The 115,343-nt window shown below is 51.2% G+C and carries 105 protein-coding genes, 1 tRNA gene, 1 other RNA gene and 1 pseudogene (2 of these 108 only partly in view); 48 read left to right on the top strand and 60 right to left on the bottom strand.

Annotated elements, in window-relative coordinates:
- The 4 genes in view from dpaL to arcC are tightly spaced (at most 57 nt apart) and all read left to right on the top strand, a layout consistent with a single transcriptional unit that may run on beyond the window.
- Positions 1-981: the 3' portion of a diaminopropionate ammonia-lyase gene (dpaL, locus tag FEK50_RS09255; RefSeq protein ID WP_131161994.1), read on the top strand. The gene continues 216 nt to the left of window position 1, outside the view; 981 of the gene's 1,197 nt are visible here — the last part of the coding sequence; its start codon lies beyond the left edge, outside the window; the stop codon is at positions 979-981.
- Between the two features lie 57 nt (positions 982-1,038).
- Positions 1,039-2,250 (top strand): YgeY family selenium metabolism-linked hydrolase, encoded by a 1,212-nt coding sequence (locus FEK50_RS09250; protein WP_064529812.1) that lies wholly within the window; start codon positions 1,039-1,041, stop codon positions 2,248-2,250.
- A 53-nt stretch (positions 2,251-2,303) separates the two neighbouring features.
- The gene (gene hyuA, locus FEK50_RS09245) at positions 2,304-3,689 is read left to right on the top strand and encodes a D-phenylhydantoinase (protein ID WP_131161993.1); all 1,386 of its coding nucleotides are present in this window, start codon (positions 2,304-2,306) and stop codon (positions 3,687-3,689) included.
- A 47-nt stretch (positions 3,690-3,736) separates the two neighbouring features.
- Positions 3,737-4,669 carry a carbamate kinase gene (gene arcC, locus FEK50_RS09240; protein WP_130207792.1) on the top strand — a complete coding sequence of 311 codons (933 nt, stop codon included), beginning with the start codon at positions 3,737-3,739 and terminating at the stop codon, positions 4,667-4,669.
- 219 nt (positions 4,670-4,888) lie between these two features.
- Here the strand turns inward: arcC and yqeB are convergent, their stop codons facing one another.
- Positions 4,889-6,514 carry a selenium-dependent molybdenum cofactor biosynthesis protein YqeB gene (yqeB, locus tag FEK50_RS09235; protein ID WP_131161992.1) on the bottom strand — a complete coding sequence of 542 codons (1,626 nt, stop codon included), beginning with the start codon at positions 6,512-6,514 and terminating at the stop codon, positions 4,889-4,891.
- Positions 6,515-6,561: 47 nt separating this feature from the next.
- Positions 6,562-7,332, bottom strand: coding sequence for a selenium cofactor biosynthesis protein YqeC (gene yqeC, locus FEK50_RS09230; protein WP_131161991.1), 771 nt, complete (start codon positions 7,330-7,332; stop codon positions 6,562-6,564).
- 92 nt (positions 7,333-7,424) lie between these two features.
- Here yqeC and mocA point away from each other — a divergent pair, with 92 nt between their 5' ends.
- The 8 genes from mocA (at position 7,425) to ghxQ (ending at position 20,756) form a co-directional block, all read left to right on the top strand.
- Complete coding sequence (mocA, locus tag FEK50_RS09225) at positions 7,425-8,003, top strand: molybdenum cofactor cytidylyltransferase (protein ID WP_131161990.1); 579 nt, start codon at positions 7,425-7,427, stop codon at positions 8,001-8,003.
- Positions 8,004-8,325: 322 nt separating this feature from the next.
- The gene (gene ygfK, locus FEK50_RS09220) at positions 8,326-11,424 is read left to right on the top strand and encodes a putative selenate reductase subunit YgfK (protein WP_131161989.1); all 3,099 of its coding nucleotides are present in this window, start codon (positions 8,326-8,328) and stop codon (positions 11,422-11,424) included.
- A 2-nt stretch (positions 11,425-11,426) separates the two neighbouring features.
- Positions 11,427-12,755, top strand: a complete 1,329-nt coding sequence (gene ssnA / locus FEK50_RS09215; protein WP_131161988.1) for a putative aminohydrolase SsnA — start codon at positions 11,427-11,429, stop codon at positions 12,753-12,755.
- A gap of 50 nt (positions 12,756-12,805) precedes the next feature.
- Positions 12,806-13,585, top strand: a complete 780-nt coding sequence (ygfM, locus tag FEK50_RS09210) for a molybdopterin-dependent oxidoreductase FAD-binding subunit (RefSeq protein ID WP_131161987.1) — start codon at positions 12,806-12,808, stop codon at positions 13,583-13,585.
- Positions 13,582-16,452, top strand: coding sequence for a molybdopterin-dependent oxidoreductase Mo/Fe-S-binding subunit (locus FEK50_RS09205; protein WP_131161986.1), 2,871 nt, complete (start codon positions 13,582-13,584; stop codon positions 16,450-16,452). The genes ygfM and FEK50_RS09205 overlap by 4 nt, the downstream gene beginning before the upstream one ends.
- Positions 16,453-16,618: 166 nt before the next feature.
- The gene (gene xanQ / locus FEK50_RS09200; protein ID WP_131161985.1) at positions 16,619-18,019 is read left to right on the top strand and encodes a xanthine/proton symporter XanQ; all 1,401 of its coding nucleotides are present in this window, start codon (positions 16,619-16,621) and stop codon (positions 18,017-18,019) included.
- Between the two features lie 17 nt (positions 18,020-18,036).
- Complete coding sequence (gene guaD, locus FEK50_RS09195) at positions 18,037-19,353, top strand: guanine deaminase (RefSeq protein WP_131162014.1); 1,317 nt, start codon at positions 18,037-18,039, stop codon at positions 19,351-19,353.
- A gap of 35 nt (positions 19,354-19,388) precedes the next feature.
- On the top strand, positions 19,389-20,756 hold the full coding sequence (gene ghxQ, locus FEK50_RS09190; protein WP_130207810.1) for a guanine/hypoxanthine transporter GhxQ: 1,368 nt from the start codon (positions 19,389-19,391) through the stop codon (positions 20,754-20,756).
- A 33-nt stretch (positions 20,757-20,789) separates the two neighbouring features.
- Here ghxQ and FEK50_RS09185 read toward each other — a convergent pair whose 3' ends face one another.
- Together FEK50_RS09185 and ygfT are read right to left on the bottom strand one after the other, a co-directional pair.
- Positions 20,790-21,278, bottom strand: coding sequence for a 4Fe-4S dicluster domain-containing protein (locus FEK50_RS09185; protein WP_131161984.1), 489 nt, complete (start codon positions 21,276-21,278; stop codon positions 20,790-20,792).
- The gene (gene ygfT, locus FEK50_RS09180) at positions 21,278-23,197 is read right to left on the bottom strand and encodes a formate-dependent uric acid utilization protein YgfT (protein ID WP_131161983.1); all 1,920 of its coding nucleotides are present in this window, start codon (positions 23,195-23,197) and stop codon (positions 21,278-21,280) included. The genes FEK50_RS09185 and ygfT overlap by 1 nt, the downstream gene beginning before the upstream one ends.
- A 436-nt stretch (positions 23,198-23,633) precedes the next feature.
- Between ygfT and uacT the strand changes: the two genes are divergently transcribed.
- Positions 23,634-25,082, top strand: coding sequence for a urate/proton symporter UacT (gene uacT / locus FEK50_RS09175; protein WP_130207816.1), 1,449 nt, complete (start codon positions 23,634-23,636; stop codon positions 25,080-25,082).
- A 1-nt stretch (position 25,083) separates the two neighbouring features.
- Positions 25,084-25,209, top strand: a complete 126-nt coding sequence (locus FEK50_RS09170) for a hypothetical protein (protein ID WP_130207818.1) — start codon at positions 25,084-25,086, stop codon at positions 25,207-25,209.
- Positions 25,210-25,223: 14 nt separating this feature from the next.
- Here FEK50_RS09170 and FEK50_RS09165 read toward each other — a convergent pair whose 3' ends face one another.
- Positions 25,224-25,277: a hypothetical protein gene (locus FEK50_RS09165; RefSeq protein WP_123057966.1), complete on the bottom strand. Its 54-nt coding sequence runs from the start codon at positions 25,275-25,277 to the stop codon at positions 25,224-25,226.
- 54 nt (positions 25,278-25,331) lie between these two features.
- Here FEK50_RS09165 and idi point away from each other — a divergent pair, with 54 nt between their 5' ends.
- Entirely contained in the window at positions 25,332-25,880 is a 549-nt protein-coding gene (gene idi / locus FEK50_RS09160; RefSeq protein WP_131161982.1) for an isopentenyl-diphosphate Delta-isomerase, read from the top strand.
- 219 nt (positions 25,881-26,099) lie between these two features.
- Here idi and lysS read toward each other — a convergent pair whose 3' ends face one another.
- From lysS to xerD, 5 genes are all read right to left on the bottom strand, one after another.
- Positions 26,100-27,617 carry a lysine--tRNA ligase gene (gene lysS / locus FEK50_RS09155; RefSeq protein WP_021529652.1) on the bottom strand — a complete coding sequence of 506 codons (1,518 nt, stop codon included), beginning with the start codon at positions 27,615-27,617 and terminating at the stop codon, positions 26,100-26,102.
- Between the two features lie 9 nt (positions 27,618-27,626).
- A protein-coding gene (gene prfB, locus FEK50_RS09150) for a peptide chain release factor 2 (protein WP_096179399.1) occupies positions 27,627-28,725 on the bottom strand; the annotation gives its coding sequence in 2 pieces (ribosomal slippage) (positions 27,627-28,649 and positions 28,651-28,725; 1,098 coding nt in all).
- Between the two features lie 91 nt (positions 28,726-28,816).
- On the bottom strand, positions 28,817-30,550 hold the full coding sequence (gene recJ, locus FEK50_RS09145; protein WP_131161981.1) for a single-stranded-DNA-specific exonuclease RecJ: 1,734 nt from the start codon (positions 30,548-30,550) through the stop codon (positions 28,817-28,819).
- A 5-nt stretch (positions 30,551-30,555) separates the two neighbouring features.
- Entirely contained in the window at positions 30,556-31,266 is a 711-nt protein-coding gene (gene dsbC, locus FEK50_RS09140) for a bifunctional protein-disulfide isomerase/oxidoreductase DsbC (protein WP_130207826.1), read from the bottom strand.
- Positions 31,267-31,290: 24 nt separating this feature from the next.
- Complete coding sequence (xerD, locus tag FEK50_RS09135; RefSeq protein WP_064529792.1) at positions 31,291-32,187, bottom strand: site-specific tyrosine recombinase XerD; 897 nt, start codon at positions 32,185-32,187, stop codon at positions 31,291-31,293.
- A gap of 111 nt (positions 32,188-32,298) precedes the next feature.
- Here xerD and fldB point away from each other — a divergent pair, with 111 nt between their 5' ends.
- Entirely contained in the window at positions 32,299-32,820 is a 522-nt protein-coding gene (gene fldB, locus FEK50_RS09130; protein ID WP_130207828.1) for a flavodoxin FldB, read from the top strand.
- A gap of 39 nt (positions 32,821-32,859) precedes the next feature.
- Here the strand turns inward: fldB and FEK50_RS09125 are convergent, their stop codons facing one another.
- Both FEK50_RS09125 and sdhE read right to left on the bottom strand, forming a co-directional pair.
- Positions 32,860-33,267, bottom strand: coding sequence for a protein YgfX (locus FEK50_RS09125; protein ID WP_000244781.1), 408 nt, complete (start codon positions 33,265-33,267; stop codon positions 32,860-32,862).
- Positions 33,248-33,514 (bottom strand): FAD assembly factor SdhE, encoded by a 267-nt coding sequence (gene sdhE / locus FEK50_RS09120; protein WP_000354046.1) that lies wholly within the window; start codon positions 33,512-33,514, stop codon positions 33,248-33,250. Before sdhE ends, FEK50_RS09125 begins: the two co-directional genes overlap by 20 nt.
- 251 nt (positions 33,515-33,765) lie before the next feature.
- On the opposite strand from sdhE, the gene ygfZ reads away from it, so the two are divergent.
- Positions 33,766-34,746 (top strand): tRNA-modifying protein YgfZ, encoded by a 981-nt coding sequence (gene ygfZ, locus FEK50_RS09115; RefSeq protein WP_130207830.1) that lies wholly within the window; start codon positions 33,766-33,768, stop codon positions 34,744-34,746.
- A 319-nt stretch (positions 34,747-35,065) separates the two neighbouring features.
- Here ygfZ and FEK50_RS09110 read toward each other — a convergent pair whose 3' ends face one another.
- Positions 35,066-35,725 carry a hemolysin III family protein gene (locus FEK50_RS09110; protein WP_130217956.1) on the bottom strand — a complete coding sequence of 220 codons (660 nt, stop codon included), beginning with the start codon at positions 35,723-35,725 and terminating at the stop codon, positions 35,066-35,068.
- A gap of 163 nt (positions 35,726-35,888) precedes the next feature.
- A complete protein-coding gene (yqfB, locus tag FEK50_RS09105) occupies positions 35,889-36,200 on the bottom strand; it encodes a N(4)-acetylcytidine aminohydrolase (protein ID WP_131161980.1) in 312 nt (103 codons plus the stop codon).
- 44 nt (positions 36,201-36,244) lie between these two features.
- On the opposite strand from yqfB, the gene bglA reads away from it, so the two are divergent.
- Complete coding sequence (gene bglA / locus FEK50_RS09100; protein ID WP_138211664.1) at positions 36,245-37,678, top strand: 6-phospho-beta-glucosidase BglA; 1,434 nt, start codon at positions 36,245-36,247, stop codon at positions 37,676-37,678.
- Between the two features lie 47 nt (positions 37,679-37,725).
- On the opposite strand, the gene FEK50_RS09095 is transcribed toward bglA, so the two are convergent.
- From FEK50_RS09095 to ygfB, 8 genes are all read right to left on the bottom strand, one after another.
- A complete protein-coding gene (locus FEK50_RS09095) occupies positions 37,726-38,619 on the bottom strand; it encodes a transporter (protein ID WP_131162013.1) in 894 nt (297 codons plus the stop codon).
- 458 nt (positions 38,620-39,077) lie between these two features.
- A complete protein-coding gene (gene gcvP / locus FEK50_RS09085; RefSeq protein WP_131161978.1) occupies positions 39,078-41,951 on the bottom strand; it encodes an aminomethyl-transferring glycine dehydrogenase in 2,874 nt (957 codons plus the stop codon).
- Positions 41,952-42,069: 118 nt separating this feature from the next.
- Positions 42,070-42,459, bottom strand: a complete 390-nt coding sequence (gene gcvH, locus FEK50_RS09080; RefSeq protein ID WP_001295377.1) for a glycine cleavage system protein GcvH — start codon at positions 42,457-42,459, stop codon at positions 42,070-42,072.
- Positions 42,460-42,482: 23 nt separating this feature from the next.
- On the bottom strand, positions 42,483-43,577 hold the full coding sequence (gene gcvT / locus FEK50_RS09075) for a glycine cleavage system aminomethyltransferase GcvT (protein ID WP_130259402.1): 1,095 nt from the start codon (positions 43,575-43,577) through the stop codon (positions 42,483-42,485).
- Positions 43,578-44,021: 444 nt separating this feature from the next.
- Positions 44,022-45,224, bottom strand: coding sequence for an FAD-dependent 2-octaprenylphenol hydroxylase (ubiI, locus tag FEK50_RS09065; protein WP_131161977.1), 1,203 nt, complete (start codon positions 45,222-45,224; stop codon positions 44,022-44,024).
- Positions 45,225-45,246: 22 nt separating this feature from the next.
- Positions 45,247-46,425, bottom strand: a complete 1,179-nt coding sequence (gene ubiH, locus FEK50_RS09060; RefSeq protein ID WP_130207844.1) for a 2-octaprenyl-6-methoxyphenyl hydroxylase — start codon at positions 46,423-46,425, stop codon at positions 45,247-45,249.
- Positions 46,422-47,747, bottom strand: coding sequence for a Xaa-Pro aminopeptidase (gene pepP, locus FEK50_RS09055; protein ID WP_131161976.1), 1,326 nt, complete (start codon positions 47,745-47,747; stop codon positions 46,422-46,424). Before pepP ends, ubiH begins: the two co-directional genes overlap by 4 nt.
- Before the next feature lie 25 nt (positions 47,748-47,772).
- Positions 47,773-48,351 (bottom strand): UPF0149 family protein YgfB, encoded by a 579-nt coding sequence (gene ygfB / locus FEK50_RS09050; RefSeq protein WP_135383206.1) that lies wholly within the window; start codon positions 48,349-48,351, stop codon positions 47,773-47,775.
- 167 nt (positions 48,352-48,518) lie between these two features.
- On the opposite strand from ygfB, the gene zapA reads away from it, so the two are divergent.
- The 3 genes from zapA to FEK50_RS09035 all read left to right on the top strand — a co-directional run bounded on the left by zapA (position 48,519) and on the right by FEK50_RS09035 (position 49,696).
- Positions 48,519-48,848, top strand: coding sequence for a cell division protein ZapA (zapA, locus tag FEK50_RS09045; RefSeq protein ID WP_001276008.1), 330 nt, complete (start codon positions 48,519-48,521; stop codon positions 48,846-48,848).
- Between the two features lie 41 nt (positions 48,849-48,889).
- Positions 48,890-49,073, top strand: a non-coding RNA gene (gene ssrS, locus FEK50_RS09040) — 6S RNA.
- 20 nt (positions 49,074-49,093) lie between these two features.
- Positions 49,094-49,696 (top strand): 5-formyltetrahydrofolate cyclo-ligase, encoded by a 603-nt coding sequence (locus tag FEK50_RS09035; protein WP_130207850.1) that lies wholly within the window; start codon positions 49,094-49,096, stop codon positions 49,694-49,696.
- A 100-nt stretch (positions 49,697-49,796) separates the two neighbouring features.
- Here FEK50_RS09035 and ibsC read toward each other — a convergent pair whose 3' ends face one another.
- The 3 genes from ibsC to rpiA all read right to left on the bottom strand — a co-directional run bounded on the left by ibsC (position 49,797) and on the right by rpiA (position 52,243).
- Positions 49,797-49,856, bottom strand: a complete 60-nt coding sequence (gene ibsC / locus FEK50_RS09030; protein WP_071525914.1) for a type I toxin-antitoxin system toxin IbsC — start codon at positions 49,854-49,856, stop codon at positions 49,797-49,799.
- A 240-nt stretch (positions 49,857-50,096) separates the two neighbouring features.
- Complete coding sequence (gene serA / locus FEK50_RS09025) at positions 50,097-51,329, bottom strand: phosphoglycerate dehydrogenase (RefSeq protein WP_130217979.1); 1,233 nt, start codon at positions 51,327-51,329, stop codon at positions 50,097-50,099.
- A gap of 254 nt (positions 51,330-51,583) precedes the next feature.
- On the bottom strand, positions 51,584-52,243 hold the full coding sequence (rpiA, locus tag FEK50_RS09020; RefSeq protein ID WP_000189743.1) for a ribose-5-phosphate isomerase RpiA: 660 nt from the start codon (positions 52,241-52,243) through the stop codon (positions 51,584-51,586).
- A gap of 329 nt (positions 52,244-52,572) precedes the next feature.
- Between rpiA and argP the strand changes: the two genes are divergently transcribed.
- The 5 genes from argP to scpC all read left to right on the top strand — a co-directional run bounded on the left by argP (position 52,573) and on the right by scpC (position 59,102).
- Complete coding sequence (gene argP, locus FEK50_RS09015) at positions 52,573-53,466, top strand: DNA-binding transcriptional regulator ArgP (protein ID WP_000828349.1); 894 nt, start codon at positions 52,573-52,575, stop codon at positions 53,464-53,466.
- A gap of 203 nt (positions 53,467-53,669) precedes the next feature.
- Positions 53,670-55,814 carry a methylmalonyl-CoA mutase gene (scpA, locus tag FEK50_RS09010; protein ID WP_130207855.1) on the top strand — a complete coding sequence of 715 codons (2,145 nt, stop codon included), beginning with the start codon at positions 53,670-53,672 and terminating at the stop codon, positions 55,812-55,814.
- The gene (gene meaB, locus FEK50_RS09005; protein ID WP_131161975.1) at positions 55,807-56,802 is read left to right on the top strand and encodes a methylmalonyl Co-A mutase-associated GTPase MeaB; all 996 of its coding nucleotides are present in this window, start codon (positions 55,807-55,809) and stop codon (positions 56,800-56,802) included. The genes scpA and meaB overlap by 8 nt, the downstream gene beginning before the upstream one ends.
- 10 nt (positions 56,803-56,812) lie before the next feature.
- Positions 56,813-57,598, top strand: a complete 786-nt coding sequence (scpB, locus tag FEK50_RS09000) for a methylmalonyl-CoA decarboxylase (RefSeq protein ID WP_130258048.1) — start codon at positions 56,813-56,815, stop codon at positions 57,596-57,598.
- A 25-nt stretch (positions 57,599-57,623) separates the two neighbouring features.
- Entirely contained in the window at positions 57,624-59,102 is a 1,479-nt protein-coding gene (gene scpC, locus FEK50_RS08995) for a propionyl-CoA:succinate CoA transferase (protein WP_131161974.1), read from the top strand.
- On the opposite strand, the gene FEK50_RS08990 is transcribed toward scpC, so the two are convergent.
- The 3 genes from FEK50_RS08990 to argO all read right to left on the bottom strand — a co-directional run bounded on the left by FEK50_RS08990 (position 59,099) and on the right by argO (position 61,634).
- Positions 59,099-59,995, bottom strand: a complete 897-nt coding sequence (locus FEK50_RS08990) for a LysR family transcriptional regulator (RefSeq protein ID WP_130207863.1) — start codon at positions 59,993-59,995, stop codon at positions 59,099-59,101. The genes scpC and FEK50_RS08990 overlap by 4 nt on opposite strands.
- Positions 59,996-60,165: 170 nt before the next feature.
- Positions 60,166-60,906 carry an oxidative stress defense protein gene (locus tag FEK50_RS08985; protein WP_064529765.1) on the bottom strand — a complete coding sequence of 247 codons (741 nt, stop codon included), beginning with the start codon at positions 60,904-60,906 and terminating at the stop codon, positions 60,166-60,168.
- Between the two features lie 92 nt (positions 60,907-60,998).
- Positions 60,999-61,634 (bottom strand): arginine exporter ArgO, encoded by a 636-nt coding sequence (gene argO, locus FEK50_RS08980; RefSeq protein ID WP_130207865.1) that lies wholly within the window; start codon positions 61,632-61,634, stop codon positions 60,999-61,001.
- 214 nt (positions 61,635-61,848) lie between these two features.
- On the opposite strand from argO, the gene FEK50_RS08975 reads away from it, so the two are divergent.
- Entirely contained in the window at positions 61,849-62,778 is a 930-nt protein-coding gene (locus FEK50_RS08975; protein WP_130259409.1) for a hypothetical protein, read from the top strand.
- A 40-nt stretch (positions 62,779-62,818) separates the two neighbouring features.
- Here FEK50_RS08975 and mscS read toward each other — a convergent pair whose 3' ends face one another.
- The 10 genes from mscS to cmtB all read right to left on the bottom strand — a co-directional run bounded on the left by mscS (position 62,819) and on the right by cmtB (position 72,993).
- Positions 62,819-63,676 (bottom strand): small-conductance mechanosensitive channel MscS, encoded by an 858-nt coding sequence (gene mscS, locus FEK50_RS08970; protein ID WP_130259410.1) that lies wholly within the window; start codon positions 63,674-63,676, stop codon positions 62,819-62,821.
- A gap of 190 nt (positions 63,677-63,866) precedes the next feature.
- On the bottom strand, positions 63,867-64,946 hold the full coding sequence (gene fbaA, locus FEK50_RS08965; RefSeq protein WP_000034372.1) for a class II fructose-bisphosphate aldolase: 1,080 nt from the start codon (positions 64,944-64,946) through the stop codon (positions 63,867-63,869).
- A gap of 141 nt (positions 64,947-65,087) precedes the next feature.
- Positions 65,088-66,251, bottom strand: coding sequence for a phosphoglycerate kinase (gene pgk, locus FEK50_RS08960; protein ID WP_000111269.1), 1,164 nt, complete (start codon positions 66,249-66,251; stop codon positions 65,088-65,090).
- Positions 66,252-66,300: 49 nt separating this feature from the next.
- Positions 66,301-67,320, bottom strand: coding sequence for an erythrose-4-phosphate dehydrogenase (gene epd, locus FEK50_RS08955; RefSeq protein WP_130207871.1), 1,020 nt, complete (start codon positions 67,318-67,320; stop codon positions 66,301-66,303).
- Positions 67,321-67,623: 303 nt separating this feature from the next.
- Complete coding sequence (locus FEK50_RS08950; RefSeq protein WP_130259412.1) at positions 67,624-68,352, bottom strand: nucleoside/nucleotide kinase family protein; 729 nt, start codon at positions 68,350-68,352, stop codon at positions 67,624-67,626.
- Positions 68,349-68,858 carry a fumarase E gene (gene fumE, locus FEK50_RS08945; protein ID WP_130207875.1) on the bottom strand — a complete coding sequence of 170 codons (510 nt, stop codon included), beginning with the start codon at positions 68,856-68,858 and terminating at the stop codon, positions 68,349-68,351. Before fumE ends, FEK50_RS08950 begins: the two co-directional genes overlap by 4 nt.
- Before the next feature lie 21 nt (positions 68,859-68,879).
- A complete protein-coding gene (gene glpX / locus FEK50_RS08940; protein ID WP_131161973.1) occupies positions 68,880-69,845 on the bottom strand; it encodes a class II fructose-bisphosphatase in 966 nt (321 codons plus the stop codon).
- Positions 69,842-71,119, bottom strand: coding sequence for a zinc-binding dehydrogenase (locus FEK50_RS08935; protein ID WP_131161972.1), 1,278 nt, complete (start codon positions 71,117-71,119; stop codon positions 69,842-69,844). Before FEK50_RS08935 ends, glpX begins: the two co-directional genes overlap by 4 nt.
- A gap of 14 nt (positions 71,120-71,133) precedes the next feature.
- Positions 71,134-72,522, bottom strand: coding sequence for a PTS mannitol transporter subunit IICB (gene cmtA, locus FEK50_RS08930; protein WP_131161971.1), 1,389 nt, complete (start codon positions 72,520-72,522; stop codon positions 71,134-71,136).
- A gap of 27 nt (positions 72,523-72,549) precedes the next feature.
- Positions 72,550-72,993 carry a PTS mannitol transporter subunit IIA gene (gene cmtB / locus FEK50_RS08925; protein ID WP_131161970.1) on the bottom strand — a complete coding sequence of 148 codons (444 nt, stop codon included), beginning with the start codon at positions 72,991-72,993 and terminating at the stop codon, positions 72,550-72,552.
- A gap of 376 nt (positions 72,994-73,369) precedes the next feature.
- On the opposite strand from cmtB, the gene FEK50_RS08915 reads away from it, so the two are divergent.
- Positions 73,370-74,278 (top strand): prohibitin family protein, encoded by a 909-nt coding sequence (locus FEK50_RS08915; protein WP_131161969.1) that lies wholly within the window; start codon positions 73,370-73,372, stop codon positions 74,276-74,278.
- Positions 74,279-74,323: 45 nt separating this feature from the next.
- On the opposite strand, the gene tkt is transcribed toward FEK50_RS08915, so the two are convergent.
- On the bottom strand, positions 74,324-76,315 hold the full coding sequence (tkt, locus tag FEK50_RS08910; protein ID WP_131161968.1) for a transketolase: 1,992 nt from the start codon (positions 76,313-76,315) through the stop codon (positions 74,324-74,326).
- Between the two features lie 277 nt (positions 76,316-76,592).
- Between tkt and loiP the strand changes: the two genes are divergently transcribed.
- Complete coding sequence (gene loiP / locus FEK50_RS08900) at positions 76,593-77,351, top strand: metalloprotease LoiP (protein WP_130259417.1); 759 nt, start codon at positions 76,593-76,595, stop codon at positions 77,349-77,351.
- An 85-nt stretch (positions 77,352-77,436) separates the two neighbouring features.
- Here the strand turns inward: loiP and FEK50_RS08895 are convergent, their stop codons facing one another.
- From FEK50_RS08895 to FEK50_RS24715, 7 genes are all read right to left on the bottom strand, one after another.
- Positions 77,437-78,795, bottom strand: a complete 1,359-nt coding sequence (locus FEK50_RS08895) for a DUF1266 domain-containing protein (RefSeq protein WP_240780271.1) — start codon at positions 78,793-78,795, stop codon at positions 77,437-77,439.
- A 353-nt stretch (positions 78,796-79,148) separates the two neighbouring features.
- The gene (gene speB / locus FEK50_RS08890; RefSeq protein ID WP_000105566.1) at positions 79,149-80,069 is read right to left on the bottom strand and encodes an agmatinase; all 921 of its coding nucleotides are present in this window, start codon (positions 80,067-80,069) and stop codon (positions 79,149-79,151) included.
- Between the two features lie 135 nt (positions 80,070-80,204).
- On the bottom strand, positions 80,205-80,936 hold the full coding sequence (locus FEK50_RS08885) for a hypothetical protein (protein WP_130207889.1): 732 nt from the start codon (positions 80,934-80,936) through the stop codon (positions 80,205-80,207).
- Between the two features lie 145 nt (positions 80,937-81,081).
- Positions 81,082-83,058: a biosynthetic arginine decarboxylase gene (gene speA / locus FEK50_RS08880; protein WP_010347927.1), complete on the bottom strand. Its 1,977-nt coding sequence runs from the start codon at positions 83,056-83,058 to the stop codon at positions 81,082-81,084.
- Between the two features lie 8 nt (positions 83,059-83,066).
- Positions 83,067-83,198 carry an acid stress response protein YqgB gene (yqgB, locus tag FEK50_RS08875; protein ID WP_001338822.1) on the bottom strand — a complete coding sequence of 44 codons (132 nt, stop codon included), beginning with the start codon at positions 83,196-83,198 and terminating at the stop codon, positions 83,067-83,069.
- Between the two features lie 93 nt (positions 83,199-83,291).
- Positions 83,292-83,435 (bottom strand): protein YqgG, encoded by a 144-nt coding sequence (gene yqgG / locus FEK50_RS24720; protein WP_001297404.1) that lies wholly within the window; start codon positions 83,433-83,435, stop codon positions 83,292-83,294.
- 110 nt (positions 83,436-83,545) lie between these two features.
- Entirely contained in the window at positions 83,546-83,797 is a 252-nt protein-coding gene (locus tag FEK50_RS24715; RefSeq protein ID WP_130207893.1) for a hypothetical protein, read from the bottom strand.
- A 55-nt stretch (positions 83,798-83,852) separates the two neighbouring features.
- On the opposite strand from FEK50_RS24715, the gene metK reads away from it, so the two are divergent.
- The 8 genes from metK (at position 83,853) to ruvX (ending at position 91,074) form a co-directional block, all read left to right on the top strand.
- The gene (gene metK, locus FEK50_RS08870; protein WP_130207895.1) at positions 83,853-85,007 is read left to right on the top strand and encodes a methionine adenosyltransferase; all 1,155 of its coding nucleotides are present in this window, start codon (positions 83,853-83,855) and stop codon (positions 85,005-85,007) included.
- 435 nt (positions 85,008-85,442) lie between these two features.
- Complete coding sequence (galP, locus tag FEK50_RS08865; protein WP_130207899.1) at positions 85,443-86,837, top strand: galactose/proton symporter; 1,395 nt, start codon at positions 85,443-85,445, stop codon at positions 86,835-86,837.
- A 76-nt stretch (positions 86,838-86,913) separates the two neighbouring features.
- A complete protein-coding gene (locus tag FEK50_RS08860) occupies positions 86,914-87,411 on the top strand; it encodes a SprT family zinc-dependent metalloprotease (RefSeq protein WP_130207901.1) in 498 nt (165 codons plus the stop codon).
- A gap of 94 nt (positions 87,412-87,505) precedes the next feature.
- A complete protein-coding gene (endA, locus tag FEK50_RS08855) occupies positions 87,506-88,213 on the top strand; it encodes a deoxyribonuclease I (RefSeq protein WP_130207903.1) in 708 nt (235 codons plus the stop codon).
- A 78-nt stretch (positions 88,214-88,291) separates the two neighbouring features.
- Positions 88,292-89,023, top strand: coding sequence for a 16S rRNA (uracil(1498)-N(3))-methyltransferase (rsmE, locus tag FEK50_RS08850; RefSeq protein ID WP_130259426.1), 732 nt, complete (start codon positions 88,292-88,294; stop codon positions 89,021-89,023).
- Between the two features lie 12 nt (positions 89,024-89,035).
- Positions 89,036-89,986, top strand: coding sequence for a glutathione synthase (gshB, locus tag FEK50_RS08845; protein WP_130207907.1), 951 nt, complete (start codon positions 89,036-89,038; stop codon positions 89,984-89,986).
- Between the two features lie 108 nt (positions 89,987-90,094).
- Entirely contained in the window at positions 90,095-90,658 is a 564-nt protein-coding gene (locus FEK50_RS08840) for a YqgE/AlgH family protein (RefSeq protein WP_130207909.1), read from the top strand.
- Positions 90,658-91,074: a Holliday junction resolvase RuvX gene (gene ruvX, locus FEK50_RS08835; protein ID WP_000017111.1), complete on the top strand. Its 417-nt coding sequence runs from the start codon at positions 90,658-90,660 to the stop codon at positions 91,072-91,074. Before FEK50_RS08840 ends, ruvX begins: the two co-directional genes overlap by 1 nt.
- A 227-nt stretch (positions 91,075-91,301) precedes the next feature.
- Here ruvX and FEK50_RS08830 read toward each other — a convergent pair whose 3' ends face one another.
- Positions 91,302-92,282 carry a type IV pilus twitching motility protein PilT gene (locus FEK50_RS08830; RefSeq protein ID WP_131161967.1) on the bottom strand — a complete coding sequence of 327 codons (981 nt, stop codon included), beginning with the start codon at positions 92,280-92,282 and terminating at the stop codon, positions 91,302-91,304.
- Positions 92,283-92,299: 17 nt separating this feature from the next.
- Between FEK50_RS08830 and yggS the strand changes: the two genes are divergently transcribed.
- The 5 genes from yggS to hemW are packed head-to-tail and all read left to right on the top strand — an operon-like array spanning position 92,300 to position 95,605.
- A complete protein-coding gene (gene yggS / locus FEK50_RS08825) occupies positions 92,300-93,004 on the top strand; it encodes a pyridoxal phosphate homeostasis protein (RefSeq protein ID WP_000997795.1) in 705 nt (234 codons plus the stop codon).
- 17 nt (positions 93,005-93,021) lie between these two features.
- On the top strand, positions 93,022-93,588 hold the full coding sequence (gene yggT / locus FEK50_RS08820) for an osmotic shock tolerance protein YggT (protein ID WP_001094831.1): 567 nt from the start codon (positions 93,022-93,024) through the stop codon (positions 93,586-93,588).
- Positions 93,585-93,875: a DUF167 family protein YggU gene (gene yggU, locus FEK50_RS08815; protein ID WP_001277222.1), complete on the top strand. Its 291-nt coding sequence runs from the start codon at positions 93,585-93,587 to the stop codon at positions 93,873-93,875. The genes yggT and yggU overlap by 4 nt, the downstream gene beginning before the upstream one ends.
- A 7-nt stretch (positions 93,876-93,882) precedes the next feature.
- Complete coding sequence (locus FEK50_RS08810) at positions 93,883-94,476, top strand: XTP/dITP diphosphatase (protein ID WP_130207915.1); 594 nt, start codon at positions 93,883-93,885, stop codon at positions 94,474-94,476.
- A complete protein-coding gene (gene hemW, locus FEK50_RS08805) occupies positions 94,469-95,605 on the top strand; it encodes a radical SAM family heme chaperone HemW (protein ID WP_131161966.1) in 1,137 nt (378 codons plus the stop codon). The genes FEK50_RS08810 and hemW overlap by 8 nt, the downstream gene beginning before the upstream one ends.
- Before the next feature lie 68 nt (positions 95,606-95,673).
- Here hemW and FEK50_RS08800 read toward each other — a convergent pair whose 3' ends face one another.
- The 5 genes from FEK50_RS08800 to trmB form a co-directional block, all read right to left on the bottom strand.
- Positions 95,674-96,681: a DUF1202 family protein gene (locus tag FEK50_RS08800; RefSeq protein ID WP_131161965.1), complete on the bottom strand. Its 1,008-nt coding sequence runs from the start codon at positions 96,679-96,681 to the stop codon at positions 95,674-95,676.
- Between the two features lie 116 nt (positions 96,682-96,797).
- Complete coding sequence (ansB, locus tag FEK50_RS08795; protein WP_000394125.1) at positions 96,798-97,844, bottom strand: L-asparaginase 2; 1,047 nt, start codon at positions 97,842-97,844, stop codon at positions 96,798-96,800.
- Between the two features lie 175 nt (positions 97,845-98,019).
- Complete coding sequence (locus FEK50_RS08790; protein ID WP_000984799.1) at positions 98,020-98,739, bottom strand: DUF2884 family protein; 720 nt, start codon at positions 98,737-98,739, stop codon at positions 98,020-98,022.
- Between the two features lie 183 nt (positions 98,740-98,922).
- Complete coding sequence (locus tag FEK50_RS08785) at positions 98,923-99,249, bottom strand: YggL family protein (protein ID WP_001107564.1); 327 nt, start codon at positions 99,247-99,249, stop codon at positions 98,923-98,925.
- The gene (trmB, locus tag FEK50_RS08780; protein ID WP_021542238.1) at positions 99,249-99,968 is read right to left on the bottom strand and encodes a tRNA (guanosine(46)-N7)-methyltransferase TrmB; all 720 of its coding nucleotides are present in this window, start codon (positions 99,966-99,968) and stop codon (positions 99,249-99,251) included. Before trmB ends, FEK50_RS08785 begins: the two co-directional genes overlap by 1 nt.
- 160 nt (positions 99,969-100,128) lie before the next feature.
- Here trmB and mutY point away from each other — a divergent pair, with 160 nt between their 5' ends.
- The 4 genes from mutY (at position 100,129) to nupG (ending at position 104,084) form a co-directional block, all read left to right on the top strand.
- On the top strand, positions 100,129-101,181 hold the full coding sequence (mutY, locus tag FEK50_RS08775) for an A/G-specific adenine glycosylase (protein ID WP_131161964.1): 1,053 nt from the start codon (positions 100,129-100,131) through the stop codon (positions 101,179-101,181).
- A 27-nt stretch (positions 101,182-101,208) separates the two neighbouring features.
- Positions 101,209-101,484, top strand: a complete 276-nt coding sequence (locus FEK50_RS08770; RefSeq protein ID WP_000091700.1) for an oxidative damage protection protein — start codon at positions 101,209-101,211, stop codon at positions 101,482-101,484.
- Between the two features lie 64 nt (positions 101,485-101,548).
- Positions 101,549-102,628: a membrane-bound lytic murein transglycosylase MltC gene (gene mltC / locus FEK50_RS08765; RefSeq protein WP_130208053.1), complete on the top strand. Its 1,080-nt coding sequence runs from the start codon at positions 101,549-101,551 to the stop codon at positions 102,626-102,628.
- 199 nt (positions 102,629-102,827) lie between these two features.
- Positions 102,828-104,084: a nucleoside permease NupG gene (gene nupG, locus FEK50_RS08760; protein WP_130207923.1), complete on the top strand. Its 1,257-nt coding sequence runs from the start codon at positions 102,828-102,830 to the stop codon at positions 104,082-104,084.
- A gap of 47 nt (positions 104,085-104,131) precedes the next feature.
- Here the strand turns inward: nupG and speC are convergent, their stop codons facing one another.
- Positions 104,132-106,267, bottom strand: coding sequence for an ornithine decarboxylase (gene speC / locus FEK50_RS08755; protein WP_131161963.1), 2,136 nt, complete (start codon positions 106,265-106,267; stop codon positions 104,132-104,134).
- A gap of 401 nt (positions 106,268-106,668) precedes the next feature.
- On the opposite strand from speC, the gene FEK50_RS08750 reads away from it, so the two are divergent.
- A complete protein-coding gene (locus tag FEK50_RS08750) occupies positions 106,669-107,376 on the top strand; it encodes a DUF554 domain-containing protein (protein ID WP_130207927.1) in 708 nt (235 codons plus the stop codon).
- Positions 107,377-107,481: 105 nt separating this feature from the next.
- Positions 107,482-107,557 (top strand) — tRNA-Phe (locus FEK50_RS08745).
- 76 nt (positions 107,558-107,633) lie between these two features.
- On the opposite strand, the gene FEK50_RS08740 is transcribed toward FEK50_RS08745, so the two are convergent.
- The 7 genes and pseudogenes from FEK50_RS08740 to FEK50_RS08710 form a co-directional block, all read right to left on the bottom strand.
- Entirely contained in the window at positions 107,634-109,037 is a 1,404-nt protein-coding gene (locus FEK50_RS08740; RefSeq protein ID WP_131162477.1) for a VasL domain-containing protein, read from the bottom strand.
- Positions 109,038-109,160: 123 nt separating this feature from the next.
- The gene (gene tssE, locus FEK50_RS08735; protein ID WP_131162478.1) at positions 109,161-109,610 is read right to left on the bottom strand and encodes a type VI secretion system baseplate subunit TssE; all 450 of its coding nucleotides are present in this window, start codon (positions 109,608-109,610) and stop codon (positions 109,161-109,163) included.
- Positions 109,603-109,848 (bottom strand): type VI secretion system baseplate subunit TssF, encoded by a 246-nt coding sequence (locus FEK50_RS24710; protein WP_131162479.1) that lies wholly within the window; start codon positions 109,846-109,848, stop codon positions 109,603-109,605. The genes tssE and FEK50_RS24710 overlap by 8 nt, the downstream gene beginning before the upstream one ends.
- A 229-nt stretch (positions 109,849-110,077) precedes the next feature.
- A complete protein-coding gene (gene tssA / locus FEK50_RS08725) occupies positions 110,078-111,673 on the bottom strand; it encodes a type VI secretion system protein TssA (protein WP_131162480.1) in 1,596 nt (531 codons plus the stop codon).
- 101 nt (positions 111,674-111,774) lie between these two features.
- Entirely contained in the window at positions 111,775-114,414 is a 2,640-nt protein-coding gene (gene tssH / locus FEK50_RS08720) for a type VI secretion system ATPase TssH (protein ID WP_131162481.1), read from the bottom strand.
- Positions 114,415-114,590: 176 nt separating this feature from the next.
- On the bottom strand, positions 114,591-115,082 hold the full coding sequence (hcp, locus tag FEK50_RS08715) for a type VI secretion system effector Hcp (protein ID WP_024558534.1): 492 nt from the start codon (positions 115,080-115,082) through the stop codon (positions 114,591-114,593).
- 4 nt (positions 115,083-115,086) lie between these two features.
- A pseudogene (locus FEK50_RS08710) lies at positions 115,087-115,343 on the bottom strand (OmpA family protein); its annotated part runs 421 nt beyond the window's last position; the annotation flags it as partial.

Here is a 115,343-nt window from a genome sequence, read left to right as displayed (position 1 = left end):
CTGAACGCCTTCAAAATGCTCGGCGGTGCGTACGCCATCGCTCAATTATTGTGCGAAAAATATCATCTTGATATCGAAACGCTGTCATTCGAGCATCTGAAAAATGCCATCGGCGAAAAAATGACATTCGCTACAACGACCGACGGTAACCACGGGCGCGGTGTTGCCTGGGCAGCACAGCAACTCGGTCAGAACGCGGTAATTTACATGCCGAAAGGTTCCGCTCAAGAACGCGTCGACGCCATTCTGAACCTCGGAGCCGAGTGCATCGTCACGGATATGAACTATGACGATACCGTTCGCCTGACCATGCAACACGCGCAGCAACACGGCTGGGAAGTGGTGCAAGATACCGCCTGGGAAGGTTACACCAAAATTCCAACCTGGATCATGCAGGGCTACGCCACTCTGGCAGATGAAGCCGTCGAGCAAATGCGTGAAATGGGCGTAACACCAACTCACGTTCTGCTGCAAGCCGGTGTCGGCGCTATGGCCGGCGGCGTACTAGGTTATTTGGTGGATGTTTACACCCCGCAAAATCTGCACAGCATCATTGTTGAACCTGACAAAGCGGACTGTATTTATCGCTCCGGCGTCAAAGGTGACATCGTCAACGTTGGCGGCGATATGGCCACGATTATGGCGGGCCTGGCTTGCGGCGAACCTAACCCTCTGGGCTGGGAAATCTTACGTAACTGTGCCACCCAATTTATCTCCTGTCAGGACAGCGTTGCCGCATTAGGTATGCGTGTGCTGGGTAATCCGTACGGCAACGATCCACGCATCATTTCTGGTGAATCTGGCGCTGTCGGTCTGGGCGTTCTCGCGGCTGTTCATTATCACCCGCAACGTCAAAGCCTGATGGAAAAACTGGCTCTGAACAAAGATGCCGTCGTCCTGGTTATCAGCACCGAAGGCGACACCGACGTGAAGCACTACCGCGAAGTTGTCTGGGAAGGCAAACACTCTGTAGCACCTTAATCACCCTATTGGAACAACTCCCCGCCAAATGGGGAGTAAAAAATCTGGAGAAAAATAATGGCTAAGAATATTCCATTCAAACTGATTCTTGAAAAAGCAAAAGATTACCAGGCAGACATGACTCGCTTCCTGCGCGATATGGTTGCTATTCCCAGTGAAAGCTGCGACGAAAAACGTGTAGTACATCGTATTAAAGAAGAGATGGAAAAAGTCGGCTTCGATAAAGTTGAAATCGATCCGATGGGTAACGTTCTCGGCTATATCGGCCACGGTCCGCGTCTGGTTGCAATGGACGCTCACATCGACACCGTAGGCATTGGTAACATCAAAAACTGGGAATTCGACCCGTACGAAGGCATGGAAACCGACGAGCTGATCGGTGGCCGTGGTACTTCCGACCAGGAAGGCGGCATGGCATCAATGGTTTATGCCGGTAAGATCATTAAAGACCTCGGTCTGGAAGATGAATATACCCTGCTGGTCACCGGTACTGTGCAAGAAGAAGACTGCGACGGTCTGTGCTGGCAGTACATTATTGAACAATCCGGCATTCGCCCGGAATTTGTGGTCAGTACCGAACCAACCGACTGCCAGGTATATCGTGGTCAGCGCGGTCGTATGGAAATTCGCATTGATGTTCAGGGCGTTAGCTGCCATGGTTCAGCACCAGAACGCGGTGATAACGCCATTTTCAAAATGGGCCCGATTCTTGGCGAATTACAAGAACTGTCCCAACGTCTGGGCTATGACGAATTCCTCGGCAAAGGTACTCTGACTGTTTCCGAAATTTTCTTCACCTCACCAAGTCGTTGCGCAGTAGCAGACAGCTGTGCCGTTTCCATCGACCGTCGCCTGACCTGGGGCGAAACCTGGGAAGGCGCGCTGGATGAAATCCGCGCCCTGCCTGCGGTACAGAAAGCCAATGCTGTCGTTTCTATGTACAACTACGACCGTCCGTCCTGGACTGGCCTGGTTTACCCAACCGAATGCTACTTCCCGACCTGGAAAGTGGAAGAAGATCATTTCACCGTTAAAACGCTGGTGAATGCCTACGAAGGTCTGTTTGGCAAAGCACCGGTCGTTGATAAGTGGACGTTCTCAACTAACGGCGTATCCATTATGGGCCGTCACGGCATTCCGGTCATCGGCTTTGGACCGGGTAAAGAACCTGAAGCGCACGCGCCAAACGAAAAAACCTGGAAATCTCACCTGGTGACCTGTGCCGCTATGTACGCTGCAATCCCGTTAAGCTGGCTGGCAACAGAATAATTACTCTTCACCTATTTCCCTCCGGTTCGCCGGAGGGTTTTTTGGAGTTTGCTATGCGCGTATTGATCAAAAACGGCACTGTCGTTAACGCAGATGGACAAGCCAAACAGGACTTGCTGATTGAAAGCGGTATTGTCCGCCAGTTAGGCAAAGATATTTCGCCGCAACTCCCCTGTGAAGAAATTGATGCCACTGGCTGTTATGTTTTCCCTGGCGGCGTAGATGTCCATACACATTTCAATATTGATGTCGGCATCGCGCGCAGTTGTGATGATTTTTTTACCGGTACCCGCGCAGCCGCGTGTGGCGGTACAACAACCATTATTGATCATATGGGATTTGGCCCGAATGGCTGCCGATTACGCCATCAACTGGAAGTTTATCGTGGTTATGCCGCCCATAAAGCGGTCATCGACTACAGCTTTCACGGTGTTATCCAGCATATTAATCACGCCATACTCGACGAAATTCCGATGATGGTAGAAGAAGGGCTGAGCAGTTTTAAACTCTATTTAACCTATCAATACAAACTCAACGATGATGAAGTCCTACAGGCATTACGCCGCCTGCATGAATCCGGCGCGCTGACCACTGTACACCCAGAAAATGACGCCGCAATCGTCAGTAAGCGAGCTGAGTTTATCGCCGCCGGGTTAACCGCGCCGCGCTACCACGCCTTGAGCCGACCTCTGGAGTGCGAAGCCGAAGCCATCGCCAGAATGATTAACCTGGCACAAATTGCCGGTAACGCCCCGCTCTATATCGTGCACCTGTCTAACGGCTTAGGTCTGGATTATCTGCGCCTTGCTCGCGCGAATCACCAGCCAGTCTGGGTTGAAACCTGCCCGCAATATCTCCTGCTGGACGAACGCAGTTACGATACAGAAGATGGCATGAAGTTCATTCTTAGCCCACCGCTGCGCAACGTTCGCGAGCAGGACAAGCTGTGGTGTGGCATCAGCGATGGTGCGATTGACGTGGTGGCGACCGATCACTGCACCTTCTCGATGGCCCAGCGCCAGCAAATTTCTAAAGGCGATTTCAGCCGCTGCCCAAATGGCTTGCCCGGTGTGGAAAATCGCATGCAGTTGCTGTTCTCCAGTGGCGTAATGACGGGACGTATCACACCGGAGCGTTTTGTTGAATTAACCAGTGCGATGCCCGCAAGGCTGTTTGGCCTGTGGCCACAAAAAGGATTATTAGCACCCGGTTCCGATGGCGACGTGGTGATTATCGACCCACGCCAGAGCCAACAAATTCAGCATCGCCATCTCCACGACAACGCCGACTACTCTCCCTGGGAGGGCTTTACCTGTCAGGGCGCGATTGTCAGAACCTTATCCCGTGGTGAAACGATTTTCTGTGACGGCACCTTTACAGGCAAAGCCGGACGAGGACGTTTCCTGCGACGCAAACCGTTTGTCCCTCCCGTGCTCTAACCACTGCCAGGGATCTATACACAATCAAGAATGATGAGTGAGGAAAAATGAGTAAGAAAATTGTTCTCGCCCTCGGCGGGAATGCGCTGGGCGACGATCTGGCTGGACAAATGAAAGCGGTAAAAATTACGTCTCAGGCAATTGTTGATTTAATTGCCCAGGGACATGAAGTTATCGTCACTCATGGTAATGGACCACAGGTAGGCATGATTAACCAGGCATTCGAAGCCGCTGCAAAAACTGAAGCGCATTCACCGATGCTGCCAATGTCTGTCTGTGTTGCGTTGAGTCAGGGATATATTGGTTACGATCTGCAAAACGCCTTAAGAGAAGAACTGCTTTCTCGTGGCATTAATAAACCCGTTGCAACGCTGGTTACCCAGGTCGAAGTCGACGCTAACGATCCGGCCTTCCTCAACCCAACCAAACCGATCGGTTCGTTCTTTACCGAGCAGGAAGCAGAGCAACTGACAAAACAAGGCTATACCCTGAAAGAAGATGCGGGTCGCGGCTATCGTCGTGTCGTTGCTTCGCCTAAGCCGGTAGATATTGTTGAAAAAGAGACAGTTAAAGCGCTGGTAGATGCAGGACAGGTTGTGATCACCGTTGGTGGTGGCGGTATTCCTGTGATTCGAGAAGGTAACCATCTGCGCGGCGCCAGTGCGGTTATCGATAAAGACTGGGCCAGCGCCCGTTTAGCAGAAATGATCGATGCCGATATGCTGATCATTCTGACTGCTGTAGAAAAAGTGGCGATTAACTTCGGTAAAGAGAATGAGCAGTGGCTCGATCGCCTGTCATTGGCCGATGCAGAACGCTTTATCGAAGAAGGGCATTTTGCAAAAGGTTCTATGCTGCCGAAAGTGGAAGCCGCCGCATCATTTGCCCGCTCTCGCGCAGGTCGCGAAGCACTGATTACCGTGTTGAGCAAAGCGAAAGAAGGGATTGAAGGAAAAACCGGAACGGTGATTTCTCAGTAATTTATTGGCCGGGTGGCGATGCCATTCGGCCAAAGATTGTTAACAAAGTGCGCGTTATTGATGCCGGATGCGGCGTGAACGCCTTACTCAGTCTACAAAACATCTAATATTCAATGGGTTGCAAAGCATTTGTAGGCATAATAAGCGCAGCGCATCAGGCAATTTGGCGTTTGTCATCAGTCTCAGGCCGGGTGGGTAATACCATCCGGCCATTTGCATTTAAGCCACTTCCAGTACTTCTTTCGTCGCTTTAACGCCCTGATGCATCAACATCATTAACGCCTCAAGTACGCCACCACCAATCGCCCGGGCTTTATCAGAAACGCTGGTGAAATCAGCCGTTTCACCACGAGGATCGATATCACCGATTTTAAAGCCACCGACCACCGCCAGCCCGTCATTAAGTAAACCACGCACCATTCCCGTCAGCGGCGCTTTTATTTCATGCTCGCCAATCCAGGCAATAACATCGCCCTCTTGTACCAGATCGCCTAACTTCACGTTGGACCGCATGATACCTGCCGCCGGAGCGCGAATAACTCGCCGGGTGGTATGCCCCATAATATTACCGGGAACGCCAGTGTTCTCCTGTGCGCAACCAGAGTAAATAACCTGTCCCAACCAATGCCCACGATTTGTTTCAATCACCGCATGACAATCTTTACCTGCGGTAAAGCCCGGCCCAAGCGCGATCGTCACTGGAGCCATGTCTGCACGCGTACCCAAATTCTGTTTCGCCAGAATAGCGTCCACCACACAAAGTGGTTTCAGCTCATCAAGCAGTAAACAGTCGGGGTCAACTATCACGGGAATAAACCCACGCTCAGTCAGTTTCATCGCCTCTACAGCGCTGGTTGCCAGTCGGGCGGTGACGCCTTCAACCGTCATTTCGTCATCGAACACGGCCTGGGCAAACGCCACGGTACAACGAATCACCGTCGGTTTTTCCACTTCCAGCATGATCACTTTAAAACCAGCATGATACAGACGTAGCGCCACACCACTGGCGATATCCCCCGCACCGCGAATCACCACCAGCTGGTGTCCGGAAGGATGAGAAGGTTTCATCATCAGCCCACCCGGCGCGTTATTTTTCACCTGTAATATTTCTGCCAGAACGCTGATAGCGATCTCCTGCGGCGTTTCCGCACCTATGTTGTAGCCCACCGGTGCGTGCAAACGGGCAATATGTTCTTCAGCCACGCCTTTCTCACGCAATTGACGCAGGAAAAGCTGAACCTTGCGGCGACTGGCCAGCAACCCCAACCATGCAATGGGTTGTTCAATGAGTTTATCGAGGGCTTCACGATCCTGATTATTCGTGGCAATCAGGACAAAATTATCAGGGCGAATATCCAGTGCTTCCACTGCCGCGCCAAACGACTCAGCATGAACAAGCGCAGTTGATGGCGGGAAAAGTTCAGTATTCAGGCTTTCGCGGTAAATATCGGCAACAGCAATATCAAACCCCAGCAGTGCTGCGCTTTGGGCTATCGCCCGGTTAACATGCCCCGCGCCGATCAACACCAGCCGGGGTCGCATACCATGTACGCTGATAAACACTGACATTGCGCCTCCGCAATCTGAGCCGACGGCATCCGTGCCGTTACGCGCCATGCGTCCATGGAATAATCGTGGCTTACGTTCCTGCAATGCCTGAAGCGACTCTTCAATCACCTTCCGCTCAACCATTCCCCCGCCAATTGTACCGACGATAGAACCATCGGCGCGCACTAACATTTGTGCAGAATGGCGGGGAGTAGAGCCTCGGCTATCTACAATTTGCGCTATTGCAAAAGGACAATTTTGCTCTTCGAGTTTTGCAGCCTCTGTGAAAATATTCATACCAACCTCAATCGATATCCATTCAGTAACCCGGAAGGCCCGGGCCGCTAATTCACAAATCTGCGCGCGATTGCAGGATGTTCTTGTATATCGCCCAGCCAGATTGCCTCTACGTCATGTTGTTGCAGCGGCTGAAGTAGCTCGCTTTGCGCAATCGCATTCTCACATTGAGAAAAACGGTTAATGAACCAGATTCGTCGACAGCCTTGTGGTACGTTTTTAAACGCGCCCTGAGGGTGACGAACCAGCGCAACGAGATCGCTCAGTTGCAAGGTTGCATCAGGTGTTAACCCGGTAATATCAGCAAACTGCGACCAGCGATGGACATTTTCCGTGCCAACTTGCGCGCCCAAAATATGCCCTCCCATCACAGCAATCACGCAGCAACTGCTTTTGGGTATGCAAGGTTCGTGCTCATCAGGCGCTTTTAACGGCATTCCACGCGAGCCATCTGCCTCAATGAGAATTACGTCACACTCTGGTCGTTGCACCAGTGCATCAATCACTTCTGGCGTAAATCCCTGCACTTTTCCCTGGTTCGCTTTCCAGCGGTGAAAACAAAATGAAATGGGGAATTTGAGAGACGAGTGAGGAAGCATTGCGGGATCACGACAGAAAACCACGGGCCAGTGAGAATCTGGCATAAACATATGTGTGGTCGTAGTAATTAACACGCGCCTGCCTATGGACTGAAATAACTGCGCCAGCCAAAAAAGCAGACTGGTTTTCCCCCCAGCGCCAACAACAGAAATCACAGTGGGGTGTTTCTGCGCGCCTAAATCAATGAATAACGCCGATGGGTCAATTATACTTTTCACGAGTCTTCATGGACCTCTCTGAGGTAAATACGCATTAATCAGGGAGTAACACATTTTCAGGCGTTATTAGCCCATATAATAATGGAACCACTATGTCAGCCATCGACTGTATAATTACCGCGGCCGGATTATCATCAAGAATGGGGCAATGGAAAATGATGTTACCCTGGCAACAGGGAACAATTCTTGACGCGAGTATCAAAAATGCGTTGCAGTTTTGTAGCCGAATTATTTTGGTCACTGGTTATCGCGGCAATGAACTGCATAATCGCTACGCTAGCCATAGCAACATTAGTATTATCTACAATCCAGATTATGCGCAGGGGTTACTGACTTCGGTAAAAGCCGCAGCGCCAGCGGTACAAACAGAACATTGTTTTCTCACTCATGGTGATATGCCAACCATCAACAGAGATATCTTTCTAAAAATCTGGAAGTTACGAAACAACGGAGCCATACTCCCGCTCCATAATGGTACGCCTGGCCATCCGATTTTAGTGTCAAAATCCTGCCTGATGCAGGCGGTCAAACAACCTAATGTTACCCATATGCGCCAGGCATTACTCATGGGCGAACATTATTTCGTCGAAATGGAAAATGAAGAAATAATTTTAGATATTGATACTCCAAATGACTTTATTGATGCGCAAAAAAAGTATACTAAAATTTAGAAAAGCCAGTTAAACGATTGCGTTCAAATATTAAATCCACTCAGTACATCTTTATCATAATGATACAGAATCACTGATTTTGAGAAATGAGAAAAAGTGATAAAACGCATGACAACAATAATACCTAGGAGTGATTTTAATTCTCATTTAACTCCTGTGAGATCATTCACAAAAGCCCCTTAAGTTTCGAGGCGCTTCACATTTTTTTATATTTCCTGGCGAACATGGCAAGAGTGGTGTGATTGTTGCTCTATCCCCCTAAACCACCGGATTTCTCAATACCGGTCACTCAATGATATCTGTGTAAGCTAAGGAGAGGGTTATGGGGGATATTATGCGTCCCATTCCGTTTGAGGAACTTTTGACGCGCATATTTGATGAATACCAACAACAACGCTCAATCTTTGGTATTCCCGAGCAACAGTTTTACTCACCCGCAAAAGGTAAATCTGTCGGTGTTTTCGGTGAAACCTGTGCGACACCAGTCGGCCCCGCCGCAGGTCCGCACACGCAACTCGCACAAAACATCGTCACTTCCTGGCTGACTGGCGGACGCTTCATCGAACTTAAAACAGTACAAATCCTCGATCGTCTGGAGCTGGAAAAGCCCTGTATCGACGCCGAAGACGAGTGTTTTAACACCGAATGGTCCACCGAATTTACCCTGCTTAAAGCGTGGGATGAATACCTCAAAGCCTGGTTCGCCCTGCATCTTCTCGAAGCTATGTTCCAGCCGTCCGAGTCCGGTAAATCATTCATCTTTAATATGAGCGTCGGTTACAACCTCGAAGGCATTAAACAACCACCCATGCAGCAGTTCATCGATAATATGATGGACGCGTCTGCACATCCGAAGTTTGCACAATACCGCGATACGCTTCATAAACTACTCCAGAATGACGCATTTTTAGCCCGCCACGGTTTGCAGGAAAAACGTGAAAGTTTGCAGGCCTTATCGGCACGTATCCCCACCAGCATGGTACAAGGCGTTACCCTCTCCACGATGCACGGCTGCCCTCCACATGAAATCGAAGCCATTTGCCGTTACATGCTGGAAGAAAAAGAGCTCAATACCTTCGTGAAACTCAACCCGACTTTATTGGGTTACGCGCGAGTGCGCGAGATTCTCGATAGCTGTGGTTTCGATTACATTGGCTTAAAAGAAGAGTCATTTGATCACGATCTCAAGCTAACCCAGGCGCTGGAAATGCTGGAACGCCTGATGGCGCTGGCGAAAGAAAAATCGCTCGGCTTTGGCGTCAAACTGACTAACACCCTCGGCACCATCAACAATAAAGGCGCACTGCCTGGCGAAGAGATGTATATGTCCGGGCGTGCGCTGTTCCCGCTCTCCATCAATGTCGCTGCAGTTCTTTCCCGCGCCTTTGACGGCAAACTGCCTATCTCTTATTCCGGTGGCGCCAGCCAGTTAACTATCCGCGATATTTTCGATACCGGTATTCGCCCGATAACCATGGCAACTGACCTGCTGAAACCTGGTGGCTATCTGCGCTTAAGCGCTTGCATGCGCGAACTGGAAGGGTCAGACGCCTGGGAGCTTAACCGTGTTGACGTCGAACGGCTGAACAGGCTGGCAGCAGATGCGCTAACTATGGAATACACCCAGAAACACTGGAAGCCAGAAGAGCGTATTGAAGTGGCAGAAGACCTGCCACTGACCGACTGCTACGTTGCCCCCTGTGTTACTGCTTGTGCCATCAAACAGGATATTCCGGAATATATTCGCCTGCTGGGGGAACATCGCTATGCCGACGCGCTGGAACTTATCTACCAACGCAACGCCCTGCCCGCGATTACCGGCCATATTTGCGATCACCAGTGCCAGTACAACTGTACTCGTCTGGATTACGACAGTGCGTTGAATATCCGCGAACTGAAAAAAGTCGCCCTGGAAAAAGGCTGGGATGAATATAAGCAACGCTGGCACAAACCAGCCGGTTCTGGTTCTCGTCATCCGGTTGCTGTAATTGGCGCCGGTCCGGCGGGCCTGGCTGCAGGTTACTTCCTTGCCAGAGCAGGTCATCCGGTCACGCTGTTTGAACGCGAAGCTAACGCGGGCGGCGTGGTGAAAAATATCATTCCTCAGTTCCGTATCCCGGCTGAGTTAATTCAGCACGATATCGATTTTGTTGCCGATCACGGCGTGAAATTTGAGTACGGTTGCTCGCCGGACCTGACCGTCGAACAGTTAAAAAATCAGGGCTTCCACTACGTTCTGATTGCCACAGGTACTGATAAAAATAGCGGTGTGAAACTGGCGGGCGACAACCAGAATGTCTGGAAATCTCTCCCCTTCCTGCGCGAGTACAACAAGGGTACTGCGCTCAAGCTGGGTAAACATGTGGTGGTTGTCGGGGCGGGTAACACCGCAATGGACTGCGCCCGTGCGGCATTACGCGTGCCTGGCGTTGAAAAAGCAACCGTCGTTTACCGTCGTTCACTGCAAGAGATGCCAGCATGGCGCGAAGAGTATGAAGAAGCACTGCACGATGGCGTGGAGTTCCGTTTCCTGAACAATCCTGAACGCTTCGATGCTGATGGCACCTTAACGTTGCGCGTCATGTCACTTGGCGAACCTGATGAGAAAGGTCGTCGCCGCCCGGTAGAAACCAACGAAACGGTAACACTGCACGTAGACAGTTTGATTACCGCCATTGGCGAACAACAGGATACTGAAGCCCTGAATACGATGGGCGTGCCGCTGGACAACAACGGCTGGCCAGACGTCGACCATAACGGTGAAACCCGCCTGACTAATGTCTTTATGATCGGTGACGTACAGCGCGGACCGTCCTCCATTGTCGCGGCTGTCGGCACAGCTCGTCGGGCATCGGATGCCATTCTTAGCCGGGAAAATATCCGTTCACACCAAAGCGATAAATACTGGAACAACGTCAACCCGACGGAAATCTACCAACGCAAAGGCGATATCTCTGTCACCCTGGTGAACAGCGATGATCGTGACGCGTTTGTCGCTCAGGAAGCCGCACGTTGCCTTGAATGTAACTACGTTTGCAGCAAGTGTGTGGATGTCTGCCCGAACCGCGCCAACGTGTCAATTGCGGTCCCTGGATTCCAGAACCGTTTCCAGACACTGCACCTGGACGCCTACTGCAACGAATGCGGCAACTGCGCCCAGTTCTGCCCGTGGAACGGTAAACCGTACAAAGACAAAATCACCGTCTTTAGCCTGTCGCAAGATTTTGATAACAGCAGCAACCCAGGCTTCCTGGTGGAAGATTGCCGAGTACGCGTGCGTCTGAATAACCAAAGCTGGGTGTTAAACATCGACAGCGAAGGCCAGTTCAATAACGTACCGCCAGAGCTGAACGATATGTGCCGCATCATTAGCCATGTCCACCAGCATCATCATTATCTGCTGGGCCGCGTGGAGGTGTAATCATGTTGATTCTGAAGAATGTCACCGCAGTACAGCTACACCCGGCGAAAGTGCAGGAAGGCGTCGATATCGCCATCGAAAATGATGTGATTATCGCTATCGGCAACGCCCTGACACACCGCTACCCTGAAGCCAACTACAAAGAGATGCATGGTCGGATTGTAATGCCGGGGATTGTCTGCTCGCACAACCATTTTTACTCGGGGCTTTCCCGCGGAATTATGGCAAACATCGCCCCCTGCCCGGACTTCATCTCGACGCTGAAAAACCTGTGGTGGCGGCTCGATCGCGCCCTTGATGAAGAATCTCTCTACTACAGCGGACTGATTTGTTCACTGGAAGCAATCAAGAGCGGATGTACATCGGTTATCGATCACCATGCTTCTCCAGCGTATATCGGCGGGTCGCTCTCAACGCTGCGCAACGCATTTTTAAAAGTTGGCCTGCGCGCGATGACCTGTTTTGAAACCACTGACCGTAACAACGGCATTAAAGAGTTACAGGAAGGGGTAGAAGAAAATATCCGCTTCGCCCGTCAGATTGATGATGCGAAGAAAGCGGCAACCGAGCCGTATCTGGTAGAAGCGCATATCGGCGCTCACGCCCCGTTTACCGTGCCGGATGCTGGGCTGGAAATGCTGCGCGAAGCAGTGAAAGCTACCGGGCGTGGTTTACACATTCACGCCGCTGAAGACCTTTACGACGTTTCTCACAGTCACCACAGGTACGGCAAAGACCTGCTGGTACGGCTGGCAGAATACGATCTCATCGACAGCAAAACGCTGGTTGCTCACGGTCTGTATTTGTCAAAAGAAGATATTGCTCTGCTCAATCAGCGCGATGCGTTCCTGGTGCATAACGCTCGTTCCAACATGAACAACCACGTCGGCTACAACCATCACCTTAGCGATATTCGCAATCTGGCGTTGGGAACCGACGGCATTGGTTCAGATATGTTTGAAGAGATGAAATTCGCCTTCTTTAAACATCGCGATGCGGGTGGTCCGCTATGGCCTGACAGTTTTGCCAAAGCCCTGACTAACGGCAACGAACTGATAAGCCGCAACTTTGGCGCGAAATTTGGCCTCCTGGAAGCCGGTTATAAAGCAGATTTAACCATTTGCGATTACAACTCGCCGACGCCGCTGCTGGCAGACAATATCGCTGGACATATCGCCTTTGGTATGGGGTCAGGCAGCGTTCACAGCGTGATGGTCAACGGCGTGATGGTCTATGAAGATCGTCAGTTTAACTTCGATTGCGATTCCATTTATGCGCAAGCCAGAAAAGCCGCTGCCAGTATGTGGCGTCGTATGGATGCATTGGCATAAATGACAAAAACCCTCTTCCTTCAGGGAAGAGGGTTAAATAAGGAAAGAAGATGATTGAACAATTTTTCAGGCCCGACTCTGTCGAACAGGCGCTGGAACTGAAGCGCCGCTACCAGGATGAAGCCGTCTGGTTTGCCGGCGGCAGCAAACTCAACGCCACGCCAACCCGCACCGATAAAAAGATTGCCATTTCCTTACAGGATCTGGAACTGGACTGGGTTGACTGGGATAACGGCGCACTGCGTATTGGTGCAATGTCTCGCTTACAGCCACTGCGTGATGCGCGCTTTATTCCTGCGGCACTGCGCGAAGCACTCGGTTTTGTTTACTCTCGCCATGTTCGTAATCAGTCGACTATTGGTGGCGAAATCGCCGCCCAGCAGGAAGAATCGGTGTTGCTTCCCGTTCTGCTGGCTCTGGATGCTGAACTGGTTTTTGGCAATGGTGAAACACTGTCAATCGAAGAGTACCTGGCCTGCCCATGCGGTCGCCTGCTAACCGAAATCATCATTAAAGATCCGTACCGCACCTGTGCGACTCGCAAAATTAGCCGTTCCCAGGCTGGATTAACGGTAGTGACAGCAGCCGTAGCGTTAACCGACCACGACGGTATGCGAATTGCGCTGGATGGCGTCACCAGTAAAGCACTGCGTCTGCACGATGTCGAAAAACAAAATTTGGAAGGCTATGCACTTGAACAGGCTGTCGCCAACGCCATTTTCCCGCAGGAAGATTTGCGGGGCAGCGTGGCCTATAAACGCTATATCACGGGAGTTCTGGTAGCCGACCTGTATGCCGACTGCCAACAGGCTGGGGAGGAAGCCGTATGAATATCCACTTTACTTTAAATGGCGCGTCCCAGGAGCTAAAGGCCAATCCTGGTGAGAACGTGCAAAAGCTGTTGTTTGGCATGGGTATGCACTCTGTGCGCAACAGTGATGATGGCTTCGGTTTTGCCGGTTCTGACGCGATTCTTTTTAACGGTAATATCCTTAACGCCTCCCTGTTGATAGCAGCACAGTTAGAAAACGCAGACATTCTCACCACTGAATCCTTAGGCAAATGGAATGAATTAAGTCTGGTTCAACAGGCAATGGTTGATGTCGGCGTGGTGCAGTCTGGTTATAACGATCCGGCTGCGGCCCTGATTATCACCGATCTTCTCGATCGCATCGCCACACCAACCCGCGAAGAGATCGACGACGCGCTTTCTGGTCTGTTCAGCCGCGATGCTGGCTGGCAGCAATACTACCAGGTCATTGAACTGGCGGTTGCACGTAAAAATAACCCACAGGCTACGATTGATATCGCCCCAACTTTCCGCGATGACCTTGAAGTTATTGGTAAACATTACCCGAAAACCGACGCTGCCAAAATGGTGCAGGCGAAACCCTGCTATGTTGAAGACCGCGTAACCGCTGACGCCTGCGTCATTAAAATGTTACGTAGCCCACACGCTCACGCACTGATTACCCATCTGGATGTCAGTAAAGCCGAGACTTTACCGGGCGTTGTTCACGTTATTACTCACCTGAATTGCCCGGATATCTACTACACACCTGGTGGTCAGAGCGCACCGGAACCGTCACCGCTTGACCGCCGTATGTTCGGCAAGAAAATGCGCCACGTCGGCGATCGCGTGGCTGCGGTCGTAGCTGAAAATGAAGAAATTGCGCTCGAAGCACTGAAGCTCATCGACGTTGAATATGAGGTGCTTAAGCCAGTAATGTCGATTGACGAGGCAATGGCGGAAGATGCGCCTGTCGTACACGATGAACCGGTGGTGTATGTTGCTGGTGCGCCAGATACTCTGGAAGACGATAACAGCCATGCAGCCCAGCGCGGCGAGCATATGATCATCAACTTCCCTATCGGTTCTCGCCCTCGCAAAAATATCGCCGCCAGTATTCATGGTCATATTGGTGATATGGACAAAGGCTTTGCCGACGCCGATGTGATCATTGAACGAACCTATAATTCAACTCAGGCACAACAGTGCCCGACTGAAACACACATCTGCTTTACCCGCATGGACGGCGATCGTCTGGTTATCCACGCGTCCACTCAAGTACCGTGGCACCTGCGTCGCCAGGTTGCGCGTCTCGTGGGCATGAAACAGCATAAAGTTCATGTCATTAAAGAACGCGTAGGCGGCGGTTTTGGGTCTAAACAGGACATCCTGCTGGAAGAAGTGTGCGCCTGGGCAACCTGCGTGACCGGGCGTCCGGTACTGTTCCGCTACACCCGTGAAGAAGAGTTTATTGCTAACACCTCTCGTCACGTCGCGAAAGTCACCGTCAAACTGGGGGCCAAAAAAGATGGTCGCCTGACGGCAGTGAAGATGGATTTCCGCGCCAACACAGGACCTTACGGCAACCACTCACTCACCGTACCGTGTAACGGACCGGCGCTATCACTGCCGTTATATCCGTGCGATAACGTCGATTTCCAGGTCACCACCTACTACAGCAACATCTGCCCAAATGGTGCTTATCAGGGTTATGGCGCACCGAAAGGTAACTTCGCTATCACTATGGCATTAGCAGAACTGGCTGAACAGTTGCAGATCGACCAGCTGGAAATTATCGAACGTAACCGGGTACACGAAGGGCAAGAGCTGAAGATTCTCGGCGCAATTGGCGAAGGTAAAGCGCCGACCTCCGTTCCTTCTGCTGCCAGCTGCGCACTGGAAGAGATCCTGCGTCAGGGGCGTGAGATGATCCAATGGTCTTCACCTAAAGCGCAGGAAGGTGACTGGTGCGTGGGTCGTGGCGTCGCCATTATTATGCAGAAATCAGGCATCCCTGATATCGATCAGGCTAACTGCATGATCAAACTGGAATCAGACGGTACATTTATCGTCCATTCTGGTGGTGCTGACATCGGTACGGGTCTGGATACTGTAGTCACTAAACTGGCGGCCGAAGTGCTGCATTGTCCACCGCAGGACGTGCATGTTATCTCCGGTGATACCGATCATGCGTTGTTTGATAAAGGCGCGTATGCCTCGTCCGGCACTTGCTTCTCAGGCAACGCCGCACGTATGGCAGCGGAAAATCTACGCGACAAAATCCTTTTCCACGGCGCGCAAATGTTGGGTGAGCCACTGGAAGATGTTCAACTGGCAACGCCGGGTGTCGTTCGCGGCAAGAAAGGCGAAGTCAGTTTCGGGGATATTGCCCATAAAGGCGAAACTGGTACTGGCTTTGGTTCACTGGTGGGAACAGCCAGTTACATCACGCCTGATTTCGCCTTCCCGTATGGGGCAAACTTCGCTGAAGTGGCCGTCAATACACGTACCGGTGAAATCCGCCTGGATAAATTCTACGCCTTGCTGGATTGCGGTACTCCGGTCAACCCGGAGTTAGCGTTGGGGCAGATCTACGGCGCTACCCTCCGAGCTATCGGCCACAGCATGAGCGAAGAGATCATTTATGACGCCAAAGGACACCCATTAACGCGTGATTTACGCAGCTATGGCGCGCCGAAAATTGGCGACATTCCGCGTGATTTCCGCGCTGTGCTGGTGCCGAGTGACGATAAAGTCGGCCCATTCGGGGCGAAATCAATCTCGGAGATCGGCGTGAACGGTGCAGCACCGGCAATTGCTACCGCAATTCACGATGCTTGCGGCATTTGGTTACGCGAATGGCATTTCACACCGGAGAAAATACTCACCGCACTGAAAAAAATATAAATAATAAATGGCCGCTTCGGCGGCCAGTTTCCCTTGTATTAAAGATAACTAATTAGTAACTGCGAAAATGAGATAAGCCGTTCTCAAGGCGTCCTGCGCCCCAAATTCGTGGGAATTTATTTTACTGATTCAGATGATCAAATTTACTTTATAAAGGAGTGAAGGGATGTCTGATATAAACCATGCAGGTTCTGACCTTATATTTGAACTGGAGGATCGCCCTCCTTTTCATCAGGCTATCGTTGGTGCCATTACCCATCTATTGGCAATTTTCGTCCCAATGGTAACACCCGCGCTAATTGTGGGGGCGGCCTTACAACTTTCCGCAGAAACCACTGCCTACCTGGTTTCCATGGCGATGATCGCTTCTGGCATTGGTACCTGGTTGCAGGTAAATCGTTATGGCATCGTCGGTTCTGGTCTACTCTCAATTCAGTCAGTCAATTTTTCATTTGTGACAGTCATGATTGCGCTGGGTAGCAGCATGAAAAGCGACGGTTTTCATGAAGAATTAATCATGTCGTCACTCCTCGGCGTCTCCTTCGTTGGTGCCTTTCTGGTGGTCGGAGCCTCTTTTATTCTTCCTTATTTACGCAGAGTAATTACTCCCACTGTCAGTGGTATTGTTGTACTGATGATCGGCTTAAGCCTGATTAAAGTTGGCATTATTGATTTTGGCGGTGGTTTTGCCGCCAAGAGCAGTGGCACGTTCGGCAACTACGAGCATCTTGGTGTTGGTTTACTGGTGCTGATTGTGGTTATTGGCTTTAACTGTTGTCGCAGTCCGCTACTACGTATGGGCGGAATCGCCATTGGTCTGTGCGTGGGTTATGCGGTTTCATTATGCCTTGGCATGGTGGACTTCAGCAGTTTACGCAATCTCCCCCTCATTACTATTCCCCATCCTTTCAAATACGGATTTAATTTCAACCTCCATCAGTTCCTGGTGGTCGGCACCATTTATCTGCTTAGTGTGCTGGAAGCGGTAGGGGATATCACCGCCACAGCAATGGTTTCCCGCCGCCCTATCCAGGGAGAAGAATATCAGTCACGCCTGAAAGGCGGCGTGCTGGCAGATGGTCTGGTTTCGGTTATCGCCTCCGCCGTCGGTTCATTACCATTAACCACTTTTGCACAAAATAATGGCGTAATACAGATGACTGGCGTCGCTTCACGTTATATCGGGCGCACCATTGCGGTAATGCTGGTTATCCTTGGATTATTTCCGATGATCGGCGGCTTCTTCACCACTATTCCCTCGGCAGTTCTGGGTGGTGCAATGACGTTGATGTTTTCCATGATTGCCATTGCGGGTATCCGCATCATTATTACCAACGGATTAAAGCGCCGTGAAACACTTATTGTCGCCACTTCTTTAGGTTTAGGACTTGGTGTTTCTTATGACCCCGAAATTTTTAAAATATTGCCCGCCTCAATATATGTATTAGTTGAAAATCCTATTTGTGCCGGAGGCCTAACTGCGATTTTATTAAATATTATCCTCCCTGGTGGCTACCGACAGGAAAACGTTCTGCCGGGTATTACCTCTGCGGAAGAGATGGATTAACAGTAAAGGAGTCAATGATGTCAGGGGAACACACGTTAAAAGCAGTACGAGGCAGTTTTATTGATGTCACCCGTACTGTCGATAATCCAGAAGAGATCGCTTCTGCGCTGCGATTTATTGAGGATGGTTTATTACTCATTAAACAGGGGAAAGTGGAATGGTTTGGTGAATGGGAACAGGGCAAGCATCAAATCCCGGACACCATTCGCGTCCGTGATTATCGCGGCAAACTGATAGTACCGGGCTTTGTCGATACGCATATCCATTATCCGCAGAGTGAAATGGTCGGTGCCTATGGCGAGCAGTTACTGGAATGGCTGAATAAACACACCTTCCCTACTGAGCGCCGTTATGAGGATTTAGAGTACGCCCGCGAAATGTCGGCATTCTTCATCAAGCAGCTTTTACGTAACGGAACCACCACGGCGCTGGTGTTTGGTACCGTCCATCCGCAATCCGTTGATGCACTGTTTGAAGCCGCCAGTCATATCAATATGCGCATGATTGCCGGTAAGGTGATGATGGACCGCAACGCACCGGATTATCTGCTCGATACTGCCGAAAGCAGCTATCACCAAAGCAAAGAACTGATCGAACGCTGGCACAAAAATGGTCGTCTGTTATATGCCATTACACCACGCTTCGCCCCAACATCTTCACCTGAACAGATGGCGATGGCGCAACGCCTGAAAGAAGAGTATCCAGATACGTGGGTACATACCCATCTCTGTGAAAACAAAGATGAAATTGCCTGGGTGAAATCACTCTATCCTGAACATGATGGTTATCTGGATGTTTACCACCAGTACGGGCTGACAGGGAAAAACTGCGTCTTTGCTCACTGCGTCCATCTCGAAGAAAAAGAGTGGGATCGTCTTAGCGAAACCAAATCCAGCATCGCTTTCTGCCCAACTTCAAACCTCTACCTGGGCAGTGGTCTATTCAACCTACAAAAAGCCTGGAAGAAAAAAGTCAAAGTGGGCATGGGAACTGACATTGGTGCCGGAACCACCTTCAACATGCTGCAAACGTTGAATGAAGCCTACAAAGTATTGCAGTTACAGGGATACCGCCTCTCCGCGTATGAAGCGTTTTACCTTGCCACCCTTGGTGGCGCGAAATCTCTGGGCCTTGATGACCTTATCGGCAACTTTTTACCCGGCAAAGAGGCTGATTTTGTGGTGATGGAACCCACTGCCACACCACTACAGCAGCTGCGCTATGACAACTCTGTTTCTTTAGTCGACAAATTGTTCGTGATGATGACGTTGGGCGATGACCGTTCGATCTACCGCACCTACGTTGATGGTCGTCTGGTGTACGAACGCAACTAATAATAAAACCTTAACATCCTCGTGAGGACATCATTATGTCTGGAGACATCCTACAAACACCGGTCGCACCAAAGCCACAGGGCGCGCTGGATAGTTATTTTAAAATAACCGCTCGTGGCAGTACCGTTCGCCAGGAAGTACTGGCAGGCTTAACCACCTTTCTGGCCATGGTTTATTCTGTAATCGTGGTTCCCGGCATGTTGGGCAAAGCTGGTTTTCCCCCTGCTGCAGTCTTTGTTGCTACTTGTCTGGTCGCGGGCTTCGGTTCGCTGCTAATGGGGCTGTGGGCCAATTTGCCAATGGCGATCGGCTGCGCCATCTCCTTGACGGCATTTACCGCATTCAGTCTGGTACTCGGGCAACAAATTAGCGTTCCCGTCGCGCTGGGCGCGGTCTTCCTGATGGGCCTCATCTTCACCGCCATCTCGGTAACCGGTATACGAACCTGGATCTTACGCAATTTACCGATGGGTATTGCCCACGGAACAGGCATTGGTATCGGCCTGTTCCTGCTGCTGATTGCAGCTAACGGCGTTGGTATGGTTATCAAAAACCCGATTGAAGGTTTACCGGTAGCGCTCGGGGCATTTACCTCTTTCCCTGTGATGATGAGCTTGCTGGGATTAGCGGTAATTTTTGGTCTGGAGAAGTGCCGCGTACCAGGAGGGATCTTACTGGTAATTATCGCCATCTCGATAATCGGCTTAATCTTTGACCCCGCGGTGGAATACCACGGTCTGGTGGCGATGCCGAGCCTGACAGGAGAAGATGGTAAGTCGCTAATTTTCAGCCTCGACATTATGGGTGCACTCCAGCCAACCGTTCTCCCGAGTGTACTGGCACTGGTGATGACCGCCGTATTTGATGCCACCGGCACCATCCGCGCAGTAGCCGGTCAGGCGAATCTCCTGGATAAAGACAACCAGATAATCAACGGTGGTAAAGCCCTGACCAGCGATTCCGTCAGCTCGATATTTTCTGGGCTGGTGGGCGCTGCGCCTGCGGCGGTCTATATCGAATCTGCGGCAGGAACCGCAGCGGGTGGCAAAACAGGTCTGACAGCGACGATTGTTGGCTTACTGTTCCTGTTGATTCTGTTTTTATCACCGTTATCGTTTCTGATCCCCGGTTATGCCACAGCTCCCGCACTGATGTACGTGGGTCTGCTGATGCTAAGTAACGTCTCAAAACTGGACTTCAATGACTTTATTGATGCGATGGCGGGCCTGGTTTGCGCTGTCTTTATCGTCCTGACCTGTAATATCGTCACCGGCATTATGCTGGGCTTTGTAACTCTCGTAGTGGGTCGTGTTTTTGCTCGCGAATGGAACAAACTCAATATTGGTACTGTCATCATAACTGTCGCCCTGGTCGCGTTTTACGCGGGTGGCTGGGCTATCTAGAAGAACCTCCGCGCCATACCGCGCGGAGTTTTGTCAGAGTGGATTCTTGCCGCTGGCAGCAATACGCTGCTGGCGGACTCGCCTGAGTTCTCCTTCGGTTAACAACTGCAACGCCTGCGTCGGGCAAGATGCAACGCAAGCCGGTCCCTCTTCCCGCTGTTCGCAAAGGTCACATTTCACGATTTCTGGCCGAACATTTCCCGGCACCATTTGAATTGTGATCATCCCAAACGGACACGCGCTGACGCAACTCTGGCAGCCGATACAACGGGCAGAATTTGCCTGCACCACCTGCTCACCCATCGTCAGCGCCTGCACGGGGCAGGCCCCAACGCAAGGCGCATTTTCGCACTGGTGACACATCACCGGAGCACTAATTCGATCCAAACGCTGCACCTTTAAGCGAGGCAAAAAGAAGCTGGCATTTAAAGTCTGCTCTGACGGATGGGCGACAACACAGGCTACTTCACAAGTGCGACAGCCAATACAGTCAGCCGGATTAACGATAATTAACGATTTCATCACGATGCCTTCGTATCAAACATAGTTAACATATCGCGCGCCGCCTGCCGTCCTGCCGCCATTGCAGTGACAACGAGATCCGCACCATGAACCGCGTCCCCCCCGGCAAAGACCTTTTTCAGATGCGTCTGAGTAGCGAAATATCCCGCGTCACCGGTTTTAATCAGTCCCCATTTATCGAGTTTTATTCCACTCCCCTGTAACCACGGCATTGCATGTGCCTGAAAACCAAACGCCATAATCAGAACATCGGCGGGCAGTTCAAACTCAGAGCCCGCCACCGGACGTGGACGACGGCGCCCATCTGGTCCCGGCTCGCCCATTGCGGTACGAATCAGGCCCACCGCAGTTAAACGCCCATCATCGTCACAAGCAATATATTGCGGCTGAACATTGAACTGAAACTCAACGCCTTCCTCGCGCGCGTTGACTACCTCTTTACGCGAACCGGGCATACTGACTTCATCACGGCGATACGCGCAGGTCACACTGGCAGCATTGAGGCGGATGGAAGTACGCAAACAATCCATTGTCGTATCGCCGCCACCCAAAACCACGACGCGTTTACCTTCAACATCCGTCAGCGGATACTCTTCAGACTCCGGCAGTCCCATAAGCTGGCGGGTATGGGCAGTCAGGAACGGGAGCGCCTGAATGACGCCCGGCGCATCTTCATGCGGCAGATCTGCACGCATCATGCCGTAAGTCCCCACGCCGAGGAAAACAGCATCATATTCCGCCGTTAATTCGTTGAAAGAGATATCGCGGCCAATTTCACAATTGAGATGAAAGTCGATTCCCATTGCGGTGAATATCTCCCGCCGCTGGCTTAATACCATTTTATCGAGCTTGAACGGAGGAATGCCAAAAGTCAGCATACCGCCAATTTCTGGATGGCGATCAAAGACATCAACATGAACACCCGCCCTCGCCAGAATGTCGGCACATCCCAGCCCCGCGGGTCCTGCGCCAATCACCGCCACTTTTTCTATGCGGGGAACAACCTGGCTGACATCAGGACGCCAGCCCATCGCCAGCGCAGTATCAGTAATATAGCGTTCCAGATTACCGATAGAGACTGCGCCAGAGTGATCTTTTAAAGTACATGCGCCTTCACAAAGCCGGTCCTGCGGACACACCCTACCGCAAATTTCCGGTAATGAACTGGTCTGGTGGCAGAGTTCTGCCGCTTCAATAATCTTCCCTTCCTGCACCAGGCGGACGTAATCAGGGATAGCGTTATGCAGCGGGCAATGCCAGTTACAGTTGGCTTTTTCGGCGCAATAGACACAACGGTCGCTTTCATACGCCGCTTGTTTTTGATCAAGGCCGCAATAAATTTCGCCAAAGTGGGTCTTCCGCTCGCTTGCTGTAACTTTATCTGCCCCTTTGCGTGGAGTGACAGGGAGCAATGCCTCGCGACGCGATGATTGTGGTTTTTCCGATGCTTTTCCCTCCGCCGTCCTGCGCTGTCGCAGCGTTTTCATCTGCTGCAAGCCGCTCTCATCCATCAGCCGCAACGCCTGGGTTGGGCAGACTTCAATACAGGCTTGCGCGCCGGAATTGCGCTGGTTACAAAGGTCACATTTCTGCGCAATAGCATCGACCATCTCAATTACCCCAAAGGGGCAAGCGATTGCGCATCTTTTACAACCAATGCATTTTTGTTCGTCCAGTTGTACGCTATCGGGCTGGAAAGTCAGAGCATTTACAGGGCAAGCCGTAACGCAGGGGGCATTGTTGCAATGATGGCAAGCCACTGGATTTGCAGCCAGACCTTTCCCAACAACGTGGATACGGGGTCGAAAATCACCATGACTCTGCGGCCAGTTTTCTTGATTATGAGCCACCGCACAGGCAATTTCACAGGCATGACAGCCTATACATTCCGCAGCATCAGCAGCGATAAACTTGTTCATTTGCATCCCTTTCATTTGATGAGTTATGTCTTCTCAAATGTCGCAATGCAATAAACGGGCATATATGAGGAAACGAGTCAGTTTTAATTATAATTTTGTGAGAGATATCAAATTATCGCCCCTCAATCTGTGCCGTTTTCAATATTTAAACATCGCCGTTCAAAAAAATGCCATCCGGATAAAAAGTATTAAATACGAGAGTGCGACATGCCAGAATGATTAATGAAATATCAATATGAGAAAATTAAAGATAATTTCATTGTCTATTTTTATTCTCATTTTCTCGGTTTAACCCCGATTATGTGATTGCCCCCGCATTTCCATCTTGTAACGTCCCCTCCTTGTGAAAACTGGCATCCCACGAGCATGTCATTAAAGAGTTTTAGTGAACGTAAACGGTTGCTTTTTACTCTGGCGAGCGAAAGGAGAAAGACTGATGAGCGCCATAGATTCTCAAATTCCCTCATCTTCAGGGCAAGACCGCCCAACGGATGAGGTGGACCGCATATTATCACCAGGAAAGCTGATCATACTCGGTCTGCAACACGTCCTTGTTATGTACGCAGGCGCAGTCGCCGTCCCACTTATGATTGGTGACAGACTCGGACTCTCGAAAGAAGCTATCGCAATGCTGATTAGCTCCGATCTCTTTTGCTGCGGTATCGTCACATTATTGCAATGTATCGGCATTGGTCGCTTTATGGGAATTCGCCTGCCGGTGATTATGTCGGTGACCTTTGCGGCTGTAACGCCAATGATTGCCATTGGGATGAACCCGGATATCGGTCTGCTGGGGATTTTTGGCGCGACCATTGCGGCCGGTTTTATCACCACGCTATTAGCACCACTTATTGGTCGCTTAATGCCTTTATTCCCACCGTTAGTTACCGGTGTGGTTATTACCTCTATCGGCCTGAGTATTATTCAGGTAGGCATTGACTGGGCTGCTGGCGGTAAAGGAAATCCACAATATGGCAATCCGGTTTATTTAACCATTTCCTTCGCCGTCTTAATTTTCATCTTGCTTATCACCCGTTACGCCAAAGGATTTATGTCCAATGTCGCCGTATTACTGGGGATTGTATTTGGCTTCTTGTTGTCGTGGATGATGAATGAAGTGAATCTGTCTGGGCTGAATGATGCTTCGTGGTTCGCCATTGTCACGCCAATGTCGTTTGGTACGCCAGTTTTCGATCCGGTTTCCATTCTGACCATGACCGCAGTGTTAATCATCGTATTTATTGAATCGATGGGGATGTTCCTGGCCTTGGGGGAAATTGTCGGTAGAAAACTTTCTTCACAAGACATTATTCGCGGGCTACGCGTAGATGGCATAGGGACAATGATCGGCGGCACGTTTAACAGCTTCCCGCATACTTCCTTTTCGCAAAACGTTGGCCTGGTCAGCGTGACGCGCGTTCACAGTCGCTGGGTGTGTATCTCTTCCGGGATTATATTAATCATGTTCGGGATGGTGCCCAAAATGGCGGTGCTGGTAGCTTCCATTCCGCAATTTGTACTAGGCGGTGCAGGATTAGTAATGTTCGGTATGGTGCTGGCGACGGGGATCCGCATTCTGTCGCGCTGTAACTACACCACCAACCGCTACAACCTTTATATCGTGGCTATTAGCCTTGGCGTGGGTATGACCCCGACGCTTTCTCATGATTTCTTTTCTAAATTACCTGCCGTACTGCAACCGCTGCTGCATAGCGGCATTATGTTGGCGACTATCAGTGCGGTAGTGCTGAACGTCTTTTTCAATGGTTATCAGCATCATGCCGATCTGGTGAAGGAATCTGTTTCTGATAAAGATTTAAAAGTCAGAACAGTGCGTATGTGGCTTTTGATGCGCAAGCTAAAGAAAAATGAGCATGGTGAATGATATGAACCTATTAATACGCACTATATTCAGTCTGTTATTACTCTTAATGATCTCCATTCCTGTCATTTCTGACTGCGTGGCAATGGCTATTGAAAGTCGCTTCAACTATATGATGCTGCTTTTTTAAATGACCTTTCTCTGTCAGCATCCGCTCAAAACGGGCGGATGCCGATAAACACTCACTTGGTTAATCATTTGACTCTTCAGTTATCTATAATGACGAGTGATTAGAATTACATGTGAGAAATTATGCAAACGGAACACGTCATTTTACTGAATGCACAGGGAGTCCCCTCGGGTACGCTGGAAAAATATGCCGCACACACGGCAGACACCCCCTTACATCTCGCGTTCTCCTGCTGGCTGTTTAATGCTAAGGGACAACTGCTGGTTACCCGCCGCGCACTTAGCAAAAAAGCGTGGCCAGGCGTGTGGACTAACTCGGTGTGCGGTCATCCACAACTGGGCGAAAGCAATGAAGAGGCGGTAATCCGCCGTTGCCGCTATGAACTGGGCGTGGAAATAACGTCACCCGAATCGGTTTATCCAGACTTCCACTATCGCGCCACTGACCCGAATGGCATTGTCGAAAATGAAATGTGTCCAGTCTTTGCCGCACGAATTACCAGCGCGTTACAGCCCAACGGTGATGAAGTGATTGATTATCAATGGTGTGATTTATCAGATGTTTTACGCGCTATTGATGCTACGCCGTGGGCGTTTAGTCCGTGGATGGTGATGCAGGCGACAAATCACGAAGCCAGAAAACGATTGTCTGCATTTACACAGATTAAATAAAAAACTCCGACGGTTGCCGAGGTAACAGATTGTTGACAATGTGCTCGCTGTTTTATGCCGGATGCGGCGTGAACGCCTTATCCGGCCTACAAAGTCGTGAAAATGCAATATATTGCAGAGGCGATGTAGGCCTGATAAGCGTAGCGCATCAGGCAATTTTGCATTTGCCAACAGTCATAACCCCGACAAATGCCGGGGTTAAGTGCATACGCGTAACGCTTATTTTACCGGACGCATTGCCGGGAACAGAATAACGTCGCGGATGGTATGGCTGTTGGTGAACAGCATTACCATACGGTCGATACCAATACCCAGACCAGCTGTCGGCGGCAAACCATGTTCCAGTGCGGTGACGTAATCTTCGTCGTAGAACATTGCTTCGTCGTCGCCTGCATCTTTCGCTGCAACCTGATCCAGGAAGCGCTGCGCCTGATCTTCGGCATCGTTCAGCTCGCTAAAGCCGTTACCGATTTCACGACCACCAATGAAGAACTCAAAGCGGTCAGTGATTTCCGGGTTAACGTCGTTACGACGCGCCAGCGGGGAAACTTCTGCCGGATATTCAGTAATGAAGGTCGGCTGAATCAGATGTGCTTCTGCCACTTCTTCGAAGATCTCGGTAACGATACGGCCCAGACCCCAGCTCTTCTCAACGTGGATACCGATAGATTCAGCAATCGCTTTCGCAGAGTCGAAGTTGTCCAGATCCGCCATGTCGGTTTCCGGGCGATATTTCTTGATCGCTTCACGCATGGTCAGTTTTTCGAACGGTTTACCGAAGTCCAGCGTTACGTCGCCGTAGGTCACTTCCGTCTTACCGAGAATATTCTGTGCCAGAGTACGGAACAGCGATTCAGTCAGTTCGATCAGATCTTTGTAATCTGCGTAAGCCATGTAGAGTTCCATCATGGTGAACTCTGGGTTATGACGCACGGAAATACCTTCGTTACGGAAGTTACGGTTGATTTCGAACACACGTTCAAAGCCGCCAACCACCAGACGCTTGAGGTACAGTTCCGGCGCAATACGCAGGTACATGTCGAGATCCAGCGCGTTATGGTGGGTGATAAACGGACGTGCAGCGGCACCACCCGGGATCACCTGCATCATCGGGGTTTCAACTTCCATAAAGCCGCGATTCACCATGAACTGGCGAATACCGGACAGAATTTGCGAACGCACTTTAAAGGTGTTGCGGGATTCATCGTTAGAGATGAGATCCAAATAACGCTGACGATAGCGCGCTTCCTGATCCTGCAAGCCGTGGAATTTGTCCGGCAGCGGACGCAGAGCTTTGGTCAGCAGACGCAGCTCGGTACAGTGGATAGACAGTTCGCCGGTTTTGGTTTTGAACAGTTTACCTTTCGCGCCGAGGATGTCGCCGAGGTCCCATTTTTTGAACTGCTCGTTGTAAACACCTTCCGGCAGATCGTCACGGGCAACGTACAGCTGAATGCGGCCACCCACATCCTGCAGGGTAACGAAAGACGCTTTACCCATAATACGGCGGGTCATCATGCGGCCAGCAACGGCAACTTCGATGTTCAGCGCTTCCAGTTCTTCGTTCTCTTTACCGTCGAATTCTGCGTGCAATTGGTCAGAGGTATGATCGCGACGGAAATCGTTCGGGAAGGCAATCCCCTGCTCGCGCAGGTTCGCCAGCTTCTCACGACGCGTTTTCAGTTCATTGTTAAGATCGACTACCGCGTCAGCGCCCTGTGCGTGTTGTTCAGACATGTTGGTTCCTCATAACCCTGCTTTCAAACTTGCTTCGATAAATTGATCCAGGCTGCCGTCCAGCACGGCCTGCGTGTTGCGGGTTTCTACCCCGGTACGCAGATCTTTAATGCGGGAATCATCAAGGACATAAGAACGAATCTGGCTGCCCCAGCCGATGTCGGACTTGGTGTCTTCCATCGCCTGTTTCTCGGCATTCTTCTTCTGCATCTCCAGTTCATAAAGCTTCGCTTTCATCTGCTTCATGGCCTGGTCTTTGTTCTTGTGCTGGGAACGGTCGTTCTGGCACTGGGTCACGATCCCGGTTGGGATGTGAGTAATACGCACCGCAGATTCGGTACGGTTAACGTGCTGACCGCCCGCGCCGGACGCGCGATAAACGTCAATGCGCAGATCCGCCGGATTGATTTCGATATCAATATCATCATCAACTTCCGGGTAAACAAACGCGGAGCTGAACGACGTGTGGCGGCGACCGCCGGAGTCAAACGGACTCTTACGCACCAGGCGGTGAACACCTGTTTCTGTACGCAGCCAGCCGTAAGCGTAATCGCCGGAGATTTTGATCGTCACGGATTTAATACCCGCCACTTCACCTTCCGACTCTTCGATGATTTCAGTTTTGAAACCACGTGATTCTGCCCAGCGCAGATACATACGCTCAAGCATGCTCGCCCAGTCCTGTGCTTCCGTACCGCCAGACCCCGCCTGAATATCGAGGTAGCAGTCGGCGCTGTCATATTCGCCAGAGAACATGCGGCGGAACTCAAGCTGCGCCAGTTTTTCTTCCAGGGCGTCGAGTTCAGCAACGGCTTCGTTAAAGGTTTCTTCGTCGTCAGCTTCTACAGCCAGTTCCAGCAGACCAGAAACATCTTCCAGCCCCTGTTTCATTTGGTCGAGGGTGTCGACAACGGCTTCGAGGGAGGAACGCTCTTTACCCAGCGCCTGTGCGCGTTCGGGTTCGTTCCAGACATCCGGCTGTTCCAGCTCGGCGTTTACTTCTTCCAGACGCTCTTTCTTGGCGTCGTAGTCAAAGATACCCCCTAAGAACGTCGGAGCGTTCCGTGAGGTCCTGAATGCGATTATTTACCGGATTAATTTCAAACATGGTCTGATTTCTTTTATTGAGCTAGTCAAAATGCGGTGATAAGAGCGGGATTGTACCGGATCCCGGCTCAATTTTATACATACTAAATTCGTCAGACAGGCCAGATATTGTCGATGATAATTTGCAGGCTGCGGTTGCCGCGAAACTCGTTAATATCGAGCTTGTACGCCAGTTGCACTTCGCGCACGCCGTTATCCGGCCAGAGGGCGGTATCGACATTAAAAGCAATACCATCCAGCAGTGGACCGCCGCCGACCGGTTCGACCATAACTTTCAGATGACGCTCACCTACCAACCGCTGTTGCAGCAGGCGGAAATGGCCATCAAACAGTGGTTCCGGGAACATCTGCCCCCACGGGCCAGCATCACGTAGCAGCTGCGCCACTTCCATGGTCATCTCTTCAGCGTTTAACGGGCCGTCGGAGACGACTTCACCCTGTAATAATGCGGGGTCCAGCCACTCGGTAACCAGTTCGCCAAAGCGTTGTTGAAAAAGTTCGAATTTATCCTCTTCCAGCGACAGGCCTGCCGCCATCGCATGGCCGCCAAACTTGAGCATCATGCCCGGATAGAGCGTGTCTAAGCGCTCCAGCGCATCGCGCATATGCAGCCCCTGAATGGAGCGTCCAGAACCTTTTAACGTACCGTCTCCCGCTGGCGCAAACGCAATAACCGGACGGTGAAAACGCTCTTTAATACGCGAAGCCAGAATACCGACAACCCCCTGATGCCATTCAGGATGATACATTGCCAGCCCGCCGGGCAGCGTGTCGCGACTTCGCTCCAGTTTCTCGCACAGAGTTAGCGCCTCAACCTGCATTCCCTGTTCAATCTCTTTGCGCGTCTGGTTTAGGGCGTCGAGTTCATTTGCCAGCACACGCGCTTCGCCGATGTTGTCGCACAGTAACAGCGCCACTCCGACGGACATATCATCCAGTCGCCCGGCAGCATTGAGACGTGGCCCCAGCGCAAAACCTAAATCGCTGGTGGCGAGTTTTTGCGGATCGCGGTTTGCCACTTCCAGCAGCGCTTTAATCCCTGGGCGGCACTTCCCGGCGCGGATTCGGCTCATGCCCTGCCAGGTCAGGATACGGTTATTCGCATCCAGCGGCACCACGTCCGCCACCGTCCCGAGCGCCACCAGATCCAGCAATTCCGCCAGATTAGGGATTGCAATGCCACGGTCATCAAACCAGCCCTGATCGCGCAAAAAGGTGCGCAGCGCCAGCATCAGATAAAATGCGACGCCTACGCCTGCCAGTGACTTCGATGGAAAGTCGCAGTCACGCAAGTTAGGGTTAATAATGGCTTCCGCCGCGGGTAACGTATCGCCCGGCAAATGGTGATCGGTAACAATAACCGGAATGCCCAGCGTGCGAGCGTGTTCAACGCCCGCGTGAGAGGAAATGCCGTTATCCACCGTCACAATCAACTGCGCGCCACGGGCATGCGCCTGCTCAACCACTTCCGGGCTTAAGCCGTAACCGTCTTCAAAACGGTTCGGCACCAGGAAGTCGATGTTGGCGCAGCCAAGCGAACGCATCGCCAGCACGCTAAGGGCGGTACTGGTCGCGCCGTCGGCGTCGAAATCTCCGACCACAATTATCCGCGTTCCTTCGCGAAAAGCGTTGTAAAGGATCTCAACGGCCTTTTCGACGCCGCTCAGTTGCTGCCAGGGCAGCATCCCTTTAACACCGCGTTCCAGTTCCTGCGCGCTACGCACGCCCCGGCTGGCGTATAAACGACGCAGCAAGGGCGGCAGATCAGCAGGCAGGTCTGCCGTTTCATCGATTTCACGGCGACGAAGTTTTATCTGTTGTTTCACGCGAATTATTTACCGCTGGTCATTTTTTGGTGTTCGTCGAGGAATTCTTTCATGTCTTTCGGCGGCTGGTAGCCTGGCACCAGAGTACCGTTGCTCAGCACAATCGCCGGAGTACCGCTGACGCCAAGCTGGACGCCAAGCGCGTAATGGTTGGCAATATCCACGTCGCAACTGGCTGGCGCGACGCTTTTACCCGCCATCACATCATCAAACGCTTTGTTTTTATCTTTCGCACACCAGATAGCTTTCATTTGTTGCTCAGCCTGGCTCTCCAACCCCTGGCGCGGGAAAGCGAGATAACGCACGGTGATCCCCAGCGCGTTGTAGTCTGCCATCTGCTCATGCAGCTTGTGGCAGTAGCCACAAGTAATATCGGTGAACACGGTGATGACGTGTTTTTCCTGCGGCGCTTTATAAACAATCATATCTTTTTCAAGCGCGTTCAGTTGCTTTAACAGCATCTTATTGGTGACATTGACCGGAGCCGTGCCGCTAACGTCATACATTGGCCCCTGAATGATATGTTTACCATCATCGGTGATGTACAACACACCGCTGTTAGTCAGAACTGTCTTCATGCCAGCCACGGGCGCGGGCTGAATATCGCTGCTTTTGATGCCCATTTTGGCTAACGTTTGTTGAATTGCCGCGTCATCCGCTTGAACAAAGCCTGAAAACGCCGCCAACAAAGTAAATAACATAAAACCTTTCTTCATAAATCTTCCCGTTCTTTTCAGACATCACGCCCGTGGGTGATGCTGTTGATGAAGTTGCCGCAGACGCTCGGTAGCGACATGCGTATAAATTTGCGTGGTGGAGAGATCGCTATGGCCCAACAACATCTGCACCACGCGTAAGTCCGCACCATGATTTAACAAATGAGTGGCAAAGGCATGACGCAACACATGCGGTGACAGCTTTTCGCTATCGATACCCGCCAGCACGGCATAATGTTTAATGCGGTGCCAAAAGGTCTGGCGCGTCATCTGCTGCGCGCGCTGGCTGGGAAACAGCACATCAATCGACACACCGTTCAATAGCCATGGCCGCCCGTGTTCCAGATAGTTTTCCAGCCAGTAGACCGCCTCTTCACCTAATGGCACCAGGCGTTCTTTGTTGCCTTTACCAATGACCCGTACCACGCCCTGGCGCAGGCTGATATCACTCATTGTCAGCCCGACCAGTTCCGAGACACGTAGCCCGGTAGCATACAACACTTCAAGCATGGCTTTGTCGCGAAGCTCCAGAGGCTGATCGACTAAAGGTGCCTGTAATAATCTTTCAACCTGCGCTTCGCTTAAATCTTTCGGCAAACGCTGGGGCAATTTCGGCGAAGCCAGATGCGCACTGGGATCGTCTTCACGAAACTTTTCGCGATAAAGATACTGGAACAATCGGCGCACCGCACTCAGCAAACGTGCTGAACTGGTGGCTTTATACCCGCCCTCCAGCCGTTCTGCCAGTAATGCCTGCAAATCGTCACTTTGTGCCGTTGCCAGCGTCAGCCCACGATGATGCAACCACTCCACCATCATTGACAGATCGCGACGGTATGCGTTCAACGTATTTTCGGCGAGATTTTTTTCCAGCCACAGGGCATCCAGAAACTGCTCGATGCGTGCCAGATCTTGTTTCACTTGCGCCCCTTATCGTTACTCGTTTGATCCATTATGCCTTATTGTGCCGTGACTAAAGCGATTCTGATACACTAGCCGCAAAAGCCACAGCAGAATCGAGAAGCTTACGTTATGAATATGGGTCTTTTTTACGGTTCCAGCACCTGTTACACCGAAATGGCGGCGGAAAAAATCCGCGATATTATCGGCCCAGAACTGGTGACCTTACATAACCTCAAGGACGACTCCCCGAAATTAATGGAGCAGTACGATGTGCTCATTCTGGGTATCCCGACCTGGGATTTTGGCGAAATCCAGGAAGACTGGGAAGCCGTCTGGGATCAGCTCGACGACCTGAACCTCGAAGGTAAAATTGTTGCGTTATATGGGCTTGGCGATCAGCTGGGATACGGCGAGTGGTTCCTTGATGCGCTCGGCATGCTGCATGACAAACTCTCGACCAAAGGCGTGAAGTTCGTCGGCTACTGGCCAACGGAAGGATATGAGTTTACCAGCCCGAAACCGGTGATTGCTGACGGACAGCTGTTCGTGGGTCTGGCGCTGGATGAAACTAACCAGTATGACCTTAGCGACGAGCGTATTCAGAGCTGGTGTGAGCAAATCCTTAACGAAATGGCAGAGTATTACGCCTGATGTGACTGACGGCTTTGCGCATTAGCGTTGCCGTCATGTTTACCTTTGCGTCTCTTGTTGCAACAAAATTCGCCGTAAATCCCGCCATTCGGCTTCGTCCATGCTGTCTGCTGCCAGCCATAAATGTTGCCGTTTACCGCTGTCAGAACGTAAACGCAGCATCATGCCGCTTTTAATCATCCACGGCGCTTTGACGATGCTCCACTCTTGCCCTTGCCAACGCAAACGCCCGTCCATCAACAGGCGAATCTCCCCCTGACGAGCATTAATGCGCCGCTGGCTGCGAACGCAATCAAACACCACCAGCGAAAGCAACACCATCCATAACGGGGTGTAGCTGAGCGGCCAGGGCATGAGTAAAATAACAGCGGCAACCAGCCCATGAATCAGCAAGGAAAGCCACTGTGCGCGCCAGGAGACGCGCAGATCAGATTGCCACAGGACCACGTTCCCGGTTCCGTGTCTGGATAAGTCGGACCATCATTTCCAGTTCTGCATCGGCCGGTTTACCGTGATTCATCAGCCAGTTGAACAGGTCCGGGTCGTCGCATTCCAGCAGACGAATAAAGATGCGTTTTTCGTCATCACTTAAGCTGTCGTACTCATGTTCGAAAAACGGCATGATTGAAATATCGAGTTCGCGCATACCACGGCGGCATGCCCAATGAATGCGGGCTTTGTTGTTAATGTCCATCTTCTTCCTGTCTCACGAAAATCCAGTACCAGGCTATTGTAACGTGTTTTTCGACTTCTTTTGCGGGAATATCGGTAAACACAATCGCGATCGCGAAATTAATCCGCAACAATTCAATGGCTTCATTTTTTTGGATGTCGCCTCGCAAAGCATATCAGAAGGCACAGATCGCGTAGTGAAAGCACTTGCATTGCCTCATAGCTCTTTTACCATTAGTCATTAATACGCCGTTTGTTACACAGGACTCCATTATGGCTTTTACACCTTTTCCTCCCCGTCAGCCTACGGCTTCTGCCCGTTTACCACTGACGCTGATGACGCTTGATGACTGGGCGCTTGCCACCATTACTGGCGCGGACAGCGAAAAATATATGCAGGGCCAGGTGACAGCAGACGTCAGCCAGATGTCAGAAGACCAGCATTTGCTCGCCGCGCATTGCGACGCCAAAGGTAAAATGTGGAGCAATTTACGTCTGTTCCGCGACGGCGATGGCTTTGCGTGGATTGAACGCCGCAGCGTGCGTGATTCGCAGCTGACTGAACTGAAAAAATATGCGGTGTTTTCTAAAGTGACCATCGTGCCGGACGATGAACGTGTGCTGCTCGGTGTTGCCGGTTTTCAGGCACGCGCCGCGCTGGAAAATCTCTTCAGCGAAATGCCTTCGAAGGAAAAACAGGTAGTTAGAGAAGGTGCGACCACACTGCTATGGTTTGAACATCCGGCAGAACGTTTTCTGATCGTAACCGATGAAGCTACCGCTAATACTTTGACCGATAAACTGCGCGGTGAAGCGGAACTGAACAATAGCCAACAGTGGCTGGCATTAAACATTGAAGCGGGTTTCCCTGTTATTGACGCTGCTAACAGTGGGCAGTTTATCCCGCAGGCGACTAACCTTCAGGCGCTGGGCGGTATCAGCTTTAAGAAAGGCTGCTATACCGGGCAAGAGATGGTGGCACGAGCTAAGTTCCGCGGAGCCAACAAACGCGCGCTCTGGTTGCTGGCGGGTAGCGCCAGCCGTTTGCCGGCAGCTGGTGAAGACTTAGAGCTGAAAATGGGCGAAAACTGGCGTCGTACCGGTACGGTGCTGGCTGCGGTAAAACTGGAAGATGGTCAGGTAGTAGTTCAGGTCGTCATGAATAACGATATGGAACCGGACAGCATCTTCCGCGTTCGTGATGATGCGAATACATTGCGTATCGAGCCGCTGCCGTATTCGCTGGAAGAGTAAATCGCTGTATCGCTTCGGGCATCTATTGTATTGACTGATGCGACGCTGAAGCGTCTTATCAGGCCAGGGATCTGGTGCCTTTTTCACAAATGGGAAGCGGCCCGTAGGCCGGATAAGGCGTTCACACCACATCCGGCAGTTGCGCTCCGATGCCTGATGCGACGCTGGCGCGTCTTATCAGGCCTTCAACTTGGTGCCTTTTTCACAAGTGGGAAGCGGCCCGTAGGCCGGATAAGGCGTTCACGCCGCATCCGGCAGTTGCGCTCCGATGACTGATGCGACGCTGGTGCGTCTTTTCATGCCGACAAAGACACAGCCATTACGGCTGTCCAATATACAAATAGATCGCCAGGAAATGGCACACACTGCCGCCGAGCACAAAGCCGTGCCAGATGGCGTGGTTGTAGGGGATGCGTTTGCAGACGTAGAAAATCACCCCAAGCGAGTAAACCACACCGCCTACTGCCAGTAAGGTAACGCTGCCCGCCGCGAGTTTAACTGCCATTTCATAAATCACCACCAGTGACAGCCAACCCATCGCCAGATAAGTCACCAGAGATAAAATTTTGAATCGGTGCGCGATGGTCAGTTTGAACAGAATCCCCAGCAATGCCAGGCTCCAGATAACAATCATCAACCCGCGCGCTAACGGAGAATCCAGCCCCACCAGCAAAAACGGCGTGTAGGTTCCTGCAATCAACAGGTAAATGGCGCAATGGTCAAATTTCTTCAGCCACATTTTTGCCCGTTGATGGGGAATGGCGTGATAAAGCGTCGAAGCGAGGAACAGCAGGATCATACTGCCGCCATAAAGGCTGTAACTGGTTATCGCCGTGGCGCTGGCATTAAGATCCACCGCCTGAACCAGTAGCAATACCAACCCGACGATACCAAACACCAGCCCAATGCCGTGACTGATGCTGTTGGCAATTTCCTCTGCCAGCGAATATCCCTGCTTAATGAGAGGCTTCTGAACCATAACTTACTCCGGAGAAACGTACACGCACGTGAACACTTCTCCAGCGTAACTGAGAATAGTTCCAGTGAACACCTGTTAGCTAAAATAAATTCTGATTTGAGAGTAATCTCCGAAAAATCATGAAATTAAATGTTAAATTTCAACTAACAGGCGTGAGTTCAACTTAAAGGCATTTAAATTCAATTACATAAAACTGTGTCTGACCAGGATAGATGTCGGCAATGACTCTTTTCAGTTCAGGCAGGGTCATATTTTCCTGTTGTGCATGTTTTTCTGTGAGAGTATCCAGCGTTACGGTTGAAGTTGCGGTAACTTCAATGGTGCAAAAATAGCCGTCATCTTCAAAGCGCCCGACGCGGAGCACATCGCCCGGTTTAAAGTGCGATTCAGACTCGTCGCGAATAGTGATGGTTTTACGCCCAGCCAGAATGTCATCCTGGAAACGTTGAAAAAAAGTGATGTCGTTTGGCTGCATGGTACTATTTCCTGTAAGAATTGACTCATTTGGAGCCTATGATAGTGAAAAAACTCACCTTACCGAAAGATTTCTTATGGGGTGGCGCAGTTGCCGCTCATCAGGTCGAAGGCGGCTGGAACAAAGGCGGCAAAGGGCCGAGTATTTGCGACGTGCTAACCGGTGGCGCACACGGCGTGCCGCGCGAAATCACCAAAGAAGTTTTGCCCGGCAAATACTATCCGAACCATGAAGCCGTTGATTTTTATGGCCGCTACAAAGAAGACATTAAGCTGTTTGCTGAAATGGGCTTCAAATGTTTTCGTACTTCCATCGCCTGGACGCGCATTTTTCCAAAAGGCGATGAAACACAGCCAAACGAAGAAGGGCTGAAGTTCTACGATGATATGTTCGATGAACTGCTGAAATACAACATCGAACCGGTGATCACCCTCTCCCACTTTGAAATGCCACTGCATCTGGTGCAGCAATACGGTAGCTGGACCAATCGTAAAGTGGTTGATTTCTTTGTGCGTTTCGCGGAAGTGGTATTTGAACGCTATAAGCATAAAGTCAAATACTGGATGACCTTCAACGAAATTAACAACCAGCGTAACTGGCGTGCACCGCTGTTCGGTTACTGCTGCTCCGGCGTGGTGTATACCGAGCATGAAAACCCGGAAGAGACGATGTATCAGGTGCTGCATCATCAGTTTGTCGCCAGCGCCCTGGCGGTGAAAGCCGCGCATCGCATCAACCCGGAGATGAAAGTCGGTTGTATGCTGGCGATGGTGCCGCTCTATCCTTACTCCTGTAACCCGGACGATGTGATGTTCGCTCAGGAGTCGATGCGCGAGCGCTACGTCTTTACCGATGTGCAGCTGCGTGGCTATTACCCGTCCTATGTATTGAACGAGTGGGAGCGTCGCGGATTTAACATCAAAATGGAAGATGGCGATTTTGAAGTGCTACGCGAAGGCACCTGCGATTATCTTGGCTTCAGTTATTACATGACCAACGCGGTGAAGGCCGAAGGCGGCACCGGCGATGCGATCTCTGGTTTTGAAGGCAGTGTACCGAACCCATTTGTAAAAGCGTCGGACTGGGGATGGCAGATTGATCCGGTGGGTCTGCGCTATGCACTATGCGAATTGTATGAGCGTTATCAGAAGCCGCTGTTTATTGTCGAAAACGGTTTTGGCGCTTACGACAAAGTGGAAGAAGACGGCAGCATCAACGACGACTACCGTATTGATTACCTGCGCGCCCATATCGAAGAGATGAAAAAAGCGGTGACTTACGATGGCGTGGATCTGATGGGCTACACACCGTGGGGCTGCATCGACTGCGTGTCATTCACTACCGGGCAGTACAGCAAACGCTACGGCTTTATCTATGTGAATAAACATGACGACGGTACTGGCGATATGTCGCGTTCACGTAAGAAGAGCTTTGACTGGTACAAAGAAGTGATTGCCAGCAACGGCGAGAAGCTGTAATTCCCGCATGTTACCCGCCAGCAGGCGGGTAACATTCTGCACCTGATTTACCAGGTCTTACCGATTTTAAATTCCCAGCGAACATCTTCCATCTTAGCTGGCGACTTCGCTTCCTGCATTACCGGAAAGAAAGCCCCGGCACCAAACCATAAATTCAGTGAATCAACGGCAACGTTAAATGACGGGCCAACAACCCATTCGGTAGTACCTGAGTGGTTATTAATGGTGCTGCCATTAGGCAATTTTTTTGTACCTGAAGCGTTATTGCTGTAGGCACTTTCCAGGCCAATATCCAGCGGCAAATCACTGAACATATAACGCACCTGGGTATTCCATTGAAATTCACTGCCGCGCTTCACATCCTGGTTTCCACGCTCAAATGGCCCTTGATAAACAAAATCCATATCTCCTTTAATATTGGGCGTGAATGATTTTGTTAAAGAGAGTGATACCCGCCCTCCCCAGGCGCTGTTCCCAGGCAAATGATTATCTCCATCTTGCCCGGTGGGTAGTAATAACGCCCCACCTACCGTAACCCAAAACGGATCCCCTCTTCGCTGGCTCATTAAAGCATAAGTTGCCCCCACCGATTGGTCGCCCATTCCCTCTATATGTTCAGGAGACAGATTGTCTCGTTTGTTATTGATATAAGAGCCCACAGTTGATAATTCCAGTCTGTCGGTCAGACCATAACGAATCTTCAATAACCATATTTGGGAGTAAACATCCGGACTTCCGTGCCCCTCGATTTGATGTTCTTTATCACGAAATGAGCTATTCACGGCGGTTAATAGCATTCCTTCTGGCAATACTGAACCTCCAGAAATAGCGGTATTAACTGGCGCACCTAACAGATTGCTGGGCCTGTTTTCTCCTTCAACTGCCACTGCATTCATTGATAAAAAGCATGATATTAATGGTAGAAATATAAATCGTTTCATCATTCCCTCCAGGTATGAAAAACAAAGCGTTAAATTAAGAATCATTCTTGTTATTTATATTTGTTTTGCTTTTATTATTTAGGCAAATAACTTAATGGAGTTAATATACGGAAAGTTTTTCAATTATATTGAGAGCTAAATAACGATTCCGGAGAGAAACTATTTGTAATTACATGTAAACATAGTGTGTTGTTTTTATTAAATAACGACACGATAAAAATAATTCTCGATAAATAATTAGCAAGAAGCGCAATAAAAACAGGAAAATTAAATTTAGGCTAACAGACTAATGAGAAACGAAAAGTTGCCTAATGCGTTGCGATTATCAGGCTTGTTTTTACTGCAATATATTTAATTTTAAAATGCTGTGGGGCGGGTAAGACACTCACGTCGCATCCGGCATAAACAAAGCACGAAAAGGCGCCGAAGCGCCTTTAGAAGATAGTCGAATCAGTGAATTACTGGTATTCGCTAATCGGTACGCAGGAGCAGAACAGGTTACGGTCGCCGTAAACATCATCCAGACGTTTCACCGTCGGCCAGTATTTGTCTGCCACGCCTGCCGGGAATACTGCAACTTCACGGCTGTACGGATGCGCCCACTCGGCGACCAGTTCGCTCTGAATGTGCGGAGCGTTCACCAGCGGGTTATCTTCCAGCGGCCAGACACCGGCTTTCACCTGGTCGATTTCTGCGCGGATAGCCAGCATCGCGTCGATAAAGCGATCCAGTTCCACTTTGCTTTCAGATTCAGTCGGTTCAACCATCAGCGTACCCGCCACCGGGAACGACATCGTCGGCGCGTGGAAACCGTAGTCGATCAGGCGCTTGGCAATATCCAGCTCGCTGATGCCGGTTTCTTCTTTCAGCGGGCGAATATCGAGAATACATTCGTGCGCCACGCGACCGTCGCGACCGGTATACAGCACCGGGAAAGCATCCTGCAGGCGGCTGGCAATATAGTTGGCGTTGAGGATTGCCACCTGGCTTGCTTTTTTCAGCCCTTCTGCGCCCATCATGCGGATGTACATCCAGCTGATTGGCAGAATGGATGCGCTACCGAACGGTGCCGCAGAAACCGCGCCCTGACGGGTTAACATGCCTTCGATTTGCACCACGCTATGGCCCGGCACAAACGGCGCCAGATGCGCTTTCACGCCGATCGGTCCCATACCCGGACCACCACCGCCGTGCGGGATGCAGAAAGTTTTATGTAGGTTAAGGTGCGAAACGTCCGCGCCAATAAAGCCCGGCGAGGTGATGCCAACCTGGGCGTTCATGTTCGCGCCATCAAGGTAAACCTGACCGCCGAACTGATGCACGACTTCACACACCTCACGGATCGTTTCTTCGTACACGCCGTGGGTGGAAGGATAGGTCACCATGATACAGGAGAGGTTATCGCCCGCCTGTTCCGCTTTCGCGCGCAGATCAGTCAGATCGATGTTGCCGTTTTTATCACACGCCACAACTACCACCTGCATTCCTGCCATATGTGCAGAAGCAGGATTAGTTCCGTGCGCAGAAGCCGGGATCAGGCAGATATCGCGATGCCCTTCGTTGCGGCTTTCATGATAATGACGAATCGCCAGCAGGCCCGCGTATTCGCCCTGTGCACCAGAGTTCGGCTGCATACAAACGGTGTCGTAACCGGTCAATTTCACCAGCCAGTCAGCCAGCTGCGCGATCATCTGCTGATAACCTTCGGCCTGTTCCGGCGGGCAGAACGGGTGCAGTTCGGCAAATTCCGGCCAGGTGATCGGGATCATCTCGGCGGCGGCGTTCAGTTTCATGGTACAGGAACCCAGCGGAATCATCGCCTGATTCAGCGCCAGATCTTTACGCTCCAGCGAGTGCATATAGCGCATCATTTCGGTTTCGCTGTGGTAGCGATTAAACACCGGATGGGTGAGGATTTCGTCATCACGCAGCATCGCAGGTTGAATAGAGCGACTGTCGTGAGCCACGTCTTTGTCCAGCGTGTCGATCTCAAGCCCGTGGTTATCGCCCAACAGCACGCTGAAAAGCTGCATCACGTTTTCGCGCGTGGTGGTTTCATCAAGGGTGATCCCAACCGCGTTCAGAATATCGCTACGCAGGTTGATTTCAGCCGCTTCGGCACGCGCCAGTACGCCCGCTTTGTCGGTCACTTCCACACACAAAGTGTCGAAATAGTGCGCATGGCGCAGCTTCAGACCTTTTTGTTGCAGGCCCGCCGCCAGGATATCGGTCAGGCGGTGGATGCGGTTAGCGATACGTTTCAGGCCAACCGGACCATGATAAACAGCATACAGGCTGGCGATGTTTGCCAGCAGTACCTGGGAAGTACAAATGTTGGAGTTCGCTTTCTCACGGCGAATATGTTGCTCGCGAGTCTGCATCGCCATGCGCAGAGCGGTATTGCCAGCTGCATCTTTCGATACACCGATAATGCGACCCGGCATTGAGCGTTTGTATTCATCTTTCGCCGCAAAGAATGCTGCGTGCGGGCCACCGTAGCCCATCGGTACGCCAAAGCGTTGCGCCGAACCAAAAACAATATCCGCGCCCTGTTTACCCGGCGCGGTTAACAGCACCAGCGCCATAATATCGGCGGCGACGCTGACCACAATTTTGCGTGATTTCAGTTCGCTGATAAGCGCTGTGTAGTCGTGAATTTCACCAGTAGTGCCGACCTGCTGTAACAGCACGCCGAACACATCCTGATGCTCGAGCACTTTTTGCGCGTCATCGACAATCACTTCAAAACCAAAGGTTTCGGCACGAGTACGTACCACATCCAGCGTTTGCGGATGAACGTCAGAAGCAACAAAGAAGCGGTTGGCATTTTTCAGTTTGCTGACGCGTTTCGCCATCGCCATTGCTTCGGCGGCAGCGGTGGCCTCGTCCAGAAGAGAAGCCGAAGCCATATCCAGCCCGGTTAAATCCAGCGTTACCTGCTGGAAGTTGAGCAGTGCTTCGAGGCGGCCCTGGGAGACTTCAGGTTGATACGGAGTATACGCGGTATACCAGCCCGGATTTTCCAGCATGTTACGCAGAATAACCGGCGGCAACTGCACGGCGGTGTAACCCATGCCAATGTAAGACGTGAAGCGTTTATTGCGACTGGCAATAGCCTTGAGTTCAGCCAGCGCGGCGTATTCGGTCGCCGGTGCGCCAACCTGCGGCGGGGTCGCAAGCTGAATATCTTTCGGCACAATCTGGCCGGTCAGCGCGTTTAACGATTGTGCGCCAACGGCATTCAGCATTTCTTGCTGTTGCGCGGCGTCCGGTCCGATATGGCGTTCAATAAAAGCGCCGCTGTTTTCAAGCTGGCTTAACGTCTGTGTCATGAGTGATGGTTCCTGAAACGTGCAGTGAATTGTGAACCTCTCTCCTTGCGAAGAGAGTGAGGGTGAGGCGTAAATTTTCCTCACCCTGATCCTCTCCCGCAGAAGAGGATTAAAGCCGTTACTCGTCTTCTAACAATGCTTCGTATGCGGTCGCATCCAGCAGTGATTCCAGTTCGCTTTCATCACTGGCTTTGATTTTAAAGATCCAGCCGCCTGCATACGGTTCGCTGTTCACCAGTTCCGGGGAATCGCTCAGTGCGTCGTTTACCGCCACAATTTCACCGCTTACTGGCGCATAAATGTCTGACGCTGCTTTTACTGATTCGGCAACCGCGCAGTCATCACCCGCGCTAACCGTTGCGCCGACTTCCGGCAGGTCAACAAACACCATATCGCCTAACAGCTCCTGAGCGTGTTCGGTGATGCCAACGGTGTAAGTGCCGTCGGCTTCTTTACGCAGCCATTCGTGTTCTTTGCTGTATTTCAGTTCTGCTGGTACGTTGCTCATCAATCAATCTCCAAAAAAGTAAATCACGCGACGGCTTTGCCGTTACGCACAAAAACAGGTTTCGTCACTTTTACCGGCATTTCACGGTTGCGAATTTGCACAATCGCTGTTTCGCCAATGCCCTCCGGCACACGCGCCAGCGCAATGCTGTAGCCCAGCGTCGGGGAAAAAGTACCGCTGGTGATAATGCCTTCTTGCTGGTTGCCCTGTGCGTCGGTAAAACGTACCGGCAGTTCATTACGCAGCACGCCTTTTTCGGTCATCACCAGGCCAACTAATTTTTCTGTGCCATGTTCACGCTGCACTTCCAGGGCTTCACGACCGATAAAGTCACGATCTGCCGGTTCCCAGGCGATAGTCCAGCCCATGTTGGCGGCTAAAGGAGAGATGGTTTCGTCCATCTCCTGACTATAAAGATTCATACCCGCTTCCAGACGCAGCGTGTCACGCGCGCCCAGGCCACATGGCTTAACGCCCGCTTCCACCAGCGCGCGCCAGAAATCAGCCGCTTTTTCATTGGGCAGCGCAATTTCGTAGCCCGCTTCACCGGTGTAACCGGTGGTGGCAATAAACAGATCGCCCGCCTGCACGCCAAAGAACGGTTTCATCCCTTCCACCGCCTGACGCTGGGCGTCATTAAACAGTGTGGCAGCTTTTGCCTGCGCATTCGGCCCTTGTACGGCAATCATGGAAAGGTCATCACGAACGGTAATTTCGATGCCGAAAGGTTCAGCGTGTTGGGTAATCCAGGAGAGGTCTTTTTCGCGGGTGGCGGAGTTAACAACGAGGCGGAAGAAATCTTCAGTAAAGTAGTAGACGATGAGGTCATCTATCACACCACCAGAGGCATTCAACATCCCCGAGTAAAGGGCTTTGCCGCTTTTGGTGAGCTTCGCCACATCGTTCGCCAGCAGATAACGCAGAAACTCCCGGGTGCGGCTGCCGCGGAGATCGACGATGGTCATATGCGACACATCAAACATTCCGGCATCGGTACGTACCGCATGATGTTCGTCGATTTGCGAACCGTAATGCAGCGGCATCATCCAGCCGTGGAAATCCACCATGCGAGCGCCGCAAAGCGTGTGTTGTTCGTACAAAGGAGTCTGTTGTGCCATCTTGTCCTCATTGAATAAGCGGGGCTGACAACTTTTCGTGGTGAAATTGTCACCACGAAACCCAGCACTGGAGCCACTCCCGGTCCCCAACGCAATCGTTCTCTTTTCCCTGAACTTACCACCGAAACAGACAGTTAACCATAAGGAAAAATTGATCATCACATTAGCTTATGGTTAAAAATCTCAAAAATGACAACAGGACAAAAAACCAAATAACACGATACACGCAAACAAACATAACGAGTTAATAAAATAGTTTTGAATAAAGCGATATTAAGAACTAAAAAATTGTCAAAAATCGCTAAATCAAAAATTCACGGCATTAGAAAATATAATGCGAAATTACGGGTGAAATTAGTTTATTTCAAATGAGGAAAATCTCCCGGCGAAAAACCGGGAGATGAAAGTGTGATGGGTATCAAATAAACAAAAGAGGAGAAATTTTTAACGCAGCCATTCAGGCAAATCGTTTAATCCCATTGCCTGACGAATAAGTTGCGGTTTAACGCCAGGAAGCGTGTCGGCCAGTTTCAGACCAATATCACGCAGCAGTTTTTTCGCTGGATTAGCTCCAGAAAACAGATCGCGGAATCCTTGCATACCTGCCAGCATCAGCGCCGCGCTGTGCTTGCGGCTACGCTCATAGCGACGCAGGTAAATGTACTGCCCGATGTCTTTACCCTGACGATGCAGTCGTTTCAGTTCAGCAATCAGCTCTGCAGCATCCATAAAGCCGAGATTTACCCCCTGCCCCGCCAGCGGGTGGATGGTATGCGCGGCGTCGCCCACCAGCGCCAGACGGTGCGCGGCAAACTGGCGCGCATAACGCCCCGTCAGCGGGAACACCTGACGCTCGCTCTCAACCTTGCATAAGCCCAGTCGATTATCAAAAGCGATATTTAACGCGCGATTAAATTCGTCTTCCCCTGCCTGCTGCATCCGCTGCGCTTCCTCTGGCGACAGTGACCACACAATCGAGCAAAGATGCGGTTCGCTAAGCGGTAAAAAGGCCAGAATGCCTTCGCCATGGAAAACCTGCCGCGCCACAGCATCATGCGGTTCTTCCGTGCGAATGGTCGCCACCAGCGCGTGATGCTGATAATCCCAGAAAGTCAGCGGAATATCGGCCTTGTTGCGCAACCAGGAATTAGCGCCGTCCGCACCAATTACCAGACGCGCCGTTAACATGCTGCCATCTTTCAGCGTCAGGAAGGTTTCGTTTTCCCCCCAGGCGACCTGTTGTAATTCTGCGGGGGCCAGCAGGGTGATATCTGACGACTGCAGCGCTTTGTTCCACAGCGCGTAGTGAATCACTGAGTTTTCAACGATATGCCCAAGATGGCTATAACCCATGCTTTGATCGTCAAACGAGATGTGACCAAAACTGTCTTTATCCCACACTTCCATACCGTGATAACAGCTGGCTCTGCGAGAGAGGATGTCCTGCCAGACACCAAGACGGGTGAGTAATTTTTCGCTGGCGGCATTGATAGCCGAAACGCGCAGTTGTGGTGGTGCATCCGCCGCCAGAGGTTCCGGTACGCGCTGCTCCAGTACGGCAACGCGTAAGCCGCTCCCCTGTAAGCCGCAGGCAACCGCCAGCCCCACCATGCCGCCGCCAACAATGGCTACATCAACACTTTGCATTGTTTATTCCTTAAAACCGCCTTCAACGCGCCACCCAACCGAGGGTGCGCTGCGCCAGCACATCGCGTGCCGGGGTGAATAATTCCATCGTCATCAGCCCGATGTTGCGCCCGACAACCAACGGCGCCCAACGGTTGGCAAAAAGATGTACCAGACTGTCCGTAACGCCGATGGTTGCTTCGCGATCGCTCTGTCGACGCTGCTGATAACGGCACAATACGCCGTAATCACCAATGTCTTCTGCGCGCTCCTGCGCCTGGGTCAGGGTTTCCGCAAGGCTCATCACATCACGCATACCGAGGTTAAATCCTTGCCCGGCAATCGGGTGCAGGGTTTGCGCCGCATTGCCCACCAGCACGGTGCGATGGGTAATCGGTCTGGCGGCGCGGGTTAACGCCAGCGGATAAGCACTGCGTTTACCGGCGTGGGTAATTTGCCCCAGTCGCCAGCCAAAGGCAGACTGGAGTTCACGGCAAAACTTCTCGTCGCTCCACGCCAACACTTCTTCGCGCCGTTCCAGTGGATGACACCAGACCAGCGAACAGCGTCCTTCAGACATCGGCAACATCGCCAGCGGGCCATGTTGCGTAAAGCGTTCAAAAGCGCGCCCTTCATGCGCAATGGAAGTTGCAACGTTCGCAATCACAGCCAGTTGTTCGTAGGGCTCCTGCTGCCAGTCAACGCCACAGGTAGTAGCTAACGAGGAATGCGTACCGTCAGCCGCCACCAGCACGCGGCCCGTCAGCGTCTCGCCACTCTCCAGCGTCACTTCAACGTTAGCTGGGGTACGAACAACATTAGCAATGCGATCCGGGCAATGCAGCGTTACGCCAGGCGCTTTGCGCAACAGCGCAAACAGCCGTTGCCCGACATTGTGTAATTCGACAACCTGCCCCAGCGCCGCCAGTTGGTAATCTTCTGCGGCGAGGGTGACGAATCCGGCATGACCACGATCGCTGACATGCACGGTGGTGATGGCGGTTGCGCAATCAGCCAGAGATTGCCAGACACCGATGCGCGCCAGCTGCTGACAGGTGCCCGCCGCCAGCGCAATAGCCCGTCCATCAAAGCCCGGATGAGCATGAGACTCTGGCGCGGTCGCTTCAATCAAATGTACCGGCAGCGTCCCGTGACTTAACCGGGAAATAGCCAGCGCCAGCGTCGCGCCAGCCATGCCGCCACCGACGATGATTACGCTCATTGCTTTCTCGCAGCTGCCATCAATGCTTCGATTTCTTCCGGCTTTTTCACCACGCTGGCGGTGAGGTTTTCGTTGCCGTTTTCGGTAATCACAATGTCGTCTTCAATACGAATGCCGATACCGCGATATTGTTCTGGCACTTCTGCATCCGGCGCAATATACAGCCCTGGCTCTACGGTCAGTACCATGCCCGGTTCCAGAATGCGCGAGCGATCCTGGCCATAAACGCCAACGTCATGGACATCCAGACCTAACCAGTGGCTCAGGCCATGCATAAAGAAAGGACGATGGGCGTTCTGAGCGATCAGTTCATCAACATCACCTTTCAGAATACCGAGTTTTACCAGGCCGCTAATCATGATGCGCACAACTTCACCGGTGACTTCCTGAATGGAAGTTCCCGGACGATACAGGCGCAGGCTGGTTTCAAGAGATTCCAGCACAATGTCGTAGATTTCACGCTGGGCCTGGGTGAATTTGCCATTGACCGGGAAGGTACGGGTGATGTCGCCCGCGTAACCTTTATATTCACAACCTGCGTCAATCAACACCAGGTCGCCGTCGCGCAATTCACACTCGTTTTCGGTGTAATGAAGAATGCAGCCGTTTTCACCGCTGCCGACAATGGTGTTATAGGAAGGATAGCGCGCACCGTGGCGGTTGAATTCGTGGTGAATTTCGCCTTCCAGATGGTACTCGAACATCCCCGGACGACATTTTTCCATCGCCCGGGTATGCGCCAGTGCGCTGATTTCACCCGCGCGGAGAAGTACGGCAATCTCTTCCGGCGATTTGAACAGGCGCATTTCATGAACAATGGGACGCCAGTCGATCATCGTTGCTGGCGCGGTGAGATTTTGCCGCGAGCCTTTACGCAATTTTTCCAGCGCACTATTCACGATTTCATCAGCATATGCATATTCGCCCTGGGCGTGGTAAACCACATCCAAACCGTTAAGCAGTTGATAAAGTTGCTGATTAATTTCACTGAACGCCAGAGCGCGATCAACGCCCAGTTTCTCTGGCGCGGCATCCTGACCTAAACGACGGCCAAACCAGATCTCCGCCGTCAGGTCGCGCACGCGGTTAAACAAAACGCTGTGGTTATGAGTGTCATCGCTTTTAATCAGCACCAGTACCGCTTCCGGTTCATTAAAGCCGGTGAAGTACCAGAAGTCGCTGTTCTGACGATAGGGGTATTCGCTGTCGGCGCTTCGGGTCACTTCTGGTGCCGCAAAAATCAGCGCGGCGCTGCCGGGTTGCATTTGCTCCACCAGGGCCTGACGGCGGCGCTGAAATTCCTGCTGAGATATCTCACTCATAACACTCTCCTTACGTTTTTTGTTTTTAGTGTAGAGTCGGTTTTTGTACTTCTGGTGCGGTCGGTTGCGGATGAGTAAAGGTGTCATGGCATAACAGCGCAGCAACACGGACGTACTCGATGATCTCTTCAAGCGACATTTCCAGCTCTTCTTGATCTTCGTCTTCGTCGTAGCCCAGTTGCGCGATGTTACGCAGATCGTCAATGGCTTCACCAGTTTCGCCAGTCACTTTATCCAGCTTCGGCTGAGTGACGCCAAGACCGAGCAGGAAGTGATTTACCCAGCCAGCCAACGCATCAGCGCGATCGAAAACGCTAACGCCATCGCCATCAGGCAGATAAAGCTGAAAAAGGAAGCCGTCATCCTGCAAGGCATCACTGGTGGCAGAGTGCATTTTGCGCAATGCTTGGGCAAGTTCATGCCCGAAAGCCATACCTTCGTTCGTCAGGTCGTGAAGCAGCGGCAGCCAGGAGCTGTCATCATTACCGCCACATATCATCCCACTGATTAAACCATGCATCTCAGCGGGGGTCAGACCTGTCCCTTGTTGGTTCAGATACTGGTTCATTTCATTGTAACCAGGCATTTCGTTCTGTATTGACATAAGCATTCGGCATCAAAGGGAGGAAGATTCATGATATGCTATCACTTTGGACCCTGGTGGACCAGAAAAGGGCTTGTCTCATTGCACCAGGGTAGCTATAGTTTCGCCCCTTCGCAGACCAAAGGTCTGAAGGCGAAGGCAGCGCAGTCAATCAGCAGGAAGGTGGCATGTCTGCACAACCCGTCGATATCCAAATTTTTGGCCGTTCACTGCGTGTGAACTGCCCGCCTGACCAAAGGGATGCGTTGAATCAGGCTGCGGACGATCTGAACCAACGGTTGCAAGATCTGAAAGAACGCACTAGAGTCACAAATACTGAACAGTTGGTTTTCATTGCCGCATTGAATATCAGCTACGAGTTAGCGCAAGAAAAAGCGAAGACTCGTGACTACGCGGCAAGCATGGAACAGCGTATTCGGATGCTGCAACAGACCATAGAACAAGCGTTACTTGAACAAGGTCGCATCACCGAAAAAACGAACCAAAACTTTGAATGACACTTTCCGGTTTACTGTGGTAGAGTAACCGTGAAGACAAAATTTCTCTGAGATGTTCGCAAGCGGGCCAGTCCCCTGAGCCGATATTTCATACCACAAGAATGTGGCGCTCCGTGGTTGGTGAGCATGCTCGGTCCGTCCGAGAAGCCTTAAAACTGCGACGACACATTCACCTTGAACCAAGGGTTCAAGGGTTACAGCCTGCGGCGGCATCTCGGAGATTCCCTTCTTATCTGGCACCAGCCATGACGCAACTACCAGAGCTCCCACTGACATTATCCCGACAAGAAATCCGCAAAATGATTCGGCAACGTCGTCGTGCGTTAACGCCGGAACAACAACGTGAAATGGGCCAGCAGGCTGCCATGCGGATGATGAGTTATCCCCCTGTTGTGATGGCGCATACGGTCGCTGTATTCCTCTCTTTTGATGGCGAACTCGACACCCAGCCGCTCATAGAGCAACTCTGGCGCGCAGGTAAGCGCGTGTATCTTCCCGTTTTGCATCCCTTTAGTGCCGGTAATTTACTGTTCCTGAATTACCATCCTAAGAGTGAACTGGTAATGAACAGGTTGAAGATCCACGAGCCAAAACTGGACGTGCGTGACGTGCTCCCCCTTTCCCGATTAGACGTCCTGATAACGCCGCTGGTCGCCTTTGATGAGTTCGGTCAACGGCTGGGAATGGGCGGTGGATTTTATGATCGGACATTGCAAAACTGGCAGCACTACAACATGCAGCCAGTAGGTTATGCCCATGATTGCCAGTTGGTGGAAAAACTCCCCGTAGAAGAATGGGACGTCCCGCTGCCTGCGGTGGTTACGCCATCGAAAATCTGGGAGTGGTGAGGGCGACACACCTGCATCGCCCTGATTGACATCGTTGATTCTTTAACCTAATTTAGTGAGTAAGGGTAAGGGAGGATTGCTCCTCCCCTGAGACTGACTGTTAATAAGCTGGGAAACTTATGAGTAACAGTACAATCAGTATGATGACAAGTCGCATCATAACCCTTCTCCTTTAAGCCCTCGCTTCGGTGAGGGCTTTACCGTTACAGCCCTGTGCTGCCCCGCCATCGTAAATCCACTTTGAATAAACACAATGCATTGATCTGGCTTTAATTTATTTCTTCGAGCAGGCTCGCAAAGGCGATTACACAGCGATGCAAATGCCGTAATTAGCGCGGTAAAAGAGATAAAAAAACGGGCAAAGTCAGTGACCTGCCCGTTGATTGTCAGAGAAGGGGGATTAGTACAGCAGACGGGCGCGAACAGTACCCGGAATAGCTTTCATGGCCTGTAACGCTTTTTCAGCAACGTCTTCGTCAGCTTCAATATCAATAACGACGTAACCCATTTGCGCAGAGGTTTGCAGATACTGGGCAGCGATGTTAACGCCCTGCTCGGCAAATATTTTGTTCAGCGCAGTCAGCACGCCCGGACGGTTTTCGTGGATGTGCATCAGACGGCGACCACCGTGCAGCGGCAGTGAGACTTCCGGGAAGTTCACCGCAGAGAGCGTTGAGCCATTGTCAGAGTACTTGATTAATTTGCCCGCAACTTCCAGGCCGATATTCTCCTGTGCTTCCTGAGTCGAACCGCCAATGTGTGGCGTCAGCAGAACATTGTCGAATTCGCACAGCGGAGAGGTAAACGGATCGCTATTGGTCGCCGGTTCCGTCGGGAACACATCGATTGCGGCCCCTGCCAGATGTTTGCTCGCCAGCGCGTCACACAGCGCCGGAATATCAACCACCGTTCCGCGCGAAGCGTTAATCAGTAGCGAGCCCGGCTTCATCAGCGAGATCTCTTTCGCGCCCATCATATTTTTGGTAGACGCATTCTCTGGCACATGCAGACTCACTACATCGCTCATATTCAGCAGGTCGGAAAGATGTTGCACCTGAGTGGCGTTGCCCAACGGCAGTTTGTTTTCAATATCATAGAAGTAAACATACATCCCCAGCGATTCTGCCAGAATGCCCAGTTGCGTACCAATATGACCATAACCAATAATGCCCAGCTTTTTGCCGCGCGCTTCAAAAGAACCTGCGGCCAGCTTGTTCCATACGCCACGGTGCGCTTTGGCGTTGGCTTCCGGCACTCCGCGTAATAGCAGCAGAAGTTCGCCAATCACCAGCTCAGCAACGGAACGCGTATTTGAAAACGGGGCATTAAATACCGGGATCCCGCGTTTTGCCGCAGCATTCAAATCAACCTGGTTGGTCCCAATGCAGAAACAGCCAATAGCGACTAGTTTTTCAGCAGCGTTGATCACGTCTTCGGTCAGATGGGTACGGGATCGCAAGCCGATGAAGTGGGCATCGCGGATGGATTCTTTTAATTGTTCATCATCCAGCGCGCCTTTGTGAAATTCGATGTTGGTGTAACCTGCCGCACGAAGGCTTTCGAGCGCCTTTTGATGCACGCCTTCTACCAGCAGAAACTTAATCTTGTCTTTCTCCAGCGATACCTTTGCCATTTACCCAATCCTGTCTTTGAAATGTTGTGTGCGGATTTGCGTCCGCCTTTCAACATATCAAAAAATAATATTGCGGCAATATGAACGTTTGCGTCGCGATGTTGAGGAAATATCACGCAAAGGTATTTCTTGGATGAATATGCTGGTTTAGAGGATTTATTTAGAGCAATCGACAATAGCCTGGTAAAAACGTGACACATGTCACTAAATTTAATGAAGAGAATTTTTTTAACGGGGGAGGTGCCCCCGTCAGATCATTTCACAATGGTTTTGACACCGTCAGGTGTGCCAATCAGCGCAACGTCCGCGCCACGGTTAGCAAACAAGCCAACGGTCACCACGCCAGGAATCGCATTTATAGCGTTTTCCATCGCGATCGGGTCAAGGATTTCCATGCCATGGACGTCGAGGATCACGTTGCCATTATCGGTCACCACACCCTGACGGTATTCCGGACGACCGCCCAGTTTCACCAACTGGCGCGCCACTGCACTACGTGCCATCGGAATAACTTCTACTGGCAGCGGGAATTTGCCCAGAATATCAACCTGCTTGGAAGCGTCTGCAATACAGATAAATTTTTCCGCAACCGAAGCAATGATTTTTTCACGGGTCAGAGCCGCGCCGCCGCCTTTGATCATCTGCATGTGGCCGTTGATTTCATCTGCGCCATCAACGTAGATGCCGAGGCTGTCTACTTCATTGAGATCAAAAACGTGAATGCCGAGGCTCTTCAGTTTTTCAGTGGATGCATCCGAGCTGGAAACAGCCCCTTCAATCTGACCTTTCATCGTGCCGAGCGCATCAATAAAGTGTGCGGCGGTGGAACCTGTACCTACGCCAACAATGGTACCGGGCTGAACATACTGAAGTGCCGCCCATCCTACTGCTTTTTTCAATTCATCCTGCGTCATGATCGTTTCGCCTGTGGTATGAAATTTCACACGCATTATATACAAAAAAAGCGACCCGGACCCCGTCAGCAAGTCGGCGACGCATTTATCCATGAAATAACAGGTAACACCGGACATCCTCTTTTGCCCTGGTAAGCCAGGGGCTTGATAATATGACGAATATGAATAATATCCATTGCGGGTTTCGCGCCTCACAAAGACTAAAAAAGCACGATAAAGCCAACCAAAATTTCCATTATGACTGCTTTTGCATACGTTAAATGCTCTGTACCCAAAGCAAAATTATGTCATAGTTCGGCATAAGAAAATTTGAGGAGCAGGTTAAAGCAATGAAACGCCCGGACTACAGGACATTACAGGCACTGGATGCGGTGATACGTGAACGAGGATTTGAGCGCGCGGCACAGAAATTGTGCATTACGCAATCAGCCGTCTCACAGCGCATTAAGCAGCTGGAAAATATGTTCGGGCAGCCGCTGTTGGTGCGAACGGTTCCCCCGCGCCCGACAGAACAAGGGCAAAAATTACTGGCACTGCTTCGCCAGGTCGAGCTGCTGGAAGAAGAGTGGCTGGGCGATGAACAAACCGGTTCCACCCCACTACTGCTCTCGCTGGCAGTCAACGCCGACAGTCTGGCAACCTGGTTGCTTCCGGCACTGGCTCCTGTACTGGCTGATTCACCTATTCGCCTGAACTTACAGGTGGAAGATGAAACTCGCACCCAGGAGCGTCTGCGTCGAGGTGAAGTGGTCGGCGCGGTGAGTATTCAACATCAGGCGCTGCCCAGTTGCCTGGTCGATAAACTTGGCGCGCTCGACTATCTGTTCGTCAGCTCCAAACCGTTTGCCGAGAAATACTTCCCCAACGGAGTAAGTCGTTCTGCGCTGCTCAAAGCACCAGTAGTCGCGTTTGACCATCTTGACGATATGCACCAGGCATTTTTGCAGCAAAACTTCGATCTGCCGCCTGGTAGCGTACCGTGCCATATCGTTAACTCGTCCGAAGCCTTCGTGCAGCTCGCTCGCCAGGGTACAACCTGCTGTATGATCCCACACCTGCAAATTGAAAAAGAATTGGCCAGCGGAGAGTTGATTGATCTGACGCCCGGGCTATTCCAACGGCGAATGCTCTACTGGCATCGCTTTGCCCCTGAAAGCCGCATGATGCGTAAAGTCACTGATGCTTTGCTCGACTATGGTCACAAAGTGCTTCGTCAGGATTAATCAATCAGTTAACGCCTGATAGCACATATCAGGCGTTTTTCTTTTTTTCTTTTTTATTCTTTGAATAACGTCACAAAACAGACAAATCTCACACGGCAAAAAACGACGCCCCATTCCATTTTTTTTGCTGGCGACAAACCCGTATAAAAAGCTCACCGTAAGCGCAAACACCCTCATTTTTATTGCGTTTTATGGAGCAAATAATGTCAAACGTGCAAGAGTGGCAACAGCTTGCCAACAAGGAGTTGAGCCGTCGGGAGAAAACCGTCGACTCACTGGTTCAGCAAACGGCGGAAGGGATCGCCATCAAGCCACTGTATACCGAAGCCGATCTCGACAATCTGGAAGTGACCGGTACCCTTCCTGGCTTGCCGCCTTACGTTCGTGGTCCCCGCGCCACCATGTATACCGCCCAACCGTGGACCATCCGTCAGTATGCCGGTTTCTCGACAGCCAAAGAGTCCAACGCTTTTTATCGCCGTAACCTGGCTGCCGGGCAAAAAGGTCTTTCCGTGGCGTTTGACCTTGCCACCCACCGTGGCTACGACTCCGATAACCCGCGCGTGGCGGGCGATGTTGGCAAAGCGGGCGTCGCTATCGACACCGTAGAAGATATGAAAGTGCTCTTCGACCAAATCCCGCTGGATAAAATGTCGGTTTCGATGACCATGAACGGCGCAGTCCTGCCAGTGCTGGCCTTTTATATCGTGGCGGCAGAAGAGCAAGGCGTTCCCCCCGATAAACTGACGGGTACAATTCAGAACGATATCCTCAAAGAGTACCTCTGCCGCAATACCTATATTTACCCACCGAAACCTTCTATGCGCATTATCGCTGACATTATCGCCTGGTGTTCCGGCAATATGCCGCGCTTCAATACCATTAGCATCAGCGGCTACCACATGGGCGAAGCCGGTGCGAACTGTGTGCAACAGGTGGCGTTTACTCTCGCCGATGGGATTGAGTACATCAAAGCAGCTCTCTCTGCTGGCTTAAAAATTGATGACTTCGCCCCGCGCCTGTCGTTCTTCTTTGGTATCGGCATGGACCTGTTTATGAACGTCGCCATGCTGCGCGCCGCACGCTATCTCTGGAGCGAAGCAGTAAGCGGGTTTGGTGCTAAAGATCCGAAATCGCTGGCGCTACGCACCCACTGTCAAACCTCCGGCTGGAGTCTCACCGAACAGGATCCGTATAACAACGTTATCCGCACCACCATTGAAGCGTTGGCAGCTACCCTTGGCGGAACCCAGTCGCTGCATACAAATGCCTTTGATGAAGCGCTTGGTTTGCCGACCGATTTTTCGGCACGTATTGCCCGTAACACCCAGATCATTATTCAGGAAGAGTCAGAACTCTGTCGCACCGTCGATCCGCTGGCCGGTTCTTATTACGTTGAGTCACTAACCGATCAGATCGTGAAACAGGCCAGAGCCATCATTGATCAGATCGACGAAGCCGGAGGCATGGCGAAGGCGATCGAAGCAGGTCTGCCAAAAAGGATGATCGAAGAAGCGTCTGCTCGTGAACAGTCGTTGATCGACCAGGGCAAACGCGTGATCGTCGGCGTCAACAAGTACAAACTGGATCACGAAGATGAAACTGATGTCCTTGAAATCGACAACGTGATGGTGCGTAACGAGCAAATTGCTTCGCTGGAACGCATTCGCGCCACCCGTGATGATGCCGCCGTAACCGCCGCGTTGAACGCTCTGACTCACGCTGCACAGCATAACGAAAACCTGCTGGCTGCCGCTGTTAATGCGGCTCGCGTTCGCGCGACGCTGGGTGAAATATCCGATGCGCTGGAAGCCGCTTTTGACCGTTATCTGGTACCGAGCCAGTGTGTTACCGGTGTCATTGCGCAAAGCTATCATCAGTCGGAAAAATCAGCCTTCGAGTTTGATGCCATTGTTGCGCAAACGGAGCTGTTCCTTGCCGACAATGGTCGTCGCCCGCGCATTCTGATCGCCAAAATGGGACAAGATGGACACGATCGCGGAGCGAAAGTCATTGCCAGCGCCTATTCCGATCTTGGTTTCGACGTTGATTTGAGTCCCATGTTCTCCACGCCGGAAGAGATCGCCCGCCTGGCAGTGGAAAACGACGTTCATGTGGTGGGCGCATCCTCGCTTGCAGCAGGACATAAAACGCTGATCCCGGAACTGGTTGAAGCCCTGAAAAAATGGGGGCGCGAAGATATTTGCGTGGTCGCCGGTGGCGTTATTCCGCCGCAAGATTATGCCTTCCTGCAAGAGCGTGGCGTGGCGGCGATTTATGGTCCTGGTACTCCCATGCTCGACAGCGTGCGTGATGTGCTGAACCGGATTAGCCAACATCATGATTAACGAAGCCACGCTGGCAGACAGCATTCGACGCCTACGTCTGGGTGAGCGAGCCACGCTCGCCCAGGCCATGACGCTGGTTGAGAGCCGTCACCCTCGCCATCAGGCACTCAGCACTCAACTGCTTGATGCCATCATGCCGTTTTGTGGTAACGCCCTGCGACTGGGCGTTACCGGCACGCCAGGAGCAGGAAAAAGTACCTTTCTTGAAGCCTTTGGCATGTTACTGATTCGCCAGGGGCTGAAAGTCGCGGTGATTGCCGTCGATCCCAGCAGTCCAGTAACCGGTGGCAGCATCCTTGGGGATAAGACTCGCATGACCGAACTGGCGCGTGCCGATGCAGCGTTTATTCGCCCGGTTCCGTCATCTGGTCACCTTGGCGGCGCCAGCCAGCGAGCGCGGGAGTTAATGCTGTTATGTGAAGCGGCGGGTTATGACGTGGTGATCGTTGAAACCGTCGGTGTCGGACAGTCAGAAACGGAAGTCGCCCGCATGGTGGACTGCTTTATCTCGCTGCAAATTGCCGGTGGTGGCGATGATCTCCAGGGCATTAAAAAGGGTTTGATGGAGATGGCGGATCTGATTGTCATCAACAAAGATGATGGTGATAACCACACCAATGTCGCCATTACCCGCCATATGTACGAAAGCGCTCTGCATATTTTGCGCCGCAAATATGACGAATGGCAGCCACAGGTCCTCACCTGTAGTGCACTGGAAAAATGCGGCATCGATGAAATTTGGCGCGCAATTATCGATTTCAAAACCGCACTGACTACCAGCGGTCGTTTACAACAGGTGCGGCAACAACAGTCGGTGGAATGGCTGCGTAAACAGACCGAAGAAGAGGTACTGCACCACCTGTTCACTAATAAAGATTTCGATCGCTATTACAGCCAAACGCTATTAGCGGTCAAAAATAATATGCTCTCGCCGCGCACAGGTTTGCGGCAGCTCAGTGATTTTATCCAGACTCAATATTTTAATTAAGGGAATTTTTATGTCTTATCAGTATGTTAATGTAGCCATCATCAACAAAGTGGCGGTCATTGAGTTTAACTATGCCCGCAAACTCAATGCGTTAAGTAAAGTCTTTATTGATGACCTGATTCAGGCATTAAACGATCTCAATCGTCCAGAAATCCGCTGCATCATTCTGCGTGCCCCAAGTGGTTCCAAAGTCTTTTCCGCAGGTCACGACATTCATGAGTTGCCGTCAGGAGGTCGCGATCCGCTCTCTTACGATGATCCGCTACGTCAAATTACCCGCGTGATCCAAAAATGCCCTAAACCAGTAATTTCGATGGTCGAAGGTAGCGTCTGGGGTGGCGCATTTGAAATGATCATGAGTTCTGATCTGATCATCGCCGCCAGTACCTCTACCTTCTCAATGACGCCAGTCAACCTGGGCGTACCGTATAACCTGGTGGGGATCCACAACCTGACTCGTGACGCGGGCTTCCACATTGTCAAAGAGCTGATTTTTACCGCTTCGCCAATCACCGCCCAACGCGCGCTGGCTGTTGGCATTCTTAACCACGTTGTTGAGGCCGATGAACTGGAAGATTTCACCTTACAAATGGCTCACCACATTTCCGAAAAAGCACCGTTAGCCATTGCAGTAATCAAGGAAGAGCTGCGCGTGTTGGGTGAAGCGCACACTATGAATTCAGATGAATTTGAGCGTATTCAAGGGATGCGCCGGGCGGTTTATGACAGCGAAGATTATCAGGAAGGTATGAACGCCTTCCTGGAAAAACGTAAACCTAATTTCGTCGGTCATTAATGATCCACGAACTAAGGAGCAAAGGATGAATATTACCCGGACAAGGATGACCGCCGATGAAGCGGCGGAAATTATCCAGCACAACGATATGGTGGCATTCAGTGGTTTTACCCCTGCGGGTTCGCCCAAGGCTCTTCCTGTTGCCATTGCCCGTCGCGCCAATGAACAACATGAGGCGAAAAAACCGTATCAAATTCGCCTGCTGACCGGAGCGTCGATTAGCGCCGCCGCCGATGACATACTCTCTGAAGCTGACGCCGTTTCATGGCGCGCGCCATACCAGACATCATCGGGATTGCGTAAAAAGATCAATCAGGGATCGGTTAGTTTTGTTGATCTGCATTTGAGCGAAGTTGCGCAAATGGTCAACTACGGCTTTTTCGGCGACATCGATGTTGCGGTAATTGAAGCCTCAGCCCTCGCTCCGGATGGTCGCGTCTGGTTAACCAGTGGGATCGGTAATGCCCCGACCTGGTTGCTGCGCGCAAAGAAAGTGATCATTGAACTCAATCATTATCACGATCCGCGCGTTGCAGAACTGGCGGATATTGTGACTCCTGGCGCACCACCGCGGCGCAATAGTGTGTCGATCTTCCATGCGATGGATCGCGTCGGTACCCGCTATGTACAAATCGATCCGAAAAAAATTGTCGCCGTCGTGGAAACTAACTTACCTGATGCAGGTAACTCGCTGGATAAACAAAATCCTGTGTGCCAGCAAATCGCCGACAATGTGGTCACCTTCTTGTTGCGTGAAATGGCGCAGGGGCGCATTCCGCGGGAATTTCTGCCACTGCAAAGCGGGGTTGGCAACATCAATAATGCGGTAATGGCGCGTCTGGGGGAAAACCCGGAAATTCCTCCGTTTATGATGTATTCGGAAGTGCTACAGGAGTCTGTGGTTCATCTTCTGGAAACCGGCAAAATTACCGGGGCCAGCGCCTCCAGTCTGACAATTTCTGCCGATTCACTGCGCAAGATTTACGCCAATATGGATTACTTCGCCAGTCGCATTGTGTTACGTCCGCAAGAAATTTCCAATAACCCAGAAATTATCCGCCGCCTTGGTGTTATCGCTCTGAATGTCGGCCTCGAGTTTGATATTTACGGACACGCCAACTCCACGCACGTAGTCGGCGTTAATTTAATGAATGGTATCGGCGGTAGCGGTGATTTTGAACGCAACGCGTATCTGTCGATCTTTATGGCACCGTCGATTGCTAAAGAAGGCAAGATCTCAACCATCGTGCCTATGTGCAGCCATGTTGATCACAGCGAACACAGCGTGAAAGTGATCATCACAGAACAAGGGATCGCCGACTTACGTGGCCTCTCCCCACTTCAGCGCGCGCGCACTATCATCGATAACTGCGCACATCCGATGTACCGTGACTATCTGCATCGCTATCTGGAGAATGCACCCGGCGGGCATATTCACCACGATCTTAGCCACGTTTTCGATCTGCATCGCAATTTGATCGAAACGGGCTCAATGCTAGGTTAATCGCTCGTACCGTCACGATCTTCAGCAATTTGCTGTAGCAGCGTGGCGGTATAGCGATGATTTTTCAGTGAATAAAGATATTCCTGCATATACATTGGCGTATGCGGTGCGTCAAAATATTTCAACGTAGCTGGGTTCACCAGCCGCCATGCAAAATGTGGGATCACCGTAAGAAAATGTCCGTGCTCAACGGCGCTGATTTTGGCCATAAAACTGTATGGGCGATAAATAATTGTTGGATTGATCCCACAAGGGCGCATGTTCGCATCAATCATCGCTTCATAATTAGCACGGTTTTGAAAGCGCATCTGTAACCAGGGCAACTCCTGTAACAACTCCTGCTCCTGACGCTCTTCATAACGGCGAGAAACGAGAAACCCCAGTCGCAGCGGCGGCAGTTCACTCATTGTTAGATTATCCAACCCGTGTACACGAGCGGAAACATGCTGCGGAGAGATAATAAAATCAAGCTGACGATAGAAGAGATTGTCGATAACCTCATTTTCGCTGAATTCAACCGGCTGGGCCGTCACGCCTTCATACTTATCACCCAGGCTAATTAACTGATCAAAAATAATCGTCGGATAGGTATTATCGATACCTATCACAATTTCACGAGAACGACGTCCAGAATTATGAATTTCATTATCGATCGCAGAAAGCCGTTGGTAAACCGGGAAAAGCTTTTGATAAAGCTCCTGCCCGGCTTTATTAAGGCTGATGTTATTATCTTTACGGGTAAATAATGTATAACCAATTTGCTCCTCTAGCGCGGCAATACTTTTGCCGAACGGTGAAGCAGTCATATGTAACTTTTCTGCCGCTCGGGCAATATTATTGGTTTGCGCTAATAAAATAAAATTGCGCATCTTTTTCGAAATAAAAATATCCATCGACGCTTCCTCCAAACATCCCTGTCCGCTTAACCGTTTCAGTAAGTTAATCCTTAATGAAATCGCAAGCAAAGATAGGTGTTTACGTCATGGTTTTACAGAAAATTACAGAAAAAAGAGGCGATATCAGATAAAGACATTAGCCCGACAAATGAGTCGGGCTACAGGTATTATTGTGCGGCAGGTGTTTTAGCGGGTTGTTGATCCACTGGTTCTAACTGAAAGACCACATCGACCTGATCATCAAACTGAATAGCGGCCTGCTCGTATGTTTCTTGGGCGGAAACCGGCGCGGCATCGGCTTTCATCATGCGTACCATTGGGCTGGGCTGATAATTGGAAACATGGTAGCGCACGCTATATACCGGCCCCAGTTTGCGATTAAAGCCGTTCGCCAGCTCCTGAGCCTGATGAATCGCGTTATCAATCGCTGCCTTACGCGCTTTGTCTTTATAGGCATCTGGCTGTGCCACGCCCAACGACACAGAACGAATTTCGTTGAGTCCGGCCTTCAGCGCGCCATCCAGCAAGGAATTCAGTTTGTCTAACTGACGAAGCGTGACTTCCACCGTTCTCACGGCACGATAGCCTTTCAGGATACTTTTACCATCCTGGTAATCGTAGTCTGGCTGGGTACGCAAATTCGCGGAACTGATATCTTTTTTCGCGATCTGATTGAGTTCAAGGAAAGAGATATATTGCGCGACACGCTCATCCGCCTGCTTCTTGGCAGAAGCGGCATCCTTCGCCGTCACGTTAACTTCAATAGCAAGAATAGCGATATCTGGCACCGCATCAACGCTTGCCGTTCCTGAAGTGACAATGTGCGGACCATCCGGTAGTTCATTGGCCTGCACAGCCATCCCGCTGAAACCCATCAATGCCGCCAGGGCGATAACTTTGAACTTCACGTTAGTCTCTCCGTGTTAATTGACTTGCCCAAAATTCAGGACCTCTGGAGGCAAGCTTAGCGTCTCTGTTTTATTTTTCCATCAGATAGCGCCTAACTGAACAAGGCTTGTGCATGAGCAACACCCTCTTTCGCCAGTTGTAGGGCGATAATCCACATAACGCAGCCCACCACGAGATTGATAATGCGCTGCGCTTTGGCAGTACGCAAACGCGGCGCCAGCCAGGCGGCTAATAACGCCAGACCAAAAAACCACAGGAAAGAGGCACTGATCGTCCCGAGCGCAAACCAGCGTTTTGGTTCGACATCAAGCTGTCCGCCCAGGCTGCCTAATACCACAAAGGTATCCAGGTAAACATGTGGATTCAGCCAGGTTACTGCCAGCATAGTGGCAATAATTTTCCAACGTCCCTGCTTCATCACTTCAGCACTAACCAGCTCAATATTGCTGCTCATCGCCGTTTTAAAAGCACCAAAGCCATACCACAGCAAGAAGGCCACACCGCCCCAGGTCACCAGCGCCAGCAACCACGGTGACTGCATCAATAACGCGCTACCACCAAAAATCCCGGCGCAAATCAGGACCAAATCGCTTATCGCGCAGAGCAAAGCAATCATAATGTGGTACTGACGACGAATGCCCTGATTCATCACAAAAGCATTTTGCGGACCAAGCGGCAGAATCATAGCAGCACCAAGTGCAAGGCCTTGAAAATAATAAGAAAACACGTTTAACATTCCGAACTAATTATCTGATAAAGAGACTATAGCGCGGGATTGTTATTAGATAAAATTTATAATGCTAATAGCATATAAATAATTTTAATAAAAAAATAAATAATTCTATTCGGTAACTGATTTTAGGATAAAGATCTCATCATTCCCCATAACATAAACGGCGTTATGGCTCTCTTTCCTGCTAGCGTTGTAAAGGACTAACACTATGCAAGCCTATGATCTCACTCTTCTCCCCTACCCTATCCACGAAAATATACCGCGCCAACAAGGTTGGTGCTTTGGCCTACCGCCAGGCATAACGCCCGAACAGTGGCCGCTGGATCCAAATAATGGTTTCCCATTGAATCATGGATTTACCCTGCTGTTGCCGGAAGATTATCGGATTTATGGGCCAGAGATTGTCGCGTTATCTTTCTTTGCTGTTGCGCCCGAGCACAACGATGGCGGAACACCATGTACAGAAGAAATATTGGATGTGTTTGAGAATTTTGAATCCTGCCCCCCACCTGAAGATCCAGATCTTTATGTTTTCTGGCAGGCAGAAAAGCAACGACATCCACGGCTATTTCGGATGGAAGATATATTAGGCTGTTCTTATGCGGTGATTTTACTCACCCAGCACGAGTTCAACGGCCCATTTTGTGAGCCGCCTGAACTTATACCTAACCACTATCGCGACCAGCAAGATACGCCAGAATGGCTGACTATTGGCAGTGCTTTTAGTTATTTTCAGGCTAACGTCAGGCCAAAAGATACGCCTGAAAGCAATTTTGTATACCGTAAAATGGGCACCATTCCTGAGCAGTCGCTGGCTTTCAATCTGGCGATTTCATGCGAGCCGCGCGCTTTTGATCCTAATGCGGGAATTAGCCCCACAGAAAGAAATAATACGGAATATCAGTCCATTCGTTATTTTTCTAAAGATGCAGAGGGAAAAAGTAAATGTGAAACTCACCAGTGGCATAGTGCACATCTACCCAATCATCTCGGTGGTTCAATGGCGCCCGTGCAGTCTATACCAAACGGAATGTCGCCTTATTATATTGAGTTTGAAGAGTATTTCGGTGGGTATAATTTCGGTGCAGGTAATGCCTGGCTGGACTTTAAAAATATGAAGTTTGATTTTAGTTGTTAAAAATGAGGGCTTATCACCTTGATAAGCCCTCATTACATAATTAACTATTGCTCTCTTTCACCCGCTTGAAGTTCACATCCATTTGCGGATACGGGAAGCTGATACCAGCAGCATCAAATTCACGTTTAATACGTTCCAGCACATCCCAGTACACGTTTTGCAGATCGCCACTGTTGCTCCAGGCACGCACGACGAAATTAATCGACGATGCGCCAAGTTCGTTCAGGCGTACTGTAATTTCACGATCTTTTAAAATACGATCTTCGGACTGAATAATATCGGTCAGGATCTGCTTAACCTGATCGATATCAGAATCATACGCTACGCCAATAATAAATTCGTTACGGCGCGCCGGCTCACGAGAGAAGTTAATAATATTACCGGCAATAATTTTACCGTTCGGAATAACAATAATTTTACCGTCTGCGGTACGCATGGTGGTGGAGAAAATCTGCACACTCTGTACAGTACCGGCAACGCCGCCGAGGTCAACATATTCTCCTGCACGGAACGGGCGGAACATAACCAGCAAAACGCCAGCAGCCAGGTTAGATAGTGACCCCTGCAAGGCCAGACCTACAGCTAAACCTGCGGCACCGAGTACGGCAATGACCGATGCGGTTTGTACGCCCACGCGGCCCAGTGCTGCAATTAACGTAAAGGCGATAATTGCGTAACGGATTAATGCAGAAAGAAAATCAGCAACGGTGGCATCTATGTTACGGGAGATCATCAGGCGATTCACCGCGTTGGAAATCATCCGCGCGATAATCAAACCAACGATGATGATCGCGAGTGCCGCCACGATGTTTACAGCATAACTCAGCAACAGCGCCTGGTTGTTTACCAACCAGGATCCTGCGCCGTTTATGCTATCGACAACTTTCAAATCTTCCATTCAATATTCCTTTTCAACTGACTTAAATTGGAGAAACATACTCCGCCGCCTCACGACGGGCAGTCTGACAAGGGTAAACAATAAAGCATAATTTTGCCAAATAGATCACAGATTTCTTAAGTACATCACCTTGCTTTTGGCGAAAAAAAGACCCGCAGAGCGGGCCTTGAGATAAGCAGAAAGGAATATCTTACAGAACGTCGATCGCGTTCAGTTCCTGGAATGCTTTTTCCAGACGAGCGATCATCGAAGTCTGACCGGCACGCAGCCATACGCGCGGATCGTAGTATTTCTTGTTCGGCTGATCTTCGCCTTTCGGGTTGCCCAGCTGGCCCTGCAGGTAAGCTTCGTTCGCTTTGTAGTAGTTCAGTACACCTTCCCAGGTCGCCCATTGGGTGTCGGTATCGATGTTCATTTTAACTACACCGTAGCTTACGGAGTCTTTGATTTCCTGAGCAGTAGAACCGGAACCGCCGTGGAATACGAAGTTCAGGCTGTTGTGCGGCAGGTTGTGTTTCTTAGAAACATATTCCTGAGAGTCGCGCAGGATGGTCGGGGTCAGAACAACGTTACCCGGCTTGTAAACACCGTGTACGTTACCAAAGGACGCTGCGATGGTGAAACGCGGGCTGATTTTGCTCAGCTCGGTGTATGCGTAATCAACGTCTTCCGGCTGGGTGTACAGTGCAGAAGCGTCCATGTGGCTGTTGTCCACGCCGTCTTCTTCACCACCGGTGCAACCCAGTTCGATTTCCAGAGTCATGCCGATTTTGGACATGCGCTCCAGGTATTTAGAGCAGATTTCGATGTTCTCTTGCAGAGATTCTTCAGACAGGTCGATCATGTGAGAAGAGAACAGTGGCTTACCGGTAGCAGCGAAGTGTTTTTCACCCGCGTCCAGCAGACCGTCGATCCACGGCAGCAGTTTCTTCGCGCAGTGGTCGGTATGCAGGATAACCGGAACACCATAGTGTTCAGCCATCTGGTGAACGTGATGCGCACCAGAGATCGCGCCCAGGATAGCAGCACCCTGCGGAACGTCAGATTTCACGCCTTTACCAGCGATAAAGGAAGCACCACCGTTGGAGAACTGAACGATAACCGGCGCTTTAACTTTAGCAGCGGTTTCCAGTACGGCGTTGATGGAGTCAGTACCGACGCAGTTTACTGCTGGCAGTGCGAAGTTGTTTTCTTTTGCTACCTGGAAAACTTTCTGTACGTCATCACCAGTGATTACGCCAGGTTTTACGAAATCAAAAATCTTAGACATGTCTCTTGTCCTGTATCGTCGGGCCTTATACTCGCCATACCTCAAGTTGCTGTGCTGCAACTCGAATTATTTAGAGTATGAAAAAGTGCGTGCTTTAAAAGCGCGCTGCAACAAGGGCAGGTTTCCCTGCCCTGTGATTTTTTACTTCTTAGCGCGCTCTTCGAGCATCGCTACTGCAGGCAGTACTTTACCTTCCACGAATTCGAGGAATGCGCCGCCGCCAGTGGAGATGTAGGAGATTTTGTCAGCAATGCCGAACAGGTCGATTGCTGCCAGAGTGTCGCCGCCGCCAGCGATGGAGAACGCTTCGCTGTCTGCGATAGCGTTAGCCACGATTTCAGTACCTTTGCGGAAGTTCGGGAATTCGAACACGCCAACCGGACCGTTCCACAGAATGGTTTTCGCATTCTTCAGGATTTCAGCCAGTTCCTGAGCGGAAGCATCACCGATATCCAGGATCTGCTCGTCAGCTTTCACATCGTTAACAGATTTCAGAGTAGCCGGAGCGGTTTCAGAGAACTCAGTCGCTACGCGAACATCAGACGGAACCGGGATGTTGCAGGTGGTCAGCAGACGTTTTGCTTCGTCAACCAGGTCAGCTTCGTACAGAGATTTACCCACATCGTGGCCTTGTGCCGCGATAAAGGTGTTAGCGATACCACCACCAACAATCAGCTGGTCAGCGATTTTAGACAGGGAGTCCAGAACGGTCAGTTTGGTAGATACTTTAGAACCACCAACGATAGCCACCATCGGGCGAGCAGGTTCTTTCAGTGCTTTACCCAGCGCGTCCAGTTCAGCTGCCAGCAGCGGGCCTGCGCACGCAACGTCAGCGAATTTACCGATACCGTGAGTAGAAGCTTGCGCGCGGTGAGCAGTACCGAATGCGTCCATTACGAACACGTCACACAGTGCAGCGTATTTTTTGGACAGGGTTTCGTCGTCTTTCTTCTCGCCTTTGTTGAAGCGAACGTTTTCCAGAACAACCAGTTCACCTTCAGCAACGTCAACGCCGTCGAGGTAATCTTTAACCAGACGAACTGGGTTAGACAGTTTGTCTTTCAGGTAGTTAACAACCGGCAGCAGAGAGAATTCTTCGTTGTACTCGCCTTCGGTAGGACGACCCAGGTGGGAAGTTACCATCACTTTCGCGCCTTGTTTCAGGGCCAGTTCGATGGTCGGCAGAGAAGCACGGATACGCGCGTCGCTGGTTACTTTCCCGTCTTTTACTGGTACGTTCAGATCCGCACGGATAAATACACGTTTCCCAGCAAGATCCAGATCGGTCATCTTAATTACAGACATGGTGAATCCTCTCGTTGATTCTAAAAGTTTTGCAGACGCTGCTTGCGTCTTACCTGAAAGCAACAGTAGCCATAGCTAACGTCGTGTCGAGCATTCGGTTAGCAAAGCCCCATTCGTTATCGCACCAGACCAACGTTTTGATCAGGTGTGCGCCACTGACCCGGGTTTGGGTGCCATCGACAATGGCACTGTGCGGATCGTGGTTAAAATCTACAGAGACCAACGGTAATTCCGTATAGTCAACTATACCATGAAATGCATCTTGTGCTGCTTTTTGCAGCAACAGGTTGACTTCATTGGCTTTTACAGGTTTCTTCACCGTCACGCTTAAATCGATTGCCGTCACATTTATGGTTGGCACACGTACCGCAATCGCTTCAAAGCGATCGTTAAATTGCGGAAAAAATCGTGTGATACCGGCGGCCAGTTTGGTATCGACCGGAATGATCGACTGGCTGGCTGCCCGGGTGCGGCGCAGGTCAGGATGGTATGCATCAATAACCTGTTGATCGTGCATGGCGGAGTGAATTGTAGTCACAGTGCCGGACTCAATACCGTACGCATCATCCAACAATTTGATGACAGGAATTATGCAATTCGTGGTACAGGAAGCGTTAGAAACGATGCGGTGTTCCGCACGAAGTTGATCCTGATTGACGCCGTAAACAACGGTCGCGTCGAGATCGTTACTGCCAGGATGTGAAAAGAGCACTTTTTTGGCCCCGGCGGCAATGTGCGCTTCGCCATGCTCGCGGGTGCCATATACGCCGGTGCAGTCGAGAACCACATCAACGCCTAGTTCACGCCAGGGAAGCGATTGCAGTGAACGTTCATGCAATACGCGGATGACATCATCACCAACAAAAAGTTGATCACGTTCCTCACGGACTTCCCATGCAAAACGGCCATGACTGGTGTCATATTTCAACAAATGCGCCATGCCCGCAGCATCCGCCAGTTCGTTGATTGCCACCACGGTAATTTCCGCCCGGCGTCCTGATTCATACAAAGCACGAACCACATTACGCCCGATGCGACCGAAGCCATTTATCGCTACGCGTACGGTCATAGATCTCCTGCAAGGCTTTCCCTGAGCAAATTTGCCAGACAGAGTAATCCAGCAAATCGTTCGGGGAAACCTTACCTGTCGCAAACTGCGACTGATTGGTTAATTGTCGAACATTTAATCGACTGAAACGCTTCAGCTAGGATAAGCGAAACATGGAATAAAAGGAATGATTGTCCAGTCAAAGAAGACAATTATCTGACTTGCGTCACGTTTTCCGGCCTGATGCGTTGGAATTTATTCCACTTTGCAGAATCACGAATAAGCGTAGCAAAATCTTTTCGTTGTGCCGTCATAAACCCTGACTTATATCAGAATATGACTGATGCAGCGTCGATATTCACCCGTAGCTGTCATCATTAAGGTCAAATTTGCAGGCAGACTCTCTTCAAGCACCCGGCGAACATTCGGACCGTCGGTACGTTCATAAAAGGCTTCTGCGTCTGCCAGCGATAACCCCCCCGCCAGCTTGCGCCCCACCAGCCGTTCACGCAATGCAGCTGCGGGCGCGTTGATAAAGATCGAAAAATCACAAAATTGCGCAAGCTGGCGCCACTTCTCATCATCCAGCAACAACCAGTTTCCTTCGACGATGATTATTGGTGCGGTAACGTGCAACGCATCTTCTACCGGATCATGTTTTTGTCGATCGTACTGCGGCCACGTACAATCCCCTTCCACGACCTGGCACAGATTTTCCGCCAGTTTCGCAACGTCGAATGTCTCTGGTGCACCTTTGAAGGGGCGTAATTGATGCGCATCCAGCCAGCTATTGTAATGGTGAAAACCATCCATCGGCAGCGTCTGGATAGTGGGTAATTCAGGGTCTTGTTGCGCGAGATATTCCCAGAAGGTAGTTAATGTAGATTTACCCGTCCCCGGCGGAGCGCAAAGAAAAACCACCGTACGTCGCTGCGGATTTACCGCCTGTAAGGCCGCCAGCATACGCAGTAGCGGTTTATGTACATTCTCAATTTCATCATCAGAGTACTGCGCCTGTACCTTTAGTCCATTTACCGTCAGTTCGATTTTCACGGCGTTAATTCCTTTAAAGTTGTCGTTACTGCCAGCGTCAGCGCCGTTTTGACCATCCCGCTAAAACGCGCCTCTGACCAGACGGCGAAATCGGCGAACTTCATCGCTTTTAACGCATCATAGAGCGTCGCATTGCGGGTTATGCTATTGACGTTGCTGATAAAATCCCAGGTTATATCATCGGTAAATCCGGGCGTTTCATCCTGTTCGTTCAGGTAATGCCAGAACTGGGAAAAGTGCGTGATATCGGCATACAGCCATTTATCCATTTTCCCCAACGCATAAATCAAACGCAGCGCAACATCAATATCGTCAAGCGGGCCGCTTTGGGCGAGTAACGGCTTCACTGCATATTCGACGATCTCTTCATCGTTATCGACAAACAGCGACGGCAGAAACTGGCGTATCCCCAGGAGCAAAATAGAATGCGCAGTTTTCATAAATGACAATAAATTGTCCTGTGCGTCCAGTTGCTCAAGCACATCATCTTCTGTCAGCGTCGCCATTCGTCTTCCGATAGATCACCATCAATGCAGGGAGTCTATTATATTACACGTTTGGTCCGCGCCGCCGATCAGTAATGTCTGCGTCCGCACCCCATTCGCCGTCTGTTGGATACCGTTCACCAGCTCGCCGCTCGTCACGCCCGTAGCGCTAAAGAGGATATCGTTCCCCCTCACCAGTTCGTCGAGTGAGTACACACGGTTGACTTCAACACCCATATCCTTACAACGCTTACGCTCCTGTTCTGCGATTTGCCGATTTTCGGTGTAGTCACCTTTGGCCTGGCAAAAATCGATTAATTCCGCCTGCATATCCCCACCCAACGCTTTAACAGCACAGGCAGAAATAACGCCTTCCGGTGCGCCACCGATGGTGTACATCACATCGTAAGGATTATCCTGCCAGCAGGTCAGCACGCTGGCGGCGACATCGCCATCCGGCAGGGCAAAAACCTTCACGCCCAGCTGTGTTGCTTCCTCAATTGCGGCTCTCAGGCGCGGTTTATCCAGCGTAACCATGCGCAGCTTGTCCAGCGGTTTGCCTAACGCTTTCGCCACGTTGCGCAGGTTGTCCGCCAGGGGCAAAGACAGATCAATCACCCCGGCAGCCAGTCGATTAACAACCAGCTTTTTCATATACATATCGGGCGCATGTAACAGGCTATCTCGAGGGGCGAAAGCCATGACCGCCAGCGCATTGCTCTGCCCCATCGCCACCATCCGCGTGCCTTCAATGGGATCAACCGCGATATCGACTTCTGGCCCATCGCCTTTGCCCACCTCTTCGCCAATCCACAGCATCGGCGCATGGTCAATTTCTCCCTCGCCGATAACCACTCGCCCACGAAAAGCGACGTCGTTCAACGCCTGGCGCATCGCGGTGACCGCCAGGCCATCAATTTTATTTTTGTCGCCACAGCCGGTTTGCGGCCAGGCAGCCAACGCTGCCTGTTCCGTAACGCGAAATAATGGCCACGCCAGGAACATCATTGCGCGGCCTCCCCAATATCAACGCCAAATTGCGCCAGCAGATATTTCTCGGCCTGTTCATTCCAGATGCCGTGCGTTTCCTCAACCAGCCGCGCCAGCTCTTTAAACAGCGGATCGGTTTTGCCTTTTTCGGCAAAATCGGCAATGGCAGTGAGCGGCATGGTGACGCCGTTATAAATGAGTTTTTTACCGCCTGGGATATCCGGCAGATTGAGCACGGTTTCTGGCACCGCATCCAGGCCACCGATATGGGTTACCATAAACGACGGCTGCAACTGCCCCGTGGCGCTAAGGGCAATAGCCTCTTTCATGTCATCCGTTGAACCACCGGATGTACCGACGACGTGCGTGCTGTTGTAATGGACGTTGTAGAAATTAAACGGCACTTTGAAGTTTTTATCCGTCGGACCGGCAAAGAAGTTCAGGCAGCCATCTTCCGCCAGTAATTCATCCGCCATTTCAACAACAGCAGGCACCGCCGCATAAACAAAAATGTCATCGAACCCGACATCATCCGTCAGCGCCCGTAGCATCTGGACAGGATCGCTCATCCCTTTGGTATTCACATACACCAGCTCAATGCCTTTACTGGCCGCCAGCTCCACTGGCAGCAACTTCTGCACCTGCGCCAGACGTTTGTCGTCGATATCGACCACCACCACCCGCGACGGTTGTATGCCGCCGTTAATGGCATAATCGATAGCGCCAATTCCCATCGGACCTGCACACGCCAGCAGTGCAATATTGCCGCCAGGTTTGACGCCCATGCGATGCTCATAAACATATTGCGTGGTGTGATAATTGGCATGATAAGCGCCAATAATGCAGCACATAGGCTCTGCCAGCGACGCCGCAGCAAAATAAGAGCCGTGATACGGTAATACGCAGCCCAAATTAATGGCTACCTCTGGAATAATCATATAGGTGGCGTTACCGCCAAAATATTCGTAGCTGTAGCCCGCTGAATATCCGCTTGGTAACCCCATCGCCGGTTGCAATACAAAACGCTGACCTTTTTTATATTTGTCGGTGAGATTTTTACCCACTTCGACAATAACCCCGGCACATTCATGCCCGGTAATGACCGGATGATTTTCTAAATCGTCGGGTACGCGTTTATGTTCACTACCGAGTAACGCCGCTTTCCAGGTCGATAAACAGACGCTGTCAGAAATTACACTCACCAAAAGTTCATTATCGGTAATTTCTGGCAATTCAAATTCGCGCAGACGGACATCCCGCTTGCCATAAATAGCAGCAACTTTGGTTTTCATTTTTACCTCTGCAATCAGTTTTTATGTTCGGCGGTTAATTGATTAAATAAAGTGTCGAGTTTTGGATCGCCAATATAGTTATTAATCAATATCAGCGTTTTATCCGTCACACGTTTCACGCGCCCTTCCAGACTGGCATGAGTAACGACGATATCCGCATCCGCAGGCACGTTTTCTATGGCGTAATGTTTTACTTCAATTGCCAGCCCTGCTTTTTCCAGGCGTTTACGGAAGGTGGTTGCGCCCATCGCGCTGGAGCCCATCCCTGCATCGCAAACAAAGGCAATACGCTTAACACGGCTTAACGAGAATGCGCCTTCCTGCTTCATTGCTTTAACCGCATTGGCTGACTCGGTAAATTCATCTTCGCTCTCAGTCTCCACTGTTTTTTCCATCTTCAGTATCAGGGAAGTGATGACAAAGGACACCAGCGTGCCTACCGTAACTCCGGCAATTGTCGCCAGGAACGAGCCTTTCGGCGTCAGCGCCAGGTAAGCAAAGATAGAACCTGGGCTTGGGCCTGCAACCAGACCACCGTCCAGCAAATTAAACATCCAGGTGCCAGACATACCGCCCGCAATCATGGCGATAATGGTCAACGGCTTCATCAGCACATACGGGAAATACAGTTCGTGGATCCCACCGAGGAAGTGAATAATCATCGCACCAGGTGCAGAGCGCTTACTCATCCCTTTACCAAACAGAGTGAATGCCAGCAGCAGTCCTAAACCAGGCCCAGGGTTGGATGCCACCATAAAGAAGATGGATTTGCCATTAACTGATGCCTGTTGCATCCCCAACGGGTAATAGACACCCTGATCTATCGCGTTATTGAGGAAAAGCACTTTCGCCGGTTCATTGATGACTGACAGCAAAGGCAGATAGCCTGCATGTACCAGTGCTTCAATACACTCTTTGACGAAAGTATTGGCAATTAACACCGCCGGGCCGATGACTTCAAAACCCAGCAGACAGAGAATCATCCCAGCAATACCTAACGAGAAGTTATTGATAACCATCTCAAAACCAGCAGGTATGCGTTTTTCCAGTGCCTTATCGACATATTTTATGACCAGCCCACCTAAGGGTCCCATGATCATCGAGCCAAGGAACATCGGAATTTCAGCACCGACAATAACGCCAATCGTCCCTATTCCGCCCATGACCGCACCGCGTTTACCGCCAACCAGATGACCACCTGTAGAACCAATCATCACGGGCAATAAATAGGTAATCATCGGGCCGACAATTTTGGCGAAATGTTCGTTAGGCAGCCAACCAGTAGGAATAAATAATGCAGTAATAAAACCCCAGGCAATAAAAGCACCAATATTGGGGATGACCATTGCTGTCAAAAAGCCCCCAAAAGCCTGGACCTTTGCACGAGCAGACTTGTTTTCCATAATATTATCCTGTAGAGGAGAGAGTAATTATCCGCGGTTGATTATGTCCGCTAATTGTTTTTCTGATGTTGCTGTTAAGAGTTGTTCGAGTATTTCTTCTTCACACAGTAATTCACTTAACGCCTGAATAGCGCCAATGTGCGAATCAGCATCGGCAGCCGAAAGCCCGATGAGTAAATTGATCGGTTCGTCATTCCCCGGAAAATACACTGGTCGTTCGAGTAATGTCAGTGACATCCCGGTTTTAAGCGCCCCACATTCCGGTCGCGCATGAGGCATCGCCACGCCTGGTGCGAGAATATAATAAGGACCGTTGCTAATGGTGGAATCTTTAATAGCCTGAATGTAATTCTCGCTGATATAGTTTTTATCCAGCAATGATGCCATCGAAAAATCGATAGCTTCCTGCCAGTCTTTTGCTGAATGTATAACTGAGATTGATGACTCTGGAAAATAATCAATAAGCCGCATAAATCATCCTTATTTTATTTTTACGGTACCGTCCGGCGGTAAAAATAAAATACGCGTGAGATTTAATGAAAGCAATTGAGCGTCTGAGAGGACAAGTTTCATAAACCAAAATAATAAAACATTAAATAACAATAAGATGAGATCAATATTATTAAAGTCAACTTTGTATTTGCAATAACCGTCACAAAATCAATATTTTATACGTTGATATGTTTGTGACGCATGTCACCATTTGTTTATTGAATATCCGAAAACATACTTATTTGATTTATTGTTTTTCGCGCCTCCTCTTTATAGATTCTTAATTTTCGGTTGCCAGCTGTTTTCTCCTCCCCTCATGTGACATATTCCCACACTTTACTCAAGGAAGATTGTCATGAAAGCACCTGTTTCAATAACCTCATTCCGCCCACAAAAATCTATTGCTATCGCCATTGGCGTGCTTGCCATGGTTGTGCTGCCATTTCTCTCGTATTACACCGTTAATGAAGGTGAACGCGGCATTTTGCTGCGCTACGGAAAAATCGTAAAAGTTGCCGAGCCGGGTCTGGGTTTTAAGATCCCTTTTATGGAAAGCGTGGAGAAAATTTCCACGCGTAATCAGGCTGTGGTCTATCAGGGATTACAGGCCTACAGCCGCGACCAGCAACCGGCACAAATGACAGTATCAGTCAGCTTCCACATAAAACCTTCAGAAGCAGGCGCGGTTTATACCACCTACAACACCATTGAAGCATTAAAAGATCGTCTGATTGTCCGTCAGTTGCCAACTCAACTGGAGAACGTTTTCGGCCAATATACCGCCATCAGCGCGGTACAGGATCGCACGAAACTGGTTCAGGATCTGCAAAATGCCATGCGCAAAGCCGTTGTTGGCCCGGTAGTGATTGACGGGGTCCAGATTGAGAATATTGATTTTTCTGACGCTTATGAAAAGTCGATTGAAGATCGAATGAAAGCGGAAGTCGCCATTGCCACACGTAAGCAAAATCTGGAAACAGAGAAAATCCAGGCGCAAATAGCGGTAACTCAGGCCCAAGCAGAAGCAGACAGTAAACTGGCGGCAGCCAAAGCAGAAGCGGAAACTATTCGCGTAAGAGGCGCAGCAGAGGCTGAAACCATTCGTTTAAAAAGTGCGGCTGAAGCAGAAGCTATCCGCCTGCGCGGGGAAGCCCTGCGAGATAATCCCGGACTTGTAGCCCTCACCACTGCCGAACGTTGGGACGGTAAGCTGCCCGATACCATGATCCCCGGCAGCACCGTTCCGTTTATCTCTACTAAGTAAAAAAAGGGCCGCTTTCGCGGCCCTTCTCACAAAGCATCTTACCGATTACAGCAACGCTTTTGCTTTCGCAACAACGTTGTCAACGGTGAAGCCGAACTCTTCAAACAGCAGTTCAGCCGGAGCAGATTCACCGAAGGTGGTCATACCGACGATAGCGCCATTCAGGCCAACATACTTGTACCAGTAGTCAGCAATGCCTGCTTCTACTGCAACACGAGCAGTAACCGCTTTCGGCAGTACAGATTCACGGTAAGCCGCATCCTGTTTGTCGAATGCATCAGTAGACGGCATGGAAACCACGCGCGCTTTCACGCCTTCGGCAGTCAGTTTTTCGTAGGCAGCAACCGCCAGTTCAACTTCAGAACCGGTGGCGATGAAGATCAGTTCCGGCTGACCGGCACAGTCTTTCAGCACATAACCACCGCGCGCGATGTTTGCCAGCTGCTCTTCAGTACGTTCCTGCTGCGCCAGGTTCTGACGGGAGAGGATCAGCGCGGTCGGGCCGTCCTGACGCTCAACGCCGTATTTCCACGCGACCGCGGATTCAACCTGGTCACACGGACGCCATGTAGACATGTTCGGGGTCACGCGCAGAGAAGCGACCTGCTCTACCGGCTGGTGAGTCGGGCCATCTTCGCCCAGACCGATGGAGTCGTGGGTGTAAACCATCACCTGGCGCTGTTTCATCAGCGCAGCCATACGTACGGCATTACGTGCGTATTCCACGAACATCAGGAAGGTGGAGGTGTACGGCAGGAAACCACCGTGCAGAGAGATACCGTTAGCAATCGCGGTCATACCGAACTCGCGAACACCGTAGTGGATGTAGTTACCCGCAGCATCTTCGTTGATTGCTTTAGAACCAGACCACAGGGTCAAGTTAGACGGTGCCAGGTCAGCAGAGCCGCCGAGGAATTCCGGCAACAGCGGACCGAACGCTTCGATAGCATTCTGAGACGCTTTACGGCTGGCGATTTTCGCCGGATTAGCCTGCAGTTTAGCGATGAATTCTTTCGCTTTGGCGTCGAAGTCAGACGGCATTTCGCCTTTCATACGGCGGGTAAATTCAGCGGCTTCCTTCGGATAAGCTTTCGCGTAAGCAGCGAATTTCTCGTTCCATGCGGATTCTTTCGCCTGGCCTGCTTCTTTCGCATCCCACTGAGCATAGATTTCAGACGGGATTTCGAACGGCGCATATTTCCAGCCCAGCTGTTCGCGGGTCAGGGCAATTTCAGCGTCGCCCAGCGGCGCACCGTGGGAGTCGTGCGTACCGGCTTTGTTCGGGGAACCGAAACCGATGATGGTTTTGCACATCAGCAGGGACGGTTTGTCGGTCACTGCGCGCGCTTCTTCTACTGCGCGTTTGATGGATGCTGCGTCATGACCGTCGATGTCGCGAATAACGTGCCAGCCGTAGGCTTCGAAACGCATTGCGGTGTCGTCGGTAAACCAGCCTTCAACGTGACCATCGATAGAAATACCGTTGTCATCGTAGAACGCAATCAGTTTACCCAGCTTCAGCGTACCCGCCAGAGAGCAAACTTCGTGGGAGATGCCTTCCATCATGCAGCCGTCACCCATGAAGGCGTAGGTGTAGTGGTCGACAATGTCGTGACCCGGACGGTTAAACTGCGCCGCCAGCGTTTTTTCTGCAATCGCCATACCGACTGCGTTGGCAATACCCTGACCCAGCGGACCGGTGGTGGTTTCCACACCAGCGGTGTAACCCACTTCCGGGTGACCCGGAGTTTTGGAGTGCAGCTGACGGAAGTTTTTCAGTTCTTCCATCGGCAGATCGTAACCGGTGAGGTGCAGCAAGCTGTAGATCAGCATGGAGCCGTGGCCGTTGGACAGCACGAAGCGGTCACGGTCAGCCCAGGACGGATTCTGCGGGTTGTGTTTCAGGAAATCACGCCACAGGACTTCGGCAATGTCAGCCATACCCATCGGGGCGCCCGGGTGACCGGATTTGGCTTTCTGTACTGCGTCCATGCTCAGCGCACGAATAGCATTGGCAAGCTCTTTACGTGAGGACATTTTGACTCCAGATCGGATGATGAAGGGCACGCCCTTAACGACTTGACGACAGCGCGTTTTGGGCTACGCCGGAAAATTTGCCAACAATTTACCGCAAGCCGCGCGTCATGTACATGGAACATCCTTTTGCCGTTTCAGAAATCTCTGGATCATGCTCGCATGTTGCGCAATCTGCTCGCCCGTCCGCTGCGCTTTTTCTTATACTTAGGACGAGCGTCGATTCACCTGCAAACGGCGCATTTTTAGAATAATCCTGACCTTGTGCGGAAGAGAAAACATGAAAATTCGCGCCTTATTGGTAGCAATGAGCATGGCAACGGTACTGACTGGTTGCCAGAATATGGACTCCAGTGGACTGCTCTCATCAGGAGCGGAAGCTTTTCAGGCTTACAGTTTGAGCGATGCGCAGGTAAAAGCCCTGAGCGATCAGGCGTGCCAGGAGATGGACAGCAAGGCGACGATTGCGCCAGACGGTAGTGAATACGCTAAACGTCTGACCACCATTGCTAATGCGCTGGGAAATAACATCAACGGTCAGCCGGTAAATTACAAAGTGTATATGGCAAAGGATGTGAATGCCTTTGCGATGGCAAACGGCTGTATCCGCGTCTATAGCGGCCTGATGGATATGATGACCGATAACGAAGTTGAAGCGGTGATCGGCCATGAAATGGGCCATGTGGCGTTAGGCCATGTGAAGAAAGGGATGCAGGTAGCGCTTGGTACAAATGCCGTGCGAGTAGCTGCGGCCTCTGCGGGCGGGATTGTCGGCAGTTTATCGCAATCACAACTCGGTGACTTGGGCGAAAAATTAGTCAATTCGCAATTCTCCCAGCGCCAGGAAGCAGAGGCGGATGATTATTCCTACGATTTGCTGCGTCAACGCGGCATCAGCCCGGCAGGCCTTGCCACCAGCTTTGAAAAACTGGCGAAACTGGAAGAAGGCCGCCAAAGTTCAATGTTTGACGACCATCCAGCATCCGCCGAACGCGCCCAGCATATTCGCGATCGTATGAGCGCGGATGGGATAAAGTGATTTCATATTTCTCCGACAGGAATGTCGGAGAAATTTTCATTCAGGTCCGGCCACAGTCATTAAACAAGCTCAATCATTTGGGGCATCAATTCGCTTCGTAGATTGCTTTCTCTGGTGTATCCAATCGCACCTCTACTACATCGGCAGTGCTTACGCCACAAGCCCAGGCAAAAGCCGTCTCTGTTCCTTCAGGTAATGGAGTATCCCAGGGTAAAGTACGCCACGGACTCCCCTGCTCTTTTAATAAAGATGTAATGGCTTTCTTAAAAAGAATATGGGTAATCAGGTGCCGTTTATCCGTTGCTTTCCAGTACCAACGGGCCAGCAAAAAATGTCCAGCCAATTCGCGCCAGCTTCTATAATGTTGCTGCACGCGTCTGGCTGCCAGCATCGAAAAATCGACCATTTCACGCTGGGTAATGTATTCCACTTGCGCCCCGCTATTACATAGCATGACAAAACGCACCATATCCCAGGCACAAAAATCTATGTCGCATATTTTACGTCGATTTTTTCTGACCATCTGTAGCTGCCACAAACGCTCTTTCGCTTCGCTACTTGATTTCGCGTTCTGAGCTAATTGCTGAGCGAACGCGCGATACTCAGCATCCGGCATTTCGCTATCGTTTTTGATCTGTTCTTCATAAACTGAACGATGCCCTGCTACAAACAAAGCTAAGAGTTGCTCAAGTAACGAATCCCGATCAAAGACGCCCCACATGTCAGCAAGTGACTCAACTTCACTTTTGCAATCATTCTCTGCTTCCACGGAATCATCATTAACGACTCGTCGCGCCCAGTGATTGTTACCCGCAATGGCATAAGGCGCGCCGACTGCCATCGCCCAACGTTCAGCCGCAGGAATTTTTTGAATTGAGGGATCTTTACAGGATGCTTTGAAAAGGCGATGTCCGGCGAACACCAGGCCATAACCAATCCACAAAACAGCCACAAATGCGAGAATAAGTATTATCGCTACCAGATAAAGGGCATATTTTCCTATTGTCAGTAAGACATCCAGCCAGGAAGAGTCTTGCTCCGTAACTGTTTGCTCCACCGATGTCAAAGGGGACTCACTGACCCGGTCTGGCGCGGTCCTCGTCAACACAGGGGAATCCATATGTTGCTTGAATGAGCGTTTTTTAAGCAAATCTATTTTTTTCTGCACCTCATCAGTAACCCGACCGTTTTTTTCAAACTCGTGTAACGATGCAATATCAATCGCAGCAATCTTCCATTTACCATCCCCTTCCCGGATTAATTCCATTGGAATATCAATATCAGATTGGTGACCAAAAAAAGCACCAATCTGCGCCTTGTCGCCTTCGACGAAGGTCGCTAAAGGATCGCTATAACTGGGGAAACGTCGTTTACACGTTTTGGGTGACTCTTGCCAGTATTTCAGTACAGGCTCCATTAAAGCAGGCGTAAATACTTGCTGCATTTCCGCAAGGCGATCGTGCGAATCTGTGCTGGTGACAAACTCAGGGCCACATAATGCGTGATAACTCTTTTTGACGACAGAGGAAATGGCCTCTTTGTCTTGTTACAGCTGTGCGGCAATTTTCTGTTTTTCTGCTCTATCGCAGCCAGTTGATAAAAGAAATAACAAACAAAGAAGAGGCTTCCAGGGAAGAGTGCGTTTCATCTATTTATTCCATTAAAAACGCGATAATAACAATCCATTAAAAAACAGCAGTCAGGGTAAAGATGACTTAATTAACAGGATAGGTTTTAAATGATAAGTCCCTTGTGCCAGACAAGGGACTGTGCAAAAAATTCAACCTGGCAGATTACTTACTCGCCCTTTTTCGCCGCCTGAATATACAGCATCTCCAGCGCCAGCGTCGCCGCAGCCAGAGCGGTGATTTCCGACTGATCGTATGCCGGAGCCACTTCCACTACGTCCATCCCAACGATGTTGAGATCTTTCAGGCCGCGTACCAGTTTAATGGCGCGATCGGAGGTCAGGCCGCCAATTACCGGCGTACCGGTTCCCGGCGCGAAAGCAGGATCCAGGCAGTCGATATCAAAGGTCAGGTAAACCGGCATATCACCCACAATCTGTTTCACCTGGGCGATAACGTCATCCACGCTGCGATCGTTCACCTGGCAGGCGTCCAGCACGGTAAAGCCGTTGTCTTTATCAAACTCGGTACGAATACCAATCTGCACGGAATGATTCGGGTCGATCAGACCTTCTTTCGGCGCGGTATAGAACATGGTGCCGTGGTCAAATTCACAACCGTTCGCGTAGGTATCGGTGTGGGCATCAAAGTGTACCAGCGCCATTTTGCCGAAATGCTTCGCATGTGCACGCAGCAGCGGCAGCGTAACAAAATGGTCACCACCGAAGGAGAGCATACGCTTACCAGCAGCCAGCAGCTTCTCGGCGTGCGCCTGCAGCTTCTCGCTCATCTCACGGGCATCGCCGAAGGCATATACCAGATCACCGCAGTCCACCACGTTCAGACGCTCACGCATGTCGAAATTCCACGGGAAGCGGTTGTGTTCCCAGGCCAGATTCGTCGAAACCTGACGGATAGCTGCCGGACCGTGACGACCACCCGCACGACCAGAAGTGGCCATATCGAACGGCACGCCAGTAATTACCCAGTCAGCATCGCTGTCATACGGCTGGAAGTTCATCGGCAGGCGTAAAAAACCAAAGGCGTTGGAAACCAGTGAGTTATCGTATTGATGACCTAAGGTGCTCATGGATGGACTCCTATTACAAAGTCGATATAAAAAAACCCTTCCGCGTCGTTAGGCCCGACGAGGAAGGGTTGGATTTGCGAAACACAAGTTTGTGCTAATTATCGCCCTAAATGGGCGAGGCATCAAGCAAGGTTACTATTTACGGCACGGCGGCGGCGCATAGCCATTGTTGTCCGCCGGAAACGCTTGCCCAGAGCACGGCGGCAGCGCGTTTTGCGCCGGGCCTTGTAATTCAAAGGCGGCAAAGCCGATTACACCGATATTACGCACATCGCCTTGCGCCGAATTGGCTGCGTAGGAATCAGCAACGTTGGCGAACTGAAAAGCCGCTTCGGTATGTTTATCTTTGCGGAATCCTTTAATCGCTAACGAATCTCCGGCATTCACAATATAACCGTTGTTATTCAGCGAACCTTGCTTACCGTTCAGAACATCCAGGCCATCAACCGTAGCAACGATCTCGTAGTTGGTGTTACGACTGTAATTGCGGACATATAATTGATAATTCATTCCTACTCTGGCATGGACAATATAGCGTGGTTCATTATTTGATGAATCATAAACCCGCGTAATAGGTAGAGAATTAAAATTACCATCGCGAATAGCATATTCCAGTTCGTTAATACGAATGCTATAAACGCGGTCGTAGCCGGAAGGAACATTAGTCGAATAACTAATAACGATCATCTCCGCCGGATCGCGCCAGGCTCGCTCAGCAGATACGCCCTGAACCGTTGAGTGCACATCTCCACCCCAGGCGGTGCCGACATTGCCCGATGCACTGCTATTATACTGCGCATTACTTGCGCAACCTGCCAGCAGCACGATTAATGCCACCAACGCGCTACGTACTTTCCATTTTTTCATAACCGTTCCCTCTGCATTTAATTAATGCAGCGATTGTAGGGAGATTATTTAATAAGAAAAGCAGCTAAATTATTTTTAAGAATATATAAAAAGAAAGCGGGCCAATTTACGTAAATAAATCGACCCGCCAGCGGAATAATCTTAATTATTCATCTTCAAGATAGGTATAACCGTACAAACCTGCCTCGAACTCTTCCAGGAACTGTTGTTGCAGTTCAGCATCAAGATCGGTTTTCTTCACTTGATCACGGAACTGAGTTAACAGCGTTTTCGGATCGAGCTGTACATATTGCAGCATGTCCGCCACGGTATCGCCTTCGTCAGACAGTTCCACTTCTACGCTGCCGTCAGGGAAGACGAACACGTCAACCGCTTCGGTATCACCGAACAGGTTGTGCATGTTGCCGAGGATCTCCTGATATGCGCCGACCATAAAGAAACCGAGCATCGGCGGATTCTCCGGATCGTACTCCGGCATTGGCATTGTCGTGGCAATACCGTCACCATCGATATAGTGGTCGATAGCACCGTCAGAGTCACAGGTAATATCCAGCAGCACAGCGCGGCGTTCCGGCACTTGATCCAGCCCTTCCAGCGGCAGTACCGGGAACAACTGGTCGATCCCCCACGCATCCGGCATCGACTGGAACAGCGAGAAGTTGACGTACATTTTGTCCGCCATACGTTCCTGCAGCTCGTCGATAATCGGGCGATGAGCGCGGTTTTGCGGGTCCAGTTGCTTCTGCACTTCATGGCACATGCTCAAATAAAGCTGCTCAGCCCATGCGCGTTCTTGCAGGCTAAAGGTGCCAGAAGAGTAGCCGATATGAATATCGTGCAGATCCATCTGGCTGTCGTGCAACCATTCACGCAGAGAACGGCGAGTTCCCGGTTCGTGCATTTCCTGCCAGGTTTCCCACATGCTTTGCAGTGCGCGCGGCGCATCTTCTGCGGGCGCGGTCGGCACCGTGTATTCGTTACGTTCCACGCCGATGATATTAGACACCAGCACGGTGTGATGCGCAGTCACCGCACGACCCGATTCGGTGATTACCGTCGGATGCGGCAGACCATTTTCTTCACACGCATCACCAATCGCCCAGATGATATTGTTGGCATATTCATTGAGGCCATAGTTTACGGAGCAGTCGGACTGCGAACGGGTACCTTCATAGTCCACGCCCAGACCGCCGCCGACGTCGAAGCACTGAATATTGACGCCCAGCTTGTGCAGTTCCACATAGAAACGTGCGGATTCACGAACGCCCGTGGCGATATCGCGAATATTCGCCATCTGCGAACCAAGGTGGAAGTGCAGCAATTGCAGGCTGTCGAGACGCCCGGCTTCACGCAGCGTTTCAACCAATTGCAGTACCTGAGTCGCTGCCAGGCCGAACTTCGATTTTTCCCCGCCGGAAGATTGCCATTTACCCGAGCCTTGTGAGGCCAGACGTGCACGCACGCCCAGACGAGGAACGACATTCAGACGCTCTGCTTCATCCAGCACAATGGCGATTTCTGACATCTTCTCAATGACCAGATAAACCTTGTGGCCCATCTTCTCGCCAATTAATGCCAGGCGGATATATTCGCGGTCTTTATAACCATTACAGACAATCACGCTGCGGGTCATGCCAGCATGCGCCAGCACCGCCATCAACTCTGCTTTCGAGCCTGCTTCCAGCCCCAACGGTTCGCCAGAATGAATCAGGGACTCAATCACGCGGCGATGCTGGTTAACTTTGATCGGATAAACGAGGAAGTAGTCACCGTTATAACCGTAGGATTCACGCGCACGTTTAAACGCGGCGTTTATGGAACGCAAACGGTGCTGCAGGATCTGCGGGAAACAGAACAGTGCAGGCAGACGCTGGCCCTGTGCTTCGCGGGTTTTCACCAACTGCGCGAGATCGACGCGAGCTTCCGGTACGTCCGGGTCCGGGCACACGCTGATGTGGCCCAGCTCGTTAACGTCATAGTAGTTATTGCCCCACCAGGCAATATTGTAAGTACGCAGCATCTTGCTGGCTTCCTGGGAGCTCATTGCAACCTCCTGCATGGAGCGTAGTACACCGTGTTCGCCCGCTGACGAAGGCAAACTCATAGACATGTCGTCAGACATAGCGAACCTCAAATTATTTTATTAAGTGTAAAACAGTTAACCACTATCGCAGCCTGAAACTGCGATAACAACCCATAAGCACATGGATTTTCCAGCAGTGTATGCTGACGCTCCGACTGCGCAACCGGTTTCTTTTTCATAACATTATTAAGCACATAACCGAACGTAAGTGTGACAGTTCGGCGAAACCACGAGAAAACTCTTGTTTTTACAAGAGCGCCCTTGTTCAGTCCTCAGTAACTGTAACCAGCTCTTGAATCCTGAGAAGCGCCGAGATGGGTATAACATCGGCAGGTATGCAAAGCAGAGATGCAGAGTGCGGGGAACGAATCTTCACCAGAACGGTGAGACAGGTTAAGCAGCAGACAACGGTTCATTATTTCGTATCACCTCCACGGTCGCCCGTTAAGACGAACCCACAAGCCAAAACTCTGATTTCAACCCGGCTGGAAGTGGCAACACGAAAGAAACGTCGTGTGCTTTTTATTTAAGCCGCGCGTCGCGTTTTATACCCCACAATGGCAGAAAATTGCAAAAGATAAATACAAAGAATGCCAGCATTGTCAGGAAAAATTTCCAGCCACGTTTTTAACAGAATGAGACACGATTCAAAAAAAAGTGGAAATCGGGTGAAGGATTGACCTAAAATAGCCATCCAGATGTTAATCCATCCATACTGATTAACACTCAGACTGCCAGTGTTTTTAACCTGTCGAGTCGTGGTAGGATCCGCTACCACAGAAAATCCACACAACAGTTTGAGCTAACCAAATTCTCTTTAGGTGATATTAAATATGGCAAAACACCTTTTTACGTCCGAGTCCGTCTCTGAAGGGCATCCTGACAAAATTGCTGACCAAATCTCTGATGCCGTTTTAGACGCGATCCTCGAACAGGATCCGAAAGCACGCGTTGCTTGCGAAACCTACGTAAAAACCGGCATGGTTTTAGTTGGCGGTGAAATCACCACCAGCGCCTGGGTAGACATCGAAGAGATCACCCGTAACACCGTTCGCGAAATTGGCTATGTGCATTCCGACATGGGCTTTGACGCTAACTCCTGTGCGGTCCTGAGCGCCATCGGCAAACAATCTCCTGACATCAACCAGGGCGTTGACCGTGCCGATCCGCTGGAACAGGGCGCGGGCGACCAGGGTCTGATGTTTGGCTACGCAACCAACGAAACCGACGTGCTGATGCCAGCACCTATCACCTATGCACACCGTCTGGTACAGCGTCAGGCTGAAGTGCGTAAAAACGGCACTCTGCCGTGGCTGCGCCCGGACGCGAAAAGCCAGGTGACTTTCCAGTATGACGACGGCAAAATCGTCGGCATCGATGCTGTTGTGCTTTCCACTCAGCACTCTGAAGATATCGACCAGAAATCGCTGCAAGAAGCGGTAATGGAAGAGATCATCAAGCCGATTCTGCCCGCTGAATGGCTGACTTCCGCAACCAAATTCTTCATCAACCCGACCGGACGTTTTGTTATCGGCGGCCCGATGGGTGACTGCGGTCTGACTGGTCGTAAAATTATCGTAGATACCTACGGCGGCATGGCGCGTCACGGTGGCGGTGCGTTCTCTGGTAAAGATCCATCAAAAGTGGACCGTTCCGCAGCCTACGCAGCACGTTATGTCGCGAAAAACATTGTGGCTGCTGGCCTGGCTGACCGTTGCGAAATTCAGGTTTCCTACGCAATTGGCGTGGCTGAACCGACCTCCATCATGGTGGAAACTTTCGGTACCGAGAAAGTGCCTTCTGAACAGCTGACCCTGCTGGTACGTGAGTTCTTCGACCTGCGTCCATACGGTCTGATTCAGATGCTGGATCTGCTGCACCCGATTTACAAAGAAACCGCAGCATACGGTCACTTTGGTCGCGAACATTTCCCGTGGGAAAAAACCGACAAAGCGCAACTGCTGCGTGAAGCTGCCGGTCTGAAGTAATCTTTCTTCACCTGCTTTCAAAGGCCAGCCTCGCGCTGGCCTTTTCTTTTACCTCACCGCGGTGGATAGGCGTTCACGCCGCATCCGGCAAAAAGCCGCCCGCGCAATGACATCATTCTTCCTGAACACGTTTTACCCGCAAATCATCATCACGATTGAAACCGATTACACCAGCAACACAGAGCAAATGTTCACAATATTTTCATCGTATGATTCATTTTTTATAATCGTTACATTTCTTTTCAGTAAAGTCTTAAATGCAGATAACTATGTTTAACCTATGATTATATAACTCAATTATTTTCATACACTTAAATTATAATCATAATGAATGTTAGTGTAATCGATTACACTGATGTGATTTGCTTCACATCTTTTTACGTCGTACTCACCTATCTTAATTCACAATAAAAAATAACCATATTGGAGGGCATCATGCCTGACGCTAAAAAACAGGGGCGGTCAAACAAGGCAATGACGTTTTTCGTCTGCTTCCTTGCCGCTCTGGCGGGATTACTCTTTGGCCTGGATATCGGTGTAATTGCTGGCGCACTGCCGTTTATTGCAGATGAATTCCAGATTACTTCGCACACGCAAGAATGGGTCGTAAGCTCCATGATGTTCGGTGCGGCAGTCGGTGCGGTGGGCAGCGGCTGGCTCTCCTTTAAACTCGGGCGCAAAAAGAGCCTGATGATCGGCGCAATCCTGTTTGTTGCCGGTTCACTGTTCTCTGCGGCTGCGCCAAACGTTGAAGTACTGATTCTTTCCCGCGTGCTGCTGGGACTGGCGGTAGGTGTGGCCTCCTATACCGCGCCGCTGTACCTCTCTGAAATTGCGCCAGAGAAAATTCGCGGCAGTATGATCTCGATGTATCAGTTGATGATCACTATCGGGATCCTCGGTGCTTATCTTTCTGATACCGCCTTCAGCTACACCGGCGCATGGCGCTGGATGCTGGGTGTGATTATCATCCCGGCAATTCTGCTACTGATTGGCGTCTTCTTCCTGCCAGACAGCCCACGTTGGTTTGCCGCTAAACGCCGCTTTGTTGATGCCGAACGCGTGCTACTGCGCCTGCGCGACACCAGCGCGGAAGCGAAACGTGAACTGGATGAAATCCGTGAAAGTTTGCAGGTTAAACAGAGCGGTTGGGCGCTGTTTAAAGAGAACAGTAACTTCCGTCGCGCGGTGTTCCTGGGTGTACTGTTGCAGGTGATGCAGCAATTCACCGGGATGAACGTCATCATGTATTACGCGCCAAAAATCTTCGAACTGGCGGGATATACCAACACGACGGAACAAATGTGGGGGACCGTGATTGTCGGCCTGACCAACGTACTTGCCACCTTTATCGCAATCGGTCTTGTTGACCGTTGGGGACGTAAACCAACGTTGACGCTGGGCTTCATGGTGATGGCTGTGGGCATGGGCGTACTGGGTACAATGATGCATATCGGTATTCACTCACCGTCGGCGCAGTATTTCGCCATCGCCATGCTGCTGATGTTTATTGTCGGTTTTGCCATGAGCGCGGGTCCGTTGATTTGGGTACTGTGTTCTGAAATCCAGCCGCTGAAAGGCCGCGACTTCGGTATCACCTGCTCCACCGCTACCAACTGGATTGCCAACATGATTGTCGGCGCAACCTTCCTGACTATGCTCAACACGCTGGGCAACGCCAATACCTTCTGGGTTTACGCAGGTCTGAACGTGCTGTTTATCCTGCTGACACTGTGGCTGGTGCCGGAAACCAAACACGTTTCGCTGGAACACATTGAACGTAATCTGATGAAAGGTCGTAAACTGCGCGAAATCGGCGCTCACGATTAATCTCCTCAGGCTTCCTCCCGTCGCGGAGGAAGCCACCTCTTGCAGTCATCTTTTCTTCGCTCTATCCTCTGCCGCTATGAAAACATCCCGTCTCCCTATCGCCATCCAACAGGCTGTTATGCGTCGCCTGCGGGAAAAACTCGCCCAGGCCAACCTGAAGCTGGGGCGTAACTATCCGGAGCCAAAACTCTCTTATACCCAGCGTGGCACATCCGCCGGAACGGCCTGGCTGGAAAGCTATGAAATTCGCCTCAATCCGGTGTTGCTGATGGAAAACAGCGAGGCTTTTATAGAAGAAGTGGTGCCACACGAACTGGCGCATTTGCTGGTATGGAAACACTTTGGTCGCGTAGCGCCACATGGCAAAGAGTGGAAGTGGATGATGGAAAGCGTGCTGGGCGTTCCCGCCCGCCGTACGCATCAGTTTGAACTGCAATCCGTGCGCCGTAACACTTTCCCCTACCGTTGCAAATGCCAGGAGCATCAGCTTACCGTACGTCGTCATAACCGCGTGGTACGAGGCGAAGCCGTCTATCGCTGTGTTCACTGCGGCGAACAACTGGTTGCTCAATAACCAGCAGAACTATCAGGAATTTTACTGATCTGGCTGATTGCATACCAAAACAACTTTCGCTACGTTGCTCGCTCGTTTTAACACGGAGTAAGTGATGTACCGTAATTTGTCTGTGGCTGCGGTGGTACTGAGCGCAGCATTATCCGGCACGGCGTTAGCCGAAGGCATCAATAGTTTTTCCCAGGCGAAAACAGCAGCGGTAAAAGTCTACGCTGATGTGCCGGGAACATTTTACTGCGGATGTAAAATCAACTGGCAGGGTAAAAAAGGCATCGTGGATCTGGAGTCGTGCGGGTATCAGGTGCGCAAAAATGAAAACCGCGCCAGCCGCGTAGAGTGGGAACATGTTGTTCCCGCCTGGCAGTTCGGCCACCAGCGTCAGTGCTGGCAGGAAGGCGGTCGTAAAAACTGCGCTAAAGATCCGGTTTATCGCCAAATGGAAAGCGATATGCATAACCTGCAGCCCGCGATAGGTGAAGTGAACGGCGATCGCGGCAACTTTATGTACAGCCAGTGGAATGGCGGCGAGGGCCAGTATGGGCAGTGCGCCATGAAGATTGATTTCAAAGAAAAAGTTGCTGAACCGCCAGCTCATGCCCGTGGTTCCATTGCGCGGATTTACTTCTACATGCGTGACCAGTACAACCTGACACTCTCACGCCAGCAAACGCAGCTGTTTAACGCCTGGAACAAAATGTATCCGGTCACCGACTGGGAGTGTGAGCGTGACGAACGCATCGCGAAGGTGCAAGGCAATCACAACCCGTATGTGCAACGCGCTTGCCAGGCGCGAAAGAGCTAACCTACACTAGCGAAATTCTTTTTGTTAACCCTACCCCACGCGCGCAACCGCGTGGGGAGACGACGCGGATATTTAACCATGCGTATCCCCCGCATTTATCATCCTGAACCACTCACCAGCAATTCGCAGATCGCGCTTTGTGAAGATGCCGCTAACCATATCGGGCGCGTCCTGCGTATGGGGCCAGGTCAGGCATTACAGTTATTTGACGGCAGCAACCAGGTCTTTGACGCAGAAATCACCAGCGCCAGCAAAAAAAGCGTGGAAGTTAAAGTGCTGGAAGGCCAGGTAGACGATCGTGAATCTCCCTTGCATATTCACCTCGGTCAGGTGATGTCGCGCGGAGAAAAAATGGAATTCACTATCCAGAAATCGATAGAACTTGGCGTAAGCCTCATTACGCCACTTTTTTCTGAACGCTGCGGCGTTAAACTGGATAGTGAACGTCTGAACAAGAAGCGCCAGCAGTGGCAGAAAATTGCAATTGCCGCCTGCGAGCAGTGTGGTCGTAATCGGGTACCAGAAATCCGTCCGGCGATGGATCTGGAAGCCTGGTGTGCAGAGCAAGATGAAGGCTTGAAACTCAATCTTCACCCGCGCGCCAGTAACAGCATCAACACGCTGCCGTTACCAGTCGAACGCGTCCGCCTGCTGATTGGCCCGGAAGGCGGTTTATCGGCAGATGAAATTGCCATGACTGCCCGCTATCAATTTACTGATATCCTGTTGGGACCTCGCGTTCTGCGTACTGAGACAACTGCGCTCACCGCCATTACCGCGCTACAAGTGCGTTTTGGCGATCTGGGCTAACGGAGAAGAATAATGATCAAGCTCGGCATCGTGATGGACCCCATCGCAAGCATCAACATCAAGAAAGATTCCAGTTTCGCTATGTTGCTGGAAGCACAGCGTCGTGGTTACGAACTCCACTATATGGAGATGGCCGATCTCTATTTGATCAATGGTGAGGCTCGCGCTCGTACCCGTACTTTGAGCGTCGAACAGAACTACGATAAATGGTACGAGTTCACGGGTGAGCAGGATCTGCAACTGGCCGATCTCGACGTGATTCTGATGCGTAAAGATCCGCCGTTTGATACCGAGTTTATCTACGCGACCTATATTCTGGAACGCGCCGAAGAGAAAGGAACGCTGATTGTTAACAAGCCGCAGAGCCTGCGCGACTGTAACGAGAAGCTGTTTACCGCCTGGTTCTCTGACTTAACGCCAGAAACGCTGGTCACGCGCAATAAAGCGCAGTTGAAAGCGTTCTGGGAAAAACACAGCGACATCATTCTTAAGCCGCTGGACGGTATGGGTGGCGCGTCGATTTTCCGCGTGAAAGAAGGCGATCCGAACCTTGGTGTGATTGCCGAAACCTTGACTGAGCACGGCACTCGCTACTGCATGGCACAAAATTATCTGCCAGCGATTAAAGATGGTGATAAGCGTGTGCTGGTGGTGGATGGCGAACCAGTACCGTACTGTCTGGCGCGTATTCCACAGGGCGGCGAAACCCGTGGCAATCTGGCTGCCGGTGGTCGTGGCGAACCTCGTCCGCTAACGGAAAGCGACTGGAAAATCGCCCGTCAGGTAGGACCGACGCTGAAAGAAAAAGGGCTGATTTTTGTTGGTCTGGATATCATCGGTGACCGCCTGACTGAAATTAACGTCACCAGCCCAACCTGTATTCGTGAGATTGAAGCAGAGTTTCCGGTGTCTATCACCGGAATGTTAATGGATGCTATTGAAGCACGATTACAGCAGCAGTAACCCTGTTTAGCGAGAGGGATCTCGTTGAGACTATGAGTGACAGCGCCATACTTTCCACGCATACTGGGCGCTGTTGCTTTTTTGAACCAGGAAACAGAACCTCTGACAATGAATTTACAGCATCACTTTCTTATTGCCATGCCTGCTCTCCAGGATCCGATTTTCCGTCGTTCCGTGGTCTACATTTGCGAACATAATACCAATGGAGCAATGGGGATCATCATTAACAAGCCACTGGAAAATCTCAAAATTGAAGGGATTCTGGAAAAGCTGAAGATCACGCCGGAGCCGCGTGATGAATCTGTCCGTCTGGACAAACCGGTTATGCTTGGCGGTCCGCTGGCTGAAGATCGCGGGTTTATTTTGCATACCCCTCCATCCAATTTTGCGTCCAGCATTCGCATTTCAGATAACACGGTGATGACCACTTCCCGCGATGTGCTGGAAACACTCGGCACCGATAAACAACCTGCTGACGTGATGGTAGCCCTTGGTTACTCCTCCTGGGATAAAGGCCAACTGGAACAAGAAATTCTCGATAACGCGTGGTTAACCGCCCCGGCAGATCTGAATATTCTGTTCAAAACACCGATAGCCGACCGCTGGCGCGATGCGGCAAGGCTGATTGGTGTTGATATTCTCACCATGCCTGGTGTGGCAGGGCATGCCTGATGAGCGGAACATTACTCGCCTTCGACTTCGGCACCAAAAGCATTGGCGTAGCGGTCGGCCAACGCATTACTGGCACCGCTCGCCCGCTGCCCGCAATTAAAGCACAGGACGGTACGCCGGACTGGAACCTTATCGAGCGTTTACTGAAAGAGTGGCAACCAGACGAAATCATCGTCGGTTTGCCGCTGAATATGGACGGCACCGAGCAACCATTGACTGCCAGAGCGCGTAAATTTGCCAACCGTATTCATGGCCGTTTCGGTGTTGAAGTAAAGCTCCATGACGAGCGTCTTAGCACCGTGGAAGCGCGTTCCGGTCTGTTTGAACAGGGCGGCTATCGGGCGCTCAACAAAGGCAAAGTCGACTCTGCCTCTGCGGTTATTATTCTCGAAAGTTATTTCGAGCAAGGATATTAAGGCGATTTAAAAGCCTGGCGGATAGTCGTTACCGTCATCCCGCCATCTTGCCGGATGCGGCGTGAACGCCTTATCCAGCCCACATGTGGCAGCGGTCGTAGGTCTGATAAGACGCATCAGCGTCGCATCAGACGTTCATTGCCGGACGCGGCGTGAATGACTACGTTTGTAGGCCCGATAAGCTTGCGCATCGGGCATGTTTACAATTCGTATCAGGCACAGCAACGTCACAAACGCCCTTCCCCCACCCGCTGTTGATAACTCCGCTGAAACGTTATCATCCCCACCTGCTGCCCGGTTTGAATAACATGCGGTAACTGGTGGGTTTTCCCTTCGCGAATCAAATTCCCCACCGCAGGTGTGTTAATCAGTAATTCAAACAGCGCCACGCGTCCTTCCTGTTTATCCACTTCCAGCTTTTGTGACAACACCGCCCGTAAACTACCTGCCAGTTGATTACGCACGGGATCTTTTTCCTGCGCCGGAAACGAATCCACCAGTCGCTCAACTGCCTGCGCTGCGCCGCGAGTGTGTAATGTCGCCAGCACCAGGTGCCCGGTTTCTGCCGCCGTTAGCGCCAGACGGATTGTCTCGCTGTCACGCAGCTCTCCGAGCAAAATCACATCAGGATCCTCCCGCAATGCGGCCCGCAATCCCGATGCGAACGTCATACAGTGCAAACCAATTTCCCGCTGCTGGATCAAACATCGCTGGCTGGCATAGAGATATTCCACAGGATCTTCCAGCGTCAGAATATGCGCATCGGCATGTTGATTGAGATAGCCAACCATTGCCGCCAGCGTGGTGGATTTACCACTCCCCGTCGCCCCCGTCACCAGAATCAGTCCATTCTCGCTCTTGAGTAATTCCGGCAATACCGGTGGTGCGCCAAGCTGTTCGAGCTGCGGGCAGTGCGAAGGTAACAGCCGTAACGCCAGAGATATGCCTTGCCGCTGCGCGAACGCACTGCCGCGCAATCGCTGGTTTTCCGCCAGCGACACGGCAAAATCCAGCTGACCATTCTCCAGCAATATTGCCCGCTGATCGTCATCCAGCCACTCCCGCAGTAGCTCTTCGACGTCCGGCGCATCAAACGGCGCAGCTTCCATTCTGCCGCGAATGCGCCATCGTGCGGGCCAGGTGCTGCACAGGTGTAGATCAGAGACGTTATGCTTTACACTAAGGGCCACAATTTCTTCCATATTCATACTAAGATCCTCGGAAAATGAACGATATTGCGCATAACCTGGCACAGGTCCGGGACAAAATCTCAGCGGCTGCAACGCGTTGCGGCCGTTCTCCAGAAGAAATTACGCTGCTTGCAGTCAGTAAAACAAAACCTGCGAGCGCCATCGCAGAAGCCATTGATGCCGGGCAGCGTCAATTTGGTGAAAACTACGTTCAGGAAGGGGTAGATAAAATTCGCCACTTTCAGGAGCTGGGCGTAACAGGATTAGAATGGCATTTTATTGGCCCGTTGCAGTCTAATAAAAGCCGCCTGGTGGCAGAGCATTTCGACTGGTGTCATACCATCGACCGTTTGCGTATCGCCACACGCCTGAACGACCAGCGACCGGCAGAACTTCCCCCTCTTAACGTGCTGATTCAAATTAATATTAGTGATGAAAACAGCAAGTCAGGGATTCAACTGGCGGAACTGGACGAGCTGGCAGCTGCGGTCGCTGAACTACCGCGTTTACGTCTACGCGGGCTGATGGCAATCCCGGCGCCTGAGTCAGAATATGTAAGGCAGTTTGAAGTTGCACGCCAAATGGCTGTAGCATTTGCCGGACTGAAAACGCGCTACCCGCATATCGACACGCTCTCTCTGGGAATGTCGGACGATATGGAAGCCGCCATTGCGGCAGGTAGCACGATGGTTCGTATCGGCACTGCCATCTTTGGTGCACGTGATTACTCTAAAAAATAAGGAATCTTAAGAACGCCATGAATACGTTGACTTTCCTGCTTTCAACGGTCATTGAGCTGTATACCATGGTGCTGTTATTACGCATCTGGATGCAGTGGGCTCATTGTGATTTTTATAACCCTTTCTCACAGTTTGTGGTGAAGGTGACACAACCGATTATCGGGCCACTGCGCCGCGTTATTCCGGCAATGGGGCCAATTGATAGCGCCTCGCTGCTGGTTGCCTATATTCTCAGTTTCATCAAAGCCATCGTGCTGTTTAAAGTGGTGACCTTCCTGCCGATCATCTGGATTGCCGGTTTATTGATTCTGCTGAAAACCATCGGCCTGCTGATTTTCTGGGTCCTGCTGGTGATGGCGATTATGAGCTGGGTAAGCCAGGGTCGTAGCCCAATTGAATACGTGCTGATTCAGCTTGCCGATCCGCTGCTGCGCCCGATTCGACGCCTGCTACCGGCAATGGGTGGGATTGATTTCTCGCCGATGATCCTCGTTCTGCTACTGTATGTCATTAATATGGGTGTCGCAGAAGTGCTGCAGGCGACCGGAAACATGCTGCTGCCGGGGCTGTGGATGGCGTTATGAGTGCCGTAACAGTTAATGATGACGGTCTGGTTTTACGGCTCTATATTCAGCCGAAAGCCAGCCGTGATTCTATTGTCGGTTTACATGGCGACGAGGTAAAAGTCGCCATTACCGCGCCGCCAGTTGACGGTCAGGCCAACAGCCATCTGGTGAAGTTTCTCGGTAAGCAATTCCGGGTTGCCAAAAGCCAGGTGGTGATTGAGAAAGGCGAACTTGGCCGCCACAAACAAATTAAAATCATTAATCCGCAACAAATCCCGCCAGAAATCGCGGCGTTAATTAATTAGGTATCCTATGCAAAAAGTTGTCCTCGCAACCGGCAATGCCGGTAAAGTGCGTGAGCTGGCGTCGCTGCTTAGCGACTTCGGTCTTGATATCGTGGCCCAAACAGACCTCGGCGTAGATTCCGCTGAAGAAACCGGCCTGACATTTATCGAAAACGCGATTCTGAAAGCGCGCCATGCGGCAAAAGTGACCGGTTTACCGGCAATTGCCGACGACTCCGGTCTGGCGGTAGATGCGCTGGGTGGCGCGCCGGGTATTTACTCCGCGCGTTATTCCGGTGAAGACGCGACCGATCAAAAGAATCTGCAAAAACTGCTGGAAACACTGAAAGACGTACCGGACGACCAACGTCAGGCGCGTTTCCACTGCGTGCTGGTATATCTGCGTCACGCGGAAGATCCCACTCCGCTGGTGTGCCACGGCAGCTGGCCGGGCGTGATTACTCGTGAACCAGCGGGTACTGGCGGCTTTGGTTATGATCCAATCTTCTTCGTGCCTTCCGAAGGGAAAACCGCTGCCGAACTGACCCGCGAAGAAAAGAGCGCCATTTCTCACCGTGGTCGGGCATTGAAACTGCTGCTGGACGCTTTACGTAATGGTTAAATTACCGCCGCTGAGTCTCTACATTCACATCCCGTGGTGCGTGCAGAAATGCCCGTACTGCGATTTCAACTCTCACGCGTTGAAAGGGGAAGTGCCGCACGACGATTACGTTCAGCATCTGCTTTGCGATCTGGACAATGATGTGGCTTACGCACAGGACCGTGAAGTAAAGACAATCTTTATTGGCGGCGGTACGCCGAGCCTGCTTTCCGGCCCGGCGATGCAAACGCTGCTGGACGGCGTGCGTGCGCGTTTGCCGCTGGCAGCGGATGCAGAAATTACTATGGAAGCGAACCCTGGTACGGTTGAAGCCGATCGCTTTGTTGATTATCAGCGTGCTGGTGTGAACCGCATCTCTATTGGCGTACAGAGTTTTAGCGAAGAAAAGCTGAAACGACTTGGGCGCATTCATGGCCCGCAAGAAGCGAAACGTGCAGCAAAACTGGCAAGCGGACTGGGGCTGCGTAGCTTTAATCTCGATTTGATGCACGGGCTGCCGGATCAATCACTGGAAGAGGCGCTAGGCGATCTGCGCCAGGCCATTGAACTGAATCCGCCGCATCTTTCCTGGTATCAACTGACCATCGAACCCAATACGCTGTTTGGCTCGCGCCCTCCCGTACTGCCGGACGAGGATGCGTTATGGGATATTTTCGAACAGGGGCATCAGTTGTTAACCGCGGCAGGTTATCAGCAATATGAAACTTCCGCTTACGCCAAGCCCGGTTATCAGTGCCAGCACAATCTCAACTACTGGCGATTTGGCGACTACATCGGTATTGGCTGCGGCGCGCACGGCAAAGTGACCTTCCCGGATGGGCGCATTCTGCGTACCACCAAAACGCGGCATCCGCGCGGTTTTATGCAGGGGCGGTATCTGGAAAGCCAGCGTGATGTCGAAGCCGCAGATAAGCCGTTTGAGTTCTTTATGAATCGCTTCCGTCTGCTGGAGGCCGCGCCGCGCGTGGAGTTTAGCCAGTATACTGGCCTTTCTGAAGAAGTTATTCGCCCTCAGTTAGACGAGGCTATCGCTCAGGGCTATCTCACAGAATGTGCGGATTACTGGCAGATAACGGAACATGGGAAGTTGTTTTTAAATTCGCTGCTGGAGCTTTTTCTGGCTGAGTAAATTTGTATTGCCGGATGCGGCGAGCGTGTACGCAGCATCCGGCTACAACTCATGCGTCATCGCAACAATTACTTAATCACCCCATTGCGCCGCAATTGTTCGGTATCTTTTTTCCAGCGTTCATTAGCCTGGTTGATATCGTCAATTTTCATCAAAATCGCGACTTTTTTACTGTTTATTTCTGAAACCTTCATCGTTAATGGATATTGCCCTTTCTCGAGCGTTATCCAGTCATCCTGCAATTTACGGCTAAGTTTTTGTGATTGCAGAAAAGTCTGTCGCCGTTGTTCGTTGATATCAAAATCTCGCTTCTGCTGAATCGGCACTTCATAACACTCTTCACTCTGTTTATGACATGCCGCAATCGCCGGTTGATAAACCTCTTTGTCATATTTAACCGCGAACGCCTCGCTATCATTCTGTTTATTAAACTCATCACGCTGTTGGTGAATTTTTTTAAAGGCGTCTTCGCGGGTCATTTGCTTGCCATTTGCATCTTTTCCCCAATATGCATCTGCTGCTTTCTGCGCCGCCACCATTAGCTTATCAAGCTCTTTTACATCCTTTTCCAGCGCAGGAATCGAGTTCTTCTGGGTATTCAACGCTGATTCAAGCTGACTAAAGCGATAATTGAAATCTTCGCTATTTACGATCAGATATTTATTATTCGTTTTAATATCGTCGACCACCCGCCCACTATCGCTGGCTGCCGCCTGAAAAGAGTAAAAATTCACCGTCCAGCCAGACGCGGGTGTTCCTTTACTGGTTAACATCGCCGAGAATTTTACTGGTTTATCTTTCGTCCAGGTCTGTTCCAGCAGTTCATAATCTGTCAACTGACCGACCCAGGTATAGAGATCGTCACTGGAAGAGACATCGCCTTCCGCTGACCAGGTGGCCTGATTACCCTTAGCATCAAGATTTTTTAAGGTGATGGCATCAAGCTTGAGAATGCCGTGATACTGCTTTTTGAATTGATCTTTTAAGATATTTTCAGTTGGCGATTCGCCATCTGCCCAGCTGTAACCTGACGTCAACACGAACAATGCCGTGCCTACAATCCATTGCTTTTTCACCGGAACACCCTCGCGCGGAATAATTTATTTCAGTGATTATCATCAGGGTAATAATAATTGGCAATGGACGTGAGTCTGAAGTGAATAAGCCCCGGCGCGATACCGGGGCGAAGTGATTAGTACTGATTGAAAATCTGCTGGATTTGCTGCGGATCTTTGGTTTGCGTCAGAGCCAGTTGCAGCAGAACGCGTGCTTTTTGCGGGTTCAGCGTGCCGGAGGCAACGAAACCATATTTCGCATCATCCACTTCGGCATCCTGAGTGGTAGCGCCCGTCGGTACGCGGGAAGAACGCACTACCGCAGTACCGTTTTTCGCGGCGGTTGCCAGAGTGTCAAACACGGATTTATACAGGTTGCCGTTACCCACACCAGCGCTCACGATGCCATCATAGCCCGCATCTACCAGGGCTTTAGCCGGAAGATCGGATGCGTTAGCGTAGTTATAAACAATGCCGACTTTCGGCAGTTCATTCAGCTTAGAGACATCGAACGGCGTGTCGCTGGTGTGCTTACGTGCCGGGGTACGCTGATAGTCAATCTTACCGTTATGAATGTATCCCAGCGGACCGTAGTTAACAGACTTAAAGGTCGCTACGTCGGTGGTGTTGGTTTTGGTGACATCGCGACCGTCCAGTACGGTGTCGTTCATCACCACCAGCACGCCACGATTGGCGGAGGCTTTATCAGCGGCGGTCACTACCGCGTTATACAGGTTGAATGGACCGTCTGCGCTCATGGAGGTGGATGGGCGCATTGCGCCGACCATCACCACCGGTTTGTCGCATTTCACCGTCAGATCGAGGAAGTAAGCAGTCTCTTCCATCGTGTCGGTACCGTGGGTAATAACGAAGCCGTCAGTCTTATCGCAGTCAGTGTTAATTTTTTTCGCCAGTGTCAGCCAGACATTATCGTTCATGTCCTGGGAGCCGATATTAACGACCTGCTCGCCTTTAACGTTCGCAATGTCCTTCAGTTGCGGCACCGCATTGACCAGATTTTCTACGCCAACTTTACCCGCTGTGTAGTTAGATTTGGTTGCGGAGTCACCACCACCGGCAATCGTCCCGCCAGTCGCTAAAATGGTGATATTGGGTAATGCCAATGCTGCGCCACTAAAACCCATAACCAGTGCGGCAAGTGCCGTCTTTTTGAAAAACTCCATTTCATTCCTCCAGTTACGTGAACGCTACGTATTATCCCTTAGCTTTGTATAGGAAATTTGACGTTAAACAATTTACTTTGTGAATAGATTTTGGAGATCTATAAAGTTAGAGGCAGGTAACAAAATGAAGAATTAAACGGCATAAAAAAGCATTATGCCGTCTTAAACTAGAGGATTATTTCAAATTTCCGACCAGGGCTTTACGGCTGTCTTCCAGAGTCACAACACGGCTACAAACATCTTTGCCAAATTGCTGGAAATCTTTTTCCTGTTTTTTCCACTCGGTCTGGATTGAGGATTGCAGTCCCCCCAGGCTTCCCAGCACATTCTGTAACGGGTTGCCGCCGCTTTTCAGCACCGCTTTCGCGCCCATTTCGTTAATGCTGTCCTGCAAAATTCCGCCCATCGCCTGATTCACTAACTGCTGACCTTCGGCGCGAACCTGATCAATGGCTTTATAGTGAAACGTCAGGCCATCGCTGCGCGTTTCGATAATGCGATTCATCTGCTCTTTCAGCTGCGCATCAAGTTTGGTCAGACGGCTGCGCATTTTGCTGCTTTCGCCCATCTCCTGAACGATAATTTTATCCAGCGCAACGCGTGCTTTCTCTACGCGGCTTTTCGCACCTTCATCAATCCACGGCAGCGTGCTGCGCAGTTCGGCCTGATAATCCTTCGCCTGCTCGCGCTGGGCGGCGTTCAGTGAATATTGCTTGCCGTTGTACATTACATTGCCGTCTGGCGTGATCACCAGATTGCCGTTTTCGCCCTTCACCTGCACGGTTTGCGGGCTGACAATCACATCGTCACGCGGCGTGACGCTGCACTGGTAGTCGGCGTGAGCGGTCATTGCCGTCACTGAAAGTGCTGCCGCCAGCAGCATTTTGCGCATCATAGTCTTCCCTCAAGAACAAATCAGGCCAGCATTTGCTGGCCCCAGATTGATAACAAAGTACACGTTGTCCATGCCGGATGCGGCGTAAATGCTTTATCCGGCCTACTCGATCGTGCATCTTTGTAGGCCTGATAAGCGTAGCGCATCAGGCAGTTTTGCATTTGTCATCGCCCGTATGCTTTATTAGTCCCACCAAACGTCGAAAAGTTCGCTGGTGCGAACCTCATCCAGTTTGCGCTCTTCCAGCCACTTACGCACAATCGCCTGATGTTCTTCGGTGCATTTGCCGATTTCCTGCATGCAGATCAGACCTTCCCAGGCCAGATAACCGCTGCCGTCAAAGGCCAGTTTGTTCGGTTCGATAACCTCGTTAATAAAGTCATCAACGGTTTTATCAATCTGCTCTTCCGATGTACCTTCCGGGAATCTCCATGCCACCGAAAATCCTAATTCCTGGAATTCGTCGATGTGCATTTTTTTACGCAGACGACGGCTACGGTTCTTTGCCATTATTTCACCCTCTCGAACATTAAGTCCCATACTCCGTGACCAAGACGATGACCACGTTGTTCAAATTTCGTCACCGGACGTGATGCCGGACGCGGTACGTAATCATTGCTCTCTGACAGGTTTTTATAACCGTCAATGGAAGACATCACTTCGAGCATATGTTCCGCATAAGGTTCCCAGTCGGTCGCCATATGGAATACGCCACCCAGCTGCAGTTTGCTTTTTACCAGTTCAGCAAACGGCACCTGAACGATACGGCGTTTATTATGGCGCGCTTTGTGCCACGGGTCAGGGAAAAAGAGTTGCACCATGCGCAATGAATTGTCAGGAATCATTTTATGCAGCACTTCGACCGCGTCGTGACACATCACGCGCAGGTTGCTTAAGCCCTCTTCATGCGCGGAAGCCAGGCAAGCCCCAACGCCCGGTGAATGCACTTCAATGCCGAGGAAGTCCTGCTCAGGGCGATCTTTAGCCATTGCCACCAGCGACGCCCCCATGCCAAAACCAATCTCAAGCGTCACCGGCGCTTCACGGCCAAACAGCGTCGGGAAATCCAGCATATCTTCGCTGAACTCAACGCCCATCACCGGCCAGTAGTTTTCCAGCGCATGTTCCTGGCCTTTGGTCAGTCGCCCCTGGCGGCGCACAAAACTACGGATACGGCGCAGTGGGCGGCCGTTTTCATCAAATTCCGGTGAGATGACGTCGTTTTTCATAAAGATTTAGTCGCTTGTGAAAGTGTTCTGAAAACGGGCATTATCCAAAGTTAGTTGCCGGATGCAAGCATGATAAGGCCGTGGCTGCGGAAAGTTCCGGTTTACACCCCGCCGCGGCTGTGCTGCAATCTTGCCCCCAACAACAGTGAATTCGGTGACCATGCAAGCGTCGCAATTTTCAGCCCAGGTGCTGGACTGGTACGATAAATACGGGCGGAAAACGCTGCCCTGGCAAATTGACAAGACGCCCTACAAAGTATGGCTCTCAGAAGTGATGTTGCAACAAACTCAGGTTGCGACCGTAATCCCCTATTTTGAACGCTTTATGGCGCGCTTCCCGACGGTGACCGATCTCGCCAACGCGCCGCTCGACGAAGTTCTCCACTTGTGGACCGGACTTGGCTATTACGCCCGCGCGCGCAATCTGCATAAAGCGGCACAACAAGTTGCCACCTTACACGGCGGTAAATTCCCGGAAACCTTTGAAGAAGTTGCGGCGTTACCGGGCGTCGGGCGTTCCACTGCGGGCGCGATTCTCTCACTTTCTCTGGGTAAGCACTTTCCGATTCTCGACGGTAACGTCAAACGCGTGCTGGCGCGCTGCTATGCTGTAAGCGGCTGGCCTGGGAAAAAAGAGGTCGAGAATAAATTATGGAGTTTGAGCGAGCAGGTGACGCCCGCGGTTGGCGTGGAGCGGTTTAATCAGGCGATGATGGATTTAGGTGCGATGATTTGTACGCGTTCGAAGCCGAAATGCTCGCTCTGCCCGCTGCAAAACGGTTGTATTGCCGCCGCCAATAATAGCTGGTCGCTTTATCCGGGCAAAAAGCCGAAACAGACGCTGCCGGAGCGCACCGGCTACTTTCTGCTGTTACAGCACGAAGATGAAGTATTGCTGACGCAGCGTCCGCCGAGCGGATTGTGGGGCGGTTTATACTGTTTCCCACAGTTTGCCGACGAAGAAAGTTTGCGGCAATGGCTGGCACAACGGCAGATTGCTGCCGATAACCTGACGCAACTGACCGCGTTTCGGCATACCTTCAGCCATTTCCACTTAGATATTGTGCCTATGTGGCTTCCCGTGTCGTCATTCACCGACTGCATGGATGAAGGCAATGCGCTCTGGTATAACTTAGCGCAACCGCCGTCAGTTGGCCTGGCGGCTCCCGTGGAGCGTTTGTTACAGCAGTTACGCACTGGCGCGCCGGTTTAGCGCGTGAGTCGATAAAGAGGATGATTTATGAGCAGAACGATTTTTTGTACTTTCCTGCAGCGTGAAGCAGAAGGTCAGGATTTTCAGCTGTACCCCGGCGAACTGGGAAAACGCATCTATAACGAGATCTCCAAAGAAGCCTGGGCGCAGTGGCAGCACAAACAAACCATGCTGATTAATGAAAAGAAACTCAACATGATGAATGCCGAGCACCGCAAGCTGCTGGAGCAGGAGATGGTTAACTTCCTGTTCGAAGGTAAAGAGGTGCATATCGAGGGCTATACGCCGGAAGATAAAAAATAAAAACAGTGCCGGAGCACGCCTCCGGCAACTTGCATAAAAACAAACACAACACGCACCCGGAATGATGAAAAAATATCTCGCGCTGGCTTTGATTGCGCCGTTGCTCATCTCCTGTTCGACGACCAAAAAAGGCGATACCTATAATGAAGCCTGGGTCAAAGATACCAACGGTTTTGATATTCTGATGGGGCAATTTGCCCACAATATTGAGAACATTTGGGGATTCAAAGAGGTGGTGATCGCCGGTCCTAAGGACTACGTGAAATACACCGATCAATATCAGACCCGCAGCCACATCAACTTCGATGACGGTACGATCACTATCGAAACCATCGCCGGGACAGAACCTGCTGCGCATTTGCGCCGGGCAATTATCAAAACATTATTGATGGGCGACGATCCGAGTTCGGTCGATCTCTATTCCGACGTTGATGATATTACGATTTCGAAAGAACCTTTCCTTTACGGTCAGGTGGTGGATAACACCGGGCAGCCGATTCGCTGGGAAGGCCGTGCGAGTAACTTCGCGGATTATCTGCTGAAAAACCGCCTCAAAAGCCGCAGCAACGGGCTACGTATCATCTACAGCGTGACCATTAACATGGTGCCGAACCACCTTGATAAACGTGCGCACAAATATCTCGGCATGGTCCGCCAGGCATCACGGAAATATGGCGTTGATGAGTCGCTGATTCTGGCGATTATGCAGACCGAATCTTCCTTTAACCCGTATGCGGTCAGCCGTTCCGATGCGCTGGGATTAATGCAGGTGGTACAACATACTGCCGGGAAAGATGTGTTCCGCTCACAGGGGAAATCCGGCACGCCGAGCCGCAGTTTCTTGTTTGATCCTGCCAGCAATATTGATACCGGCACCGCGTATCTGGCGATGCTGAATAATGTTTATCTCGGCGGAATTGATAACCCAACGTCGCGGCGTTATGCCGTCATCACCGCCTATAACGGTGGTGCAGGCAGCGTATTACGCGTCTTCTCGAACGATAAAATTCAGGCTGCCGCTATTATAAATACTATGACGCCGGGCGATGTTTATCAGACGCTGACAACCCGCCATCCGTCTGCGGAATCTCGTCGCTATCTTTATAAAGTGAACATGGCGCAGAAATCTTACCGCCGCCGATAATTTCACCTTTGTCTCTGACAACACTCCGAGACAAAGTGTTATACGCATCACAATTTCGCCTTGCAAATTGAGATTATTTGCAATTATTTGCTACGGATAACAAAAAAACAGTCAGTGAAGTTGATAGAATCGCATCATCTTGCACGGTCAAATGTGCTTTTTAAAACACTCATCCGCATCACGATGTGAGGAAATTAACATGAATCTTAAGCTGCAGCTGAAAATCCTCTCTTTTCTGCAGTTCTGTCTGTGGGGAAGTTGGCTGACGACCCTCGGCTCATATATGTTCGTTACCCTGAAGTTCGACGGTGCTTCCATTGGCGCTGTTTATAGCTCGCTGGGTATCGCTGCGGTCTTTATGCCTGCTTTGCTGGGGATTGTGGCCGACAAATGGTTAAGTGCGAAATGGGTGTATGCTATTTGTCACACCATCGGCGCAATCACCCTCTTCATGGCGGCACAAGTTACCACTCCGGAGGCGATGTTCCTCGTGATATTGATTAACTCGTTTGCTTATATGCCAACGCTTGGGTTAATCAACACCATCTCCTACTATCGCCTGCAAAATGCAGGAATGGATATCGTGACTGATTTCCCGCCAATCCGTATCTGGGGTACTATCGGCTTTATCATGGCGATGTGGGTTGTGAGCCTGTCTGGCTTTGAATTGAGCCACATGCAGCTATATATTGGCGCAGCACTCTCCGCCGTTCTGGTGCTGTTCACCTTTACGCTGCCGTATATTCCGGTTGCTAAACAGCAAGCTAATCAGAGCTGGACGACGCTGCTCGGCCTCGATGCATTCGCGCTGTTTAAAAACAAGCGTATGGCGATTTTCTTCATCTTCTCGATGCTGCTGGGCGCGGAACTGCAGATTACCAACATGTTCGGTAATACCTTCCTGCACAGCTTCGACAAAGATCCGATGTTTGCCAGCAGCTTCATCGTGCAGCATGCGTCAATCATCATGTCGATTTCGCAAATCTCTGAAACCCTGTTCATTCTGACCATCCCGTTCTTCTTAAGCCGCTACGGTATTAAGAACGTAATGATGATCAGTATCGTGGCATGGATCCTGCGTTTTGCACTGTTTGCTTACGGCGACCCGACTCCGTTCGGCACCGTACTGCTGGTTCTGTCGATGATTGTTTACGGCTGTGCGTTCGACTTCTTCAACATCTCTGGTTCGGTGTTTGTCGAAAAAGAAGTTAGCCCGGCGATTCGCGCCAGTGCGCAAGGGATGTTCCTGATGATGACCAACGGCTTCGGCTGTATCCTCGGTGGCATCGTGAGCGGTAAAGTGGTTGAGATGTACACCCAAAACGGCATTACCGACTGGCAGACCGTATGGCTGATTTTCGCAGGTTACTCCGTGATTCTGGCCTTCGCATTCATGGCGATGTTTAAATACAAACACGTTCGTGTCCCTGCCGGTACACAAACTGTTAACCACTAATTACGCAAAGAAAAACGGGGTGCCAGAAGGTGCCCCGTTTTTTATTCTTACTTCAACACATAACCGTATAACCGTTTCATTCCATCCGCATCGGTTTCGCTATAGACACCTTGTAGCTCCGGCGAAAATCCCGGCAGCAAATTCACGCCTTCTTCCAGCGCAAGGAAATAACGCTGGACCGCTCCGCCCCACATTTCTCCAGGCACCACGCAAAGCACGCCAGGTGGATACGGCAGCGCGCCTTCCGCCGCAATTCGCCCTTCGGCATCACGAATGCGCACCAACTCCACTTCACCACGAATATAAGCGCTATGCGCGTCCTGGGGATTCATCACCACTGGCGGGAAGCTCTGCTGGCGGAACATCGCTTTTTGCAGGTCTTTGACGTCGAAACTGACATACAGATCGTGCATCTCCTGACACAACTGGCGCAGGGTATAGTCGCGATAGCGCACCGGGTATTTGTTATAAACGCTCGGCAAGACTTCAGACAGCGGCGAGTCATCTTCAATATGCTGTTCAAACTGCACCAGCATCGCCACCAGCTGTGCCAGCTTCTCGTGGCTTTCCGCCGGAGTTAATAAGAACAGAATGGAGTTGAGATCGCACTTCTCCGGCACAATGCCGTTCTCACGCAGATAGTGCGCCAGAATCGTCGCTGGAACGCCAAAATCGCTATATTCGCCGGTTTCGGCATCGATACCCGGCGTGGTGAGTAACAGCTTGCACGGATCAACAAAATATTGGTCCGCGGCATATCCCTCAAAGCCGTGCCACTTTTCCCCAGGTTCAAAACTGAAGAAGCGGCGGTCGCTGGCTAACACTGACGTCGGATAATCCTGCCACAATTTGCCATCAACAACTGGCGGTATAAACGGGCGGAACAGCTTACAGCGCGCAAGAATCGCTTTCCGCGCTTCAATCCCTATCTCAACACACTCAGCCCACAGCCGACGCCCACTCTCCCCTTCATGAATTTTGGCGTTAACGTCCAGCGCAGCAAACAGCGGGTAAAACGGGCTGGTTGAAGCATGGAGCATAAAAGCATTATTCAGCCGTTTATGCGGGCAAAAACGCGCCTGTCCGCGGATATGGTTATCTTTTTTATGGATCTGCGACGTCTGTGAGAATCCCGCCTGCTGTTTGTGCACCGACTGGGTCACAAAGATCCCCGGATCGTTTTCGTTAAGTTCTAACAGCAACGGTGAGCAATCCGCCATCATCGGGATAAACTGCTCGTACCCTACCCATGCAGAATCAAACAGAATGTAATCACACAGATGCCCAATGGTATCGATCACCTGGCGGGCGTTGTAGATAGTGCCGTCATAGGTTCCCAGCTGAATAATCGCCAGGCGGAACGGGCGCGGCAGTTCGGCTTTTTCTGGCGCAACGTCGCGAATTTGCTGACGCAGATACTCTTCATTAAAACAGTGCGCATCAATCCCGCCGATAAACCCGAATGGGTTGCGTGAGGCTTCCAGATACACCGGCGTCGCCCCCGCCTGAATCAGCGCACCGTGATGATTCGACTTATGGTTGTTACGGTCGAAGAGCACCAGATCACCACGCGTTAACAGTGCATTCGTCACAACCTTATTCGCCGCCGATGTGCCGTTCAGCACAAAATAGGTTTTATCGGCATGAAAGACTTTGGCAGCGAATTTCTGCGCATCCTTTGCGGAACCTTCATGAATAAGCAGATCGCCCAATTTTACGTCAGCGTTACACATATCGGCGCGAAAGACGTTCTCACCAAAGAAATCGTAAAAATGGCGTCCGGCAGGATGCTTTTTAAAGAACGCACCATGTTGATGCCCAGGACAAGCAAAGGTGCTATTGCCCATCTCAACGTACTGGTTCAGCGTGTCATAAAATGGCGGCAGCAAATTCTCTTCATACTGACAGGCTGCGGATTCCAGCTCCAGCCACTGCTGCTCATTGCCGTTGATGATAGCCGTAACGCCCGCGGGCAATTCAACCGCATCTTCAGAATACAAAAACACCGGCAGATGAAAACCGGTGCGCTTAAGTAACGCAAGAATGCCGCTACGACTATCCGCAGCGGTAATGACGACTGCCGCGACGTCCGTAAAATCAGTATCTTCCAGCGCCACCACGCGGCGATGGGTAGAAAGTCGGGAAACCAGTTCACCACTGGCGGCAATACTCATTGATTTCATAAGCGCAAAACCCGTTTCGGGGAAGTAAAAATACCGGGCAAGGTGGAACCCCCTGCCCCATGAGATGTGGGTCAAACTGGTCACCAGCTCCGACCGCCAGACATCAGTAAAAGCAGAAACGCTCTGATTTTACTGTTGCCCTGCAGTGAGCATACGTTAACGTCACCGCATAAAAAGCAGCGTCACAGAACAGGAGACATTTCGCGCGAAACGGCGATAAGCGAAAGAATGTAAGGAGGCGGCGTGCATCAAGCAAGCTCCGTACAGGAAGGAGAAAATTCGCGCAATCATGGCACTTTTCGCTAACGCGTGCAAGCCAGGACTTTGCGACCAGACAAGCAATCGACGGGGCAAAAAGTTCATAATAAAAACATCAAACAACACAATTAACAGGAACTATTGTGGTCATCGGCCCTTTTATCAACGCAAGTGCAGTATTACTGGGTGGCGCCCTCGGCGCACTGCTTAGCCAACGCTTACCGGAACACATCCGCGTCTCTATGACGTCCATTTTTGGCCTGGCGTCGCTGGGAATTGGTATTTTACTGGTCGTGAAATGTGCCAACCTTCCGGCGATGGTTTTAGCTACGCTACTCGGGGCATTAATCGGCGAAATTTGTCTGCTGGAAAAAGGCGTCAACACTGCGGTCGCTAAAGCGCAGAATCTGTTTCGTCACTCGAGCAAGAAATCTGCGCATGAATCTTTTATTCAGAATTTTGTCGCGATTATTGTCCTGTTTTGTGCCAGCGGCACCGGGATCTTCGGCGCGATGAATGAAGGGATGACAGGCGATCCGAGTATTTTAATCGCCAAGTCATTTCTTGATTTCTTTACAGCGATGATCTTCGCCTGTTCACTTGGCATTGCGGTATCGGTGATTAGTATTCCATTGCTCATCATCCAGTTAACGTTGGCGTGGGCTGCTGCGCTGATATTACCGCTGACCACACCGTCGATGATGGCGGACTTCAGTGCCGTAGGTGGTTTATTGCTGCTGGCAACCGGCTTACGCATCTGCGGCATAAAAATGTTTCCGGTGGTCAATATGCTTCCTGCCCTCCTTCTGGCAATGCCGCTTTCCGCCGCCTGGACCACCTGGTTTGCCTGACATTTCGAGCGATAACGGCAAACTGATGATAGATTGTGCAGTCTGCCGTAAATTGAAGAAATTTGATTGACGAGACGAGGCGAATCAGGTTTAATGCGCCCCGTTGCCCGGATAGCTCAGTCGGTAGAGCAGGGGATTGAAAATCCCCGTGTCCTTGGTTCGATTCCGAGTCCGGGCACCACTATTCATAAGGCCTCGCTGCAAAGCGGGGCTTTTTCTTTTTCTGGCTACGGTAAATTTCAGATCGTTGCTACAGGTCATTCGTAATCGTTAACGCCTTTTAATTTCAAAGCATTCTGTCTAATGTCGGCATATCTGGCGATGAGCTGTTTCAGATGCATCTCTGCCTCAGCCCCTGCGGCAGGAGGAAGTGGTTGTCCTGCCGACGACTGTTCCAGTATCCGCAGTTGCTCTTCAGCCGGTATGGATTGATTAAAAGACTGTATCGTTGAAAACACCACTGACTTCAGCTCACTGACCGTCATGTATTTCCCCTTATGCTCATCCAGTCCGTTCAGTCGTTCACTCAGTTTCTGTAGCGTAACCATTCCCTGATGCCAGCCATTCAAATTTTCTGTCGGCAACGCAGCGACATTAAATTGTTGCTGCCACTGCTGTATCAGGGACTTTGCGCGCTCCGGCCATATCACCTGGGCCTGTTCGACAAGCTGCCTTTCCCGGGTTATGAGCCAGTCCGGCGGTAGCTTGTCCAGAAGCGTAAGCTGCTGTTGTGTTTGCGTAATTAAAGCTTGTGGCAACGGAGATTGCTGACGCAATAAATCCAATTGTTCAGGCGTGAGTACTGCGGGTAACGGTGCCAGAGAGGCAGTAAACTGGGTTTGTAACGGGTCCGGCCGATGCAAAAACTGCCACGTCCATAGCGTTGCTGCACCTATCACCAGCATGGTACACATCCCACCGACAAAAGATTTCCATTTTTTTACTGGCTCAGGTATTGCCGGCAGTACCTCCACGTTCGGCTGTGTAACGTACACCCATTGCACTGCACTGTCTGGCACCCGGATATCTTCAAACGAACGACCAGTATGGGAACCTGTTGTTATACCCACGTCATTCATGACCGGAGCATGCGAAACGATACCCGACTGAATTGTCGCCCCTGTACAGATTGTGTCATCGCTGTTCTCCAGCCTGACAGCGTTGTTATGTATCAGGGTACGCAATGTATCCAGCTGACTGAGATGTCTGAGTTCCAGGCGCTGTAAAACTGCCCCCAAACGGGTAAGCAGTTGCTCTGCCCGATACAGTTGGCTAAGGTCGCTGTATTTCAGCGGGAGTGAGCGCATCCGTTGTTGCAAACGCTGGCTCAGATTACTGAGGATCTCAATCCGAACATGGACAGGCTGTGGCCAAAGCACACCCCACTGATGGCTTATCAGAGCCTCCAGTATTGCCAACCCTTCATTCAGACCAAACAATCCGGCCAGCTGCGTACGGGCCAGCGTATACCAGGCCGCAGTCTGCAGCTCAACACCATTTTGCTCAAACAGTGAAAGACACAGTTTTTCAGCATAACGCCAGTTCACATCAGGACGTGCCGGATGCGTTAGCTTATTGAGTTCATCACACAAAGCGGCATAATCCGGTAGCCTTCGCGGGTCACCGCCGGTTTTGATTCTACGTGGGGTAATGTCATTCATGACCAGTTATCCATCTGACGTACTTGCGGTTATAGAAGATGATTGTTTATGCAGCTTGGTGTTCTGCATATTCAGGGCGTAGCAGATACTGACGGGGTTAGGGAGAAACGCTAAAACCAGGCCTTAAATACGAGCTGCCGTGTCGAGATACTGCTGTTTCAGGTGTCTCAACAGGACTCGCCCCTCAGGCATAAATTCAGTGCCATAACGCACCAGACCAACATCTTTGAGTTCAGCGTCAATGGCATAGCACAGCTCGCCAGGAACTTCCTGTTCCAGCAGAACAACGGTTATTTTTTTCAGACGCGGCTCATATTTGAGCAGTACAGTAGATAACGTCCCCATCATTTCATGCGCCGTCCCCGGCATTCCCTGGAGAATTTTGGTCATATCCGGTAGACCATAGTCCGGCAGATGTGCCAGCGTGCCGGCACGACTGTTAAGAATGCGCTGCATATTGTCCAGTACGGAGAGGATTATCTGGTTCTGCTCGCTAACCTGATTCAGATCCAGACCTCCGGTAAAATTCCCAAACAGGGTTTCATAAAGCGATGGACGCGGAGTGTCATTCATCTTTCAACGCCTTCAGAGTCAACCGTTCACTCCCTGCTTCAATGATTCTGGCTGAATCCGGGTCAAGGTCGTCACGACTCAACACGATCCGCCAGGTGTTATTCACCTGATCCGGAGTGCCGACCTTATCCAGGTCTAACATCGCTGCCCGGTCCGGATGATTGTGTGCAAACTCTTTCACGGCTTCACGCAGGTAGCGCATTTCTGCGTCGTAATAACGCGGGGTTAAATTTTCCATAAAATAGTTACTCAAAATATAGGAAACAATGTTTTCTTCCCCAAAAGTGGAAGTTATCTCACCACTTCGCGAGTAGTCAGAGACATAGGTTTTATCTCCTCATTTAAAATCTCAAATTCAGTAGTTATTTTTCTGAATGACTGACCAGATAAAAAATGTGAGAAAGTACCTTGCTATAAATTATGAGCCACACTTATTCATCCTCCTTTTATCCAGCCAATAACTTTCTCTAACCACATAACACCGCGGCCCGCGCCGGATCGAGCTGAATCAGCCCGCCTAGCAATTTTTCCATAGCAGGCCCGAGGCGAATCTTGTCAGCCTCACTGCGACTGGCTTTCAGTCTGAGGAGTTTCAGATGACGGGCCTGTACCTCAAACAGCAGCTCGGGTTCCCAGTCGCTAAGGGCCACTTCTGTGGCACGCTCACCCAGCTCTGCAAACAGGTGCACCGCGAGCTCATTTTTTCCGTACTGTTCTGCAATACGCCCCATTAGCAGGCGCAGCAGCCACTGCTGCCGCGCAGTGGCGATGCCTGGTCGATGCTGTAACCAGCTCAGTGCCGCATCCGGGCTTTCGCTGTCCGCCAGCGCCACGGCTTCCGACTCCAGAGCCAGAATGTCGTCATTCACTTCGGCCATACGGGCGGAAGGCGTTTCTTTGCCCCACCCAGCGGTGGTATCCAGTACGCTCTGCTGGATCCAGTTCAGCGTCACTTCATCAGCAAACGGCGTACCGTCACTGAATGCCAGCGTCTCCAGCCCGGATAGCCGGGTCAGTATCCCCTTCAGATCAGCGGCAATAATGTCAGCCACTATCTCCTTACCGGACTTCGTCAGCGCCTGGTGGATATACCATTGCAGATCCAGCCACAGGTGGTTAGCACCGCGGGAAAAAGTACTGTCTGCCGTTTCCAGAATTTCAGCCCAGTTTTGCTGCAGGTACAGACGTTTGAGCAGCGCTCGCTGGTCTGCTCTTGGGGGTTCGATGCGAGTTCGCCCCTGTGCATCTGGAGCCGGAATAGCCTGCAGGGTATCGTGACGCAGACTTTTCATCAGATGGTGCGCCGACAACCAACCGTCGGGCTGTTCGCGCAGGTATTCGCTGAGTGCGCGCGCCTGCGCCAGCAAATCCTGACCGGAAGTGATTCTCCCGATAGCTGGAGCATCGCTGTGACTCGCAGTGGAAAGTGTCTCAGTAGTGCTGGCGTTCTGCGGTACAACTGCATCCACACCGCCCGCTTTCTGCAGGCGGTTTTCCAGCGCACCATACAGCGCGTTAAGTTCTGGGCGGGTTTCATCCGGCTCATTTTCGGTGAGCTGCGCTATCAGCAGCAGCGCACCGATGGTGCGCAGCGCATCTTCCCTGACCACTTCCGGATACAGTGAAAGAGAATCCGTCATGCGTGAACCTGCCAGCCACTCCAGTGCTGCCTTACGGCTGCGGTTGCGCTGTGGATGCAGTTGCACACCGAAACGGTCTATCAGACCCGCCAGCAGTTCGAGTCCCTCTGCCAGCCCCTGCTCGCCTTCACGATGCAACCTGGCCCAGCAGTAATACGTCGCCACACGAATGTCTTTAGCGGTGGTGGTGAGCACTTTCTCCGCCAACTGGCAGATAAGCTCAGTATCCGCCCCGGAAAGTTTGTTGACCTCCTCGCGCATTTGCTGGAAGCCATCGTCATAACCTGGGTCATCCCCCACTGATGACTCTCCGGGTAACGGCTGCAGCCAATTGCTCCACTGCACCACTCGCTCACGGGTAGCGTCAAGGAGTGTCGTCGGCTCTGTCTGACAGGCGCTAACCAAGGCATTTAACGTGCTCATCAATTGACCTCCACCGCATCACGGTTCGTGCTGGCGACCGGGTCTGTCACTGCCACTTTCGCCGTGCTGAAGATGGTATCTGTCAGACTCATAAGGTTCCTTCAGTCATATTTAAACTCCAGCACACCCCCTTCTTCATCATTCCACCCCAGCGTCAACGACGCTGGCTTTTGTTTCGCCGCCATATGAGTCAGCAATTGCTGACTCAGCACAGGAAGAATTTGTTGGTTGAGTAAGCTGTCGACATTGCGCGCCCCGGTGTCCGGCAGCAGGCAGGCAGCGGTCAGCGCGTCGTACAGGCTTTCGTCAATCAGCGTGGTCAGGCCGTAGTGGCGCTGTAAGCGCTGGCTGACCTGGGAGAGTTTCATCTCCACAATCGTGTGCATGGCTGCTTCTGCCAGCGGACGGTAAATCACGGTCTGGAAACGGGCGAGCAGCGCAGGCTGGAAGTGGTCGCGCAGTATCGGGCGCAGCAGTTCGTGCAGGTCTGCCTCGGTGGCTTCCGGTTGTTCGTCCAGCAACTGCATCAGGTGGTCGCTACCAAGGTTGGAGGTCATCAAAATAACGGTATTGCGGAAGTCAATTTCTCGCCCTTCGCCGTCGCGCATAAAACCACGATCGAATACCTGATAGAACAGATTCATCACGTCACGGTTCGCTTTTTCGACTTCATCGAGCAGCACCACACTGTACGGACGCTTACGTACGGCTTCGGTAAGGATGCCGCCCTGGCCGTAGCCGACGTAACCAGGTGGAGAACCTTTCAGCTGGGAAACTGTGTGTGGCTCCTGGTATTCCGACAGGTTAATGGTAATCAGCGATTTTTCGCCACCGTACAGCACATCCGCCAGCGCCAGCGCGGTTTCAGTTTTTCCTACACCGCTTGGACCAACCAGCAGGAATACACCCTGTGGACCGTTCTCAGAGGTGAGGCCAGTTTTAGCGGCGCGCAGGCGCCGGGCGATGGCTTCAAGCGCAATATTCTGACCGACTACACGTTTACCGATTTCATTTTCCAGGGTAAGCAGTTCGGTCTGTTCGTCTTTCATCAGCGAAGAAAGCGGCACGCCGGTCCAGTCGGCAATCACTGTTGCAACAGTGCGCACATCCACATCCACCGACAACAACGGATTGCCCTGCTGTAAACCGTTCAGCTCCTGTTGCAGGGCATGCGTTTCGCTCTGACGGGAAATGTCCTGGCGGCTTTCCCGTAGTTGTTCAGTAAGTTTCAGTTCCTGGCCGTACTGGGTTTCAAGTTCGTGGAGTTCAACGATGACGTTTTTCTCTTCCTGTTCGATTGCCTTCAAGCGTTCACCGTGGTTTTGATTACCGACGGTAATGTCTTCCTGTAGCGCTTGTCTCTCCATTTCAAGAGAGGTAATCCGGGAACGGATACGGGTCAACTGTTCGGGTACGGTGTCGAGACTCATACGCACGCGAGCGCTTGCAGTGTCGAGCAGGTCAACGGCTTTGTCCGGGAGTTGACGGCCTGTCAGATAACGTCGGGATAACGTAACGGCAGCGCACACCGCATCATCAGTGATGTGCACATTATGATGTTCGGCATAACGGGATTTCAGGCCACGCAACATCAGACAAGCCGTGTCGTCGTCCGGCTCGTCAACTTTCACCATCTGGAAGCGGCGTTCGAGTGCGGCATCGCGCTCAAAGTATTGTTTATACTCAGACCAGGTCGTCGCGGCGATGGTACGTAACTCACCGCGCGCCAGGGCTGGTTTCAGCAGATTGGCAGCATCAGCACCACCAGCCTGGTTACCTGCGCCGATGATGGTATGGGCCTCATCGATAAACAGCAAGATAGGTACCGGAGACTGCTGTACAGCATTAATCACGTTTTTCAGGCGCTGCTCAAATTCCCCCTTCACTCCCGCCCCCGCCTGCAGCAGCCCGAGGTCAAGAGTGCGTAGCACCACCGGTTTGAGGGATTCAGGGACATTACCGTCAGAGATTCTGAGCGCCAGACCTTCTACCAGTGCGGTTTTCCCGACACCGGGCTCACCGACCAGGATTGGGTTATTTTTTCGGCGACGAGAAAGAATGTCCACCATCTGGCGGATTTCACTATCGCGGCCAAATACCGGATCAATTTTGCCTTCACGCGCCTGGGCGGTGACGTCATGGGTGAATTTATCCAGCGCATTCTGCAGCGCCGGACTCAGTTCCCCTTCTTTCATCTCACTCCCTACTGGACGCCCGATAAACTCCACGTCCCCACCATGGCTCCCCGTGAGTTCGGCTTCCTGCTGTACCTGCGCACGCTCGTCTGACTGAGCATCCAGTAGCGGGCGCAGGCACTCTAACTGGCTCTGGCCCAGAGTCAGCAATGGCCACAGACCATCGCAGCGCACCAGCTTCTGTTTAGCCACCAGCGCCATCAGCAGGTGGTGGCTTCGAATCTGTTCTTCTCCCGCCAGTGAGGCAATCAGCCAGGCTTGTTGCATCAATACCTGGATATTTTCTGAAAGCTGCGGACGATGGCGCACCGAGCGCGGTTGTTTGTCGAGCCAGGCAAGCAAATCTTGCCAGAGAGTGTCCATGTCCCACTCGTAGCGGCGTGCCAGCACCGTGAGATCCCCCTCGCCCTGCTCAAGAAGTTTCAGCAGCCAGTGCTCTGGCAAAATTTCCGCATGCGCGCGAATCTGACAGAGTGAAGCCGCGCCTTCCATCGCACGGGCGCAATAAGGGTTCAGACGTCGCAGCAAAATGGCTGGATTTTCCATGAATATCTCTCTTTGTCGGTTTCTGAACACGCTACCGCCCCTCGCTGTTTTCCGTGAGGAAGACCAAAGCGCATACGGTCGTGCTGGCAGATTGTGGAGTTTTTGCTGAAAGCCCGTTGGCTTCAGACGTTCAGCAAAAACAAAAAACGGACAGAGAAACTCTGTCCGCTCGTGGCTTAGGCGGTGGCGCGTTCGTTCCAGGAATCGGAATGAATAATGTTGCCGTCTTTGTAGGTCCAGGTGATTTTTTCGTAACGCAGTTCAATGCGCTCAAGGTGGTTGTGCTTCTCTTTAGAAGGATCCTTGATGTCATACATTTCAGGATTCACCTTCACCACTTTCACGTTCTCAAGTTTGGTGTTGAAGTACTCCACTTCCTGGCCTGCGTCGTTGATTTTGTACCACTTGAATTCGGCAGACTTGAGGGTCTGACCGGTGGTCACTGCCTTGTACAAGTACGGGCTGGAGGAGTCGATTTCCTTGGTGAACAGGAACGGGGTATGGATACGGGTGCCGGTCAGTTTGCCTGTGTTGTTATCAGTCGGGATGTACAGGTTGTGTTCCTGAGCCACGACTTCGATGCTGCCTTCACGATCCTGAACGTCCACAGACCCTTTGATGTCCGCGCCGCCATCGTCCTTCAGCCAAAGATAAACAGGTATTGCCATGGAATTACTCTCCATTATGTTGTGATGCGCCATCATCCTGCGATGACGCCAGGGTGTGTCCAGGTATCTGACAGGCATTAGCCTGCGGTACCAGACTGATTTCGACACGCCGGTTGAGCGCACGGCCCTCTGGGGTGTCATTGGTTGCGACCGGACGGCTTTCGCCATAGCCCTGTACCGCAAAACAGCTTTCCGGTACGTCACCGGTTTCATGCATCCAGACGCGCACCGCTTCGGCACGTTTCTGAGAAAGCGTCTGGT

The sequence above is a fragment of the Escherichia sp. E2586 genome (genome assembly GCF_005781105.1).
Lineage (GTDB): Bacteria > Pseudomonadota > Gammaproteobacteria > Enterobacterales > Enterobacteriaceae > Escherichia.
The sequence above is the reverse complement of the archived record's forward strand: the minus strand, read 5'-3'. Positions and strand labels throughout refer to the sequence as shown.

Excerpts from the sequence above, each read along its gene's own strand:
- fldB (WP_130207828.1), top strand. The coding sequence starts at position 32,299 with ATGAATATGGGTCTTTTTTACGGTTCCAGCACCTGTTACACCGAAATG.
- hcp (WP_024558534.1), bottom strand. The coding sequence starts at position 115,082 with ATGGCAATACCTGTTTATCTTTGGCTGAAGGACGATGGCGGCGCGGAC.
- tssA (WP_131162480.1), bottom strand. The coding sequence starts at position 111,673 with ATGAGCACGTTAAATGCCTTGGTTAGCGCCTGTCAGACAGAGCCGACG.
- idi (WP_131161982.1), top strand. The coding sequence starts at position 25,332 with ATGCAAACGGAACACGTCATTTTACTGAATGCACAGGGAGTCCCCTCG.
- FEK50_RS08830 (WP_131161967.1), bottom strand. The coding sequence starts at position 92,282 with ATGAATATGGAAGAAATTGTGGCCCTTAGTGTAAAGCATAACGTCTCT.
- ygfK (WP_131161989.1), top strand. The coding sequence starts at position 8,326 with ATGGGGGATATTATGCGTCCCATTCCGTTTGAGGAACTTTTGACGCGC.
- yqeB (WP_131161992.1), bottom strand. The coding sequence starts at position 6,514 with ATGAATATTTTCACAGAGGCTGCAAAACTCGAAGAGCAAAATTGTCCT.
- scpC (WP_131161974.1), top strand. The coding sequence starts at position 57,624 with ATGAATATTACCCGGACAAGGATGACCGCCGATGAAGCGGCGGAAATT.
- tkt (WP_131161968.1), bottom strand. The coding sequence starts at position 76,315 with ATGTCCTCACGTAAAGAGCTTGCCAATGCTATTCGTGCGCTGAGCATG.
- tssH (WP_131162481.1), bottom strand. The coding sequence starts at position 114,414 with ATGGAAAATCCAGCCATTTTGCTGCGACGTCTGAACCCTTATTGCGCC.
- ansB (WP_000394125.1), bottom strand. The coding sequence starts at position 97,844 with ATGGAGTTTTTCAAAAAGACGGCACTTGCCGCACTGGTTATGGGTTTT.
- FEK50_RS08810 (WP_130207915.1), top strand. The coding sequence starts at position 93,883 with ATGCAAAAAGTTGTCCTCGCAACCGGCAATGCCGGTAAAGTGCGTGAG.
- pepP (WP_131161976.1), bottom strand. The coding sequence starts at position 47,747 with ATGAGTGAGATATCTCAGCAGGAATTTCAGCGCCGCCGTCAGGCCCTG.
- mocA (WP_131161990.1), top strand. The coding sequence starts at position 7,425 with ATGTCAGCCATCGACTGTATAATTACCGCGGCCGGATTATCATCAAGA.
- arcC (WP_130207792.1), top strand. The coding sequence starts at position 3,737 with ATGAGTAAGAAAATTGTTCTCGCCCTCGGCGGGAATGCGCTGGGCGAC.
- ygfM (WP_131161987.1), top strand. The coding sequence starts at position 12,806 with ATGATTGAACAATTTTTCAGGCCCGACTCTGTCGAACAGGCGCTGGAA.
- FEK50_RS09185 (WP_131161984.1), bottom strand. The coding sequence starts at position 21,278 with ATGAAATCGTTAATTATCGTTAATCCGGCTGACTGTATTGGCTGTCGC.
- dsbC (WP_130207826.1), bottom strand. The coding sequence starts at position 31,266 with ATGAAGAAAGGTTTTATGTTATTTACTTTGTTGGCGGCGTTTTCAGGC.
- uacT (WP_130207816.1), top strand. The coding sequence starts at position 23,634 with ATGAGCGCCATAGATTCTCAAATTCCCTCATCTTCAGGGCAAGACCGC.
- speA (WP_010347927.1), bottom strand. The coding sequence starts at position 83,058 with ATGTCTGACGACATGTCTATGAGTTTGCCTTCGTCAGCGGGCGAACAC.
- endA (WP_130207903.1), top strand. The coding sequence starts at position 87,506 with ATGTACCGTAATTTGTCTGTGGCTGCGGTGGTACTGAGCGCAGCATTA.
- hyuA (WP_131161993.1), top strand. The coding sequence starts at position 2,304 with ATGCGCGTATTGATCAAAAACGGCACTGTCGTTAACGCAGATGGACAA.
- FEK50_RS09035 (WP_130207850.1), top strand. The coding sequence starts at position 49,094 with ATGACGCAACTACCAGAGCTCCCACTGACATTATCCCGACAAGAAATC.
- guaD (WP_131162014.1), top strand. The coding sequence starts at position 18,037 with ATGTCAGGGGAACACACGTTAAAAGCAGTACGAGGCAGTTTTATTGAT.
- speC (WP_131161963.1), bottom strand. The coding sequence starts at position 106,267 with ATGAAATCAATGAGTATTGCCGCCAGTGGTGAACTGGTTTCCCGACTT.
- yqgG (WP_001297404.1), bottom strand. The coding sequence starts at position 83,435 with ATGAACCGTTGTCTGCTGCTTAACCTGTCTCACCGTTCTGGTGAAGAT.
- mltC (WP_130208053.1), top strand. The coding sequence starts at position 101,549 with ATGAAAAAATATCTCGCGCTGGCTTTGATTGCGCCGTTGCTCATCTCC.
- gcvT (WP_130259402.1), bottom strand. The coding sequence starts at position 43,577 with ATGGCACAACAGACTCCTTTGTACGAACAACACACGCTTTGCGGCGCT.
- serA (WP_130217979.1), bottom strand. The coding sequence starts at position 51,329 with ATGGCAAAGGTATCGCTGGAGAAAGACAAGATTAAGTTTCTGCTGGTA.
- yggS (WP_000997795.1), top strand. The coding sequence starts at position 92,300 with ATGAACGATATTGCGCATAACCTGGCACAGGTCCGGGACAAAATCTCA.
- rsmE (WP_130259426.1), top strand. The coding sequence starts at position 88,292 with ATGCGTATCCCCCGCATTTATCATCCTGAACCACTCACCAGCAATTCG.
- yqgB (WP_001338822.1), bottom strand. The coding sequence starts at position 83,198 with ATGAAAAAGAAACCGGTTGCGCAGTCGGAGCGTCAGCATACACTGCTG.
- ygfB (WP_135383206.1), bottom strand. The coding sequence starts at position 48,351 with ATGTCAATACAGAACGAAATGCCTGGTTACAATGAAATGAACCAGTAT.
- FEK50_RS09170 (WP_130207818.1), top strand. The coding sequence starts at position 25,084 with ATGAACCTATTAATACGCACTATATTCAGTCTGTTATTACTCTTAATG.
- scpB (WP_130258048.1), top strand. The coding sequence starts at position 56,813 with ATGTCTTATCAGTATGTTAATGTAGCCATCATCAACAAAGTGGCGGTC.
- FEK50_RS09095 (WP_131162013.1), bottom strand. The coding sequence starts at position 38,619 with ATGAAACGATTTATATTTCTACCATTAATATCATGCTTTTTATCAATG.
- speB (WP_000105566.1), bottom strand. The coding sequence starts at position 80,069 with ATGAGCACCTTAGGTCATCAATACGATAACTCACTGGTTTCCAACGCC.
- meaB (WP_131161975.1), top strand. The coding sequence starts at position 55,807 with ATGATTAACGAAGCCACGCTGGCAGACAGCATTCGACGCCTACGTCTG.
- mscS (WP_130259410.1), bottom strand. The coding sequence starts at position 63,676 with ATGGAAGATTTGAAAGTTGTCGATAGCATAAACGGCGCAGGATCCTGG.
- ubiH (WP_130207844.1), bottom strand. The coding sequence starts at position 46,425 with ATGAGCGTAATCATCGTCGGTGGCGGCATGGCTGGCGCGACGCTGGCG.
- argP (WP_000828349.1), top strand. The coding sequence starts at position 52,573 with ATGAAACGCCCGGACTACAGGACATTACAGGCACTGGATGCGGTGATA.
- fbaA (WP_000034372.1), bottom strand. The coding sequence starts at position 64,946 with ATGTCTAAGATTTTTGATTTCGTAAAACCTGGCGTAATCACTGGTGAT.
- ubiI (WP_131161977.1), bottom strand. The coding sequence starts at position 45,224 with ATGCAAAGTGTTGATGTAGCCATTGTTGGCGGCGGCATGGTGGGGCTG.
- FEK50_RS09250 (WP_064529812.1), top strand. The coding sequence starts at position 1,039 with ATGGCTAAGAATATTCCATTCAAACTGATTCTTGAAAAAGCAAAAGAT.
- cmtB (WP_131161970.1), bottom strand. The coding sequence starts at position 72,993 with ATGCGGCTTATTGATTATTTTCCAGAGTCATCAATCTCAGTTATACAT.
- metK (WP_130207895.1), top strand. The coding sequence starts at position 83,853 with ATGGCAAAACACCTTTTTACGTCCGAGTCCGTCTCTGAAGGGCATCCT.
- epd (WP_130207871.1), bottom strand. The coding sequence starts at position 67,320 with ATGACCGTACGCGTAGCGATAAATGGCTTCGGTCGCATCGGGCGTAAT.
- sdhE (WP_000354046.1), bottom strand. The coding sequence starts at position 33,514 with ATGGACATTAACAACAAAGCCCGCATTCATTGGGCATGCCGCCGTGGT.
- FEK50_RS09110 (WP_130217956.1), bottom strand. The coding sequence starts at position 35,725 with ATGGTTCAGAAGCCTCTCATTAAGCAGGGATATTCGCTGGCAGAGGAA.
- FEK50_RS08785 (WP_001107564.1), bottom strand. The coding sequence starts at position 99,249 with ATGGCAAAGAACCGTAGCCGTCGTCTGCGTAAAAAAATGCACATCGAC.
- ghxQ (WP_130207810.1), top strand. The coding sequence starts at position 19,389 with ATGTCTGGAGACATCCTACAAACACCGGTCGCACCAAAGCCACAGGGC.
- FEK50_RS08975 (WP_130259409.1), top strand. The coding sequence starts at position 61,849 with ATGCAAGCCTATGATCTCACTCTTCTCCCCTACCCTATCCACGAAAAT.
- yggU (WP_001277222.1), top strand. The coding sequence starts at position 93,585 with ATGAGTGCCGTAACAGTTAATGATGACGGTCTGGTTTTACGGCTCTAT.
- ruvX (WP_000017111.1), top strand. The coding sequence starts at position 90,658 with ATGAGCGGAACATTACTCGCCTTCGACTTCGGCACCAAAAGCATTGGC.
- nupG (WP_130207923.1), top strand. The coding sequence starts at position 102,828 with ATGAATCTTAAGCTGCAGCTGAAAATCCTCTCTTTTCTGCAGTTCTGT.
- scpA (WP_130207855.1), top strand. The coding sequence starts at position 53,670 with ATGTCAAACGTGCAAGAGTGGCAACAGCTTGCCAACAAGGAGTTGAGC.
- gcvH (WP_001295377.1), bottom strand. The coding sequence starts at position 42,459 with ATGAGCAACGTACCAGCAGAACTGAAATACAGCAAAGAACACGAATGG.
- FEK50_RS08935 (WP_131161972.1), bottom strand. The coding sequence starts at position 71,119 with ATGAAAACCAAAGTTGCTGCTATTTATGGCAAGCGGGATGTCCGTCTG.
- FEK50_RS09205 (WP_131161986.1), top strand. The coding sequence starts at position 13,582 with ATGAATATCCACTTTACTTTAAATGGCGCGTCCCAGGAGCTAAAGGCC.
- cmtA (WP_131161971.1), bottom strand. The coding sequence starts at position 72,522 with ATGGAAAACAAGTCTGCTCGTGCAAAGGTCCAGGCTTTTGGGGGCTTT.
- yggT (WP_001094831.1), top strand. The coding sequence starts at position 93,022 with ATGAATACGTTGACTTTCCTGCTTTCAACGGTCATTGAGCTGTATACC.
- loiP (WP_130259417.1), top strand. The coding sequence starts at position 76,593 with ATGAAAATTCGCGCCTTATTGGTAGCAATGAGCATGGCAACGGTACTG.
- tssE (WP_131162478.1), bottom strand. The coding sequence starts at position 109,610 with ATGAATGACACTCCGCGTCCATCGCTTTATGAAACCCTGTTTGGGAAT.
- gcvP (WP_131161978.1), bottom strand. The coding sequence starts at position 41,951 with ATGACACAGACGTTAAGCCAGCTTGAAAACAGCGGCGCTTTTATTGAA.
- FEK50_RS08770 (WP_000091700.1), top strand. The coding sequence starts at position 101,209 with ATGAGCAGAACGATTTTTTGTACTTTCCTGCAGCGTGAAGCAGAAGGT.
- ygfZ (WP_130207830.1), top strand. The coding sequence starts at position 33,766 with ATGGCTTTTACACCTTTTCCTCCCCGTCAGCCTACGGCTTCTGCCCGT.
- yqfB (WP_131161980.1), bottom strand. The coding sequence starts at position 36,200 with ATGCAGCCAAACGACATCACTTTTTTTCAACGTTTCCAGGATGACATT.
- FEK50_RS08915 (WP_131161969.1), top strand. The coding sequence starts at position 73,370 with ATGAAAGCACCTGTTTCAATAACCTCATTCCGCCCACAAAAATCTATT.
- FEK50_RS08885 (WP_130207889.1), bottom strand. The coding sequence starts at position 80,936 with ATGAAAAAATGGAAAGTACGTAGCGCGTTGGTGGCATTAATCGTGCTG.
- FEK50_RS08740 (WP_131162477.1), bottom strand. The coding sequence starts at position 109,037 with ATGAATGACATTACCCCACGTAGAATCAAAACCGGCGGTGACCCGCGA.
- pgk (WP_000111269.1), bottom strand. The coding sequence starts at position 66,251 with ATGTCTGTAATTAAGATGACCGATCTGGATCTTGCTGGGAAACGTGTA.
- rpiA (WP_000189743.1), bottom strand. The coding sequence starts at position 52,243 with ATGACGCAGGATGAATTGAAAAAAGCAGTAGGATGGGCGGCACTTCAG.
- glpX (WP_131161973.1), bottom strand. The coding sequence starts at position 69,845 with ATGATGTTCCTGGCGTGGCCATTATTTCGCGTTACGGAACAGGCAGCG.
- FEK50_RS24710 (WP_131162479.1), bottom strand. The coding sequence starts at position 109,848 with ATGGAAAATTTAACCCCGCGTTATTACGACGCAGAAATGCGCTACCTG.
- galP (WP_130207899.1), top strand. The coding sequence starts at position 85,443 with ATGCCTGACGCTAAAAAACAGGGGCGGTCAAACAAGGCAATGACGTTT.
- trmB (WP_021542238.1), bottom strand. The coding sequence starts at position 99,968 with ATGAAAAACGACGTCATCTCACCGGAATTTGATGAAAACGGCCGCCCA.
- lysS (WP_021529652.1), bottom strand. The coding sequence starts at position 27,617 with ATGTCTGAACAACACGCACAGGGCGCTGACGCGGTAGTCGATCTTAAC.
- ssnA (WP_131161988.1), top strand. The coding sequence starts at position 11,427 with ATGTTGATTCTGAAGAATGTCACCGCAGTACAGCTACACCCGGCGAAA.
- FEK50_RS08790 (WP_000984799.1), bottom strand. The coding sequence starts at position 98,739 with ATGATGCGCAAAATGCTGCTGGCGGCAGCACTTTCAGTGACGGCAATG.
- ygfT (WP_131161983.1), bottom strand. The coding sequence starts at position 23,197 with ATGAACAAGTTTATCGCTGCTGATGCTGCGGAATGTATAGGCTGTCAT.
- FEK50_RS08860 (WP_130207901.1), top strand. The coding sequence starts at position 86,914 with ATGAAAACATCCCGTCTCCCTATCGCCATCCAACAGGCTGTTATGCGT.
- zapA (WP_001276008.1), top strand. The coding sequence starts at position 48,519 with ATGTCTGCACAACCCGTCGATATCCAAATTTTTGGCCGTTCACTGCGT.
- mutY (WP_131161964.1), top strand. The coding sequence starts at position 100,129 with ATGCAAGCGTCGCAATTTTCAGCCCAGGTGCTGGACTGGTACGATAAA.
- FEK50_RS08895 (WP_240780271.1), bottom strand. The coding sequence starts at position 78,795 with ATGCAGCAAGTATTTACGCCTGCTTTAATGGAGCCTGTACTGAAATAC.
- FEK50_RS08840 (WP_130207909.1), top strand. The coding sequence starts at position 90,095 with ATGAATTTACAGCATCACTTTCTTATTGCCATGCCTGCTCTCCAGGAT.
- gshB (WP_130207907.1), top strand. The coding sequence starts at position 89,036 with ATGATCAAGCTCGGCATCGTGATGGACCCCATCGCAAGCATCAACATC.
- FEK50_RS08990 (WP_130207863.1), bottom strand. The coding sequence starts at position 59,995 with ATGGATATTTTTATTTCGAAAAAGATGCGCAATTTTATTTTATTAGCG.
- xanQ (WP_131161985.1), top strand. The coding sequence starts at position 16,619 with ATGTCTGATATAAACCATGCAGGTTCTGACCTTATATTTGAACTGGAG.
- fumE (WP_130207875.1), bottom strand. The coding sequence starts at position 68,858 with ATGGCGACGCTGACAGAAGATGATGTGCTTGAGCAACTGGACGCACAG.
- hemW (WP_131161966.1), top strand. The coding sequence starts at position 94,469 with ATGGTTAAATTACCGCCGCTGAGTCTCTACATTCACATCCCGTGGTGC.